Source organism: Mesorhizobium sp. WSM4820, from assembly GCF_055811075.1.
In genome coordinates this window covers 1-108,520 of the sequence record NZ_JBVVQN010000015.1, presented here as the reverse complement: position 1 = coordinate 108,520, position 108,520 = coordinate 1, and the positions used below count along the sequence as shown (strand labels likewise).

Below are 108,520 nucleotides of genomic sequence, written 5' to 3'. Positions count from 1 at the left end.
CCCCCCCCCCCCCCCCCCCCCCCCCCCTCCCCCCCCCTCCCCCCCCCCGCCCCCCCCCCCGCCCCCCCCCCCCCCCCCCCCCCCAACCAACCACCCCCCCCCCCCCCCCCCCCCCCCCCCCCCCCCCCACCCCCCCCCCCCCCTCCCCGCCCGCCCCCCCCCCCCCCCCCCCCCCCCCCCCCCCCCGCCCCCCGGGGCCCCCGACAGGGAGGATTCGACGATGAAGTTGATGCTGACCGACAGAGCGCTGCATCCGCAGGCCGAGCCCGTCGCCGACGGTTTTAAAAAAGGCAGCATGAACCGGCGCGAATATCTCGCCACCATGGCAGCACTCGGCGTCGGCGTCGCCGGCGCGCTGGCGCTGGGCGGCCTCGCGCCTTCACCGGCCAGGGCGCAGGAGCCGAAGCGCGGCGGCGTCTTGCGCGTCGCCATGAACGTCAAGGGCTGGAAGGACCCGCGCACCTTCGACGGCGTCGAAATGTCCAATGTTGCCCGCCACTGCAACGAGTATCTGGTGCGCTGGAACCGCGACTTCACCTTCGAGCCGTGGCTGCTCGAGAGTTGGGAGACCAGCGACGACGCCCGCGTGCTGACGCTGCACGTCCGCAAGGGCATCACCTGGTCGAACGGCGACACTTTCAACGCCGACGACGTCGTCCACAACCTGACGCGCTGGTGCGATGCGAGCGTTGCCGGCAATTCGGTCGCCGAGCGGATGGGGGCGCTGGTCGACGCCGCCACCAAGAAGCCGATCGACGGCGGCATCGAGCGTGTCGACGACTTTACCGTCCGGCTCAATCTGCCGAAGCCCGACATTTCGCTGATTGCCGGCATGACCGACTATCCGGCGCTGATCATGCACCGCAGTTACGACGGCGACGGCGATCCGCTGAAGGCCCTGGCGATCACCACTGGACCTTGCGAACTGGTGGCATGGGACGCCGAGGTCGGCGCCGAGGTCCGCCGCAAGGACAAGCCGTGGTGGAAGGGCGACTTCTGGCTCGACGGCATCCAATGGGTCGACTACGGCTCCGATCCCAATGCGATGTTTTCGGCCTTCGAATCGGGCGAGATCGACACCAACCACGAAACCGCCGCCGATACCGTCTCGCAGACCGACGCCATGGGTCTTAGCAATTCCGAGCTTGCCACCGGCTCGACCATCGTCGCCCGCTTCAACGTCGGCAATCCGCCCTATGGCGACATCAGGGTGCGGCGCGCCGCCCAGCTCGCCGTCGACAATGCCGCAATCCTGAAGATCGGCATGGACGACCGCGGCAAGCCGGCCGAGAACCATCATGTCGGCCCGATGCATGCCGAATACGCCGATATCGGCCCGGCCGTCCGCAATGTCGACGAAGCCAAGGCGCTGCTTGCCGAGGCCGGCAAGTCCGATCACGAATACGAGCTCATCTCCGTCGATGTCGACTGGCAGAAGAACACCGGCGACGCCATCGCTGCGCAGATGCGCGACGCCGGGCTGAAGGTCAAACGGACCGTGCTGCCGGCGGCGACGTTCTGGAACGACTGGAGCAAATATCCTTTCTCCTGCACCGAGTGGCTCGGCCGGCCGCTGGGCGTCCAGGTGCTGGCGCTGGCCTACAGATCGGGCGCTGCCTGGAACGAGACCGCCTACGCCAATCCGGAGTTCGACGCCTTGCTCGACAAGGCGCTGGCCACACCCGACGCCAGTGCGCGCAAGGAGATCATGACCAAGATCGAGCAGAATCTGCGCGACTCCGGCATCATCATCCAGCCCTACTGGCGCTCGGTCTACCGGACGTTCCGCAAGGGCGTGCATGGCTGCGAGCAGCACCAGTCTCTGGAGCAGCATTTCGACAAGGTCTGGCTCGAGGCGTGATCGCGGGTCTTTCCTTCTCCCCTTGTGGGAGAAGGTGGATTGGCGCGCAGCGCCAAGACGGAAGAGGGGTGCTGGATGGAGTGCGGCGGTGCCAAGCTGGAACACCCTCATCCCGCCGCTTCGCGGCCACCTTCTCCCACAAGGGGAGAAGGCAGAGCCGCGCCACGCCTTGAAACCTCCCGTCCAAGCCGCACCGTCTCCCGCACCAGCAAATCCAGGTCGTCGCGCCGGGTGCGGTGGTTGTTGATCGCTGCCCTGAGGCAATGCTGGCCGTGCACCGTCGTATCCGAAAGGGCGGCGATGCCGTCTTCCTGCAGCCGCAGCATGATCTCGGTGTTGAGCGCCTTCTGCCGCTCTCCCGTCAGCCCGTCGCCACGGTAGCGAAAACAGACGATGTTGATGCTCGGTGGCGCGACGAGTTCCACCAGCGGTTCGGCCTCGATCAGCGCGCCGAGATAATGTCCTTGCGCGATGTTCTGGTCGATCAGGCGGCCGAATTTCTCGATGCCGTGCTGCTTCAGCGCCATCCACACCTTCAGCGCGCGAAAACCGCGTGACGTCTGCAGGCCAAAATCATGCAGCCACTGGCCCGAGGCGAGGCCGCGCGGCGTCGATTCGAGATATTCCGGCGTCACAGCGAACGTGCTGCGATGGGTCGCGGCGTCCCTGATCAGCACGCAGCCGACCTCGAAAGGGGCGTGCAGCCATTTGTGCGGGTCGAGCGCGATCGAGTCGGCGTGCTCGATGCCGGCAACGCGGTGGGAATTTTCCGGCGCGATGGCGATCAGCGCGCCGATGCAGCCGTCGACATGGAACCAGAGATCTTCCTGCGCCGCCAGCCTTGCCAGCGCCTGCAGATCATCGATCGCACCGGTATTCACGGTGCCGGCCGTGCCGATCACGCAGGCCGGCCGAAAACCCGCCTGGCGGTCCTCAGTGATCGCCGCCCGCAACGCGTCGATGTCGATCCGCAATCCGGCATCGGTCGGGATGCGGCGCAGCGCGCGGTTGCCGAGGCCGAGCGCCTCCATCGCCTTGCGATGGCAGGAGTGAAGCTGGTCCGAGCCATAGAAACGCAGCGGCTTGTCGATGGCGGCAACGCCATGCTCGCGCACGTCGATGCCAGCCCTGGCGTTGCGGGCCACGGTCAGGCCAATGATGTTGGCCATCGAGCCGCCGCTGACCAGCGTGCCGCTGGCTGATTGCGGAATGCCCATCATCTGCTTGCACCAGTCGACGACCTGGCTGTCCATCAGCGCGGCGGCATGGTTGCCGCCGCCGAGGTTGGAGCCCTGCACCGCCGCCAGGAAATCGCCGAGCGCCCCGGTGAAATTGCTCGACCCCATGTACCAGGACCAGAAGCGCGGATGGATGTTGCCCATCGGGTAGGCCATCACGTTGCGGGCGACCTCGCCATAGACCTGGGCCAGCGGTTGAGGCGATTGCGGCAGCGGCTCTGCGAAAAATTCTCTCACCTCCGCCGGCATGTCCTGCCACACCGGGCGTTGCCTGACATCGCGCAGATAGTCGACGGCGTCGTCGACGATCCGGTGTGACAGCGCCTGCACATCGGCCCAGTCGACCGGATCGAGCGTTTCTTCGGCAACCATACCGGCAGTGCCGGCGGCTTTCAGCATGGCGTCCATCCGCGTTGCTCCCGATGCGCAATTATTCGGCCGGGAACTGGCAGCCCGGCGTTGAGCGCGACAGCGCGATCTCCTCGGCGTCCATCTCGGCTTCGATGCCGTCGAACAGCGGCGTCGTCATATAGCGTTCGCCGGTGTCGGGAAGCATGCACAGGATCACCGAGCCGGGTGCAGCTTTTTCCGCAATCTGGCGTGCCACGGCAAAGGTCGCTCCGCCGGAGATGCCGGTGAAAATCCCTTCCTTTTGCGCCAGCGCCTTGGCCCATTTGATGCCCTCGGGCCCGGCAATCGGCACCACCTCGTCGTAGAGGCTGGCGTCGACCGCCTCCTGCAGGACGTTGGGAATGAAATCCGGCGTCCAGCCCTGGATCGGGTGCGGCTCGAAGGCCGGATGGCTGGCGGCGGGTGCGCCGTCGGCGCCGCGCTGCTGCGCCTTGCCGCTGCCGATGAGCTGGGCGTTGGCAGGTTCGGCCAGCACGATCCGGGTTTCGGGACGCTCGCGGCGCAGCACGCGCCCGACACCGACGACGGTGCCGCCGGTTCCGTAGCCGGTGACGAAGCAGTCGAGCCGCGATCCGGCGAAGTCGTTGATGATCTCGCGCGCCGTCGTCGCCTCGTGAATGGCGGCATTGGCGATGGTCTCGAACTGGCGGGCCAGGAACCAGCCATTCGCCTCGGCGAGTTCGACCGCCTTGTTGTACATGCCAAAACCCTTCTGGGCGCGCGGCGTCAGCACCACCTTGGCGCCCAGCATGCGCATCAGCTTGCGGCGCTCGACGGAGAAACTGTCGGCCATCGTCACCACCAGCGGATAGCCCTTCTGCGCGCAGACCATGGCCAGCCCGATGCCGGTGTTGCCGCTGGTCGCCTCGACGATGGTCTGGCCCGGTTTCAGGGCGCCGCTGCGCTCGCCCTCTTCGATGATGTTGAGCGCCAGCCGGTCCTTCACCGATGCCGCCGGATTGAAGAACTCGGCCTTCACATAGATCGTCACATGATCGGGGCCGAGATTGTTGATCCTGATCACCGGCGTGTCGCCGACCGTGTCGATAATGCTGTCGAACAGGCGGCCGCGCCCGGCCGTGGTCCTTTTCCGTTGCTGCAACATGTCTGCTCTCCCCTTATTGTTGTCGTCACGAGGTGTCGTCGTCACGAGCCGGTTACAAACCGGCGGCTTGGGCGGCGAGGTTTCGAGACCTTGCCGCAGTACGGTTCCGGTGCCGCCAACGCGGCCCGGAACGGTGGCGATGCCGGCAACCGGCGCGGAAAATTCGTTGCCGGATGCACTCGATCGCTTTCGATGATAAAACAGAGGACAACTGGCCAGCGTGGGAGCAAGCGTGGAAACGCACGTGGAATCCGCTCGATCGAGCCTGGACGGCGCAGCGGCCGGGCTGTCCGTGCGGCTGCTCGGGCCGCTGACGGTCATCCGCGACGGCGCCACCGTGCAACTGCCGGCATCGCGCAAGCTGCGCGCGCTCTTCACCTATCTGGCGCTCGCGCCGCATGCCGTCGGCCGCAGCCGTCTGTGCGAGCTTTTGTGGGATGTGCCGAACGATCCGCGCGGCGAGCTTCGCTGGTGCCTCAGCAAGCTCAGGGGCATTTTTGACGAACCGGACCGCCACAGGATCGAAACATCAGGCGACACAGTCGCGCTCGATCTGAAGGGCATTTCCGTCGACGCCGTCGATGTCGCCTCGGCCGCCGCCAGCGGCATCGAGACGCTCGATCTTGAGCGGCTGCAGGCCCTGTCCAGACTATTCGTCGGCGACTTCCTCGACGGGCTGGAGATCGACCGTAGCCCGCATTTCAACAGCTGGCTTATCGCGCAACGCCGCCGCTTCAGCTCGTGGCACGCCGCCATTCTGGAACAGCTGGTCAGCAAGCTGCCGGCGGATGCCGACGAAATGTCCGCGCATCTGGAGACATGGCTGGAACTCAATCCGTTCGACGAGCGCGCGCACGTGGCTCTTCTGAAAAGCCTGGCGCGACGCGGGCAGATCGCCGCCGGCGAGGACCATCTTGCCTCGGCGGCGCAGCTGTTTGCTTCGGAGGATCTGGATTTCGGACGCGTTCGTGAGGCATGGCGGTCGATCCGCAGCGAACGACCTGCCGCGACGCTCCGGGCGCAGCCGGCGCTGTTGCCGGCAGCCGCGCAAGCGTCAATTGTGCTTCCCCATGCCGATACTACTACGTCGAAGGCCTCGCTCGCGGTGATGCCGTTTGTCGAGGAAGCCGGGATCGGCGGCCCTCGCGGCGGCCCCTCTCGCGGTGGATTGGCCGACGGCCTGACCCACGACATCATCACCCGTTTGGCCAAGCTCAGGGATTTCTTCGTCATCGCCCGCGGCTCGGTCTTTGCGCTGGCCGAAAAGAACATCGCGCCGGAAGATGCCGGCCGGCGACTCAACGTCGACTACGTCGCCACCGGGACGGTGCGCAGCCAGGCTGGCCGTGTCGCGGTCAGCGTCGAACTTGTCGAGGTGCGCACGGCCAGGATCGTCTGGGCCGAGACCTTCGAACGCAGGCCCGACGACATCTTTGCCGTCCTCGACGACGTCGGCGACAGCATCGTCTCGTCGATCTCGGCCGAGATCGAGATGGTCGAGCGCAACCGCGCCATGCTGAAAGCCCCCAGCTCGCTGAATGCCTGGGAGGCTTACCATCGCGGCCTCTGGCACATGTATCGCTTCACCCGCACGGAAAACGAGCAGGCCCGGCATTTCTTCGACATGGCCCTGAAGCTCGATCCGACCTTCGCCCGCGCCTATGCCGGCCTGTCCTTCACCCATTGGCAGAACGCCTTTCAGCGCTGGGGAGACCGCGACCAGGAAAGCGCGCTCGCCTTCGAGACCGCCGGCCAAAGTCTTCTGGTCGACGATCACAATCCGGCCGCGCACTGGGCCATGGGCCGGGCGCTGTGGTTGCGCGGCGAGCAGGACGGCTCGCTCATCGAGCTGGAACGGGCCGTCGATCTCAGCCCCAACTTTGCGCTCGGCCACTACGCGCTTTCGTTTGTCCACTCGCAGTCGGGTGATCCGAACGCGGCGATCGGTTCATCCGATCACTCGCGCCATCTAAGTCCGTTCGATCCGCTGCTGTTCGGCATGCTCGGCGCCAGGGCGATGGCGCATGTCCGCCTCGGGCAGTTCGACGAGGCCGCCGAATGGGCGCTGAAGGCCGCCGCCCGTCCCAACGCGCATGCCATCATCCTGGCGATCGCGGCGCACTGCCTTGCGCTGGCGGGGCGGCTTGACGAGGCCCGCACTTTCACGGCCGCCATCCGCAAGACGCTGCCGAACTACTGTGCCGACGATTTCATCGGCACCTTCCGCTTCGAGCCGGACGCCGCAGCCCTGTTCCGGCAAGGCGCCAGGCGCATCGGCTTGGGGTGAACCAACCCACGCGGCCCTGCCGGTGGAGAGCTTCCCTTCTCCCCTTGTGGGAGAAGGTGGATCGGCGCGCAGCGCCGAGACGGTTGAGGGGTGCTGGACGGATCACGGTGGTGCCAAGCTGGAACACCCCTCATCCGACCGAGCTTCGCTCGGCCACCTTCTCCCACAGGGGGAGAAGGGGGAGCATAGCTTGCCCGCAATTATATGCCGAGCATCGACTTGGCTTGGTTGAGCGCAGCCTCCGACCCTGCATGATCGCCGGCGGCGTGCAATTTCTCGCCTTGGGCGCGCAGTTCCTTGACTTTGTTCATGTCGGCCTCGGCCAGCGTCGCGGTCGGCAACGCCGCGTCGATCGCGGCCATGATGGTCGGGCATGAATTTGCAAAGGCTGCCGCAGGAACGACCGCCAGGAAAACCGCGAGCGAAATTGATCGTAACATGGACGTTTCTCCCTTGCCGGAACGCGCAATTTCGCCGACCGGCGCAGGAATGGTACAGCGAATGCCCGAACCTGCCAATCGCGATGATGCCGCTGGGTTGAGACACGCTGCCGTCGGCCGGGCTTTTTCTCCTAGTGTCTGAACCTCGCCGCGGCTGGTCGCCACCAATCGTCACCTCCGAAGCCGACGCCACGTTCGCGGCAATCGTCAGATCGCCGCAAAATCCTTCGACCAGAGCGGATCAGGTGGGCTGAACGGATTTGACATTGCCTTCGGTATCGACAAGGCAGCTTGTCTTCTTGCCGCTGGCATCGAGTTCGACCCGATAGGTTGTGGAATCGATCTTGCTCGACGAAACCGGAAGTATTTTGCTGCTGTCGGCACCGCTCGCCTTGGCGGCTGCGTCGGCGCAAAGCAGCTGAAGGTCGGCCGGGGCCGTCTCGACCTGGGTCCTGGACATCTGGTCCTGAGGCGGCGGCGGCGGCGTGCTGACGCAAGCGCTCAAGGCCCCCGCCAGGAACCCAATTGCTGTTGCCCGGATCGAAGTTCTCACTGCAGGTTTTGCCGACATTGCTTGTCCCTCTCCGAATGCCGCTTCACACACCCCGGCTTCAAACACCCTTGTAAAGTGCCGCCCCCTGCATGAGAACGATGACCTTGGCCCCAACCTTGACGCGCGATGCCAGGTCGGTGATGTCGTCGTTCCGCATCCGGATGCAGCCTGATGACACGTCGAGCCCGATCGTCCACGGCTCCGGCGTGCCGTGTATCCGGTAGATCGTGTCCTGGTCGCGCTCATACAGATAGAGCGCCCTGGCGCCGAGCGGGTTGTCGGGCCCTCCCGGCATGCCTCCCGCATGTTTGACAGCATTCGGATCGCGAGCGACCATTTCGGCCGGCGGCGTCCAGGTCGGCCATTCCGCCATGCGGCCGACGCGCACGATTCCGGCCCATCCAAAGCCTTCCCGGCCGACGCCAATACCGTAGCGCATGGCGCGCTGACCCGGCTGCACCAGGTAGAGAAAATGCTGGTTGCCGTCGATGATGATCGTACCGGGCGCTTCCGCGGTGCGGAACTTGACCATCTGCGGGCGAAACGCCTCTGGCACTTGATTATGCGCGGCATAGTATTTGCGCGCCTTGGCGCGGTCATAGTCCACCCATTTGCGGGTTTTCGGATCGAAAACCTGGGTTCCGGCAGCCAGCGCCGCCACCGCCACAAGACCGAGCGCTACCGCGACAATTGCCGTCAGGCAGCGCCGCTGGAGAGCGGTGCGTCCCGCGATCGTCAGCTTTCCGGTCATGGATTTGCCCACCCTTGCACCCGAGCGCCCTGCGCGGCGACCCATTGTTTGGCGTACGCGTAAGGATCCTGGCGCTCCACCTGGAGCGCATAACTCATCTTGGTGGCGTCCTCGGGCTTGAGGGCGACCCGTTCCAGGAACGCGACCACCTCAGGATATTTCTTGCGCAGCGAGGTGGCGTAAGCGATGTGGAAATGTGCCGTATCCCATGACACCGGCGCGCTGGACTTCGAGACCCAGAGCGGGTCCTCGGAAGGCAGCACGATCTTCCACTTTGCCGGGTCAAAAGGCGGCTCGGCAAGCCGGACAATTTCGTGCAGTTCAAACACGTGATGCGGCGCATAGCAGGCAAACACCATCGGATGAGCCGTGGCAACCGCGGCATCGACAGCCGCCATTCCGACATCCTCCGGCGTCTCCAGCAATGTCATTGTCTCGGCGTAGCCATAGCTGTTGGCGCGGACACGCTCGATCGCCGTCGAGGACCAACCCTCGGCGCCAATCCAGAGTTCTCCGCGTCCGTCCCGATCCGTGTCCAACGCGGCGGTTTTGCGCGGGTCGGTGAGATCCGAAATGTCGCGGATGCCAAATTTGTCGGCAGTTTCGCGGGTGGCGCATATGCCCTGCCATGCCGGCACACCGATGGGACTGATGGCTACCGTGCCGGCGCCGTCGACATACTTCTTAACCAGATTGTCCAGGTTGGGCAGCCAGATTTCGGGATGAATATCGACCTCGCCCGAATCGAGGCCGGCAAAGGCAATGAGCGTCCCCATCTCGCGCACATCGGCATCGAGCCCGAAATGTTGCTTCAGGCTGACCTTGAGAATGTTTGCCGTCGCCTGGCCCGACGGCCAGTTCGGCATTGCAATGACGAGATCAGCCGCGTGGACCGGAACCGCCAGCATCGTCAATGCCGCCAGCGACATTCTCCGCAGGCACCGCCGAAATCGGTTGTGCATTTCTTTCCCCTCGTTTCGGTGCCGAAAAGAACCGGGACGGGAATAATCTGTCACGGCAAGCACCGGGTTGTGACACCAGCCCCATCTTCTGACGGCAGCTGCTGAAGGTGCAGCAGTGCATTCGCCAAGGAGAGCGCCGTCACCTGCCGCCCCTGCACGCTACTCGATGACATTCCGTATGGGAAGATGCTCACAACCGCGGCCGCCGCGCGCCAACCTTGGAGATGTCCGCAGGCATGCGCCTTACGAACCAGGGGGCGTATCAGGACGCCTTATTGGGTGAGGTCATTCGCAAGGCGACAGCACCTTTGTGTAGCAGCCGATGACCCGGAAACCTATGGTTTCCAGGAAATCAAGAGCTTACAAAGGGATTGGTGCCCAGAAGAGGACTCGAACCTCTAAATTTGGTGGCACCATAACCTGCTGATTTTGCTAATCAACTTAGCCACAGTCAATGACTCGACTATCACAGATTCTGTTACAAGCAAAGCGTTGGCATGTCGAATGGCCGAATAGAACGATTACTCTTCAAAACCGGTCGATTCAGACTTGAACTTGAGCTGCCGTGCGTTCTCCCGAACAAACCCGTCGCTGGCTACTGCGTCGTCCGTGAAGAACTCGGAATGCTTTGATTCCGTTTTACGATTTCCCCTGACTCCGGGTTTCAGATTGCCGAATTTCGTGGCTAGAGGCTGCGATTTCCGGCAAACTGGATGGGCTTGTTCTGCGTGATTCGAGGCGATGACGAAGCTGCGAGGGAAGCGAAAGCGATGCGACTGAAGGAACGGCGCGAGAGCGGCCAGACGGACCTGTTGCGATCCCGGCTCGACCACATCCTCAATATGGATCGTGCGCTGGGTGAAGCTGGCCAAGACGATTGACTGGCGCTTCCTAGGGCGGCCACCGGCAGGGATGTTTTGGCTCCAGCGATAGTTTGAACGGTACGAAGCTGCGGGAGCGCTTCATTGGAGCGAGACAAAGAAAATCAACGATGTGGCGCCGTTGTGCTGGCGCTTCGCCCTACCGAGAACGCAATGATGGGTCTTGTTGAGAAAAGCCTGTGGCTCGATTGGTCAGCGGACCACGTACGATACTGGCCTACCGGTAAGTTTTGGTTTCCTGGCGGTGTGCATGTGACGCTCGATGGTGCCAAAGACGCTGCACTGCATGCTGAGCATTTTCAGCGGCTGCACCCTAGCTGGCAGATCCATGTATTTGACACCCACGCTCCGGATGTTCCGATTGTCATAGACTGGGCCGGCTGGCACGACGGCGCCGACAAGTTTGGCCGACGGAACCCTCCATTTCGGATGCGTGAATAAACAGACGGCGTCAGTAGCTAGGTGTGGACGACCGCCTGAGGATCCCATATTTTCCTGCTTGGTTTGTTCGTGTCCAACTTGAACCTACGTCTTCAACAACCGAACCGGAAGCCGACATAGGTCAGTCCCGGACGGAAGGTTGTGAAGGCTCCGTAGACGCGATTGCCAAACCAACGTCAGAACGAAGGGGCCGCACATACAGTTGTGTAAGGCTCGATTGCGCCGGTCCGACAGCGTAATGAACGACACGGCCGGATATCCGCTGGGGCTTCGGCTGTTCTCCTTCAATGAGGACGGGGAGAACCCGTCTCCCGCCTCTGCCAATAATGCCTTCGTCAGCCGATTCCCGGATATCCGAACCATGTTGGAGTATTTTCACAAGCGCGCGAGCTTGCGAGATACGGCACTCTATGCTCGTGATGAGGGTGCCCCCAGTCTAACGCGAGAGCAGCTGGACATCGGTCTTCGAGAGCACACGTTCCTAACGATCGGCCTGATCTGGGCGGCTAAGTCACCTACCACAAAGAACCAGAGCCGTTCGTCGTCCAGATCCTCGGCGCGATATCGGCAGCGATCGGTCTGCAAATATTGCGGGCAATAATGGCAGAGAAGGCAAATCACCACTTCATCCCTCAATTTTATCTGCGAAATTTCAGCGTTGGCTGTGACAAGCGGAAAGCCAAGGTCTTCTGCTACGATCAGTCGACGAGAAAGTCGTTCGAGACCTTGGTCCGGAACGTTGGCAGCCGGCGCCACTTCTTCCGCATCGATGTCAAGGGCTTCGACCCCAATCACATCGAAGACGGGATGGCTGAGATCGAGGATGAAATCTCAGGGCATCTCGCCGAGGCGATCGCCGCCAAGGGCTTCCCTTCTGACGCCCATTTTCCCCGGTCATGCTGCTGATGGCGAATGTGGCCGTGCGCAATCCACGCTTCAGGTCGATGAACGAAGAATTTCATCCCAAGATCGTCAACGGCATGATGGGTATGATGCTGAAACACAAGGATCGGTTCGAGGACTCGGTGAAGCAGGCTCGAGAGAACGGCGTCCCGATCCGCGATGACATCAACTACGAGGATATGAAGGCTTCCATTGATCGTGGCGGATACGAGATCGCGATCGATCAGACCTACCTAATCGGATTGGAGCTCCAGGCGGTCCAGCCGGCCCTCGAACAGCTGGCTCGCAGGAGCTGGTCTTTCGTCTCGGCCGAACCTGGCTACACCTATGCGACGTCCGACGATCCGGTAATCCTAAGTTGGGCTGACGGAAAGCCGAGGCCCTACTCGCCGGGGTTCGGCCTCCAAAATACGATCGTTATGTTCACGATCTCGCCTGAGCTCGCCTTGGTCGGGCTCTTCGTCAAACAGCCTGCGCAGCGAGATCATCGCCGCGACCAGGTCGCCGCACTGAATACGAGCATTGCTCGATATGCGACCAAGCAGCTCTATGCTCGCGACGGGTCGTTCGAGATCCACACCAGGACAGAGCCGTACGTCCGAAGCCGGGACCTTGGCGCGGCGTTGGAACGACAGGCGAGAGGTGGGGGCTGATGTCTGCTATGGGCGCATTGCCGCCCGGAACTTCGAGACCGACTGCCGCCAACTGCTTCCACGCGAGCGCACAAGATAGCGGACGCCGCTCGAGACAACGCCAGGATGTTATCTGCACCCTATTCCCAACAGGTCGTCGAGAAGTGTGACTACCAGAAGATCAGAATTGAGCGCGGTCCAACCGCGGATCCCAAGGTGTTGGCGCGATGAAACAGTTCGTGCTATTTGCTCGCGCCTACGCGGAGGAAGCATGGTCCGGCGCCTCATATCTATGCTCGCCAGCCACATCGAGTTACTGATTTCCGATGAAACAAGAACTTCCTGACGGCCTCGATGCACTACGGGCTGAGCTCAGCCTCTCTGATATAGTGGGACTTATAGAGCGAACGGCTCGCTGGGTTGCCGCCGACACTTTCCGCAAGCTTCCCGTCTGGTATCCGGAACACGCTCGTCGCGGCCTCTTCTACAACAGGAATTGGTCCGAACCCCGGTTCAACACCAATCGGCAGACCGGGAACAAGGTGCACAAGCAAGAGGGGAATCTTTACGCCAACCAGGCCCTGACGCAGGCGCTCGGGCTGCGCAAGGACGATCGCCCAAACTGGTCCTGTTGCCACATCTGGGGCATCGATGACGCGGCATATGGATCAACGAATGTAGTGGTGCAGGACGCTCGGTTCTTCTCGTGCGTCGCCAATATGGTCCTGCTCCCGACGCCGCTTAAGGCGTTCACGGACGTGATGCCCGAAGTGAAAGCCATGCTGCGAGCGTGCGCCTTCTTCACCTATGACTGGCGCTGCGACCACGAAGAGCTAGCCCCGGTCGATCTTAAAGCTGTGATCAAGGATCCCGCATATCCGAAGAGTTGGCCGAGGGCTTCGCGGGATGCAGCTCCCCCCGGCACCGTACCTTTAGACAGCGGAATCGCGCACGCCGCTGACCGCCGTCTGGCGGCGATCCGCCGAAATCTCGAGTCTGCGGGCCTGCATTATCCGCGCGAGCAGGTACGAGCCGCGCTGGCCTACTGGGGCCTCACCTTTAGGGGTTAGTGCCGGCGAACAGTTATGTGCTGCGTCACGGCCGCTGCTGCCTCAAGGTGCGCTATCGTCCGCCAGGACGACGCTCTTAGCCGCGCCGGCCGCATAGCGGATGCTGTCGCCGGCGATATTGAGACCGCCATCAGCGTCCGATCCGAGCGGATTTGGGAGAATGTCGATTTTTGTCGCGCCGGTCTGTCCGACATTTCGACGTAGGCGACCACATACCGCTCGGCCGATCTTGACCGCGCAACATCGCGCGCACGGCGAACCTCCGTCTCCCCCAGCTCGAATTGACAGGGTCCTCGGTACTTGTCTTTACATCAATGTCCCAAGTCTGCTTGTTGAAGCTGACGCAGAAGTCGTAACCGAGAGCATCGTTGCCTCGCGACGGTTGAATGGGCTAGCGCCCTCGGCTTGCAGAGCTGCGACGCCTCTTGCGCGCCTCCTCGCGGTGCGAGGTCGGCAAACGGCCCGCTCAGCAACTTCTTAGACAGGCCTTGGGTGATTTCCTCGGACAGCTTCAGCCAGTCGACCGCCAGCGGATCACGCAGCTTACCATTCAGGCGCACCGACCGCGCCTCGCTGTCTCGCAGCGCTCGCTCCCCACGCTCCTTCTGCGCTTCCGCCTCAATCTCCGTCTCGGCGATGCCAAGCTCTGCAGGGTCGAGGGTGCGGCCCATATCCAACGGCCAGATTCCCAGCCGCACGAACCAGATCAGGAGCTCGGCCTCGGCCCAGGCACGGCAGTCGAACGCACCAGCCCCATGCAGCCGCCGCCGCAGCTCGGCCTCCGCCTGCACTGGGTCGCGCCCAGCCCGTGGATCTTCGCCGATTTCTGAACGCCCCACGCTCGCACCACCGACTGCGCGCGCCGCGTCACCTTCTTAAGCATTGCCTCCGAGGATTTTCGTGGTGCGGCTGCAATAAGCAGCTTTACCCACCGCCTCTCACGGGGATCACGCTGAATTCCGTGCATCCATCGGATTCACCAGAGATTTCAAAAATCGGACCCGGGGACCCTGAGAATCCTTCCATCGGTCTTAATATAGAGCTCTAGCGGGCTCCGAATGGTGCGGTCGAGCTTGAATCAGGCCCCAAAAGAGTTGGAAATTAACTAGTCCAGTTAATCTTAACAGGAGTGTCCGTCTCATCGTAACAAACGCTTATCAGATCTATTTCCATTTGGCAGCTAGCCGCATTTTCTTCTGGTTCTTCTTGGTGTTTATCAACTCTCACTGGCTGACGCGATGGATGTCGGATCGGCAGAGATCCTTATCCAGATCCCTCGGCAGTCACACCCGGCTCGGGAAGACGTCTATGCTTCGGAAGTGCTGAATCGTGTCGTTCTTCTATGAATTGTTTGCGGCAAACATTTCGACCCTTTGCGGAACTCTCCAGCAATCAAAGAGAACTATGCCTTCCGAGAGCTGATCAGGTCGGAAGACTATCGCCGAAAGCTACGCGGTCTACTAAGATTGGACGACCAGCAAATTTTGCCACCGAGGCTTCTCGCGTTGACGGTGGAGCTTCAGGAGGAGCTTGAGCGGCGAGGATAGAATTGGCTGACGAGAACATCAGCTGCACTGAGGTGCCAAACATTCCTGATCTCTAACGGAACCATTCCGTGACCCGCGAGTTGCGGCCCAGTCGGAACTCCTGCAGATGGCAAAGCGCGACAGAGACGGGCATAAGACCCTTGCCGAGGCCGTTCGGGAGTTGATCGGTACCGAAGACAATCGTCGCCACGTGAACAAGCTGTTTGGGCTGAAGGTCGAACCAGAACTGACGCCAACCCTCGCTTCATTGCTTGGGGCGATCGGTAAGGCCAGTCGGGACGAAATCCCTTAGCTGCATACTCATTGCGTATTGGCTCTACCTCGGCTCAGGGTGCGAATTTTGCTAGGGACGGCCCGACAGTCTATCGGGTGGCTATCGGGCCGCCGCGCCTAGCCGGCGGGCGGGGGGGCGTTGGGGTCGCCGGCTGGGCGAAATGTATGCCACTACATGCATCATTGCTAATTTAGTAAAAAGATCATGGTCCGTTCTCCTAGCCATCGAATCGGATGAGCCTAGACTCGAACCTGTGCGCAAACGAGTGACTACCGGTGCTGGCCGGCTACAATTTATTCCTCCGATGATGCCTACCTTGGTCGCCCCAAGATGACGACTGGATGCATGAGACAATTCGACGGCTACCGCTGCCAGATCATCATCGACGCCGGCAGTGCGCGGATTTTCACCCGCCGCGGTCTCGACTGGACATCGAAGTACCGCGATCTGGTCGAGGCAGCCAAAGCTCTCAACGTTAGAGAACGCCATCATCGACCAACATGATACATAATTGGTTGCCGGGGACATGGCGTAGCCCCCGTTTTGGTGGAGAAGCCGATGTATCCCGTTGGTATCCGTTCCGCTTTCCTGGCGGTGGCCCTGTCGCTTGGCGCGATGCCAGCCGTCGCCGAGCAGCGCATTGCCGTACGTGAGGTGTTGCCCGCCAACCCGGCCTCCGAACTGCTTGCCAGACAGATGCAGCATCTGGTCGGCTCCGAACTCGCAATGCTGGTCGAGAAAGCGCAGGCCGAAGGAAGCTGCGAGGCCGTCATCGTCGATGTCGGCAGCACGATAACCGAGGCTCGCGCCGCCGAAAAGAAGCTCATGGATGAAGGTTATGCCCCAAGGAACCTCGTGATCGAGGAGCTGCGCGTCGATACGTTCATCGACGGCGTGGTCGGCATCGGTGACGGCGACGTGACCTGGATCATGCAGGTCACCGATGGCGACGGGAAATTGATTGCCGACGACAAGGGATTTCTCGGCGAGGACAAGGTGGCGGAGGCGGCCGAGGCGATAGCCAGGAGTCTGTTCGACAAGCTTTGCAAGAAGACGGCCTATCGAGCGAAGGGCGGATACGATGATCTGACCATCGATCACACAGTGTGCGACCTGACCAAGCCATTCGAATTGCCAGGCACCGGGGCATCGGCGGGGATCCTCTTTTCGTTAGCCCCCAAAGGCGACGGCGGCAGTTTCACGGTTGGCGGCATGGCCGCCGGCGTGCCCTGGTCGGGTGCCGGCAACTACATGGTCTCGCTCGATGGTGGCGGAGGCGCGATGGCGCTCACCGGGGCGTGGAAGATCACCACGCCGGTTGGCGTGTTCGGCGATAGCGGCACGATCAAGCTGACGCTGACGAAGGCCGAGGGTTGCGCCACTGAAGAGAAGAAGGCAGCGCCGGCTGCCAAGACGCCGCCAGCACAAAAGAAAAAGAAGGGGTGAAGTGCCCCCCGGCCAGTGGAAGACGACCTCGCGACGTTCCCACCAGGGCCCCAATATGAAACGACCGCACTGCCACGAGGTCACCGGGCCCGTCTTGGCTAAGCTCCACTCGCGCGGCAGGCGTCGACCTCAAGGAGGTGGACGAGGTGATCCGGGCCGGGGGTTAACCGCGGGGCACGGGCAGCGTCGATGGGTCAGATCCGCTCAGGGTCATAAGTCGTCGTCGGGCGACTCTGATGCGTGAACGGATACTATGCTCCATCTCATTCCCGAAAGCCGCCCGTCAGCTGACGGCCCCGTCCGTCTGCTAGTGCCGCAAGGCCGTCGTACGAAAGCGCCCATTCCGCCAGCAGAGGCCAACGTTCCCTTCATCCAAGAGCGGATGTTGGAGCATCCATTTTCCTGGCTCATCGATCGGCCGCGAAATAGCGGCGCCAGCCGCACCAGCCTACCCAGACTTGACCGGCCAAGAGGTGGTCGCCGGCGCCTTGATGAAGATTGCAAATAGTTCGCGCTGAGAGGATATGCGCATCTTGGCATAGATATTCTTGCGGTGGATGCGGACCGTTCCGGCTGAGATGCCCAGCAGGTTGTCGGTCGACTCGGAGGAGTGACCTTCAAGAACGAGGCCGACGACCTGCAGTTCTCGTGGCGTCAGCGGCGGCATGCCGCGTGCCTCCAATGCATCCTGCACGGTGCGCCGCATCACTGCCTTGTCGTCTTCAACCGGCGTCGCGGTCTTGAGCCTTTCGTCGGTGCGCCAGTGCATCTCAACGATACGCCGGACCAAGGGCTCGACGATACGCAGTGTGCGCAGGTCGTGCGCGGTGAAATTCTGGCGGCTGGGCGCGCGCATCAGCGACGTCGCTACGGTCCACCCGTCCTTGCCGGGGGTGAAAAAGGCGATCTCGTCGACCGGTCCGGTCTGCACATAATAGGACTTGTAGTATTCGCTCTTGTAGAACTGGTCGGGCGCAAGGTCGGACAGCCGGTAAACTCCCGACCGCGTGCCGTTCGCCGTCGCCTTATAGAACGGATCGAGTAGGTAAGGCCCGATCTCGTATTCCCGAACGTGGATGTCGAACTGCTTCGGGGCGAAGGTGTGGTGGACGCACAGCGGCTTGCCCGGGCCGCTATAGGCGAAACTCACCGTGTAGTCGAATGGTGCGAGACGATGGATGGTTTTGGCGAACGCGTCGGGGAACTGGTGCGATCCCACCTGCAGAGAAGTTTGCCGAGGGCGTCGAACCATTCGGGATGCGACAGCAGTCGCCTGCCTGACGCTGTCTCAGAGGCTTCGTCCCTCACCGTCGCTCCTATCCCGAAAGGCATATGCGTTTTGGATTACACTGTAAGGGAAATATCCCATGATCGGCATGCTCTTATAGGCTTTCTCTAGTTTGTGGAATATGCCTTCTTTGTACCAAGTGCTACGCAGGCAGGCGTCGATAGCATATACTGACGCCCTGCGGTCTTGCGGACTGAGGCCTCTCGGACAAGTCGAGCGATTCCGCGCGCAGTGGTGGAGGACTTGAATGGCGGATCGCCGCCAACACGCCACAGATCTCACGGGCGGCCCGGGCACGGCCCGATCCCCCGGCGGACCAGCGTTCAAGCCCAGCCAAGTTGGAAAGCACCGCAACGATAATCATCCAAAGGGGAATCTCGATGTTTGAAGATAGTTCACGCCTACGCATGCTGATAACGGCGCCGGCGCTCGCGGCATTCGCGGCGCTCGGCATTGCCGGACAGGCCGGTGCCTGGACGCTGGAGGAAGCGGCGGCGCCGTATAAGGGCGCCACGATCCGCACTATCGGCGAGGCGCTGCCACCGCTCGAGGCGATGAAGAAGCTGGCGCCCGAGTTCGAGAAGCGCACCGGCATCACGGTCGAGATCGAGATGTATGAGGCGTCCGAGACCGCCAGCAAGGTGATGCTCGACCTCAACTCAAAGCGCGGCCGCTACGACTTTATCCTCCAGCAGCACCGCAATGTCGGCAAGTTCGTCACCAACGGCCATGTCGAGCCGATCGAGCAGTTTATGACCTCGGCGACGCTGCGCGACCCCGAGTTCAAGCCGGAGAAACAGCTGTACCAAGGTCTCTGGAAGGAAATCTCTTGGTACGGGGGTAAGGCCTATGGCTTCCCGTTCACCGCGCTCACAATGTACGCTTGGTATCGGTCCGATCTCCTGACCGACGCCAAGGAGATGGACGGCTTTAAGGCCAAGTACGGCTACGACCTCGGCCCGGCGCAGGACTGGAAGCAGTATCGCGACATCGCCGAATGGTTCAACCGCCCTGACCAGGGTCTCTACGGCACCGCACTTCAGGGCAAGCGCCACGAAGCGCTGTGGTACGAGTGGCTGAACTTCCTCTACTCCTTCGGCGGCGACATGTTGGAGGTGAAGTCGGGCTCCGAATGCGGCCCGGTCATCGTCAACAGCCCACAGGCCATTACCGCTACTGAATACTACAAGAGCCTGATGGCCTTCTCGCCACCGGACACGCTCAACTACTTCTGGGACGACGTCATGGCGTTGATGCAGCAGGGCAAGGTCGCCGAGCTCATCATGTGGAACGACGCGACCTACGCCGTCGCCGTCGATGAGAATGTGTCGACGGTCGTCGGCAAGATGGGTTTCGACATCGTGCCGCAGGGGGAAGGCGGCAAGGTCGCTCAGGTGGAGGGCTGGTCATACCTCATTCCAACGGCGTCCAAGAACAAGGAGGCCGCATACCTCTTCATCCAGTGGATGCTGGAGTACGAACAGCAGCTCAGCCAACATCTGAATGGCGGCGCTTCCGCAAGGCCAGATGTTTATGCATCCGCCGAGGTGCAGAAGCTGCCGTATGCCAAGGCATCGATGGCGTCCAATGAGGTGGCCAAGCCGAAGCCTACCATCCCGCAGGCGAGCGAGATGACCGACATCCTGGTCCGCGAATTGTCCTCCTATCTCGCCGGCGAGAAGGAAGCAAAGGCGGCGCTCGATGAGTCGGCCAAGGAGATCTCGGCGCTGCTCGGGGCCTGCGCACCGATGAAATATCCGGTGCAGTGAGGGCTGCTATCCTAATCCCGTGGGGACAACCCCCGGGAGAACGCCGGGCATATCATGACCAAAGGCACTCGATCTTCGCGCGGACAGTTCCTGCTCGACCGCGGCGCATCTATGCCCCTGATCCTGCCGGCGGCGCTGCTCGTCCTCGTCTTCCTCGTGGGGCCTTTTTATTACATGGTCTACACGGCCATGACCGACCTGAGTTTCGCCAATCCGGACCAGAAGGGCGTATTCATCGGCTTCGACAATTTTCGCAGGCTTGTGCGTGAGGATGCAATCTTCTGGGGCTCCTTCTGGCGTACCATCCGCTTCGTCCTGGTCGCGGTGTCGATCGAGTTCCTGCTCGGCTTCGTGCTGGCATGGCTGATCTGGCGCTACATCGAGCGGCAGCGCCTGCTGACGACGCTGCTGCTGGTGCCGATGATGCTAGCTCCTGTCGCTGTCGGGCTGATCTGGCGCCTGCTGCTGCAGGGCGACTTCGGCATGGCGACGCATTATCTGCGGGCCGTTGGCCTGCTGTCGCAATCCAGCGCCGTCTTCTCGTCGCCCGGCCTCGTCATGCCCACCATCATCGCCATCGACGTCTGGCAGTGGACGCCTTTCGTGACGCTGATCATCCTAGCCGGGCTGATGAGCTTGCCGCGCTCGCCCTTCGAGGCAGCGACAATGGACGGTGCCGGGCCGTGGCGGCAGTTCACCGACATCCTATTGCCGCTGATGCGCCCGATCATCGCGTTGGTGCTTCTGCTGCGCGGCATCGATGCCTTCAAAGAGTTCGACAAGGTCTTCATCATGACCGGCGGCGGCCCCGGTACCGTTTCGGAACTGCTCTCGATCTACGCCTACCGCGTCAACTTCAAGACCTGGAACCTCGGCTACGGCGCCGCGGTCTCGTTCATGGTCTACCTGGTCGTGCTGATCATGTGCTCGGTCTTTTACAAGGCCGTGTACTGGAAGTCGGCGGACCAAGAGGCTCGGCCATGAGCAAATCCTGGAAGATCCTCGCGATCGGAATCCTCGCCTGCGTACTGGTGCTTGCGCTCACGCCGTACGTCTGGATCTTGCTGACGTCCTTCAAGGGCCGCCTCGATATCCTCTCGACGCAGCCGACCTGGTTCTTCATGCCGACCTTCGCCAATTATCCGGCGGTTTTCATCGATAAGGAATATCTCCCCCTCGTCTTCAATTCGCTGGTCATCTCTCTGGGATCGACTGCGCTGTCGATCCTGATCGGCGCGCCGGCCGCCTATGTGTTCGCGCGCACGGATTTCGCCGGCAAGGAAGACCTGTTTTTCTTCTTCCTGACGACGCGCATGGCGCCGCCGATCGCGATCGCGGTGCCGCTCTTCCTGTTCTTCACGACAATCGGCCTGACCGACACGATCTACGCCGTGGTGATTGCCCATACGAGCTTCAATCTGTCGCTGGTCGTCTGGATGATGCGCGGCTTCTTCGCCGAGATACCGAAGGAGATCGACGAGGCGGCGATGATGGACGGGCGCTCGAAGCTCGGAGCATTCGTGCGCGTCATCGCGCCGCTGGCCGCGCCCGGACTCGCGGCAACGGCGGTGCTCTGCTTCATCATGTCGTGGAACGAGTTCCTCTACGCCTTCATCCTCGTGGCGTTCGAGGGGCGGCCGCTGACGGTCGGCATTCCCGGCCTGATCACGCCACACGGCACCCTGTGGGGGCAGGTCGCCGCGGTGGCAGTGGTCGCCACCCTGCCGATCATCGTCTTCACATTTCTCGTCCAGAGGCACCTCGTGCGCGGCCTGACCTTCGGCGCGGTGAAGGGCTAAGGACCAGCGGATCATCCAATGGCAGTCTCGTTCAAGGAAGTGACGAAGCGGTTTGCGGACGGCACCGTCGCGCTCGATCGGCTCGATCTCGACTTCGATCTCGGCGAATTCATCGTGCTGCTTGGGCCCTCGGGCTCTGGCAAAACAACTGCGTGCCGCCTGCTCGCCGGGCTGGAGCAGCCGTCGAGCGGCCGCATCGAGATCGAAGGTAGGGACGTGACCAACGTGCCGCCGCGCTTCCGCGGCATCGGCATGGTGTTCCAGAACTACGCACTCTACAGCCACAAGACCGTCTTCGAGAACATCGCCTATCCCCTGCGTATCCGCAAAGTGGCCGCCGCGGAAATCGAGCGTTCGGTGAAGGACATGGCCGAGCTTCTGCGCATCGCCCACTATCTGCAGCGCAAGCCGGCGCAGCTCTCCGGCGGCCAGGCGCAACGTGTCGCCGTAGCGCGCGCGCTGGTCTGGCAACCGGCGATCTGCCTCATGGACGAACCGCTTTCCAACTTGGACGCGCTGCTGCGCCTGCATATGCGCACCGAGCTCAACCGCCTGCATCGCAAGCTCGACAAAACCTTCGTCTTCGTCACGCACGACCAGGAGGAGGCGATGACGCTGGCGACGCGCATCGCCGTGCTGAAGGAGGGCCGGCTGGTGCAGTTCGACGAGCCGAAGACGATCTACCGCCGGCCCGCCAACCGCTTCGTCGCCGAGTTCATGGGCCGCCCGGCGATGAACACGATCGGCGGAGTGGTCAAAGGCGGCATATTCAAGGCTGGCGCGGTGGCTTGCGCGGTCGATCGCCCCGACGGGCCGGTCACGCTCGGCATCCGGCCGGAGCAGATCGAATTCATGGCGTCGAATGCACCGGCAGCCATGACGCTCACCGTGGACGTGAAAGAAGCGATCGAACCCGACACGCTGCTGGTCTTCCAAAACGCGGGCGGGCAGGCAATCACGCTGCGGACGCAGACGAATTGCGATGCGATCGAGCCGGGACAGCCGGTGAGCGTCTCCTTCCCGAAGCAGGCGCTGCACTATTTCGACGCCGCCACGGGAAAGAGGGTCGAGTGACCGCCGCCAGCTTTGTCCCGCTCATCCTGACAGCGATCGTCTGGCTCGGCTTCTGGCGCGTCAACCGCATGAAGCGCTGGTTCACGATCGGCGAGGTGATCTTTTGGGACGTGATCGTGCTCATCCTCATCCAGCTTGTGTGGCTGCGATGGTTCTGAGCGCTCGACATATGGGAGGGACGCAATGACTTCGCCCCCGCGCTGGCGCCGCTTCGACGAATGGGACACGCGGCCGCTGCGGCACGACCGCTTTGCCGCGGAGGATCCGGAAGCGGGCTTTGCCACCTTTCACAGCCCGTGGGACCCCGCGCCGTCGGCGCGAGTCGAGAACGGACGCGTGGTCGAGATCGACGGTAAGCCGGAAGCCGACTTCGACATCCTCGATTCCTTCATCGCCGCACATCATCTCGATCTCGACGTAATCGACGAGGCGATGGCGATCGATTCGGGCGAAGTCGCCCGCATGCTGGTCGACATCAACGTGCCGCGCGAAAGGCTCGAGCGGCTGGCTCGCGGCATGACGCCGGCGAAGCTGGCTTCCGTCGTGTCGCACTTGTCGTCACTGGAGATCACCTTCGCCTATTCCAAAATGCGGCAGCGCCGCACGCCGGGAAACCAGGCGCACGTCACCAACGCTAAGGATGATCCTCTGCAGCTTGCAGCAGACGCCGCCGTTGCCGTGGCGCTCGGCTTCGACGAGATCGAGACGACGATGCGCGTTGCGTCGAACTCCTGGGCCAACGCCGTCGCCTGCGCGGTCGGCGCGTCGGTTGGGCGTGGCGGCGTGCTGTTCCAGTGCTCGATCGAGGAAGCGGAAGAGCTGCGCATCGGCATGGCTGGCTTCACTTCCTATGCCGAGACGGTATCGGTTTATGGCACGGAAGCTGCGTTCGTCGATGGCGACGACACACCCTGGTCCAAGGCTTTCCTCACCGCCGCCTACGCCTCGCGCGGCATCAAGGCACGCTGCACGTCTGGCGCATCCTCCGAGCTGCTGATGGGGTTTCACGAACATCAGTCCGTTCTCTACCTGGAAGCCCGTTGCCTCTGCCTGCAGCGCGCCATGGGCGTACAGGGAACGCAGAACGGCGGCATCGACGGCGCGCCGTTGACCGTCTCGATGGCGGGGGGCATGCGCGAGCTCATGGCCGAAAACCTCATCGCCGTCTGGCTCGGCCTTGAATGCGCCTCCGGCAACGACACCCGCGTCAGCGAGTCCGAGATCCGGGTTGGCGCCAAGATCACGCCCTTCCTCATGGCCGGCTCCGACCTGTTGTGTTCCGGCATGGGATCGATCCGCAAATACGACAATTCGTTCAACCCATCCCTGTTCAACGGCGAGGACGTCGAGGACTTCCTCGCTCTGCAGCGTGACCTCGAGGCGGATGGTGGGCTGACACCCATAGAGGAGAGCAATATCCGCGAGCTCCGCATGCAAGGGATCAAGGCGCTGGCCGCCGTCTTCCAGGAGCTTGGCCTCGCCGAAGTGCCGGAAGCCTGGATGCTCTCCGTTGCCGCCGCCTCGGGCTCGCTCGATACCGAAACCTTCTCGACCGGCGATGTCACGCGCATCAGCGAAGCGATTCGCGATCGCGGACTAACAGCGGTGGATGTGGTGCGGGCGCTGCACAAACGGGGCTTCGGGCGCGAGGCCGAGAACCTATTGCTGATGCTTCGCCAGCGCATCTCCGGCGACTATCTGCAGACGTCGGCCATCCTGCGCGACGGCAAGGTCATCAGCGCGCTCAACGATCCCAACGACTACCGGGGACCGGGCAGCGGATATCGGATGTCCGAAGCTAGATGGGAAGCGGTCCGAGGCGTGCGCGACGTTCAGACACGCGAGAAGGTGCTGGAGAGCGAGCGTCGCGTCGACCCGACCTCGGAGCCATGGCTGATTCCAGGCGGCGAGGCCGGCAAAGGCACGGATCCGCGCGAGGTGGTGATTGGCCTCAGCCCCGCATTCGGCAACGAGCTCACGCAAACGACCGCCGGCCACGACTTGATCGACGTGGTGCTGGCCCTGACCGATGGTGTGAGCGAGGGCGGCGGCGTGCCGCGCCTCGTTCGCATCCGACATACCGCCGACACGTCCTTCCTCGGCCTCACCGCGGCGCGCCTCTCCGGCTCGGGTTATGCCATCGGCATCCAGGCCAAGGGCACCGCAGTCATCCACCGCGCCGACCGGCTGCCGCACATGAACATCGAACTGTTTTCGAATGCACCGATCACGACGCTCGACCACTACCGCGCAATGGGCCGCAACGCCGCGCTCCACGCGCTGGGGCTCGTGCCGGAACCCGTCATCGTGCCGACCGAAGGTCAGGCGCTCGGCGCCCGCTACCATGTGCGCGTCGCCATGCTCTACGCGATAGAGATTGGGCTGGTAGTGCCGGATGCCCCTCCGCTCGATGTCACGTTTGCAATCGGACAAGGAGGGTTTCGACCGTGACATCCCCTCTCGACCTCTATCCCATCTCCGAGAATGCGCCCGATCAGGCGGTGTCGGCGTCAGGCATGCCGCTTGCCGACTTGACGCTCGACGCAGTGACTTCGGAACGGATCGGTGCCGAAGACATCCGGATTTCGGCCGGCGTGCTCAGACTTCAGGCATCGATCGCCCGCGATGCGGGCCGCGACCGGCTTGCGCTCAATCTCGAACGCGCCGCCGACCTCGTCTCCGTCCCGCAAGACCTCATCCTGGACACCTATGAAATGTTGCGGCCGGGCCGGATTCCCGAAGCCCAACTGCTGAAAGAGCGCGCCGAGCTGCTGCGTCGCGAATACGGCGCCCACGCCATCGCGGCGCTGATCGACGAAGCGGTCGCCGTTTACGAGCGCCGCAATCTGTTTCGCCGCCGGTACTAGGGGAGAACCAAATGATACTTCAGGGGCGGACCGCCATCGTCACCGGTGCCGGCTCCGGCATCGGCCGGGCCGGATCGGAAGCCATGGCGCGCGAGGGCGCGACGGTCATCGTCACCGACCGCGATCTCGATGCCGCGCGCGGCACGGTCGACTCCATCGCCGCCGCCGGCGGGCGCGGCGAGGCAATCCGTGTCGACGTCACCGACGATGCAGCCGTCGTCGGCGTCATCCAGGACGTGGCCGAGCGATATGGGCGCATCGACATCTTGCACAATCATGCCGGTGTGCAGGTCGCGGGCAGCGTCGAGGAGATCGACGGCGGCGGTTTCGATCGCTCTTGGGCGGTCAACGTGCATGCCCAGTTCGTCGCCTGCCAAGCAGTCCTACCGGTCATGAAGAGACAGCGCGGCGGCGTCATCCTCAACACGTCGTCGAACTCCGGCGTCTTCCTCGACAGAGCGATGACCGCATACATCACCAGCAAGGCCGCATCGATCACCATGACCCGCCAGATCGCACTGGATGTCGCGCGCTACGGCATCCGCATCAATTCGCTCTGCCCCGGCTGGGTCGATACGCCGTTCAACGATCCCTACACGGACCAACTCGGCGGCCGCAAAGCGCTGGAGCACGCGATCGCCAACATCGTCCCGATGGGCCGCTTTGCAACGACCGACGAGATCGCCGAGGTCATTCTGTTCATGGTGTCCGACAAGTCGTCCTACATGACCGGCCATGCACTGGTCGCTGACGGAGGCGAGTCACTCGCGGGTGGGACGAATTCGGGCCAATCTATCATCCGTTGAGCCTATGCAGCGCGTTTTTCGTTGTTCGAACTTGACGTCTGCTTCACACATCAATTTGGCGGAACGCTGACAGTGCGCAATCGGCCCCGTTCGGTCATAGCGCTCGCGAACCGGAACAGGGCGACGCAGTGCCGCGATCTGCGCTGCACGTAGGCCTATCCGAAAAGCAAGAGCCAATCTGGCTGCCTCGGCATTGGGTACCGCGATTGGGAATTCGATCACATTTCCTTCATCTGGGCCGCGACCCTCGCCGTTGGTAGGCTCATTCTCGACGGCAGAAATCCAGGATCGCTTGCACCTCTCCATTTTGGGGATCTGCTACGAACAGTAGATGTCGTGCATTTATGGGAACCGCTCTTGAAGCCGTGACAGTAGGCGGGGTTCCCCTCGGCATTTTCTTCGGCTTTATTTTCTACGGGCTACGCTCTGGGCAACAACTACTTTCCATAAGCGTCGACGCCTTAGGCTCGCCGAAAGTACCCGCGCGATTCGCCCGCACATCGTTGAAGGTCGACCCGTACCCTTAGAACCGAACCAAGTTCGCCTAGACAAGGTTGCCCGACTAACGTCGCGGCAAACAAAACATCACAAGGACCAGGCAAGCGAAGACACGCCGCTATTGGTTGTTGATGGCGCTATCCGGGTTGGGTGGGAACGCCGCATGGGTCCTCTCGCCGCGCAAAAGCTGCTCGGCATAGATCAGCTGCAGGTCGTCGTTCGAATCCGGCGGCACATAGGCCGCGGAACCCAAGCCCTCCTCGTTTTCTTCGGCGCCCTTGATATGGCCTTTGAAGGTGGACCCACCACGCGACACATCTCGACCCCGCAACTTTTCCGGCAGCGGCTGCTCGACCCTTATGTCGGGCGTGATGCCCTTGGCCTGGATCGATTTGCCAGCCGGCGTGTAGTAGAGCTCCGTCGTCAGGCGCAACGCGCCACCGTCGCCAAGCGGAATAATCGTCTGCACCGAACCCTTGCCGAATGCGTGCCGAGCACCGTCGCCCGGCGATGATCCTGCAAGGCCGCAGCCACGATTTCCGAGGCGCTGGCTGAGCCGCCATTGACGAGCACGATCAGCGACTTGCCGCCGATCAGGTCCCCAAAGCGCGAGTTGAAGCGAGTGATGTGCTTGGGGGCCTAGCCCCGCGTCGAGTTAGCCATGACTGTGAACAATGTCGAATATGGGCTTTGCAACGTGCTGTAGGTGGGTTGGTACCTGCCGGCTTTCAGGTCGCATCGTTTGTGGTCCTTCGTCCGGCATTTTGAATGGACAGCACGATGTCGTCCTCGCGCATGCGGCGCATGAGTTCGTGACGCAAAATGGTCTAAAGCCTCTCAGGTCGGCCGATGCTGTCGTCGATCAGCTCCCGGATCTGCTTTCGGCGATGTCGGACCATCATGCGCATCGCCGCCAGAGCGCTTTCGATTGGGCCGCTGCCGAGACGATAAGCCGGTCGGCCATGATCAAGGTGGGATACCGAAACAGCAAGTCTTGCAGCCAATGTTCGTCATAAGCATGCTGCGGCAGAGCATTCGAACCTGGCGCTTGGCCTGAGACAGGCGATGGGTTTCGTATTAGAGATCAGCGGTCCAGTGATTCGGTAACTGTCGAATTGAAGTCAGAAAATAATAAAGCACTCATTTGAAGATCTCCATCTTAACATTTCGTCATGAAGGTGGAAGTCATAATTGAAGCATTCCGAAATATCGTTTCGAAAACACCCCGATAAGTTCATGACAATTTATAGATGGACTTGCGCTCGTTGTGTTGGAGCAGTCAACTCGAATTGTCGGCGTCAATTTCTTCCGGCGAGCGAATTGGCTGCTAAGAGCTGTTTCGAAAGTCGCTCCGGCGAGTCATATGGTGGTGGTTTCGAGAGCCGGAGCGCAGCGGACATTTGGGTCCGTTAGCACCGGAAGCGCAGAAAACGCCATCATGGTCGTCGGAGCAGAATTTACAAACAGGCTCTTAGCCAAGCACACTGCGTCCAAGGAGCCGCGCCCCAAGCAGCATTGGCCCCGTCATGCCGCCCAGCCGCAGGCCGGCCGTGAAGGTGGTGATCTTCCAATGGCCGTGAGGAACGGCCGCCCGGCATCGTTCGCCGCTCAGGCTGCGTCCACGCATCCGCGCCATCTTTGTGGATGCCGCGGTCTCATCGATGAAGATCAGCCTGTCGGGGTCGAGAGAGGGCAACCTGCAGCCAGTGCTCGACCATTTCCGCACAGGCTTCAGGGGGCACCCAGCTTACATGTGCGTCAGTTTAGGAGCCCAACGCCAACTTCCGAGAGATGGCTGATGATCGGGCGTGGCGAGGAACAGTGTGTTCTTCAAAGAGTTTCGATGTCTCTGGTCATCATAGGTGACGTCGAGATCTCCGCGCTACCGGCGGACATGGCGCCGACCACCAGGCCGTTGACTTAGTGCTCGATGTGCAAGGCTGGGAACGGCTCAAGCAGGGCCTCAAACGGGCGGGTCTTGATGCCAAAGCTTCGGCTTTCCGCCCGGCCGATGGCCATATCCGGGATTCGAGCCTCTGACCGAGGAAGACGCTGCCATCTTCTTCGACCGCGACACTCAGGTTCTTCGCGCTCTGGACCGGCTGCGGCTGATGCGCGATGCCGGCGCAGAGCGGGCGCTCGTGGTTCTGGGCGCTTCAGGAGCCGGCAAGTCGTCGTTCCTGCGAGCGGGGTTGTGGCCGCGCCTACGCCGGATGACTTCGTTTCGATCAGCAAGTTGTCGAGCAGGAAATCGGCCGGATAGCGATCGTTGGCGAGAATCCGCCGACCTTTGCGGCTGCAAGGACCACGGCGTGGGGCCTGGTTTCTGTCATCCAGCGATGCACAGCGTCCTGATCTCGAAGGTCGAGAACGTCGCGCGGAACCATTAGGACTCGCAGTTTTCCTCCTCCAATCGCCGCGCCACAGCCGAGCCGACCATGCCCGGTGGCCAGTCACGAATATCCGTTTTGCGTCGACCCGATAAGTGTAGTCCATGAGGGCTGGCCCTCTCTAGACGCTACTGTCCATGTGCCAGCTCTCTCGCTCCAGACGTTTCAGATCGGCGGCCACCATTTCCGCCACGAGGTCGCTGAACGTCGTCTTAGGCGACCAGCCGAGCTTTGAGCGGGCTTTCGCCGGATTTCCCATCAGGAGATCGACGTCCGTCGGACGGAAATGGCGTGGGTCGACTCGGACGAGGATCTCTCCTGTCTTGCTATCCCGGCCGATCTCGTCCACCCCCTTACCTTCCCAGATGATGACGCGGCCGACTGCCCGAAAGGCACGTTCCACGAACTCGCGCACCGAATGGGTTTCGCCCGTAGCGAGGACGAAGTCGTCAGGCTCCGCGTGCAGAAGAATCCGCCACATGCCCTCCACATAGTCGCGAGCATGCCCCCAGTCGCGTTTCGCGTCCAGATTTCCAAGATAGAGGGTGGACTGAAAGCCTCGCTCGATACCTGCAACCGCACGTGTGATCTTGCGGGTCACAAACGTCTCGCCGCGCGTGGGGCCTTCATGATTAAACAGTATGCCATTGGAAGCGAACATTCCGTACGCTTCACGGTAAGTGATCGTGATCCAATAGGCATAGAGTTTGGCCGCCGCATAGGGAGAGCGCGGGTAGAACGGCGTCTTCTCCGTCTGGGGCACCTCCTGGACTTTGCCGAACAGCTCGGAGGTTGACGCTTGATAAAAGCGCACCCGCTCTTCCATCTTCAGGATGCGTATGGCTTCAAGCAGCCTGAGTGTGCCAAGGGCATCGGCGTTGCCGGTATATTCCGGCGTCTCGAAGCTTACCTGGACATGGCTTTGAGCCGCAAGATTGTAGATTTCGGTAGGGCGCGTCTGCTGAATGATACGAATGAGATTGGTCGCATCGGTCAGGTCGGCGTAGTGGAGAAAGAAGCGTGCGTCCGGTTCGTGCGGATCGACGTAGATGTCGTCGATGCGTTCGGTATTGAAGGAGGAGGATCTGCGTTTCAGTCCGTGGACAGTATAGCCTTTCTCCAGCAGCAGTCTGGCAAGATAGGCACCGTCCTGACCAGTCACACCAGTTATGAGCGCAATGCGATCTGTCATCGTGTCCCATCCAATCGTTGAGGGCTGTGGTGGCGCCGTCGACCGACGGTCCGCCCCACACTCCTCAAATGAAAGGCGAAAGCGCTTTGTTCGACTAGAGTGTCATTGTGGGAGGCACACCAGCAAACGGAGGTAATCCCATCGCTCAATGCCCGTCACAGCTACTTCCCGTCTCCGCGAGCTGCTTGCCGCCCATGCTGCCGTCGGCAATGCCGAACATGTGGATCGTCTGACCAGTGCGGCGCGGGCCATGCCGGCTGAAATGTTCGCGTCCAGCCTGCATCTCGGGTCACCTGGCAAGCGTGGCGTCGGGGCGCTTGATGCCGACGATCCCCGCCACCGAGGGCGGGTTGTCGAAAGTTCTCGTAAGGCTTGTTATCGCGTCAGCAAAAATGACAATTCGTGGCCCGCAGGAGAAACATGGAACAGGGTGTACCCCTGGCCCTTTATCGCTTCTACTGTTCGGTAGGTTTGCTTCACCGGAGTGCGGTGCCACCAGTGGTGAAACTCGACGAGAATCTGTCTCGGTAAGACATCAGATCCAAGCACCTGTGGAAGGACGTCGTGCTCTGCCCCCTCAACGTCGAGTTTCAGCACATCGATAGTTGCCAGTCCGAGCATATCCAGGATAGTAGAGTAACACCTCACGTTGCAGATAATGCTCTTGCCTGTAACCATCTTCGTGGAAAAATTGCTTCGCGTATCATCTTCGGACACAGCAAACGTCTGCTCCCCGTCGAAATTAGATATTCCCAGCGGGTAGATCCGCACAGTGGGGGGTAATTCCTGAGCGGCAATCCAGTCAAGACTGGCCGGAGTCGGATCAAACCCAAAGACCTTTGCGCCGAATACTCTGCTGATTTCCTGATCAAATGAAATGTCGTCCCCTAAGCCAAAGGAAAGAACAATAGGGGAGGGAGTTCCTAGAAGAGGCTCGACCGCAACCACCCAACCTCCATATACGGAGCCGAGTTTTTGTGTAGGAACAGAGCATTCGGGCCGGAGAAGATGATCGAAGCCTAAGGCCGCTCTTACAACGCGCTTACAATACCGGAGCCAATCTGGATTGTACATCAATAGTGCCTTTGGCTTATTCGTAGTAGCTGTTCCGCTTGACTGCGCCGTCCTCACCATGTCCAAAATGGACAAGAGCGCCAGATGGGTTCAGTCTTGCCTAACGCGGAGGGGCTATCGCCCTGTGAATTTTACATCAATTCCCTCCCGCGAGCAGAGTGTCATTGTGGCAGGCACTCCAGCAAAAGGAGGTAATCCCCATCGCTCGGCGTTCGTAACAGATGCTGCGGGAGCGTGCCTTGGCGGCCAAGGCGAGACTACCCAGGCAAAGCGCGGCGGCATGCTTCAGGTAATGGAAGTCGGATAGCGTTCGCGCCATCGGTTCGGCCATCTCGAACCTCCTCGGGCTCGGTCTGCGCAACATCCCGCTATCTAAGTGGTTGTAAGAACCTCGCGCTGCGGTGACGCGGCAGAGCTGCCGAAGAAGACAAGATCCTGCGCCCGGCGCAGTCCGTCGCACAGCCGCCCTATCGGAAGCTCGATGTCGTCATAGCCGAGCACCTCGTCGCGCTTGACGTCGCGCAGCAGTCGGCAGCCCTCGGCGAGCCCGATCGGCACAAGCCGCTCGGCGTGCACCGTCGGCGCGTTCTCGCAGAGGCCATAGGTCATGTAATGTCCGAGTCCATCGAGGATCTCTCCGGCACTAAGGTCCCGCTTGGCGGCGGCCACAACGTCAACGGTCGGCGCGCCCAGGGGCGCAATCGCAGCATCGCGGAAGATCGCGGCCCTCGCCACCGTGAAGGGCACCTCGAAATGACACAGATGATAAGGCCAATAGAAACAGTAGAGCGGCCCGGGGCCCATCTTGTAGAGTGACAGATAATGTTTCTCGACGGCATTCTCTGTGGTGCCAAGAACGAAGACGCCGGGGTTGGGCATGGCGCCGACACAATAATCAACTATCCCCGGCCCCTCGAGGAGCTGATTGAGCGGATACCAGCCGACCGCCTCCTGGATCGGGGTCCCGGGCTCGACCACAGGCCCGTACATGCCGCGCTTGGCCACCAGCATGCCTGTGGCGTTGGCGACGATGGCGTTCTCGAATGAGATCTTCGTGCCGTCCGCGAAGGAGGTGACCATCGGGGCCTTCATCCCCCACTTCTTGGCAAATCCCTCCTGGGTCGTCGGATTTCGGTATGGATCGTGCAGGCCCTTGATGTTCCCGCAAAGCACGGGACGTATGCCCAGGCCCCTGACCCAACGGTAGAGGTTCATGATGACGCCCGGCTGATCCCCCTCCACATTGGTGAGGACCACGCCTGCCTGGTCGGCATACACTTTCAGGATTGGGCCGATCGTGCCGTCGAGTTCGGCATTCATCAGGGCGACATGCTTGCCGTGCCGGATCGCGCACATTGTGACTTGGGCAGCGAACTCGATCGCGCCTGTCGCCTCGACGACGATGTCGATGCCTTCGGCCTCGCAAATGTGCATCGGGTCCGCCGTGATCGCGCGGCGGCCGCGGGCCACGAGATCCTCAAGCGCTTTGGTGCTGGTCGCCTCCGTCACATCGTCCGCGCCTGCAGCGGCATAGGCCTCTCGCGCCTTTTCCACGTGTCTGTTGGAAATGGCTACGAGTTCCATGCCCGGAACATATCGCAGCATCTGCATCGCGATGCCTCGGGCCATGAAACCGGCCCCCACCATACCCACGCGAATTGGACGCCCCTCAGCCTGGAGCAACTCCAACTCCCTGTCGACGATGAACATTTGCGTCTCCTCTGTAGCGCTCCGCAAGTTCGTCGCCGAGAAAGGTTATTCGGCGTAGTCTGGCCAAGTCCGGTCCTTATCTGAGATCACCGCCGGCTCATCCACTGGCCACTTCACGGCGAAAGCAGAATCGTTCCAACGAACACCGCGTTCGGCTGCCGGTGCATAGAATTCGGAGACGAGATACGTGGCCTCGGTGTGGTCCTCAATGGTGAGAAAGGCGTTCGCGCAGCCCTTCGGTATCACCAGCATCCGTTGGTTCGCCGCGGAAAGTTCCACAGTGAGGTGCTGCTTATAGGTGAATGACTCGGGCCGCAGGTCGATCAGCACGTCGTACAGGCTGCCCCGGATGCAGCGAAGCATCTTGTCCTCGCCATGGGGAGCCAGCTGGTAGTGGAAGCCGCGCAGTGTATGCTTGTGCCTGTTGTATGAAATATTCATCTGCACGACATGATCCGGAAGCCCCTGCTCGGCAAATTCCCGCGAACACCAGCCGCGTGCGAAAAAGCCCCGCTCGTCTTCGAATTTCTGCAGTTCCACCAGGGTGGCGCCGGGAATATCGGTCTTTGTGAAAAGCATCGTAGATCCATTGATCAAATGAGTGTAACGTCGGGTCGCACCTCCGACGCTCTCCTGATGGGTGCTCGCGCCGGCGATCCGCTTGTGCGATCGGGGACGGCATTAGACTTGCGCCGGATGCAAGAGCCGCGAGCCGTGGACTTCATAGCCGATAGGCACATAGGCTAGGTGTGAAAGTGCGCGTCTTACGCTTTCTCGGCGTTCCGGCTTGACCGCGAACATAAGGAACCCGCCGCCGCCGGCGCCGCACAGCTTGCCGCCTTCCGCACCTGCGTCCCTGGCGAGGTCGTAGTGGCCATTGATCGCCGCGTTACTCACGCGGGACGCCAAACTCCGCTTCATCTCCCACCCTGCGTGAAGGACGGCACCGAAGCGTTCTATGTCGATGATGGGCTCCGAAAAGATCTCCTGAAGCATGAAGGCATCGTCCCGCATCCGCCTGAGCGTATCGAGATTGCTTGACGTGTTCGCCTTCTGCTCTGCCAGCACGGAACTGGCCGGTCGCTGATGCGATGTCCAGAACATCATCAGGTTGCTGAAGAGATGTTCGACGGCGCCATTGCGCACCCGCTGCGGCTCGACCGTTACCGCGCCGCCAGGCTGGAAGCGGAACAGGTTCATGCCCCCGAACGCGGCGGCATACTGGTCCTGCTTGCCAATCGGCTCCTTGAGGATGTGCATCTCGATGTGACATGCCTCTTCGGCGAGTTGGCCAGGGGTGACACGTTCTCCCCGGAATGCATGCAGGGCGTTGAGCAGCCCCACCGTGAACGAGCTCGACCCCCCCATGCCCGTCGAGGCCGGCATGTCTCCGACCGTCGAGATGTAAATCGGCGGTTCGATCTCCAGGAAACGCAGGCATTCGCGGGCGATGTTGTTCTTGATCTCCCCAATCGTGTTTACCTGCTCTGTCTGTGAATAGTTCAAGCGGATAGGTTCATTAAAGATCTCGCTGTGACGCTTGACGGTGACATAGATGTATTTGTCCACTGCCGCGCTGAAGACCGCGCCGCAATCGAGATTGTAGAAATCGGGCAGGTCGGTACCGCCGCCAGCAAAACTGACGCGCAAAGGAGTGCGCGTCAGGACGAGAGACGGTAGACGCTGTGCAGCGCGGTCGATGATGGTCGGAAGATTCAGTCCTGAGCGGCGCCCCACGGCTTTGGTATCGTCTAGCTGTTCCATATTTTGCCCTCACGAAAATCAACGGAATGAAAATTAGGCAACACGCGGCTGTGCGGTTCGCCAGCGCAGCTGACCATCGAGCATCCCCGCCTTGAGCAAATGATCGAGCCAGCGCAGCCGCGTGAAGCGCTTGTCGGTAAAGTCTTCAAATCTAAGTGCGATCGAGCGGAACGCCTCGTAAAGCTCCTGCGCTCCCTTTCGCGCCGTCGACTGAAACTCGAAATCCGGGAAAGTCCGTGAGAACTTGCTGAAGTCCGCCTTGTAGGTCCTTTGGTCCGCGCCTGGCTTCGGTGTCATTGTGAGCTGCGCGCCGGGGACGGCCTCAACGGCGATCTCTGCTATCTCGCGCACCTGAAGATTGAGGCTTTCAACACCCATGTTGAACGCCTCATTGTGGACGTCCTGTAGCGGCGCCTCCAGCATCAATTTGAAATAACGCGCGACATCCTGGACATGAACCACGGGCCGCCATGGCGTGCCATCGCTATGGACTTCGACACGTCCAGTCGTGAAGGCGCTGCCCATGAAATTGTTCAGCACGGTGTCGAAGCGCATTCGCGGCGAGAGACCATAGACGGTGCCGTTGCGGCAATAGACGGGCGAGAACCGGTCGTCCGCCAGCGCGCGCAGCGCTTCTTCGGCAACAGCCTTCGATCTTGCGTACTCTGTTTGCGGCGCCAGCGGGGCGGTTTCGTCGACGACGGCGGCATTCGACATGCCATACATGATGCAGGAGGAGGAAAATAGGAACCGCCGGATGCCGGCCGCTTTGGCCATCGTGGCCAGACGAACTGTCCCTTGCGCATTGATCTGCCTCGTCCAATCCGCGTTGAGATTTCCGATCGGGTCGTTCGAGAGTGCCGCCAGATGGATCACTGCGTCAAAGCCCTGGAGATCCGGGGGTTCGATGGCGCGCAGATCCTTTGTGATCTCGGGCACACTGGTATTGTCGGCTCCCAGGGTGCACGCATGAAAATATCCCATGTCCAGCCCGACCACCTCATAGCCCGCCGTCTGCAACACGGGCACCATGACAGAACCGAGATATCCATTGTGTCCGGTGACGAGAACGCGTGTTGGTTCATTCATGTCTGCCCTGCTCCGCTTTCGAAAGGAGTTGACGGGTGAGGTCCAGAAGCGAGCATTGCTCGCTTACTTGCGCATATAGGCAGTCCGCGGCTTCGGCCGCTTGACGGTCACGATCGTCATCGCCGACAAAGAGTGTGCGTGTGAGGTCGAGATCAAAGTCGCGCTGTGCCTGATACAGCATGCCGGGTTTGGGCTTGCGGCAGTCGCAGCCGTCGTCCCAGCCGTGTGGGCAGTGGTAGATCTCCGCGATCTTGCCGCCGACGGCTTCGGACTCGGCGCACATGCGCTGGTGAAGCGCCTCGAGATCAGCGGCGGTCATCGCTCCGCGCGCTATCCCTGCCTGGTTCGAGATGACGACTATGCGGTAGCCGGCCTCGTTCAGAAGGGCCAACGCCTGCTTTGCACCCGGAACCCACTCCCACTGGTCCCATGAACAAACATATTGAGCCCGTGGCGGTCTGCAGTTGAGTACGCCGTCCCTATCTACGAGCATGGTTTTTTCGCGCCTCATAAAGCGCTCCGTCGCGGGTAGACGCTCGATCGAGCCCACGCTGTAATAGCGGTGGTCGCTCACGAAGCCGGCGAGGCGATGCTGCTTCGCGAGCGGCGTGTAGATGGCCTCCTCGAAGAGGGTGTCCTCGTGGGGCAGGAGTTCGAGGGCGAGATCGGTCAGTATGGCATAGCTGATCTCGACTCCCTGCAGCCCGGGCGTGGTGCGGAGCCGGTCGAAGACGGTCACATTGTCGTCCGCATCAAGGATCACGCTGCCGCGTGAAAAGCCGTCCTTGTTGCTGTAGACCGTGATCATTCCAGGCTTGCCGGCCGCACAGAAGCGTTGCCACAGCCGCTCCATGCGCATCGGCCAGTAATTGTCACAATACAGCAGCAGGAAGCAGGGATCTATGAGGTGACGGGCATTTGATACCCGGCTGCTGGTGAGGTCGTCGGGACGGGTGACGGCATATTCGATACTGAGGCCCAACCTGCTGCCGTCGCCGAAGTGGTCCATCACCACATGGGGCAAATACCCGAGTAGAAGAAGAACTCTTTCGAACCCCTCCTGCCGCAGCTGTTCGATCTGGTATTCCAAAAAAGGGCGGCCGAGCACCGGCACCATTGGTTTCGGGCGGTCGAGTGTGATCGGCCGCATGCGCGTGCCACGCCCGCCGGCCAGGATGACCGCCTGGCGCGGCCGGCTGTAGGTGCGGCCCTCGACATCTGCCTTTTGCAAGCAGGGAGAGCTCGGCAGGACAATATTCATTGACCGCGCTCCGGTCGGTCGGCGACGAGGTATCGCGTGATGGCATGACAGATCGCGGCGTGGGCGTCCTCGACGAGTTCGTAGGTGCCTTTTTCAGACCGCACCCATACTGACTGATCGACGAGCTCTTTAAGCGTGCCGCCGTCAAAACCGACAATGCCGATCGTGGCTACCTTCCTTTCGCGAGCGAGTTCGACTGCCCGCACGAGATTAAGCGAGTTCCCGCTGGCTGAAATCACTATGAGCACGTCACCCGGCTTGGCGAAGTTCTCCATCTGGCCAGCAAAGATACGCTCGTAGCCTTCGTCATTGCCGAGCGCCGTCATCCAGGAGACGTTGTCTGTCAGGCCCATGACCCGGATTGGCTGCCTTCCCGAGCGCTTCGTGGCCTTACCGAGGTCATTGACCCAGTGGGAGGCGGTCGCTGCGCTGCCGCCGTTGCCGGCGACGAAGACTGTGCCGCCCGCATCGCGTACGGCGCGCAGCATCTGTATCGCCTCCTGCACGGCATCCGTATCGATCTGCGCCAATGCGATGCACAGCGATGCCAGATAATCCTGCGTGAATTCTTTAGGCTGCAACCAGAGGGCATCATCCGCGAACATTTGCGACGTCCCACCACTCCCTGATATCGCGAGCTCTGTCATGCCACCCTCGACGGCTGCAATAGGTGAGCCATCATCACAGCGTGCGAGCACTTCGAGTTCAATTGCTATTCCGAACGGGAAGCTGGTGGGCGGCGCCCATCGGACGTACCTAAAAGGAATATCCCTTGTTCTCTCCGTTTGCGGCCGGCACGTCGGCAGGCGGCCATATCGGCGTCAAGATCGTCACGGTGTCACCCGACAACAATGCCGTAGGCAAACCCGCGGTAACGGGGCTTTACCTCCTGCTCAACGGCGCGACGGGCTGCGCATTTCATGCGCTCTTTCGGCACCACGGAGAGAACAAAGGATATTCCTTTTAGCTACCTCCGGTGAGCGCGCCGCCCGCCAGCTTCCCGTTCGGAATAGCAATTGAACTCGAAGTGCTCGCACGCTGTGATGATGGCTCATCTATTGCAGCAATCGAGGCTGTGGCATGACAGAGCTCGCGATTGATCAGGGACACGCGATCGATCAGGGACAATTGCGCGAGCAAGTGCTTGGGGTACCCGTGCACGCCCTGGGTTTGGCGCAGGCAGTCAACTGTGTCTTCGACTGGGCCCTACGGCGGGAGAGCCGAACGGTTTTCCTGTGCAATGTCCACAGTGTCGTCACCGCCCGCCGCAATCGCGCCCATGCTGAAGCGATGGATAGCGCCGACCTTGTCGCGCCGGATGGAGCGCCGGTGGCCTGGATGCTGAGGCGGCAGGGACACGCGGATCAGCCGCGCATCAGCGGACCGGACCTGATGTGGATTTGTTGCCGTAGGGCATCGGAACTTGGCACGGCAATGTTCCTGTACGGCGGCAGCCCGGGCACCCTCCAGCGTCTCGAAGGGTGCATTCGAACCGAGTTTGCCGCCATAAACATCGTGGGCTCTTACTCACCTCCGCGCCGCCCTCTGTCGGCCGAGGAAGATGAGGCAGTGGTCAGAATGATCAATCAGTCCGGTGCGAGGATCGTGTGGGTGGGCCTCGGATGTCCCAAGCAGGAAAGCTGGATGCAGGGGCATCGCGGCCGGATCAATGCGGTCATGTTGGGGGTAGGAGCAGCTTTCGATTTCCACGCCGGAGACGTCAAGCGGGCGCCGCAATGGATGCAGAAGAGCGGGCTGGAATGGCTGCACCGGCTCTTCCAGGATCCCCGCCGCCTGGCGAGCAGGTATCTCGTGACGAACAGCCTGTTCATCCTGGCTTTGCTGCAGGCGTTGCTGCTTCCCAGGCGCAGACTTCGTGACGGTTAGAGGGAGGCGGAACCAGTGAACACGCTCGGACCGCCGTGTTGCTGATCTGCGCCAACTCCTTCACGGGCGGCTGTTCTTCGGCGCTGCTGCTGGGAGGCGGCGCTGCTCATATCTGGACGGTGTGGTTTGCTTTGCCTCGACAGGCACCTGACTGGAGGCTACCATGACTCTGAGCAAACAGGCCGCCAGTCTGGCTGTCCTGCATGTCACCGACGTCCTGCAGCCGCTGATCATCTTGCCCTATGCCGGGCGTGTCCTCGGACCTATGAGTTTCGGGCAATACGCGTATGCGCTCGCCATCGGACAACTCGCTGCCTCCGTCGTGGCCTATGGATTTCATTGGACCGCGCAGCGCAGGGTTGCTTCCCTTCGATACGAGCCGGCGGCGATCGCGTCACTCGTTGCTCAGGTCATGGCCACCAAGGCAGTGCTGTTCGTTGCCGTATGCCTGGTTGGCCTTGTGCTGGCAGGCGACGTCCTGGCGCTCAGTAGGCCGACATTCCTGTGCGCGATGCTCTCGGCCGCCGGCAGCATTATTTTTCCGGCCTGGCTCTTCGTCGGCCTGGAACGTGCCTGGCAGGCGGCCGTCGCGGTGGTTGTTGCTCGCGTTCTGGCGCTCGCCTGCTTCGTCGCCATGGTCGCATCACCTGACCAGGTCACGCTCGCCGTTGCCATCCAGAGCGCAGTTCCCGTCGTCAGTGGCGTCATCTGCTTACCTTTCATCCTTCCGATTGGGTTCGGCGGCTTCAGGTCCGTGACGCTTTCGACGATTGGAATGCAGCTGCGCAATGGCTGGAGGGGATGCCTCTTCTTAGCCGTGGAGACTGCCCTCTTCACCCTCCCCGTCGCCCTTGTCGGGCATTTCGAAGGTTATGTCGCAGCCGGACAATATTCTGTCGCCGAAAAATTCCTATTAGCCGCGCGGGTATTTTTCAAGTTGCTTATGGATACCTTCATACCAAGGGTTTCATACTATGCTCATGTCGACCCGGCTGCCGGGATACGACTGATAAGGATATCACTATTCACCGTGGCAGGCGGAGCGGCGATGAGTATTGGAATGTACTTTGTCGCCCCATATATAATATTGATCCTCTTCGGAGATGAATTTTTAGGGGCGATACCTATCGTGCGCGCAATGGCAATTATACCATTGCTGATGAACATAAATACATTCACAGCAAATATATTCATGTTTAGTTACGGCTATGAAAATGAATGGGCCGTCCTTAACGTATCCGGTCTGCTAGTATTCCTGGTGGCCACATATTTTTTGTCTTTCGTCGTGGGGGAGCAAGCCATTGTTTATGCGCTGGTGGCGAAGGAAGTCGTCGTGCTGGTGGTTTCAGCCGGCTTCTTCCTCATTGGCGGAGCGGCCGCCCTTCGCACGGCGGCGGCTTGCGACGCAGGCCGGGTGCGAGGGTATCCGCCGGCGTCCCAATCCGCGCCGTTGGAGCACAACGCCGATCGTTTCCGGTCGTAGGAGAGCATAGTATGTTCGCCACTGATCATTTTGTCCTTCAGCCGTCGGGGTCGCCTCATCAGCCGATCCCCCGTAAGGATCGCGACGAGCTGACCGCGAAAGACATCTTGAGATTTGTTCGAAGCAGTTGGCGCCTTTGCCTCCTCTGGATAGTTGTGAGCCTTGGTGTCGGCGGCGCATATGCGGCCCTTTCGCCTGGATATTACACCGCCTATGCGACAATCCTCCTTTCATCTCCGCCCGCTTCGCAACCGGGCGAAGCTGAGGCAGATGAGCGGGTCTATGTAGAGAGCCAGATACAGGTCATTCAGTCGGACGAGGTCGTCGGACGCGTTGTTGACCACACTGGCTTAGCGGAAGACGAAGAGTTTGTGATGGATGACAGCTTGCGCGCGCGGGTCTCCAGCTATGTGCGGAGCCAATTGGCGTCTCTCTTCGGCACCGAACTGCCGACGGCGGAGCCAAATATTCGGCATGAAGCGATGGTCCTTGTGAGGCGCGCGTTTTCCGTTCATCAGCTGGGTTCCTCCCGCGCCGTCGAGATCGGGGTCACCTCTTCCGATCCTCAGTTCTCGGCCATGCTCGCGAACGCGATCGCCGGCGGTTACATCGGAAGTCAGCGCGAACGCCAGCAGGCGGCTCGCGCGGAAGAAACATCTGATCTGCACAAGCGGCTGGCGGAACTTCGGGAAAAGGCTTTTGTGACCGAATCACCGAAGAAACTCCCATCGGACCCTGAATCTGCGGAGAGGGCAAGAGTCCTTTTCCGCGAGCAGCAGAGCGCGGCCGAGGTTTATCGCTCGCTTTACAATGCCCTTCTGCAGCGGACCCACTCCGATTTTAGCGCCTCGTCGCTGATCCCGAGCGCAAGGGTCATCACTGCGGCCGAACCGCCTCGCCAACGCAGTTGGCCGCCAACGGTCCTGATGGTAGCGCTCTCCGCTATGGCCGGTGGGGTTGCCGGCGTTGGTCATGCATTGATCAGGCAGGCAATGAACCACCGCCTGATGACGGTCGAGGATGTGCACAGGTCGACCGGCCTCGATCGGATTGTAGGGATCGCCAGGATTCCCCGCCGCAGGTGGAATGCCGTGGGGCCATGCGAGCAGTCTTTGCAGCCCGTCTACTCAAAGGACGCTTCCGAGCTTCACAGCTCGCTGAGCAAGATTGCCACCCGGATGCGCGGAGTTCAGGGCCGCCAAGTGAGCAAGGTTGCCACCCGGATGCGCGGAGTTCAGGGCCGCCAAGGCGGATTTGTAATCGGCGTTGCTTCACCCCTCGGCAAGTCCGGAAGCTCCACGGTGGCGGTTCATCTCGCAAGGGTCATTGCGGCGACCGGGCAAAAGACACTGCTCGTTGATGCCAATTGGCAAAAGCCATCAATGGACCAGCCAATGCTGAACGCGGAGCCAGCTCGCAAGCTCGCCAGGGCGTTTGCCACCATTCCCGCGGATCAGGAAGGGCTGGAAGTTCTGGTTCTCAGGCCCACGGGGTCAATCTCCGACTTGAATGCCTCGCTCTCCATCTCCGCTGCACTCCAGCATCTGCAGCAAGAATACAGTTGTATAGTGGTTGATTTTCACAGCACCGACCGCACCGCTGATCTGGAAGCGGCCATGGGCGTCATCAGCGAGGTCCTCCTGGTGCTGAAGGCACGCCGCACTTTCGCGGACCACCTCGAGGGAATCCTGCGCATCATCCCTGCAGAGAAACTCTCGGCAGTAATTTTGACCAGGATCAACCGTGCGGCTTTCAGTCCTAGCCGGGAATACAGGCCATGACCTCGCCAGCGACATTGTCACGCAGGAAGGGTTCAGAGCCGGTCGACCTCGTTTGCAGCCATTCCCCTGACGTGCTCGACTACACCCTCTTTCTCTCCGGCATTTGGCTGGCCTGCGCCCTCGCAATATCCCTGCGCCTGCTTGGCCCTTTCTTCATAGTGATCCCGGTCGGTTTCTGTCTGGCCTATGCCGTGCTGCGGCAGACGGTGCCGCCTCGTCTGCTGGCGGTCTACACCGCCTTCTGCCTCTTCATTGCCCTGCTGTCCAGATACGGGCTGATGCCGGATTCCTGGCAGGTTCACTTCCTTCAAGAAGCAGTCATAAGGCAAATCGTCCCGATTGTAGGATTCTTCGCCGTCGCATGGGCATCCAAGGCTTATTTCCGCCGCAGGCTGATGAGCGGCAATGCTTTTTTTGGTGCACCCGTTTTCCTGTTCCTGTCTCTCGTTGTCGCGCCGGCGGTGATGTTTCAGCAGGACGTGCAATATCAGGGCGCATCTCCGCAAGCCACGATACCGATTCTTTATGGTTCGCTGATCAATAACATGGTCATTGCCATGTTTTTCATTGCAGGCGGTATTTTTCTGACGAACGACTGGCGCCGATACGGCGGCATTTTGCTCTTATTGGGAATAGCCCTCGCCAGCCCCTTGGCTCAGTTCAAGGTGCTCGCGGTCACGATCATCGTGATTCTAATTGGCGTGCCCGGCCGTTTGATGGCCGCAGCTCTGGCGACCGCACTGACTTCGGCCTGTGCCGTCGGGCTGAACTTCATACCTCAAACCTTTGCTCTGGACCCGAACTCCGGGATCCGACTCGAGTTCATTTCGGACGCACTCGCATCCCTTGCGGATACATACGGATTTGGCATCGGATTTGGGAAGGAATCGGTCCGATGGCGATATGAGTTTCCCGGGTTCGAGGATATTACCTTTCTTCCCGACACCAGGAATATTACGCATGCCAAAATGCTTGAGATACTCTCGACAGGAATTCACAATTCGTTCTTTCAAGCCATATTGCGGACGGGGGTCATTGGTTTCATTTTGATCGTGTCTGCCATTTTGGTGGCCTTCCCGCCAAATCGACTGCCACGCGGTGTTCGCAATCATGCGTCCACAGTCTTCATCACGATTTTCCTCGCCATGTTCGTCAATCCAGTCCTGGAGAGCCCTGTACAGGTTGTGGGAGTTGGTTTCTCATACGGCTATTTGATTGCACTTCGCGCCAGCGTTCCGGCCTTGGCTGTGGAACCCCCTCCAGTTGAACCGGGTCGAACGCAGCATTGCGCTTGTTCATACATCTGACGGAACATGGATGCGGCCCACCCGACATCGGCGGGCTATCGGTCTCGGTAGAAAGGGGATCGCGTTGTACCGATTTTGGCGCGGCAGGAGCAGGAGAGCCGTCCGCTGATATGCCCGCTCATGCGGCGGCGCCGTGCCGCTTCCATGAGGAGTGCCTCGAAAGAGCCAGCGAGCCAGCCATTTTGCCTCGGCCTCGGCTATGCCTCCTCTGGTAGCATAGGGCCATCCACTGCGCAGGTTCGCCCGCGCCGGAGAAACCCGTGCTAAGTCGCCCGTAAGATACGGGGGCAACCCGTTGGGGGAACCCATGAAGCTGTTGAGATCCTTGTTGTCGGCGCTGTCGATGACCATGGCTTCGACCCGCCTCGCTTCGTTCGCTGGCGCCGTCGCTCTGATTCCGACAGCGGCACTTGCCGACTACACGCTACAGCCCGGAGATACGCTGGAAGTGTCGGTCCCTGGTATTCCGGATTTCAGGCAGCGATTGCTGATCGGAGTGGACGGCGAAGTGAACTTGGCGCTGGTTGGAGCGGTTCAAGTCAGCGGCCTTTCCATTCAAGAAGCGCAGGAAATGATCGCTGGCAGTCTCGCCAGCAAGCAGTATCAGCGGGGGACCGCGGACGGCCGTGAAGTAACGCACCTGATCCAGACCGACCAGGTCTTCGTTTCGCTTGCCGAATACCGGCCCATCTATGTTTATGGTGATGTGGCCAAGCCGGGAGAATACATCTTCCGGCCGGGTATGACCGTCCGACAGGCTGTGGCGGTTGCGGGTGGCTACAGCGCTGCCCAGGTTCGCATCGCCAATCCGCTCATGGAAGCGGCCGATTTCCGTTCCGAGTACAAGGCCCTATGGGCGCAATTCGCAACGGAACAGGCTCGCATTTGGCGCCTTCGCACCGAACTCGGCGAAGAAGTCGAACATGTCAAGAACGTGCCGGTGCCTGAGGCGCTCGCCGAACAATTGAAGCAAACGGCAACAGCGCATATCGAAGCTCGCCTGTCAGACAGTGAAAAGGACAAGGAGCTTCTGCGACGTGCTGTCGAGGAGACTAACCTGCAACTGGGACTCCTGTCTGAAAAGAAGAAGAAGGACGAAGAGGGAAGCCAGGCCGACGCCGACGATTACGAGAGCGTCAGGACGCTGTTTCAGAAGGGCCTGGCGCCGACCACGCGCCTATCTGAAGCCCGTCGAGCGGTGCTTATGTCATCAACCCAACTGCTCGATACGATCGTCCAGGCATCGAACATCGAGCGCCAGCGCGGCGAATATGTCAGACAGATGAACAAGATCGACAGTGAACGACAAATCGCGGCCTTGGGAGAGCTACAGGAGGCCTATATGAATCTGGCCCAGATCTCGGCGCGTCTTGAGGGTACCGCGCAGAAGCTGGCGCTTACAGGCCAAGCGCAATCCACCTTGCTGATAGCCGCGGGTCGGCCCGAGATAACAGTCCATAGAAAGCGAGAGCAGGGCGCCGAGACGCTCCCCGGCAGCGAAGATCTCGGGCTTGCGCCCGGCGACGTTGTGGAGGTCGTTCTGCCAAAGGTCGACTTTTCCGGAGCCGTCGCGTCGTCGCCACGGGCGTCCGGGATGCCGAATTGAGATTCGGACGGGGCGGACTGCGATGCGCATCTTAATGGTTCATAATTTCTACCAGATAAGGGCCGGAGAGGACAGCGTGGTTCGGGAGGAGCTCGCGTGCCTCGAGCAGAATGGGGTCGAGGTCGAGCTGTTCTCCGCCACGAATGACGATATCGTGCGGGTCGCGCGGAAGATTTCTACCGCCCTGGGGGTTGTCTACAACTCTCATTCACGGCGGGCACTGTCCCGAAAATTGGCGGAATTTTCACCGGATGTCGTCCATATCCACAATTTCTTTCCTCTCCTGAGCCCCTCGATCCTGGATGCGTGCCGCGAGGCCGGCGTGCCATCAGTAATGACCTTGCACAATTTCAGGATTCTCTGTCCCAGTGCCTTGCTTTATCCCGATGAGAGGCTTCGGGAGCGAAGTCTCCGCCACGCCTGCTGGTGGACTGTTCCGAAGAAGGTTTACAGGAATTCCCTGGCGGGCACGCTCGCCCTTGCCGCAATGGTCGAGTTTCACAAGAGAGCCGGCACCTGGTCCCGCAAGGTCGAGCGCTTCATTGCCCTCACCGACTGGGCCAGGCGCAAGCTTGTGGAAGGCGGCCTGCCGGCCGAACGCATCGTCGTCAAGCCCAACGCTGTTGCCAGGCCGCCGATCTTCGGTGACCTTCGTCGCAATGGAGGGCTGTTCGTCGGGCGACTGGATGAGCACCACAAGGGAGTGGCCACGCTGCTCGAGGCGTGGAAGGAGATCGACTATCCGCTGCGGATCATCGGCGACGGGCCGTTGGCTCCGCTTGTCGAGCAATCTGCGTGCGAGCGCGTGGAATATCTCGGGCGTCAGTCGCGCGAGACGGTGCTGAAGGAGATGCAGACTGCAGCATTCCTGCTCTTTCCGTCGAAAGGGTATGAATTGTTTCCCATGACAGTCATCGAGGCCTTCGCAAGCCGGCTGCCGGTCATCTGCTCGGATCTGCCGTGGATCAAAGGGGTCGTGGAGCCAGACGTCACCGGCCTTGTCGTTCCTGTCGGCAATGCCGGCGCGTTGGCCGATCAGGTGCGCTGGGCGCTTTCAAACCGATCTGCCTTGGAGGAAGTGGCAGGCCGGGCCTATGCCGCCTATCAGGAGCAGTACACGCCCGAAGCAAACTTCAATCGGCTGATGGCCATCTATGAACCCCTGGTCAGGCGCCCGATCCGGGCCTTCGCGGCGGTGTCGTGAGGTGGGCCGGAACATGCGCCGGCAGGAACAGACCAGGGCTGCCCATAGGGCAGACCAAGCTTCACGCGTCAACGAGCGCAGTGCGGGCCGGGGTACTCCCCATTTTTCGTTTATCGATTGCCCCGAGGATCGATCCTGCCGCCTCGCATACTTCGGAGAGGTCCTCTTTTGCTTCCATTGCTGAAACACGGTGCAACGGGAGGCTGCGGCCGCCCGCAGGCACCTATTGTGACGGTTTGATCGAATGCGCATTGTCTTGACCCGGCGCGAACCTTTGGATTCACCTGATGGTGTGAGCATCTTCATTGTGGCACTTGCCCAGGCGTTGCTCGAACTGGGGCACCAGGTGCAGATCGTGGTCGGCACCTTCGAAAGCCCCGCAAAATTTCAGCGACTTCTTTCGCCTCGCCTCGAGTTGCCGATAATCGGATTGAGCCGCACGCCTTTGACCGGACCGGCCTCAGTCGCGGCATGGCTGCGGGCGATCGGTATCATCAATCGGTTCCGGCCGGACCTTGTCATCCACAGCGAGACGGTGCCGCTACCGCTGCGTGGCACAATCGTCCAGATCGTTCACGATCTCGAGAGACGGAAAGGGGCGCTTGCGGCAGCATGGCGAGCCATTCGACGCGCGAGCATGCGGCGCTGCCACTACGTCGTCGCCTCCACGACCGAGCTTCAGGAGGAACTGGTGCTAGATCTTGGCCTGCCAAGGGACCAAATCCTGAAAATTCCCAAATGCATCGATCGCCAGTCATATGCGTCTCGTGGGCTGGCAGAGCGCGAGCGGGCAATCCTCCATGCCGGCACCTCGCCCTACAAGGTGCCGGAGGCGACGATCCGGGCATTCGGCGCCCTCAACGACCCTTCCGTACGGCTCTACGTGACGGGTGACATCACAAGACCGGTGCGGGAGGCGGTCAATGCTCTTCCTGAACCGATAAGGCGGCACGTAGTCCTTCTCGGCATGGCAGAGGGAGCACGCGTTCGCGAGCTACACAGCCGCGTTCGCGTCGCCGCTTTCCCCACGCGCTATACGGTTCCTGTCGCCTCAGCAACGGTGATGGAGGCGATCGCCAGCGGCACACCCATCGTCGGGACTTCAAGGCTCAGCCGGGATCTCCTCGCGGATGGCGTGAATGGGGCAGTGGTCGAACCACAGCCCGAGGCGATGGCCGCAACGCTAAAGGCGGTGCTGGACGATGATGACCTTTGGTCGCGTTTGTCGGCGGGTGCCCGCGAGAGGGTTAGACAGTTCGATGCTCGCGGCGTTGCAAAGCAATATCTGGAGCTCGCGAACCCCTCCGGATTGCGGTCCAACATCGGAATCTCGGTGAAGGGGGAGGAAGACAAAGGGACTGACGAACCGCGGCTCACAGATCGTCAGCGGCTTGTCGGTTCCCTTGTATCCCATTCCCTGAAAGCTTCTTAGGGTTGGGGAATGCAATGATTATCGGCTACTGTCGTATCAACACCTTCGAACCCGCTGCCAGGCTGGAGGCGCAAAAGCTTTATCTTGCCCGCTTGGGAGCCGAGAACTTCTTCTGCGAGAAGACTAGCATATTCGGTTCGACGCCGGAGCTGGAGAGGGCGATCGCCTGTGCCAAGAAAGGAGACGTGATTGCGGTCACGAAGCCGTACCGTGTTGCGCGCACAACCCGCGAAGTGCTGGCGCTCATCGAAAGGCTTGGCACCAAGGATGTCGGTCTTCGCATCGTCGACACACCTCTCGATACGAGCACGACGACGGGACGCATGATTCTTGCATCAGCGCCTCTCTGGACGCTTGGGATGTCCCCGTCGCGGTCAATGCTGTCAGACCTGCTTCTCTTTTGGCGTCGTCGTCGGTAGGGCCTCGTCGGATTCGACGCACCAGCGCACTCTCTCACTGCCAGTTGAAGGCAAGCCGCAATGGCGGTCTGGGATCAAATGCCTTGCGCTCGATGGACCAACCGGCATGCACGGCCGCCCTTTGCCAGATGATGTTGCGGGGATTGGCGAGCGCGTAGACGCAGCAGTCCCTAACACTGTGCTTTTCAGCGCCTTCTGATATCCGGGTATGGAACGACAGGCCGTTGGATGTCGGGGCGTCCCTGCCGTCCCGTGGCCCATTGTAGGTGTCCCGGCTCCGGCAGCGGTTGAACGAGCAACCGCCACTGCCGACCTTACCCTGCGGAACGGCCGAGAAGGCGCCGTTGCCCTGTTTAACGGCATCGACGTCATCGACCCGGCAATTGAAGCTTCCCTCCAGCATGACGCCAGCGCCCGTGGGGCTGTTGTTGTAGAAGACGAGTCCACGTCGAATTGTACAGCGATCCGAGTGAAACGCGGAAATATTGTCCTCGGTCCAGGAGGTGGGCCCGTTCTCGGCCGAGAATTCTTCCAGGCTTGTATCCGGAGAGCGGTTGAACTGCACATTCTGTCCACGGGGGAACGGCCCGCGCGCGTCGTGGAGTTCGAGGAAGCTCATCTGGGTGCCTGGACAGTCGAAAACATAGATATTGGACGAGCCGCGGGACGCCTTGACACGGATGATGATCGCATCGAGGCAGCTTTCCAGCTCTATGTTGTTGCGGTTCTTGCTTGGTCCGGTCCCCGAGGGGGGAACGCCGAAATGATCGATCTCGAGATCCTGCAGGCGTATTCCGGCGGCTCCCCGGGCGTATATCCCGCTGCCCATGGCATGACGAATGCGGCAGTTGCGGACGATGACGCCCTGATGGAGTGCCGTGATCCCGTTGTCATGGGGGGCGTAAATGTCAAGATTTTCAATGATCTGCCCATCCGCACGCGTGAGCACGGGTCCGCTTGGACGCAGAAAGGAGACGGCACCCCCGAACCATTTACCGCCCGATCCCCCCTGGGCCGGATGCACCGCTGCACCGACGACACCCGAGGCCGGCAGCGCCAGCAGCCCGGCAAGGAGACGGCGCCGGTTAAGGCGCGGGGATTCAAGAGACTGCCGGCCGCGCGACATGGAATCTATCAGCAGTTCGGGTGCTAAACGTCGACTCGGCTTGTGCGGAGACGTCGAGGTGGCCAACGAGATGCAGATAAACCCAACCTCTCGGCAAAGCGGCTTCTTCGGCTAGGTTGTCAGGCATCCCCATTTCCCCTGTGCGCCAGCGGCGTAGGTTCCCGAAGAATGCACTTCGGCGGCAGGCTTATGCCCGCACAGGACTCCGCACACCATCTCTCCATTCCGCCCGCCGCGAAAGCCCTTCATAAGGCTTAATTCCGATGGGCAAAGTGCCATCTGCCGGATTCCCTGCCATTCTCCGAAGCTGGTAATAAGCGGAGCGCGAGGCGATGTCGGTTGAACCGGACGTCTTTGACTACGTGATCGTTGGAGCCGGGGCGGGAGGCTGCGTCTTGGCCAATCGTCTGGCGGCTGACGGGACCAATACGATCTGCCTGCTCGAGGCGGGGCCGCCCGACAGCAGCATCCTTCTGCACATTCCGGCGGGACTCTACAAGACATCCTCGAATCCGAAATATGCCTGGCAGTTCGAAACGGAGCCTAGTCCAGGGACGGCCAACCGTTCTATTCCGATGTCGCAGGGCAAGACACTAGGCGGTTCGACCGCAATTAACGGCATGAACTACAACCGCGGCGCGGCTGCGGACTTCGACGAGTGGGCCCTCCAGGGCAATCGAGGCTGGGGCTACGCCGACGTGCTGCCCTATTTCAAGAGAACCGAGCGGAGGCTTGGGACATGCGATCCCTTCTACCGCGGGACGGACGGACTGCTTCCAGTTACAGACTGCGATTGGCGACATCCAGTATGTGATGCATTCATCGAGGCCGCGCTCAATGCCGGTATCCCGCGTAATCCCGACTACAATTCAGAAAGCCAGGCCGGCGTGGGCTACTATCAGCGCTATATCGACAACGGATGGCGCGTGAGCGCAGCGCGGGCTTTCCTACGGCCGATCGCCAGAAAGAAGAACTTGGACGTCCGCACGAACGCGCAGGCCACTGCCGTCCTGTTCGAGGGCAAGCGTGCCATCGGCGTTCGATATGCACGAGGAGGGCCGAGTCATCCCACGAGCTGTGTGAAGGCCCGTCGGGAGGTGATCCTCTCCGCTGGCGCGGCGAACTCACCAAAGCTGCTGCAGCTGTCAGGCGTCGGTGCTGCGAGTATGCTCTCCGGCCTTGGAATTCCGGTCGTGCACGAATTGCCCGGTGTCGGTGCAAATGTTCAGGACCATTACATCGTCCACCTGATCGCCCGGGTGGAGGGCATCGAAACGGTCAGCGGAAACGGCGTCGCCCTCCTGCGCGAGGCAGCGAAATGGATGCTGGGCCGCCCGAACTTTCTCGCCGTCAGCCCGTCGCTCGTCTACGGGTTCGCCAACTCGCGGGATCTTCACTCTACCCCCGACATCCAGCTTGACCTTGCCCTGGGCAATTATACCGATCACGGCGCGCGGCGGTTTCCGGTCATCAAGCTTGGTTACTATCAGTTGCGGCCGAAGAGCATCGGACACGTGCGGGCGGTCTCGGCAGATCCGTTTCAAGCTCCGCTCATCCAGCCCAACTATCTCGCCGATGATCAGGACCGACAGGTCGTTATCAACGGCATGAGGACTGTGCAGCAGCTGTTTCGGGCCCCCGAGCTAAGGCGCTACAACTGCACGGAAGAGCTTCCCGGCCCGAAAATAACGGACGACGCCGACCGGCTCCAGTTTGCCCGCGAAATCGGGCTGACCGCCTATCATTTGTGCGGATCGTGCCGGATGGGCCCATCCGACAGTGTTGAATCTGTCGTGGACCACCAGTTGCGGGTCCACGGCCTCAAGGGCCTGCGGGTCGTTGATGCTTCCATCATGCCCTCCGTTCCCTCGGCCAACACTTCGGCCGCTGTCTTTATGATCGCGGAAAAGGCAGCAGACATGATCCTGGGTCGGCAACCCCTCCCGGCACTGGAGCACCATGCGCCGGGCCAACCTGCGGCGGCCGAATAGTTGAAAGTCGAACGACAACTGCCGGGAGAATTCCTTGAAGAGACGTACACTGGTTGCCTCTGAATTCAATGCGAAGGACCGGGCTCACTTTGCGTTGGCGTATGAGTTTTGCCGCATCGTGGCCGAATGCGAGAATGCCGATCTGATCGCCCCCGGCATCGACAACTACCTGACGAGACACTTTCACGCCATCTTGCCAAAACACGATCCTCACAACGTCCAGCGTGACTTCAACAGACTGACGAGCGCGATTCGCAAAGGGCTAGGCTTGAGGAACGCACCAACCATGGAGCATGTTCGGCTCACCCAAGACTATGACCTTTTCTTCTTCGTCGCTTGGAGCCCGCAAAGTCTTGTTGAATTGTCTCGGATCCACGACTGGCGCGGCCGCTGCAAAGTTGCTGTCGCGTATCTGTTCGAACTCTGGTCGAGCACGCTCGAAGAGGACCGCCAATATCTGAAGCTCCTGGACCAGTTCGACCACGTGTTCCTGTTGCACAGCGCGTGCATACCGCGCTTGCCTCAATACACCCGCACGCCCTGTTCCTTTCTTGCCACGGCTGTCGACGGCCTCATTGCAACGCCGTACCTGTCGCCGGTCAAACGCGTGATCGACGTATACTCGATCGGCAACCGAGCCGCGAAGATACACGGACAGCTTCTGAAGCTGGCCGAAGAGCGGGACTTCTTCTATCTCTACGACACGCTCGCAAGCACAGATTCCCGGGTCAGGGACTGGCATGAGCATCGGTTGCTGCTCGCCAATATCATCAGGCGCACGCGCTACTTCATGGCTTTCAGTCCAGCGGCACTTGCAAACTCCAAGTCCGTCACGGTTGCCGGCGAGCAGGTGCTGCCTGCCCGTTTCTTCGAAGGGGCCGCGGGCGGCGCCGTCATGCTTGGGACCGCGCCGCAATGCGCCGAATTCGGCGAGCACTTTGACTGGCAAGACGCGGTGATCGAGGTATCACCAGACTCGAGCAGTGTCGCAGACGTAATTGGCGAACTCGACGCAAACCCCCGCCGCACAGAATTGTTGCGCCGAACAAACGCGGTCCGTTGCCTAGAGATGCACGATTGGGTTTATCGTTGGGAGCACATCCTTGTCACGATCGGAATGGAGTCATTCCCGCGACTCCATATTCGCAAGTCCCTGCTGCGACAGATCGCCGCCGATGCGATGGCGCTCGCCTAGACGATCGGGCCCGAAAGAGGGAACCGCTTTCGGGTTCGGTGCTCAAACCGTGCTCAAACAATGAGAAAGAGCGGCAGTTCCGAAGCGGTTGCTTCCGTCGGAGCGTCCGCCGCTCCAGTGCTGCGCTCGAGAGAATTTCATTTCGAGCTACTCCGAAGAGCTAACAGGCGCCGGAAGCGGTCAAGGAGAAGGTCGTGTGTCCACCGGCTCTGCCCTTTGGGGTTAGAGCTTATGCCGAATTGGATTCGCACAGTGTGGCTGCCATTCTCTTAACTCCGAGAACCGAGTGCTACCGCAACCACGGCAATCGAACTTCGCGTGAAGGGGCAATGACCGCAGGCGGCGGATGCAGTCACGCTGGGCATTTCGGCAATTTTTCAGCCGAGGAGGGGGCGGTCGTCACGACATGGTGGATGGATGCGGCTTTGAACGCAGGTGAACGTCATGGCACTTCTTCATGAAGATCCCCGTGCGGGCGTCACGTCAAACGCACCGCGGTGGAACGTCAAGGGCAATGTTCTTTTGCAGTCGTTTCCGCTTCTCGAGGCAATGTCCGTCGTGCTGCTCAGCATCGTCTCGGGAATGGTATATGATCTTGTGAGTTTCGGACATTTCGGCGAGTACGGCCGGAACTTCGGGCTCGGTGTTGTTGTAGCCGCCCTTTTTTCGACTTCCGCATATGCGCGCGGGCTATATCTGAGTTCCGAGCTGCGGTCGCTGGCCTCTCAGATCAAGGAGGTCGTGCTGATCTGGACGGCGGTCTTTCTTTGCCTGTCGGTCGTGGCGCTTGCACTCAAGGTGGGAGACATGTTTTCGCGCCAAGCCATCATGCTGTTCTTCGTGACGGGAGTTGGCGGCATCATCTTCGTGCGCTTGGGCGCCGGACGACTGTTTGCCTCCTTGACCAGGTCGGACATGCTTGCCAAACCGCAAGTAGTGATCGTAACGCAATCGGACGTGCGCGTGCCAAGTGGCGTAGTCCAGGCCATCGAGGCTTCCGGATGCGACGTCTGCCAAACGATTACATTGCCGGCGGCATCCAGCGAGGGCTCGCTCCTTGGGTGTATGGATAAGCTCATTGAACATGTGCGTCGGCGTTCTGTCGACGAGATAGTCCTTGCTGTCAGTTGGGCTGACATATCCCTGATTGAGAAAATCACGGCTCACCTTTGCGTGGTTCCGGTACCCGTAAGGCTCCTTCCGGACCACGTCGTTAGCGCGCTCTTGAAGCGACCTGTCGTCAACCGGGGGGGGACGAGGGCGATAGAACTGCAACGCGCGCCCCTAACGGCGCCTCAGCTGCTTACGAAGCGGCTCTTCGACGTTGTGCTGACCACTGCCGCCCTTCCATTTCTTCTGCCCCCTCTGGCCGTTGTAGCGGCGCTGATTGCGCTCGAATCCAGGGGGCCGGTGCTCTTCTGTCAGCGTCGGGCCGGGTTCAATGGCCGCACGTTCAAGATCTATAAGTTCCGAACGATGACGATCCTGGAGGACGGGCCTGTTGTCCCTCAAGCCTGCAGGGGCGATCCCCGCGTCACCCGCGTTGGGCGCATATTGAGAAGGTTCAGCATCGACGAGATTCCGCAGCTGTGGAACGTGCTGAAGGGCGACATGTCGTTGATAGGCCCGCGGCCGCACGCGCTGGCGCATGACAGCGAATACAGCCAGATCATTTCTCTCTATCCGGCTCGGCACAAGGTGAAGCCGGGGATCACCGGCTGGGCACAAATAAATGGCTGCCGCGGCGCGACACCGCATGTATACATGATGATCAAGCGTGTCGAACACGATATGTGGTACGTCAACAACTGGTCGGTCTGGCTCGACGTAAAGATCCTGCTTCTGACCATCCCCCGCATCTGGACGGGGCGAAACGCCTTCTAGCCCAACTTTGCCGCTTCGACGCCGCTGGAGGCGATTTTGTGTGGCAAGTGATTGATTTGCAAGGAGTAGCGGCTGGCAGACGACCCCATCAATTAACTGCCAAGCGACACCTCACTCGGAAAGAGCGAACCTCTTCTTCGACGCTATCAGTTGAATGCCACTTTGGGTGGAGATGTGCGGCTCTACTACCAAAGGCGCAGATCGGTGCGAAATACAGCGACCGCTCGACCTGCGACTTCAAGCAAAAGTGCCCGCACGGCAAGGCGTTGGCAACGTACCGCTATGGGAGCGGAGAGGAATGCTATGACTCGAGCGATTGACGAAGATCGTGTCTCTCTGGTCGTTAGTTCCACTCGAATCGAACGATCTCAACGCCCAGACAAACGAGGATGACGGCTTCTGTGAGTCCGCAACAAACCCGAACTACTAACCGAACTGCAGGGCCTCCCCTTGTCGAGTATGCTACGGCGAGGTTAGTTCCCCAAGGGCGGCTTGCATGCATCAAGGGGCAAAATGTCCTGCTCAGTTCAACGCAGGGGGTAGTTTTTGCGCTCAATGACACTGCGGCTGATATCTGGCGCTCGCTCGAAGAAGGCGTGCCGGTCGAGGCTATCTTGGGCGAGATGGCAGCCCGTGGCGTTGATCGGCAAGAGGCCTATGGCTATGTCGAGGCTGCCCTTCAAGACTGGGAACGGCTCGGCCTAATCCAGCCTGCTCCACCGCCGTGCCCAACCGCAGCTCATCAATATATCTGCCAGGTCGTTGCTGTTCCAGGCGTGTGTGTGCGCATACTGTATCCGGCGGCCGTCGCCTTTCCGGCTGCAACCGTATTTCAGCATCTCGAAGTTCGAAACAGGGCCGTCGACGTTCTATTCCATCTGGTTGAGCGTAGGGAGCGGATCCACCTGTTCCGGGATGGCCACTGGACTGATTCCTGTGGTCGAGACGAGATACCCATTATGGTCAAAGGGCAACTGCTGGCCGAAGTGCTTGGGCACAGTGAATATGAACTCGCCCTCCATGCGGCGGCGCTTTTCAAGAACGGCCGCACGCTCCTCCTTTGTGGTAACCCCGGCTCGGGTAAGACGACGCTGACCTTGGCGCTGGTCCACGCGGGGTTTGGCTTCGCCGCAGACGATGTGACACTTCTCGACTCGGCCGGACACGGTATCGGCCTTGCTTTTGCGCCTGCAGTCAAATCGGGATCATGGTCCATTCTCGGACAACATTTCCCCGAACTCGGCAGGTCTCCGGTTTACCGGCGCCCCGATCGCAGACGCGTGCGCTTTCTTGTGCCTAAGGATCATGTCCCTCCCGTTCCCCGGCCCGTGGGCTGGGTGGTCTTGCTCTGTCGGACGCAGGATGCCAAACCTTCCCTGCGGGTGATTGACCCGAGCGACATCCTGGGTGGCTTGCTGAACGGCGCCTTTGCGCGGAATAAAGAGCTAAGCAGCACCGCGTTCGACGTTCTTTGCCAAGTCATCCGATCGGCACAGGGCTTTTGCCTGACCTATGCCAAATTGGATGACGCGTTGGAACTGCTGAAGGAGGCGTGCCGATGAAGCCCACCAGGGATGCGCTCGAGGCCCTGATCGCGGGACTTAGCGGCCGCCCGGTGGTAACGGCCGACTGGCAGGCGGTAATTGCACTCGCCAACCACACTCTGCTTACGCCCGTCTTGTTCGCCACTCTTGCGCACACGGGCCAGCTTGACCGGCTCCCCGAAGACGTGGGCCAGTATCTTCAGTTCATTTACCGCTGCAACCGGGAACGCAATTTGCGCTTGCGCAGGCAGCTGAATGAAGCCGTTGCTGCCCTCAATCAGGGGGGCGTCGTTCCGGTCCTGCTAAAGGGGGCCGTTCCCTTGTTCCTTTCGTCGAGCGGCAGGGTTCCCGACAGGATCATGTGCGATCTCGACTTGGCTGTGGAAACGGCCAAAGAAGGGGCTGCCCGGGCTTGCCTTGCCAAGCTTGGCTATGCCGAAGTGACGGTCGCTGGTGGCATGGCGCGCCCGCAAGACGTCGGTCTCCTGGAGCTCCGGCCGTACCGGGAGATTGACCGCGAGTCCCCGAGGCTTGCCCGCCGTCACGGCCTTAGGGCGAAAATCCCCGCCCCACAGTCGCGGGCCCTCCACTGGATCATGCATGATCTCATCAAGGAGGCGGACTACTGGCGCGGAAGGATCGACTTTCGCCATCTTTATGATCTGGCACGGCTGGCGGAACAGCATAAGCTGGATTGGGCGGTGCTCCGAACATCCTTGCCCGACCAGAGAGCGCGGAACGCGTTCGATACTCAACTCTTGACATTGAGTCACTTCTTTGGCGTCAGAGCACCGGCGCAATATGTGCGGCGCCCATTGGTTCGCTTTCAACACTGGCGGCGTGTCTTCCCCTTGTATCATCCCGTCCTCGGCTTTCCATTGCGCCTGGTCGGCAATTCGCTGTGGGGTATGTGGCGACTTCTACATGGCGATGGGTTGGGCCGACGGAGTCCGCTCGACTTTGGACGCCGCGCCACTAGCATCCTCCTTGACGGCGATCTCGGGTCAAAAGTGTAGTAATACTTAATTTCCTGAATTGTATCTTGAATTGTACCTTGATAGCCGGTTGTCTTCACGGGTCGCATATGATAGATTGTGTGGTTAGAGTTGTCGCGCTAGCCAGGAGTACGTTTGATGAAGAGCGAGAAATATTCCAACGGAAATACAGATAAACTTGTCCCGGAAGAACAGGCACGTCGTGAATTTCTAAAGAATGCCGGGCGTTTTGCTATTGTAACACCTCCATCCATTGCTCTGTTGCTTGGCACGAGCTTGAACTCGCAAGCTATTGCCAAATCGCATGGCGCACGTCCCGGACATGGATGGGGCGGCAAGAAACGCTTCCACTCTGGTCCTCCTGGCCGCAAGCATTAGAATGGTTTACTTGGTCGTTCTGTCCGATCATAGATGACGTGTAGTCCGGAACGCCTAAGTCGGTTGGAGGCGGCCGTGAAGCGCTTCGCCCGATCTTTGCCCAGCGGTCATCCATCCTGCCATATTGCCGCGTCTCTGCGGTCTACCCTGACCCCGCCTAAGGGAAGGGTTTGACCGCAGGATGCCAGCAGCCCGGCAAAGGCTCAGTTTTCGCGCATGCCGAGACGGAACGCGTCCGTCAGAGGTTGCGTCAAGTAGGACAGCACGGTCCGCTCGCCGGTAGCAACGATCACCTCCGCCGGCATGCCGGGCCTAAGTTTCTCGCGGACCTGTTCGGGGAACTGAGAGACCTGCACGGAAACTTTCAATTCGTAGTAGGGCTCACGCGTCACCTCGTCATGGAGCGCGTCTGCGGCAACGGTCTGCACCTCGCCGATCGCGACTGGCGTCGAGCGAGCCTTGAACGAAGGCAGTCGGATCTCGGCAGGAAGGCCCTCGGCAACATTGTTGATGTCGACCGGCGACATCTTCGCCGAGACGATCAGAGTGTCGTCATCAGGGACGATCTCCATCAAGGTTTCGCCGGGGCGAACCACGGCTCCTATCGTGTGTACCTTAAAGCCGACAACGCGCCCGGACCGCGGTGCGCGTATTTCGGTGCGGTTAAGCACGTCATCTGCAACGTGCAGCTTTTCGCCGGCGTCGGTGAGCTTGGCACTGGTCTCGGCAAACTGTGCCGAGACCTCTTCGATGGCCTCGCGCCCGACTTGCTCGATCTGGAGTCGCGCCTCGCCGATAGTGTGGCGCTCGCCCGCTATTTCGGCAAGGAAGGCACCAAGCTGACCTTGGAGATCGGCCTGCTGCCGTTTGAGCGCGGTCAGCCGCGTGCCCAGAATGATGCCCTTATGGGCTAAGGGCGCCAGCATATCGTGCTCTTCTGTGATACTCTCGATCTGCAAACGGACAGCTTCGCTTTGGGATTGCATGGCCTCGATCTTCCGTTCGGACTGGGCGATGCGCTCCTGCAAAATGGGAACCTCGTTCGTACGGGCCAAGCGGCGCTTGTTGAACAGTCGCAACTGGTCTTCCATCGCGCGCTGGGCGAGGGGGGCGCTCCCTAGCGTGAGTTCGCGCGGGAAAGTGACCATTTCGGCTCCGTCCAGTTCCGCCTGCAGCCGTGCCTTCTCGGCAAGCAGCGAGAAGACAGCGGACCTCGCGATTTCGCCCTGCGCCTGCGCCTCGGTGAGATCAAGGCGCACGAGCACCTGACCCTCGGTCACATGTGCGTTGGGTGAGACGAGAATGTCACGCACGATACCGCCCGCAAGGTGCTGAACCGCCTTGCGGTCGGTTTCGACCACAACTGTACCCGAAGCGACCACCGCGCTGTCGAGGCTGGCCAGCGAGGCCCACCCGCCGAGGATGCCGAAGGTCAGCACGACGATACCAAAGCCCATCCGCGCGGGCTTGCGCCAGTCGCCGGAGAGGTTTGCGTGCGCCGGCTTGTGGTCTGAGCCGGCAAAATCTAACGGCGCGAAAATCTGCGGGAAGCTAGCTCGAGTCACCCGTCCTGCACGCAAGAGCGCGGAAAGTGTCGGCCCCACCGCGCTTATACAAGCGGAGGCAGGGGTCGAGCGGGCCGTCCGCGTCGGGAGCCCGCGAACCCGTGTTATGATTGCAGTCCTTCTCGAGGTGTCAGGCATCATCATTGGTTTCGACTCGTTATGCATCGACGCGTGTCCGGCGGAGGAGCGCTGGATCTGACGCCGGCGGTCCGGCGCGCCCTCCATCCCAGACGGGCCGCCGCGGTGCCGGCGCTACGTTCGGGCCGACGAGCGACGGCAGCAACTGGTCACGACTGCCCATCTGCGCTATTCGTCCTTCCTGCATGATGATCATTCGATCCACCGCCGACAGGAGGTTCGGCCTGTGGGTCACGATCACAACGGTCTTTCCGTCTTTCCGCAACCCTTCGATTGCCCGGATCAGTGCGCGATTGCCATCGCTGTCCAAATTGGCATCAGGCTCATCGAGCACGACGAAGCTCGGCTCGCCAAACAGGGCGCGCGCGAGACCGACCCGCTGCCGCTGCCCACCCGACAGTCCGACCCCATCCTCCCCGATGTCGGTCATATACCCTTTGGGGAGGCGCTGGATCATCTCGTGCGCAGAGGCGAGTGTTGCCGCCTCGGTCACCTGCGCATCGACCGCGTCAGCTCGGAAGCGCGCAATGTTGTCGCGCACGGAACCGGAGAACAGCTCAATATCCTGGGGCAGGTAGCCGAGCGCGGTGCCGAGTTGGTCCGGATCGTAATGGCGCAAATCGTTGCCATCGAGTCGCACGCATCCCTGCGCCGGCGGCGACGCACCCACAAGCGCACGCGCGAGCGAGGATTTGCCCGAGCCCGATAAACCAACGAGGGCGACGACCTCTCCCGCCTTCAGCGTGAACGTCGCGCCCATGACGACCGGCGTGTTCGTACCGGGGGCGAGGACGAAAAGGTTCTCGACGGAAACCGTACCCCTGACGTCAGGCAGACGCACGCGTCCGGCAATGGGCGGGTTCTCCTGGAATATGCGTTCCAGGCGCGCATGGGCGCTGCGCGCGGACACGATACTTTTCCATTGCGCCACCATGATCTCAATCGGGGCAAGCGCCCGACCCATGATAAGCGACGCCGCAAACAGGACGCCCCCGGAGATTTCCTGGTTAATAGCCAGGTACGCACCGATGCCCATCATGGCCGTTTGAATGGCCATGCGCAGAAACTTGGACAATGCAAGAAGTGTGCCGCCGCGCTCGCCCGCGCTGACGGAGTAACCTAGCGCTTCCTCGCGGATTCCGGTGCACCATGACCGGATAGCGGGCCCCATCCCGAGCCCCCGAATTGCCTCTGCATTGCGCAGCGAGGAGCCCAGCCTGTCGATCGCGCGAGTGTTCGTGAGCGAGGCTCGCAAGAGCAAGCCCTTCGTCGCTCGCTCATTTACGAGTGCGATCGTCACTATCGCCACCGCGCCGACGAGGGCCACAAGGCCGATCAACGGGTGAAGCAGGAAGCAGATCACGATGTAGATCGGAGCCCAGGGCGCGTCCATCAGCGCCATGATGACGCCGCCCGAAAGAATGTCGCGCATGAGGTCGAGATCGCGCAGGGTCTGTGCGTGATTCGATCCGCGGGCACGCAGCGCCGAGGAAAGCGCCGCCTCGAAGGCGGGACCAGACAAGAGCCGGTCGAACCGCACGCCAGCCTGCTGGAGGATACGAGCCCGATAATGTTCGAGGGTCCCATAGGTCATCAGCAACACGCCCACGATCACCGAAATAATGACGAGCGTGACGGCATTACGGCTCGTTAGGACGCGATCATAAATTTGCATCGTGTAGAGCGGAGACACGAACATGAGAAGATTGATGAAGAGCGAGAGCCCGCCGGCCGCGCAGAGGCCCGGACGGATCTCGCGCAAGGCCACCGCCAGCGGCGAGGGCACGTGCAAGGAGAAATTTGTCATCTATTATCGGAATCCAGTGAAGCGGTCGCAGGGCGCTCTAACCTGGCCATTTTCAGGCCTCTGTTCACGAGCGAGGAAGGCGGCAGGGCAGGCGAGGTCTCATGCAAAAATCCCCCGACGGAACCACCCGCCGAGTTGGTCCGAGCGCGAGCCCTGCCCCATCTCACCGTGCTGAAGTGTGGCGCAACCGTCTGCTGCAGCCGGTTGCGCCGCCTGTTCAGACTGCGTAGTCCCAGGCGAACTGGTTATCGATGTGTGCCATTGGGGTGGCGGCGGCATCCTCGTGCACGTCGGCTACGACCGCCTTTGACTTGTCCCAAATGATGTTGTTGGGATTGCCAGGGTTGGTGTAGCTCGAGTTCAGGACGCTGACCCCGCCGGAGCTGACATTCCAGATCAGTCCATTCGACGAGGAAGCCCCGCGGCCTTGGTCGGCGTTGATACCGTCGAACGACCTCGTATCGTCGAAGGTCACATCGCTCGCGTAGGACGAGAACGCGCCATTGCCCTGATGGATGGCGTCAACGTTCTGCACCCTGCCGCCGGTCGATCCGTTCTCGAACATCACACCGACGCCGGTCACGGAGTTGTTACCGTCGATCACCCCGTTAGAGATCGTCGTATTCGGGCTGCCATAGACTGAGACGATGTCCTCAGGATGCGAACTGCCGGCTTCGTTGACGGCATAGAAGTCGGTCAGCGAACTATTGCCCGAGTTGTTGAACTGGACGAACTGACCGCGCGGCATCGGGCCATGGAAGTTGTAGCCATCGACGTTCGAAAGATCCGCGCCGGGCGAGTTCAGGAGATAGATGCCGGTCGAGCCTTCCCGCACCGTGGTGTTTTGAACGGTCAGGTTCGCGGCGTTTTCTGCGTTGATGTTGTTGATGTTCGGGCTCGTCTCGGCGTCGATTCCCGCCGGCGGGTCGGCGTTGATGACCTCGGTGTTCTCGATGGTGACGCCGGTTGCGCCCGACACCGTCACCCCGTCGCCCTCGACGTGATGAATACGACAATTGCGCAGGATGACATTGTCGTGCGTAATCGTGACCGCGTCCCCGTTGGTGACGTAGATGTCAAGATTTTCAATCACCTGGCCATCGTACTCCGATTGGATCGGTGTGGTGGTGTGGGTAAGACCCTGCGCCGGCTGTGTGGATGCCGTCGGCGCGGAAGCGGTGGAAGTGGGAGCCTCGGGCGTCACGGTCGATGTCGGGCTCGACGCGGCTGTCTCCGTCGGCGCGGAAGCGGTGGAAGTGGGAGCCTCGGTCGTCACGGTCGATGTCGGCCTCGCCGCAACTGTCTCCATCCTCTCGCGAAAGTTGTTCAACCATTCCGAGTGTTTCCACTGTATTCCATTTTCAGAATTCATCAACTTCATGTGCTTCTCCAGTTAAAATATGAATTCACTATAAGTATCACTAAGGACACCTATCGACGATAGACGATATTTTATCGTCTTAACGAAACTCCGCTTGTACAACCAGAAATTTCGTCCGGTAATATAAAGCTAACCTTCATGTCCAGAATACGGCGTGGATAGGGCTATACTGAGACTCTCCCGGGCGATCGGCGCTGCGTTCAAGCCTGCACCTACGTTGGATTGTAATCGTCACCTAGTACTCGGATCACGCGTGACTCTACCCCCGAGCAGCAGGAGACAAGGTCATGCATGCTAGTCGGCCAACACAGCATGAGCGTTACCGACACAGTCCGGCACGGCTCGAGACAGGTGATCTACGAGGGCTTTCCTGAACTCGGCTACAATTACCGCCTGACTGACCTGCAGGCTGCCATCGGCGTGAGCAACGTTCTCGCACTCTTCACGCGGCGGAGGCAGCTTGCGGCGCAATAAGGTAAGCACCTTCGCGACATCGCAGACTGGAAACGCCTGCCGAGCCTTGCTGGACTCGCAGCAACTGGCAAAGCTATTGTAGAAATTCCCCACTGGTTCGACCAGCGGGGCCATCTGCCCCCGGAAGGGATAGGGCGCGGGCCTTGTCCTGCCCTATTGCGATACCGAGGCGATGCGGGAGGACCTCGCCGAGATCAGCCGGAGCGTCGACGACGGCGCGTGTGCGGTGCTCATCCTCGATCAGGCCGGATGGCATGTGACTCCGAAACCGAAGGTGCCGGACAACATCACTTTGATGTTCCTGGCGCCGCGCTCACCGGAACTGAACCCACTCGAACTTTGACCGACTTGGCACCAATCGCCAATTTGTCATCGTCTAAATCAGAGGTGCGCCGCGTTGCGCCGTTGCACCTTCGACCATCACGCCATTGGGAGCGGCGTTCCGCGCGATGCGAACCATCTCAGCAGTTGTTGCCTTATTTGTGTTCGGATCAATGAGAAGTAGAGGTCTCATTTTCGTCTCCTTTGCCCGGGCACAGATGAGCAGTCCGCCGCACTTCAATGGACGTGATCATCTTCGCCGATGTGGTTTGACCCTTCCCTCGGGGATAGGCGACCGCGATCGCGCTATTCGAGAGCGAGCAACCGTTCAGGGTTGGTCTCGATCATCGTATGGATTTCTTCAGGTGTGAAACTCGGGTCCAGCAACGAGTTGGCGCGTGGAGTCGGAGGATCTCCGTTGCGGGTCCTGGCACGATCGGCAGCATTGCCAAGCTGACCTTGGACTCGGATCGATTGCCTCGGAACGGTCGCTCAATCTGCAGTGTAAGCAGGCTCGGGGAAGGTATATCTGCCAACCCATCTTATGGCCTCCTCTATCGTATCGAAATTCTTGTGCTCCCCGCTTAGCAGCCCGAAGCCCGACTCGAGAAACCATTTGCCTTTCGTCGAGTAGGCTTCCTCGTCGATCTGGGTGAGGACCGCCACCAGTTGGTCGTATTTCCACACCAGAACCCCCGATTCTCCGCCCTCGACGGTTCCGATCCGCACTTCGCTGAACGAAAATCCAGAAGTAATTTTTGCTTTGCCCACTTTGATAAAGCCCTCAATTTCAAAATGGTAGTAACACTGGTGAGGTCCACCTCATGCGCCCCTGCGATGCCGTCTCCACCGCTCGCTACCATCGCCGGGGATGATTTGAGCGTATGGTTCTTGATAGCGGAGGCTCATATCAGGGCGAAGCTTTGGCAAAAGCCAATACACCAGCCCGAATGATTATATATTGTAAGACGGTTGAGTTGCCATCTTTTCGCTTCCCGACGGGGCATTGCCAGATGCGGGAGTAAGCATGCCATGGTTCATCGCCCAAACTGCAGCCTGTGTACGGTTGCGGACCCGGATCTTTCGGAGGATGGCCTTGACGTGTACCTTCACCGTAGCTTCGGCAATGTCGATCTCGCGCGCGATGGCTTTGTTAGACTCCCCTTCGATTAAGCGGCGTAGAATACAGTTTTCCCGATTTGACAAAATTGATAGTTCTTGATCCTCATGCTCCACGTTAACAACCACCTTTGTTAACTCATCAGCTACCGTATCAGGTTTCAGATCATGCCTTATTTCTTGAATAGTCGTTAAAGTTTCGGCAGGTAACACCGTCTGCCCTAGCATAACCAATTCGAGAGCTTTGATGAAGGTGTCGTAAGCAGCGACTTTTCTCAAATACCCGTCTGCCCCCGCACGAAAAGCTGAAACTATATCGGTCGATCGACAGCGATCGGCTAGCGCGACGACATGGCTGGTCGGATAAATCGCTTTGAATTCTGCAATTTGTGCGAATTCAGTATCCGCATCAGTACCGCCGACATCTATGATGAGCAAGATGGACCGGTGCTGGGCTAGCGGCTTCTGCAGAAGATCGTGAACACAAGCCGCAGAGAAAAGGACACGAAACTTTGTCGCATCCAGGATTCGACTAAGGCCTTCTCGGAGTAACTCGCTCGGCCCGACAAGTACTGTTGTAAAGGATTTTATTGTCATCATTGCCTCCCGCTTCGGCGCGGTTGAGGTACACGCGTCGAGTAGAGCACTCCACGCCTCAACCGATGCCTCGGTTTGAGTCTCTTGCAGTTCCTCACTCCCTCTTGGCGAGAACAGGTTGGGCAATATACGGTCTATTTATAAGTAGTCACTAACATAGGTTGCTTTTTCGGTAAATTCGCCGCAAACCGACGTCAAGCTAGAACCCCAGGGCGGCAATCTGCCTTAAGACGTAGGGATGGCACGGCTTAGCCATCTCAAGCCGCTGGTAGTCGAACGGACGATCGGGTAGTGCCCGCGGCGATTGCAACGATAGAGGAGGATTCCTGAAGGTGGAGGTTGGCTCTGCCGCAGTGTGTCAGGCACCTGCACTTATTCGGCAGCACGCTCTCGTCGCGCGATAGGCCGTGTCGCCGTCGGTCATGATGATCGGACCTTTTTGCATATTGCTCAACACGAACGAGGTTGAGTTTCGTTCGGCCCGTCCTTCACCGCAAGCCGGATGCGGGTACCGTGTGGTCGAGATAATATCACTGCCCCGCCAGGCCGCGCACGACCAGTCGTCCGGAAACATTTGGCTGGAACTGTTCCAGCGACGGCCGAGGGTCGTCTTCCAGCAGAGAATTTGCTAATGGCCCATGCGTTGCCGCTCTAGTAGACGCCGTTACCGGAGATACTCGTTGTCGAATCCGGCTATTTCGACCAACTTCTTGCGGTTGATCACCTGTACATGGCCGCCCTTGAACGAGACGAGATTGGCCTTTCGGAGTTCCCTCAACGTTCGGTTGACGTGAACGGTGGTCATTCCGAGGATGTCAGCAAGTCGTATTGCGTAAGGGGAGACTCATATCTTCCATAGGCCGACAAGCCAACCAGCAGTAGCGCTCGACAATTGAGCTAGCGAGCCGGCCGCCAGTCCGCGATTTGCCATCTCGGCCTGCTCCGATTTGGATTCCCTGCTAGCTGCTAAACAATTCCCTGTTAGTACGTGTAGGGAATTTGGCGCTAAAACATTGAATCTGCGCAGCGATTTCTTATGGGAAATTGGGTCAGGCCCTCAAAACCTCGAAATTCGCTGTTTTTCGGCGCCTATCAAGGAAAATTAGGCAGAGACTGGTTCGCCAGAGACTGCGACCACCACCAAAATCTTTCAATATCAGTAACTTACGGCCACCTTCGCTCTGAAAGTGGGCCAATCGAGCTTCGCTATCTTCGCAGCACTTAGTTCGATTTTTTTCGCATAAGGGATCCAAGGGCAGGGGAAGGCGATCTTGTGCCTGTTTTCTATCGTCTAATCTAGCTCCTGTTCGTCGTCAGGTTGCGTACAGCCACACATAGCGCGGCTACTGCGAGGCTGGAAGGGCGAAGGGCGGCAACGACGTGCGAATAGGATGGTTGAGTGTATGATCGAGAATGCCGTAACTGCAGTCTAGCGTGAAATCCCCAGCATCGGTGATCCATCGGTCATTGCAGCGGCGATGAACCGGAAATCATGACCCTGATCGGACCTTTCGGGACCTATTTTCCCTCCAGAAACCCGACATTCGGTCCAGCCGGCGCTCATGACCGAAAGACGACTGACCTCTACCGCGAGGTGGACGGCAGCTTTGCGCCCAATGTCAGCCGTAGAGATCAACTTTGTCTCTGCCTGGAAGCAGACATCGCCGGCGACGGCACCGGAGGTCACGGTTGCGCCATTTGCTGACCTTCATGGCGCTGCTCCAAACCTGCCGTTCGCGCTACGACCTGATGCGACCCAAAAGCCGACTGTCGCTCGGGGCCCTATGCAAGCACCCAAACCGGAGTTAGAGACGGCGCCCTTGCCCACCGAGTTCAGGGCCGGAGCTGACGTGGGAACTGAGATCCCTTCGTTTGCGGCGTAATGTGTTAGTGTGGGCACTACGAGCCCGGAGGTGCCTGCTATGGGACGCTTTCTCGCTGTTGTCACCAGCCTGTTGCTGGTGGCGCTGTTCGCTTCACCCGTTCTCACCGAAGAGACGCGGCCAAAGTTCCCACGAGATGAAATCCTGAGCGTGCCGTCTCTAACCCTGACGGACGAGCAGTTCCTGCGCGGCGACACCGCGAACGGCGTTCCCGTGACGCTCACGGGCGAGCTTCGGTTTCCGAATTGGGACGAGCGTCTGCCGGCTGTCGTGCTGCTCCACGGCTCCGACGGTGCCAAGAGCGGCTCGGCCTTCCAATGGGCTGCATTTCTCAACAAAATGGGAATCGCCACGCTGCGCCTCGACAGTTTTGGCGGGCGCGACGTAGACCGAGTGGCGATGGACCAGTCTCAACTAAGTCTGTTCGCGCAGATCTACGACGCCTATCGGGCTGTCGATGTGCTCGCGGCCCACCCGCGCATCGATCCGTCACGCATTGCTGTGATGGGCTTCTCGCGTGGAGGCTTCGCGGCGCTTTACACAAGCATGAGGCGTTTCCAAGACCTTCACGGGCCGACGGGAGCGCGTATCGCTGCACATCTCCCCTTCTACCCGCTTTGCGTCATTCAGTTTGTTAACCGTCAAGCTGCGGCGCCTGGACATGTAGCGCGGCATCGCCGCCGCTTTTCGGACCAGCCATTCGCATCCCAAGCGCATAAGTCAGAACAAGTACCTGGAGTAGACGTCAGGACTTTTCGCAGAACTCAGGGCGTCGGCGGGCCCGCTCGTGAGCGCTGGCGCACACTCACGACACTTCGATTCTTTAGAGACAGTGAGCAGAGCGAGGAGGCGGATGCTGCGACCGGTTAAAAAGGCTTCCATTACCACTTTCTATACATGGACACCGGCCGTCGCGCCGGGGAGTCGGAGTTGTCGACTTCGAGCCCCGGCGGATGAGGATGGCAACAATGTTTACGACATCGTCGTGACGGCATCGGACGGGACTCTCTCGACCGACCGAACCGTCGCCTTAACGGTCACGGACCAGCAGAAAACCTCCTGCTCGACAGTCTGCAGAACCTGCGAAAGCCGTCCTCGTCCGACAGCAGCAACGCTTTCAACTCCGAACCGCGTAACCTATTCTCTCGCTTGGTCATGGCACTCCCCTTCCACGGGAATCGGTGATCGCACCGTCACCAGCGTGCCATGGCCGCCACTCGCTTCAGAGCCAGCGCCGGCCTCTCTTCAGAGTTTTTTGCAGAACCTTCAGGACACTATCCCAAATCGCACAGCCTCGCGGTCACTGGACACGCGGTCAGTCAAATCCCTTGGCATACAGCTACGAGAATTTCAGCCAACCCCCAGTGAATCCTGCCTTGCGCAGACCCTCGACAATGAGCGGGCATTTCTTCATCAGCTCCCAAAGAAATCCCGTGCGGTAGTTCTCGATCATCAACACGATCGGTCCTTGATCGAGTCCGTAATAACCTTTTGAGATCCAACCCGGCTCGCTTTGATGCCCTGATTCGAAGGTAGGATTAAAGCTGCACTTGAAGCCATACTCACTGGTCACTTCGGGGTATACTTCGTTAAAGTGCCGCAACGCTGGCAAGACAATCTCGGGGGCGAAAGGTAGCGATGCAATCGCGGCCCAGGGCGCGATGGTGCCATCGTCCGGACCAAATGGGATGCCGCGCGCCGTGTAGTCGAAAAGTGACGCTCAACGCCCTCGATCTTCACACAGGTTGGACCAGGACCATCACTCGCGCTAATGCCCCAGCAATGCTCGTTGTACCCTTTGTAGTCCAATGGATTATGGATCGCGTATTGCTGTTGCGCGTAAGTTGCACGGCGGCTGTTCTCGAAATAATCAATCCCCTTCTCACGCATGAATTCGTCCTGAATGCCGCGAAAGTCGATCTACATGTGTGAGAGCTGATGAATGAATAATGGGCCGGCATAGAGAAACTCCAGGCCATAGAGATTCTTCCAGCAGTAAGTGCGAGTTTGCGCCTTGTAGCTCGCGGCTGGAATTGGATGGGCCGGCGAAGCCAGTGCCAACACGTAAAGGATCAGGGCTTCGTTATATCCCTCCCACCGATGCGGCAGAAACCCGCACTCCGGCTTCCAACTCATCGATACGGTTTCTCCGGCGTTAAGCGCCAGTGCCAATCGGCGCGGGCGTAGAGCTCTTCAGCCAGCGAACGTATTTCGCGCTCGTCGGGCGCACCTCCATCAAAGTACGCAGCGACGGCCAACATGCCAGCGAGCAGAAATGTCGAATCAATCGTCGACAACTCCGACACCCAGGCGCGACGGCCGGTGTCCATGTATAGAAAGTGGTAATAGAAGCCCTTGTAACCGGTCGCGTCCGCCTCCTCGCTCTGCTCACTGTCTCTAAAGAATCGAAGTGTCGTGAGTGTGCGCTCGATAGCTTCGGCGCGTGTGATAAAGCCGCGCTCGACGCCGATGGTGTAAGCCGTCAATGCAAAACCTATCGCGGTAATGCTCGCATGCGACCCCGTGCGCGTGTTGTCGGGGACCATTCCATTGGCGCGATTGCTCTCTTTCAGGAAATATTCGAACGTGTCACGCTGGAGTCTATCCAATGTTTCCTGACTCTGACTCATGCGGCCTCCTGGGTCGCGGCATTTCAGTCTCGATATGGGACTTGGCGATCACGCTCACTGAGTGAAGATTACCGTATTTTCCCTTGGGTTTCACGACCGTCTTGCAACAGCTTCGAGCGTGCGATGAACCGAATCCGTCGCCCTAGTGGTCGCCTACGATGGCTTCCGATCGCCCGCGCTTCGCGAATCGCACTTCCCGCCAAGGATCATTCAAGACCGAAATCCTCGCGTCCTCAATTCGCACGCTTTTTCCACCTCAAAGCAGGGGCGATGACAAGCGCCGTTTCTGCGACCGTGCCGCCAACGGTACTCAGAATCTCGCCAAACACCTGCTCAGCGACAGAGGTTCGCATCTTTTCTCTGATTTCCCGACAATCCGGCGATCTGGGCATTATTCGGCCTATCGGAAGAGCGATGGCCTATGCGGTATTGTTAGGCCATCTAAACGAAGTGTGCATCTTTCTAAATTGAGCTAAACAAGCGGGCAGAATAGAGTCCGTTCCGTCGCAGTGCATTGAGCAAGGCGACAAAGGCCTCGGCCGGAGGGAGGAACCTCCATCCAACAGTCATTCAGCGGTCCGGGAGCAGCCTTCCGGACGGTTGCGAAGCTTTGGTTCGTCGCCGGTCCAGGCGTGAAGTCGCTGGGGATCTGGACGCAGCCCACAAAATTTCTCGTCCTCATGCAGGGAACCTGAGACAATGAACCTCTCCTCTCTCCTCGCTGCCCGCGCCGCCAAGGGCAAGCCCGTTCGCGTCGGCCTTATCGGCGCCGGCAAGTTCGGTTCGATGGTGCTCGCCCAAGCGCAGCGCATTGCCGGCTATCACATGGTCGCCGTAGCGGACCTGAATGTTGGAAAGGCGCGCGAGTCGCTCGACCGCGTCGGCTGGCCGAAGGAGAGCTATTGCGCCACCAGCGCCGCTGACGCCGTCCAGAATGGCACCACCTTCGTGACGGATGATGTCGCGGCGCTGCTTGCCTGCGATGACATTGAATGCGTCATTGAAGCGACCGGCCATCCGATCGCCGGCACGCGCCACGCGCTGGCTGCGATCGAGGCCGGCAAGCATATTGTCATGGTCAATGTCGAGGCCGACGTCATGGTCGGTCCGATCCTGGCCGAGAAAGCCGCGGCAAAGGGCGTGGTCTATTCGATGGCCTATGGCGACCAGCCGGCGTTGATCTGCGAGCTTGTGGATTGGGCTCGCGCCACCGGCTTCGAAGTCACAGCGGCCGGCAAGGGCATGAACTTCGAGCCGCGCTACCGTTATTCGACGCCTGATACCGTCTGGGGGTTCTTCGGATGGTCGGAAGAATATGTCGCCAAGGGCGACTTCAACCCGAAAATGTACAACTCTTTCACCGACGGGACCAAAGCTGCGATCGAGATGGCGGCGGTCGCCAACGGCGCCGGCCTCGATTGTCCGGACAATGGTCTCGCTTTCCCACCTGCCGGGCTGCACGACCTCGCCAAGGTGTTCCGGCCGGCCGCCGATGGCGGCCGCATGGATCGCAGCGGCCTTGTCGACATCGCAGCCAGCCAGGAACCTGATGGCCGCGAGGTCTTCAACAATATTCGCTATGGTGTGTTCGTTACCTTCAAGGCCCACAACGAATACTCGAAGGCCTGCTTCAACCAGTATGGCCTGCTGACCGATCCGTCGGGATGGTATGCGTCCATGTGGCGTCCGTTCCACATCATCGGCCTGGAAACTTCGGTCAGTGTGCTTTCGGCCGTGTTGCGCGGTGAGGCGACCGGCTGTTCGAAAGAATTCCGCGGTGACGCCGTGGCCACCGCCAAGAAGGACATGCAGCCGGGTGAGGTGCTCGACGGCGAGGGCGGCTTCGCCGTCTGGGCCAACGCTATTCCCGCGACGCGCAGCCTGGCGCACAGAGCTTTGCCCATCGGACTCGCGCATAACGTTAAGCTCAAGCGCGCGATCAAGAAGGACCAGATCGTCAGCTTCGACGATGTGGAATTGGTCAACGACCTGGATGTCCTGCAGGTGCGGCGCGAGATGGAAGACACGTTCCGTCCAAACCCCAGCGTTGCGGCCTGATGGTCGAGGGAGGATGCGTGATGGACCGCACCCAAAAGCCTCGCTTCGTGGTGATCCCGGAGTTTCGCGTGAAGCCCGAGCTGATGGAGGCGTTCCTCGACGCTGCTTTGGACGATGCGTCCCATTCGGTTGCGGACGAGGCCGGGTGCCACCAGTTCGATGTCGTCCGCCCGGAAGGCGCCGACGATGCAGTCGTGTTCTACGAGGTGTATGACGATCGCGCCGCCTTCGAGGTGCATCTCACCACGCCTCATTTGAAGCGCTTTCAGGCTTCCATGAAGACGCTCGAGGTCGATGAGACAATCGTCCGTTTTTTAAGTCTCGTGAGCGAGTAGGACGCCCGAGTGTTGGGAGGCACAGGGATGGGTAAAGCTCTGACAAGTATCGGCTTTGTCGGAACCGGCATTATGGGCGGGCACATGGCTCGCCGTCTGGCAGAGGCCGGGTTTCGGGTGAAAGCCTGGAATCGAACGCCCGATAAGGCCGTGGCTCTGGCAGCTTACGGCATCGAGATTGCCGCGAGCGCCGCTGACGCCGCCATCGACGCCGATGCCGTCATCTGCATGCTGAACTCTGGGCCTGTCTGCGATGAGGTGTTGCTCTCCGAGGGGGGTGTTCTCGGTGCGATGCGACGCGGCTCGACGCTTGTCGTGATGAGTTCGATCCCGGTCGAAACCGCCAGGGAGCAGTCGGAACGGGCGACCGCAGGCGGCCTCAACTATATCGACGCCCCGGTGTCAGGCGGCGAGAAGGGCGCGCGGGAAGGCACGCTTGCCATCATGGCGGGTGGCGAGACGGCGCAGGTCGAAGGCCTCCTCGCGGTCTTCGCGCCGATGGGCCGCGTCACATATGTCGGGCCGGCCGGTTCGGGACAATTGGCCAAGCTGGCCAATCAGCTGATCGTGGCATCGAACATCTGCGCTGTGGCCGAAGCGCTTTTGCTGGCCGAGCGTGGCGCCGCCGATCCGGCCCGGGTTCGCGAGGCGCTGCTCGGCGGCTTCGCGGATTCGACCGTGCTTCGTCAGCATGGCCTCAGGATGGTCGAAGGCAATTTCGTGCCGGGCGGTCCTGCAAAATACCAGGTCAAGGATACACGCACGGCGCTGGCCTTGGCGCGTGCGCAAGAGCTGCAGCTGCCGATCGCCGAACAGGTGGACAGCCTGTTTCGCCGCCTTGTTGATGAAGGCGGCGGCGATCTCGATCACAGCGCGGTCTTTCTGACGCTTAAGAAGATGAACCAACCGGGCGCAAGCTCGCCCAACAACTGAGAGTGGAGGATACCATGAACGCTTTCTCGATCCGCAGCCTGCTTGCCGGCGCGGCAATGCTTGTCGCAACCGCCGCGCAGGCCGCTACGACCCTGACCCTATCCACGCCTGATCCGGATGGCGCGGAAATCACTGTCGCTGCCAACAAGTTTGCTGAACTGGTGGCCGCCAAGACCAACGGCGAAGTGACCATCAAGGTTTTCCCGAACGGCACGCTCTACGGCGGCGACCCGTCGGGCGCGGTCAAGCAGCTTGCGGGCGGATCGCTGGACATGCTGGTGTTGGCCACCTCGCTCTACGCCAACTTCAATCCGAAATTCTCGGCCATTTCGATCCCTTACCTCTTTGACGACGAGAAGCAGCTGCGCGCCTATCTCGCCGGCGAGAATGGTCAGGAGCTGATCGCCGATCTGAACACCATCGGCATCAAGGGCCTGAGCCTGTGGACCCGCCCGTTCCGCCAGATGACCAACTCCAAGCTGCCGATTGAGAAGCCGGCGGATCTGGCCGGACTGAAGTTCCGCGTCCCAAACAACCCGCTTTGGGTCGAGTTCTTCAAAAAAATGGGCGCGGCGCCGACCCCGATGGCTTTCGCCGAGGTGTACAACGCACTGCAGTTGAAGGTCGTCGATGGGCAGGAGAACCCGATCAGCGTGCCGCTCGCTGCCAAGTTCTACGAGGTACAGAGCTTCGTCTCGATCACCAACCACATGGCTGACGGCTGGGTGCTCGGCATCAATCCGGCCAAGTTCGACGCACTGTCCGATGCCGAGAAGGCGGCGGTCACCGAGGCGGCCAAGGAAGCCGAGGCATGGAAGGCCGGGAACGATGCGGCGCAGGCCGAGACGATCCTCCAGGACCTGGAGGGCCACGGCATGAAGGTCAACCATCTGACGCCGGAGCAGCAGGCCGCTTTCGTGGCGGTTTCGAAGGAGCTGTTCCCGGTCTTTGCCGGTCTGGTGAAGGACCAGGCCTTCTTCGACAAGAGCGTTGCCTTTGTCGGAAAGAAGTAAGCTCTGATACCGGCTTAGCGGCGAGGCGATCCCTCGCCGCCCTTATGGGAGGAGACCATGGGCAAGCCACAGACCCGCTTCGACGCCATCCTGCGAATCCTGCTGGACGGCATAGCAGGCATCGCGATGACAGGCATCATAATCGTGGTGTTGCTGCAGGTAGCAAGTCGCCTGCTCGGAATACCCGTATCCTGGACCGAGGAAGCGACGCGTTACCTGTTTGTGTGGATGATCTTTCTCGGGGTAGCCGCCGGGTTTCGCACGGTCGAAACGGCGCGCGTGACTGTCTTCATCGACATGATGCCGGACCTCATGCGCCGGCTGTCCGTGCCGATCTATGCCGTGTCGTCTGTACTCTTCTTTGCATTGACCGCCTGGACGGGTTGGAGGCTGGCGAAGCAGCAGTACATTATGAACGAAACTGCTGCGACACTCGTGATTCCGATGTGGCTCATCGGAACGATCATGCCCATCGCCGCCATTCTTGCCATCCTGGCCATTTTCGAATCCCTGCGAACGCGCCGCCGCTACATCGAGCTTCCCGATCTTGGGCTGCCGCCCGGTCAGGCCGTGGAAGCGGACGTCGCCGTTCCCGATCCGGAGCGGAAGCCATGAGCATCGCGCTGCTTGTCCTTTTTCTGCTGATGAGCGCGCTCGGCGTTCCTCTGGCCGTGGCGCTCGGCCTTGCATCGGTCGCCGTGATCTACGCGTTCACCTCCACGCCGATCGACCTTCTGTCGCAGAGCATGTTCTCCGCGATGAATTCCTTCCTGCTGGTGGCGGTGCCGCTGTTCATCTTCGTCGGCGTTCTGATGGAACGGGGACGCGTCGCCGAGAAGCTGTTCGATTTTGCCGAGGCCTGCGTCGGCTGGATGCCGGGCGGCATGGGCCATGTAAATGTCGTATCTTCCGTCATCTTCGGGGGCGTTTCGGGCTCTTCCGTCGCCGACATCGCCTCGATCGGGGCGATCGAGATAAATGCGATGGAGCGGCACGGTTTTCCACGCGGCTATGCGGTCGGCATGACGCTCTGCACCTCGACGCTGTCATCGATCATTCCGCCGTCGATCCTGATCGTCATCGCCGGTTCGATCGCCAACGTCTCAATCGGAACGCTGCTGGTAGCGGGCCTCATCCCTGGCCTGTTCATCGCCTTCGCCTTCATGGTGTTCAACCATGTCTATGCAGTTAGGCACGGCTACAATCCGCCGTCGCCGATGAACTTCCGCAAGATCGCAATCACCGGCGTAAATGCGATCCTGCCGATGCTGACGCCGGTCATCTTGCTGGTCGGTATCGTGGACGGCTATTTCACGCCCACCGAGGCGGCAGCCATTGCCGCGCTCTATACGCTGTTCCTGGCGGTGATCCTCTACAGGACGATTTCGCTAGCGGAGCTTCCGGGCATCATCGTCGACACAGCGCGCACCTCCGGAACGATATTGTTCATCGCTGCGACCGCAAAGCTTGCGGCCTGGGTCTTCACTTATGACGGCCTACCGCAACAGGTGGCGACCCTGCTCGGTGCGATCAGCACAGGCCCGACGATGGTGCTCATCCTCGTCTTCCTGTTCCTGATCGTGGTCGGCATGTTCATGGACGCGATCGCCGCCATGTTCATCCTGATCCCGGTGCTGCTGCCGCCGGCGGTGTCATTGGGCGTCGATCCGATGCATTTCCTCATCGTGACAGTCGTTACGCTGACGCTGGGGCTGGTGACGCCACCGGTCGGTGTCTGCCTCTTCGCGGCGGCGCAGGTTGCCAAGATGTCGATTGAGGATGTGATCAAGGGATCGCTCGCACCGATGTCGATCTTGGTCCTGGCGATCCTGGGGCTGGTGCTGTTCCCGGTTCTCACCACCGGGCCGATCCGCCTGCTCGGCCTATATTGAGTCGATCAACGATGACGCGACCCGATTTCATCGTCGTCATGGGCGTCTCCGGCACCGGCAAGACGGAGATCGCCCGAGGCCTGGCAGACCGTCTCGGCGTCGATTGGATCGAGGCTGATACCTATCACAGCGCGGCGAGTGTGGAGCGCATGCGACGCGGTGATGGGTTGACGGACGAAATGCGTTGGCCGTGGCTGGCTGCGGTGGCGGAAGCGGCGCTGGCGCTTCCCTCGCGTCCGGCGGTCGTCGCCTGTTCGGCCCTCAAGCGCAGCTATCGCGATTTTCTGCGGGAACGACTTGGCCAGGTCGGCTTCGCTTTCCTCGATGGATCGGAGGAACTGATCCTGCAGCGCCTTGGCAGCCGCAAGAACCATTTCGCTGGACCCTCATTGCTATCCAGCCAACTCGCGACGCTGGAACTCCCGATGCCCGACGAGCGCTTTTTGACGCTGTCGATTGCGTGGAGCCCGCAGAGCATCGTGGAGAGGGCCGCGGCCGCATTCGGCTGATCAACATTTGGGCGCTGCGGATCGCGCCTCGCTACGCAGCCAGTCGAGAAACACGCGGACCTTCTTGTGGCGAAGATGATCGCGCGGGCACGCGATCCACTGTGTCACGATATGGATTTCGGGTCCGTCGCGAACCGGGCAGATCAGGCTGCCTTCGGATAGCTCGCGCTGCATCATCAAGGTGCTCTCCAGAGCTATGCCAAGCCCGCCGGCAGCCGCATCAATCGCCATGTGGCTGCGGTCGAACAGAACGCGCCGCCACCTCTCATTGGATTCGACACCGGCAAGCGCCAGCCATCGGGACCATTGTGCCTGAGACTTGACCGAGTGGATCAGGCGAAACTGCAGCACTTCTTGTGCCGCGAGACTGGTGGGCTTGGCGATCGACGGCGCGCAAACCGGAACAAAGCTCTCTTCGATGAGGCCCTCAACGAACAGACCGGGCCACTTGCCGTCGCCGTGTCTGATTTCCAGATCCACGGCTTCGCGGTTGAAATCGGTTGGTTCATTGGTGCCATCCAGCCGCACCTCGAGATCGGGATTTGCGGTCAGGAACGCGCCGAGGCGCGGCAGTAGCCATTTGTTCGACAGAGTTGGCGTCGCGCGCACGGTAAGTGCGGTGATCGAACGATAGCCACGGATTGCGTTGGTTGCCTCTGCAATCTGCTCCGCGCCATCGTTAATCGAGGCGAAAAACCGCTCGCCGGCTTCCGTCAGCAGGATGCCACGACCGACCTTGGTAAGCAGCGTGACACCTAGTTGAGTCTCCAGCGCCTGGACCTGCGAGTGACGGCGGACGGTGTGACGTTCAGCTCTTCGGCGGCCCGCGAAATGCTACCGGCGCGGGCAGCTGAATGAAACACCCAGATCGAGCGGATCGGAACTTGCGACATGCTATCTCGAATATCTCTCGCAAAGCGAGATCAGTTTGTGGACATATCTATCTTCAGTCTCGGAATGGACGATATGATCTGCGGAAGAATCCGTCCAACCTCCACCTCTCGCCGTATACGGCCCGAACCGGCAAATGTGGACTCTAACACATCTCTCCCGCTCCAGCGGCTGCTGCGTAGTCAGGTTCTCGTAACGGATGTTGCTTCGACGTCCGGTGAAACGTTGCCTTAAGACACGCGCCCGAATGTCGCGAAATGGCGCGTACCGCCGGTTCTTCCTCTGACGTTCCGAGGGCATGCCATGACCGCGCATGCGGTCGAAGGCCTCCGGGACTGTCTTTGCGCTCCCATAAGGCAGGCCGGCGATGATCGCGCCGCTTGCAAAAATCTCCGGGTAGCAAGCCAGCATGGCCGATGCCATGGCGCCTCCGGCGGAGAGGCCGGTGATAAAGATGCGCCCACGGTCGAGGCCATGGCCAGGACCATTGTTTCGATCATTTGGCGGATGGAAAGTGCCTCTCCGCCCGCTTTGTATCGCTGGGCACGAACCAGTTGAAGCAGAGGTTGGCGTTGTTTGCGCGTTGCTGCTCGGGAAACAGCAGCGCAAAACCTTCCTGATCGGCCAGTTGCGACCAGCCGGAACCATGGTCGCAACCGGCCGCGGTTTGCGTGCAGCCATGCAGCACGACGACAAGAGGCGCCGCTTGACCCAAAACGTCGGGAACGTGGATCCTCGCCCGCAAGGCGCCCGGATTAGAGCCGAAATCGTCCAGATCCGATAACCGATCGCGGCCTTGGACGTTGGCTTGAAAACCCTGACCGGCACGGAATGCCGCAAGGCGGGTGATGGTGTCGGAGATTTTTCGCAAATCAGAATTCCTTAATTCCTCGTGGTCGGCCGCTACGATGGCCACGCTGCGCACAACGCAGTTGCAGCAATATCGTTGCTGCACTGCACAATAACAAGTTTGAATTGTTGCGGGGCGCTCCAGGTCACCTCCCGCTCCAACGGAGCTGGCGTAGGGATAGCGGCATTGCAGCCGATCCGTCCCCTTCGATTTAAATCTCCCTGGTCAAACCTGGTCAAACTTCTCCGTGTTCAAAGCTGGTCCTCAAAAAGAGGCGGGGACGCCGCGAACTGCACGATCCGCCGCTGGTGACAGATTTCTGTCATTAGCTCGCTGCACTCGTACGCTAGCATCATTTCGTCCGCACGCACGGAGCTAGACTGGTTGATCGCTTCGCTGTCCGAGCCATAAGCAATGAGGCCGGACGTCGCCGATCAGGCTCAGTGCGAACGTCACCTCTAGCCCGGCCGTCGAAACCGAAACCTGCCGGTCCCCTGTCGGCCCCAATGCACTCATTTCGGAACATGCGAAGCCGACTAAAGTGGCGATTGGAAATCAAACCCACTGCGCCGCAGTGTTCATGATTTGTGCCTATAAAGTTGCATAAAATGCGGACTGGAACTTGGGTCGCGAGGTGGTCTAAATGTTCCCAGATCGAAACGAGCCGAGCCTTCATTGGTCGCGGTGATTTCTGGCAACCTCGCCACCTCCCGTAAGCCATCTTGCATCGAACCAGCGGTCCGCCGGCCCGTCATAGGGCAGCCCGCGTGACATCGCAGTGGCTGACGAACCGCGCGTAGGCTTCCCACACCGGTGGACCGCCGCCGATGAAAACGACACGGCCGGCAAAGCCTTGGTGCGTGTCCTCGGGATCCATGCTGGAGCGAACAACGACAAGTTCCCGATCCGCGCGAGCAAAAATCCGCTCGCGATCGACGCGGTCGTTTTCAGCATTACGGAAACAGACGGCGACGTCGATAATGACGGCTAAGCCGCCCAGGCGTTCCTGCTTCGGCACGATCGCACGCATGTGACCGGGTAACGGCGCCAGCATGGTTCGGTACTTTATAGCCCTTTTAGGATGGTTAGGCACGCCTTCAGGCGATTTGGTTTTTCTCGCCGTGATTCGGTGCAGGAGACCAGGAGTTGGCGAGGTCGCGCCGGTCTGAGACCTCGGTCCTCCCGATCTGAACGTCCACTATTGTCCTTTCGGACACCGGAAAGCTGCCAGTCCGCTATCGTGAAGAGTTTCGGGCGCCGGCAGCGTACGAAAGTCCCCGAGGACGGACGGGCCACAGCCGGTGAGCTCGCGACCGCGAGCAGTTCGCGGGCGAACGGGAGCCCTTACCGCGCGCGCCCATCCCGCGCAGCGGGTTCGTTTGTCGGCCCCCAAATGCGACGTCTGAGTAGGGGTTCGGCGATAACAGCTCTTGGCACAATCAGGAGGTTACGAGCTTGCTGCCAGCGCAGACGTGTAGCTCTAAGCGTCTAACGACACGCCGCGGTGCGGCGGCAGTTCGATTTCCTCGAGCGCTGATGCCATCACAGCCAAGCCGATATGCCTGTAGACACCCGAGGAACTGCTGTCGGTGTGGCCCTGAATTGCGTCGGCCACGCTGTCAGAAATGCCAACCCTTGACGCTTCGGTCTTGAACCAGTGCCTCAGCGCATGATTCGGCGCTTTGCGACGATCGGAAAACCCGTTCGCTCGAATCCAGGACGCCAGCCGGTTGGCAACGCCCTTCGAGGCGTGCTTTCGCTTTGGATCGCCTGACGAGCGGCCATAGAAGAGTGGACCCTGTCCCTTCTCCGCGACGAATTCCAGGAACCCGGCTGCAAGCAGGGCCGGATGAATGGGCACTGTCCTTTCGCTTTCCGCATTCTTGATGCTACCAGCATCGATTGCCGGCATGATCTTTACAACATGATATCCGTCTTCCTCAAACACATGGCTGACATGCAGCTGCGCCACTTCGCCAATCCGTGATCCCGTGGCCGCAGCCAACCAGGGAAGCCACTTCTTCCAAGGTTCCGGAGCGGCGCTCGCCAAATCCAGCAGCCGAGCCACCTCCTCTCCGGTATGGCCCAACATCTTCTTGCCCGCCTTCGTTTTGCGCGCGACCTTGATTCCCTGGGAAGGATCGGACGCCGCGAGCTTGTTCGCCACGGCAAACCTGAACAGCGCACGGGCGCAGCCCAGGTAGCCCCGCGAGATGGTTGCCGCTGCCTTCTTGGCTTTGACGAGCTTGTCCTTCCAGCCGACGATATCCTCGGCGGTGATGCGAGTAATGTCGTCCGCCTTGTCCCCGACGAATGATTTCAGGTCGCGCAGGATGCCGCGCCAGCTAGACAGTGTGCTGGCACTCGGATCGGTTTCCGCCTCCTAGCGCTCAAAAAGTTCATCGAGCGAGATCGGCATGGCGGTTGGTGCCGTCGGCTGGGAACTGCCCAAGGTAGTCGCGTCAGGCTTTTCCGCCTGCCGAAGATTGCCTGCACGAAAATCGCCCAGCGATGGATCAGGCTGGCCCTCGGCGATTGCCCGAAGCACGTCGAGTTCGTTCTCAAGCAGCAATCGGCCAAGAGCGATCGCATCCGAACGGCTGATTTCGGGAATGCGGTTCTCGGCGATCGCGACGAGTTCGCCAAGGTTTCCGGTCGCCCGCATGCTCTGCAACGTCTCGATCCGCTTGCCGAGACGAAAGCGGTTGACGAAGGCGATGACTTTTTCGAGGTCACCTTCGGCAACGAGGTGGTCGAAATAGGTATAGGCATCCTGTTCGCCGTGCCCAAAGTCGGCCGGCACCGGCAGCGGTCCGAGCTCGCCACGCCAGAACCGAGCGGGAGCCGCGGTCGCCTGGCTGAAGAGCTCCGCGCGGCGGCAGAACTCCTGATCGCTCGCCGCGATGGCGTGTTCACGGGCGATCTCGCGGAAGCCGGCACGGATCGTTCGGGAGTCCGGCGACGCAGCAGCGCCGTGATTGTCGCCGGCGATCTGATCAGCACGAATTTCGTCGAACCGGTTTTCCAGTTCGACGCTCTTGCGAGCGAGACGCGACTTGGCTGTTTTCAGATCTTTTGTGCGCAGGACCGGACCACGATTTGACGCCCGTATATAGGGGCAATGTCCGTAGGAACCCAAATTCGGCAGTAAAAAGTGCCGCTGCGCGCCATCATCCGTTCGGGCAGTGTCGCCATCCGATTCGAGCCCTGACTATAACAGTCACTGTTACAACTGGGCCGAACTGGAAAAGCGAACCAGAACCTGAATGAAATCAGGTACTTACAAGATGATGGTGCCCAGAAGAGGACTCGAACCTCCACTCCTTGCGGAACACGGACCTGAACCGTGCGCGTCTACCAATTCCGCCATCTGGGCTGGTGCGGGCTCTTTAGGCGGGCAAACGGTGAGTGTCAACGCGCTTTTTTGAAAGCTGCCCCGCCGGCTCAGCCGGCCAGCACTTCCTTGGATGCCACCGTCGAATCGGCGTTGAGCCTGTAGATGACCGGCACGCCGGTGCCGAGCTCCAGCCTGACGATCTCCTCGCCCGACTTGCCGTCCAGCGCCATGATCAGCGCGCGCAGCGAATTGCCATGCGCCGCCACCAGGACTGTGCCGCCGCGCAGCACATGCGGCTGCAGGTCGTGCAGATAATAGGGCCAGACGCGCGCGCCGGTGTCTTTCAGGCTTTCGCCGCCGGGCGGCGGCACGTCGTAGGAGCGGCGCCAGACATGCACCTGCTCCTCGCCCCATTTCTGGCGCGCGTCGTCCTTGTTGAGGCCGGAGAGGTCGCCATAGTCGCGCTCGTTCAGCGCCTGGTCGCGGATGGTCTCGAGATCGCTCTGGCCGACGGCGTCGAGAATATGCTGGCAGGTCTTCTGCGCCCGGATCAGCGACGAGGTGAAGGCGATGTCGAATTTCATGCCGCGCGCCTTCAGCTTGGCGCCCGCCTCCCTGGCCTCGGCGTGGCCCAAGTCGGTCAGGTCGACGTCGCGCCAGCCGGTGAAAAGGTTCTTCAGGTTCCATTCGCTCTGGCCATGGCGCACGAGCACGAGAGTTCCCGACATTTTTGCTCCTTCAGTTTGGTGGATGAGATCGTCTCAGGCGAGTCCGAGCACGTCGCGCATCGAATACAGGCCCGGCTTCCTGCCGCGCGTCCACAGTGCGGCCTTGACCGCGCCGCGGGCGAAGATCGCCCGGTCCTCGGCGTGATGGGCAAGCGTGATGCGCTCGCCGGTGCCGGCCAGCAGAACACTGTGGTCGCCGACCACCGAGCCGCCGCGCAGCGTGGCGAAGCCTATCGAGCCGGTCCTGCGCACGCCGGTATGGCCGTCGCGCGACCGCACGCTGTTCCCGTCAAGATCGATGCCGCGCCCGGCGGCGGCGGCTTCACCGAGCAGCAGCGCCGTGCCCGACGGCGCGTCGACCTTGTGCCGGTGGTGCATTTCCAGGATCTCGATGTCGAAATCGTCGGCATCGAGCGCGCGCGCCGCCTGCTCCACCAGCACCGCCAGCAGATTGACGCCGAGGCTCATATTGCCTGACTTGACGATCGTCGCGTGGCGCGCCGCCGCCGCTATCTTTGCATTGTCGTCCGCCGAGCAGCCGGTGGTGCCGATGACATGGGCGATGCGCGCCTGCGCCGCATAGCCGGCGAATTCGACGGTCGCCGCCGGGCTGGTGAAATCGAGGACGCCGTCGGCCCTGGCGAAAGCCGGCAGCGGATCTTCGCCGATCACCACGCCGATAGTGCCGATGCCGGCCAGTTCGCCGGCATCCTTGCCGAGATGCGGCGAGCCGGCCCGCTCGATCGCGCCGGCGACGCGGGTGCCCGGAATGGTGTGGATGGCGCGAATCAGCGCCTGGCCCATCCTTCCAGCCGCGCCGACCACCACCAGGCCCATTTCACTGACGGGCGGGTCGTTTGTGGCCGTACCGCTCATAAATTTCTCCCAATCGCTTTTTTCGCGCGCCGCAGCAGAGTTTGGATTGGCTTGCCGTCGTCGACAAGCCCCAGCCCCTTGTTGCCCTGCACCCGGTGGAACCGGGCATAGACGCTGTGCGGGTCGGCCATCAGCGAGGCATGCGTGCCTTGCTCGACCAGCCGGCCCTGTTCCAGCACGATGATATGGTCGGCATTGACCACGGTCGACAGCCGGTGCGCAATGACGATGGTCGTGCGCCCCGCCATGATCTGGGTCAGCGCCTGCTGGACGCGCGCTTCCGCTTCGTTGTCGAGCGCCGAGGTCGCCTCGTCGAGCAGCAGGATCGGCGCCTGCCGCACGATGGCGCGAGCGATCGACAGGCGCTGGCGCTGGCCGCCCGACAGCGTCAGGCCGCCTTCGCCGACAGGGGTGTCATAGCCCTGCGGCTGCTGGCGGATGAAGCCATCAGCCTCGGCCTGTTGCGCGGCCAGCTCGATCTCGGCGTCGCTGGCGCTCAGCCGCCCGTAGCGAATGTTGTCGCGAATGCTGCCTTCGAACAGATAGGGCTGCTGCGAGACATAGGCGATGCAGCGGCGCAGCGACTGCTTGGTCACTTCTAAAATGTCCTGGCCGTCGACCTCGATGCTGCCCGACTCGACATCGTGAAAACGCTGCAGCAGCGCCACCAGCGTCGACTTGCCGGCGCCCGAGGCGCCGACGATGGCCGTCATCTTGCCGGCGGCGGCAACGAAGCTGAGATCCTGCAGCACCGGGGCGTCGGCGACATAGCCGAACGACACATTGTTGAAGCGCACCTCGCCCCGGGCGATCTTCACTTCGGCCGCGCCGGGCGCGTCGCCCTGCTGCGGCTCGAGGTCGAGCAACTCGTAGATCATGCGCGCATTGACCAGCGCCCGTTCCATGCCGACCTGCATGCGAGCCAGCCGCCGGGCCGGGTCGTAGGCAAGCAGCAGCGCGGTGATGAAGGAAAACACCGCGCCGGGCGGCTGGCCGCCGACGGCTGCCCGGTAGCCGGAATAGGCGATGACGCCGGCGACGGCGAAGCCGGCCAGCATGTCGGAGATCGGCGATAACCGTTCCGAGACGCGGGCGATGCGGTTTGCCCGCTGCTCGGCGCCAGCGACAAGATCGCTGATGCGGCGCGACAGCTCGTCCTCCAGCGTGAACGCCTTGACGATGGCGATGCCTTGCGTCGCTTCCTGCATGGCGCCGATCAGCCGCGCGTTTATCTGCACGGCTTCGCGCGTGGCACGCCTTATTCTGCGGGTCAGGTAGACGACGGTGTAGATCAGTGGCGGCCCGATCAGCAGCGACATCAGCGACAGCATCGGATCCTGCCAGATCATGACGCCGATCAGCGCGATCAGCGATACGGCGTCGCGTGCCAGCGATGTCAGCGTCATCGACAGCAGGTCACGGATGCCGTTGACGTTGTCGTTGATCTGGGCGGCCAGCCGCCCCGAGCGCGTGTCGTTGAAGAAATTGATGCCGAGCTTCATCAGGTGGGCGAAGATGCGGCGCTGGTAGCGCGCCACCAGATTGTTGCCGATCCTGGCCAGCGTCACCGCCTGGCCGTAGGTGGCCAGACCGCGCAGCATGAAGGCGCCAAGGATCAACAAGCAGATCAGCGCGATGAGATCGCCGCGCTGCTGGTAGAATATCTGGTCGACGACATCCTTCATGATCCAGGCGGTGAAGGCGGTCGTGGCCGCAACCATCACCAGGCACAGAACAGCCAGAACATAATACCAGCGATAGTCGCGGCCGTTCTCGGCGAGAATGCGGCGGATCACCGCCACGACCTCGCCGGGCCGGGCTTTGGCTTGGTGGTTTGAAGCTTGGGTGCTTGGCGACTGGTTCAAGTCGGGATCGTTCCGTGGCGTCGGTCCGGCCGCGCGGCCGGGTTAATTCGGCAATCCTCTTAGCGCCCCGGTGCCGGCTTGCCTATGGCCGAGGCCGGCAAAAACTCTGTGGGTCAGGCCCGCCAGCGTCGCCCCGCCGTCTGGACGCCGAACAGCGATGGGTTTCTGGCATAGGCGGCAAGGCCGGAAAGCGCTGCCAGCGGATGGGTGATCACATAGACCGGCATGGTCCGCATCAGCTCGCTGTGCGGCGCCTTGTCCTCGAAGGCGGCGCGGAAATTGCCTGACTTCAGCGCCGGCAGGATTTTCTGCGCGATGCCGCCGGTCAGGAAGACGCCGCCGCGGCTCATGAACACCAGCGCAAGGTCGCCGGCGGTGCGCCCGAGGCAGGTGACGAACAGCGACAGCGCTTCCTCGGCCACCGGATCCGACTTCGCCAGCGCCGCGGCGGTGACCTCGGCCGGCGTGGTCAACGGCGCCGGCTTGCCGTCCGCCCTGGCCACCGCCCGGTAGGCATTGACCAGGCCGCGCCCGGACAGGATCTGTTCGCCGGAGATTCTGCCCTCGAGCTTCTCGATATGCGCAAACACCTGGAAATCGCGCGGCGAGCGCGGCCCGATATCCATGTGCCCGCCCTCGCCGGGCACCGGTATCCAGTGGTTCAGCGCGTGGACCAGGCCGGCGACGCCAAGCCCGGTTCCGGGGCCAAGCACCACGCGCCCGGCATTGGGCTCCGGCGCATCGCCGCCGATCTTTTCCATATGCTCTTCGCCGAGCGCCACGACGGCCAGCGCCTGCGCCTCGAAATCATTGAGCACCACGACGTCGCCGAGGCCGAGGCTGGTAAACATTTTTTTTGGCTTGACGATCCACGGGCAGTTGGTGAGCGGGATCTCGTCGCTGTCGACCGGGCCGGCCACCGCCAGCACGGCGGAGTTGGGCCGCACCGACGAGCGGTCGAGCACCGCCGCCTGGATCGCTGAGTCGATGGTGTTGAAATTGGCGGTCTGGACGATCTGCGGTTCGGTTGGTTCCGAAGTCGCGTCGAGCACCATCGAAAAGCGCGCATTGGTGCCGCCGATGTCGCCGATCAGGACCGGAAACTGCAGCACGGTGTCGTCGTCGCCTGGCATGCTCTCGTCCGTCCCGGTTCCCAGTGGCGTTCCGCCGTTCTTTTGTTGACTAGCGCATGACCCGGGAAAGGGAAAGTCGCTTCAGGGGAGAGCGTTGGCGCTGCCCCTCACCTGCCTGCCGGCATCCTCTCCCCGTATAGTGACGGGAAGAGGGACGCTCTCATCGATGGTTTCGCCAATCTCCAACGCTGCAAGAACGGCGCCAAGGCAGCGGCCAGCCCTTTCTCCCCGTCACTATACGGGGAGAAATGCCCGGCAGGGCAATGAAGGGAGGCGCCGACCCCAACAGTTGGTTGTCTCCAACATTAGCTGGCCTCAATACCCCGGCCGGGGTCGCGGCAGCGGAATGCCGATCTCGGGCGTTTCGGCGTAGGCGTTGGCCGTGGCCGGGAGGGCTGCCGCGCCGCTTGCCGATGCCCGCGCCGGCGACGGAGCCTTGGTGAGAACGGGCGCAGCCGCGACCGGCACGCCGTCCTCGCCATAATAGTCGCCATAATAGGTGACCGCCTCCGCCGAAGCCGGATTTGGCCCGTCGAGCACGGCCTGGCATGCTGCGGGCAGGCTCGCCATCGTCATCAGGTCGCGCGCTTTCGGCCTGTCCGGGTTCTTGTTGGGGCGCCACGGCTCCTCGGTGAACCACCATGCCAGCGACTGGTCGCAGCCGTCGCCTGGCGCGGTGTTTTCCTGCGCCTTGCATTTGGGCGAGCCGGGCTGGCAGCCGATGCGGATGTGGAAGTGATAGTCGTGGCCCCAGAACGGCCTGACCTTGCGCAGCCATCCACGGTCGCCTTTCACCGTGTCGCAGAGCTTCTTCTTGATGCCGGGATTGACCAGGATGCGCTCGACTTCCGCATAGCTTGCCGCGCGCTTCAGCAGCCGCGTATGCGCCGGCGCCCAGAGCGCATCTTTCACCAAATGGGTCTTTTCATCGACAAGCAAGGTGGCGCTCATGTTTTCGCGCTGCTCGAGCGAAAGCTTGCGGTCGGGCATTGGCGTCAGCCAGATGTCTGCGTCGAGGCCGATCTGGTGCGAGGCATGGCCGGTCAGCATCGGGCCGCCGCGCGGTTGCGAAATGTCGCCGACCAAAAGGCCGGGCCAGCCATCGGCCGCGGCGTCGCGCGACAGTTTCTCGATCAGCGCGATCATCGTCGGATGGCCCCAGCGGCGGTTGCGCGAAGGCCGCATCACCTCCCATTTCGGGCCGTTCAGGGGTATGGCGACGCCGCCGGCAAAGCAGCCCTTGGAATAAAAACCGATCGACTGCGGCGCAGCCACGGCCGGCAGCTTTTTGGCGCCGAACAGGGTTTTCGCCAGCTCTTCGGCCGTCGCAGGTCGCGCTGCAAGCCCCGCCAAGGCGAGGACGGCGAGTGCTGCTAATGCATCTCGCCCAAAAGTGCGCAGCGGTTTTGCGACAACGACATGCATAAACAGAGATCTAAAGCGCGTTGCGACGCGCTTTAGCAGCAGCGATTTGCTGGGCAATGGTCGCTTCAACATCGTCATGAAAGCAGAACCCCTCTGCAAATTGGGTCGAATCATAGCACGCCCGGCGCGCGATTTCGATCACGACCGCTTCATCGGGCTGCGCGCCTCGCCGTCGCGCCAGTTACCCAAAACCCACATATGGTCGAAGGCCGACCGGTAGTCGGGAAAGCGGAAGGGATAGCCGGCCGCCTTGATCGCCGTGTTGGCGACACGCTTGTTCTCGCGATAGAAGGACCGCGCCATGGGCGAAAGTTGGGCGGTCTCGAACGGAATTTCCGGCGGCGGTGTGACGCCCATCAGCCCTGCGGCATAGGTGACGACGTCCTGCGGCGGCGCCGGCAGGTCATCGGTGACGTTGAAGATGCCGCCGCTGGTGTGCTTGAGCAGATGCCAAAGCGCCCCCGCAATGTCGTCGCAATGGATGCGGTTGAACACCTGGCCCGGCTTGACCAGCCGCCGCGCGGTGCCGTTTTCCAGATTGACCAAGGCATTGCGGCCCGGCCCGTAGATGCCGGAAAGCCGCAGGATCGCCACCGGCCGGGCGATGTCTCGACCCAGCTTCAGCCAGTCCCGCTCGGCGGCGACACGCAGCATCGAGCGCTTCGACAGCGGCCTGCATTCGGAGGTCTCATCGACCCAGCCGCCGCCATGGTCGCCGTAGACGCCGACGGTGGAGAGATAGGCGATCCATTCGAGCGCCGGAATCTTCGCGATTGCCTGGCGCGCCGCATTCAGCACCGGGTCGCCGGCCTCTTCCGGCGCCACCGAGACGACGAGGTGGGTTGTTTTCTCGAGCGCGTCGCTGATTTCAAGCGTCAGCGCGCCATCGAAAAGCAGCGGCTGGATTCCGGCTTGCCGCAGCGCTTCGAATTTCTCCGCTGCGCGTGTCGTGCCAAGGATCGTGCCGGCATCCTTGCTGGCGCGGGCAAATGCCTTGCCCGAATAGCCGGCGCCGAAAATGAGGATCTGCTTCTCGCTCATGCTTGTGCCTCGATCTGGTTTGCTAGCGCCAGGCGCCATTCGCGTCGCACGGCCTCGTCGCCTTCTGCTTTCACCGCAGCGCTGGCCGATTTGGCGAAATCCGAAGCCGGCACAAGCCGTGACAGCGCCCAAACCGCTGCGCCGCGCACCAGCGGCGAGGCGTCACCGAGCAGCGCACGCACGGCGTTTCCGAGCGAGGGTTCGCCGGAATTGCCGGCGGCGATCAGCACGTTGCGGACAAAGCGGTCGCGACCGATGCGCTTGACCGGCGAACCGCTAAAGAACGACCGGAAGGAAGCGTCGTCGAGCGCCAACAGATCGGCGAGCGGCGGCTCGCGCAAGTCCGCGCGGGCGACGAGCTTTGCCTCGGACGCTGCCCGGGCAAACTTGTTCCATGGGCAGGCGGCTAGGCAATCGTCGCAGCCATAGATGCGGTTGCCGATTTTTTCGCGGAACTCGTGCGGGATCGGCCCCTTGTTCTCGATGGTGAGGTAGGAGATGCAGCGGCGCGCATCGAGCCGGTAGGGAGCCGGAAAGGCGTCGGTCGGGCAGGCGTCGAGACAGGCGCGGCAAGAGCCGCAATGGTCGTCTTCGGGCGTATCGGCTGCAAGCTCGGCCGTGGTGAAGATGGTGCCAAGGAACAACCAGGAGCCGTGCTCGCGGCTGACCAGATTGGTGTGCTTGCCTTGCCAGCCGAGGCCGGCGGCTTCTGCCAGCGGCTTTTCCATCACCGGGGCGGTGTCGACGAACACTTTTACGTCGCTCCCAGAGTGCCCCACGATCTTGCCGGCGATCTCTTTCAGCCGGCCCTTCATCACATCGTGATAATCGCGGTTCTGCGCATAGACGGAGATCGCGCCGCGCTGGCGCTTGCCCAGCACCGCGCGCGGGTCGTGGTCCGGCCCGTAGTTCATGGCCAGCACGATGATCGAGCGAACTTCGGGCCAAAGCGCCATCGGCTCGCCGCGGCGTTCGAGCGTCTCGGCGATCCAACCCATCGAGCCGTGGAAGCCGTCGGCGACGAATGCGGCAAGCCGGGCCGGCGCCTGCGGGATGGCATCGGGCGTGGTGACGGCAACGGCATCGAAACCGGCGCGCCGCGCCTCGCGGTCGATCAGCGCGCGCAGGTTTTGCGCTCTAGAAATCGAGGTCCGCATAATGTGACACCGGCGACAGGCCGCGCACCCGGTCGGACAAAAGCGGCCGGAACGATGGCCGTGATTTCACCCGTGCATACCATTCGCGCGCGGCAGCGTGTTCGCGCCAGTCGATCTCGCCGAGATAGTCGAGCACGGACAGCGCAGCCGCAGCCGCGAGGTCGGCATAGGTGACCTTGCTGCCGGCCAGCCAATGGCGGGTGCCGGCCAGCCAGTTGGTGTATTTCATGTGCTGGCGGATGTTGGCGCGCGCGGCGCGGATCGCCGCCGAATCGGGCGAGCCGCCGCCCGCCGTTTCCGGCATGATCGGCTTCAGCACGCGCTCGCGCACCAGGTGCCGCGTCACCTCGCTATCGGCCTTGCTGAGATACCAGTCGGTCAGCCGGCGGATTTCGGCGCGCTCCATCGGGTCCTCGGCGAACAGCCGCTTGTCGCGCTTGAGCACGCCGCGCGTCTCGTCGAGATATTCGCCGATGACCATCGCGCCGACGATCGGCACGTCGCCCTCGGCAAGCAGGATCGGCAGCGTGCCGGCCGGGTTCAGCGCCAGGAACTCCTTGCGCCGCATCCACGGCTTTTCCTCGATCAGCGCCAGTTCCTCGCCATACTCGCCGAAAGCGAGGCGAACGAAGCGGCAGGTGGCGAACATCGGGTGGTGGAAAAGCGTCAGCATGGTCCCGCGATAATAGAGCGCACTGGCAAATCGCCGGCTGCGCCGGTAAGTCTTGGCCGCCCCGATTCAGGGGGCCGCCCCGATTCAAAGGGCCGTCAGGGTGCTGCGACCTATAGGAGGAGTTCCGCGCCATGACAAGCAAGCCGTTCTTCAAAGCTCTCACTCGAACGCCGAGGTTTCCATGGAAAGCCAGACCATTGTCGAAGCGCTGCTGCTCGGCATGATCGAGGGCATGACCGAGTTCATTCCGGTCTCGTCGACCGGCCATATCCTGCTTGCCGGTCATTTTCTCGGCTTCCATTCGACCGGCAAGGCCTTCGAGATCCTGATCCAGCTCGGCGCCATACTGGCGATCCTCAGCGTCTATTTCCATCGCCTGTGGCAGATGCTGGTCGACCTGCCGCGTGATCGGGTGACGCGGCATTTCGTTCTCGGCATCCTCGTCGCCTTTCTGCCGGCGGCCGTCATCGGCGCGCTGGCGCATGGCTTCATCAAGACGGTGCTGTTTGAATCGCCGAGGCTGATCTGCGTCATGCTGATCATCGGCGGCCTGGTCCTGCTGTGGGTGGATCGCTTCAAGCCGAAGCCGCTCTATCACGACGTCGAGCGGTTTCCGCTCCGGCTCTATCTGCAGATCGGACTGTTCCAGTGCCTTTCGCTGATCCCCGGCACGTCGCGTTCCGGTTCGACGATCGTCGGCGCGCTGCTTCTGGGCGTCGACAAACGCGCGGCTGCGGAATTCTCCTTCTTTCTCGCCATGCCGACGATGGTCGGCGCCTTCGCTTTCGACCTGTTCAAGAACCGCAATGTGCTGACCAGCGCCGATCTGCCCATCATCGCCGCCGGTTTCATCGCCGCCTTCGTCGCGGCGCTTATCGTCGTGCGCTTCCTGCTCAACTACGTCTCGCGCCACGGCTATTCGCTGTTCGGCTGGTGGCGGCTGGTTATCGGCACCGTCGGCCTGGCGGCGCTGTTCGTCCGGGGGTGAGGCGGCACGCTTCTTTTGTCGCCAAGGGCTCTATTTGTTCGTTTGGCCTAACAATGTCGGCTGATGGTGGGGACGACCAGCGTAGACCCGCCCCTCCAACCCAAGCCGTCATCGCGGGGTCGTTCTCGCCCGCTTGAATGCATCTGATGGCCGAATCGACTGTGTTCACCACTCTTCAGAACTTATTCACGCCGATATCATGACTTCGAACGAGCCCTCGCGTCCTCTCTCCCACGACGTTCCCACACGGTTCGGGCGTCGAACTGAGGAGATAAAGTATGATCAACCGCATCTTGGGAGTTCTCGTGATCGGCGCCGCGACCACCGCGTCCGCTGGTGATGGTCTGAGCCGCCACATTCTCGAACGGGCAGCAAGCTGTTGGCCTACGCAGACGGCGATGCGCGGGATCAGCTTCAGTGCAGATGTCCACGTCAGCTTCACCCGCGAGGGGCACGTCAGTGCCATCCAAATCGTCGACGTAGCGCCGCAGACCGAGACGTTCAAGGGCTTGGCCAGGGATTTCGCGGATGCATTGAAGCGCTGTGGTCCATACGTCACCGAAGGCAAGAGCGAAATGAACGTCAATCTCTCATGGCCGCTGTAAACGCAGCAAGGTGCTGCTACTTCGTCACCGAGAATTCATAACGCTTGAAGCGAGACAGCAGGATGTATTCGTTCGGGGCTCCGGGCGTGACGCTCAGGTTGCGGAACACGGCGCCACAGCCCGTCAGTTTACGCGGATAGGCGGTGCACAGGCTGTCGCCCTGCACCCACATTCGACCGGTCACGACCTCCTCACCAACTGTTCGGGTCACGCTGCCGTCTGCCGCAATCACAGCATGGTAGGCCAAGACATCGGGCAGAACCTGGCGTCCCGTCAGCTCGTGTCCGATCATGAGATTGCCGATGTCGACGCCATTCATCCGTTCAGCGGATTCGGGTTCCATTCCGGCAGGAAGCTCAGAAACCCCTGCCTTCCTCAAGCCATCGAGCAGGCGAACGATATCTTCCGGTCGCTTGTAGACGAAGAACTGCTGCGCGATCAGTAGGTTCGGCTGACCCTCCTGCCTTTCCGACAGCACGCTTCGGAGCTGCTCCAGGGCTGAGGCCGCTTCCGGCAGGCGATCGAGATGCGCAAGCGCTGCGACAAGAACATGCAGGCCGTAGAACTTCGTCCAGGGATTGGGCGACCGAACATCGACCTGCTCAAGCTGCGCGACCGCCTCCTCGTAGCGGCCCTGGCCGAACGCCGCCAAGCCAGCCTGATAGTGTCGCCACTCCGTCCACCCGGGATCGACGCGTAGGGCCGCCTCGAGAAAGGTTCGCCCCTCAGCCGGCCTGCCGTTGAAGATGAGGGCCTGGCTCAGCCCTTCGTAGGTCCAGGAATCGCTCGGGTCGAGCGCTATCGCCTTTTGCAGGGCAGCCACCGCCTCGTCGGACCTATGCTCCCGGACCAGAAGCTCGGAAATCAGCTGGTAGTAACCGGGCGACGGATTTCCGGCAGCGATGGCCAGATTGCCGTAGAGCTCGTCGTCGATCTCGGTCCAACCAAGCCCTAGGGCCTGTCTCCTCGCGTCGTCGGCATCCCAGTGGAGCCATGCCAATTCCGCGGCCGCCGCGCCGAAATCGGCATCCAGCGCCAGGGCCTGGCGCAGGTAGCGAGATGCGTCCACGGTGCCTGAGGGTGTATCCGTTCGTCGCGCCTCGATAGCGCGCCGAAAAGCCTGGTAAGCTTCCGGATCGTCAGTATCGCCGGACACGGCCAGGTTTGCTTTTCCCGGGACGAGCTTTAGCTGCAGCGCGGCGACAATCTGACCGGTCACCTGGTCCTGGAGCTTGAACACATCGCTGAATGGACCTTCGAACCGCTCGGCCCAGATCTGGCCAACCGTCGAGGCATCGATCAAGTGCGCATTGATGCGCACTTCATCGCCGAGACGTCGAACCGAGCCCTCGAGCAGGTAGCGGACGCCGAGCTCTTTCGCGATCTTCGCCGGCGGAAGACCGCTGTTGCGATATGCACGCGCGGCATTGTGCGAGACGACGAACAGGCCGGGAACGCGCGCCAGCTCTGTCGTCAGATCGTCCGCGAAACCGTTGGCAAGATAGGCCTGCTCCTCGGCTTCGCTGAGATTTGCGAACGGCAGAACCGCGATCGAGAGCGAGGTCGGCACTCCCGTATCAAATGTAGGCCTCCAGATGAACGCCGCGACTGCGGCAATGATTGCCAGTACAGCGCTTACAAATATCAGGCTTCGCCGGCTTTTGGTCTCGTGCTGGTCAGGAGAGGCAGTGCCGTGAACCTGCGGGTAGCGATCGTGAGGTATGCCGGGCGCTTGGCTTTCGGGGACAAAGCGATATCCCCGTCGCGCGACTGTCTTGAGCAGGCTCTGCTTCTCGTCGCCGATGGCTTTCCTGATTTCGCTGATGCACTGGGAAAGACTGTTTTCCGTCACCGCGATGCCGGGCCAGACAGCGTCCAGGAGCTCCTCCTTGGTCACGACACGGTTGGCGTTGGCGACCAGATGCTTCAGCACCGCGAGCGATTGAGGCCTCAGCGGGATATCTTCACCATGCTCGCCGTGCAGGAGACCGGCGTCGAAATCGAACTCGACACCGTTTAGAGCAAGGCTCGGTGGATTGACCAGGTTCAAGGCTGCTCTCGATCATCGTGCTGATCGTTCGGGCGGCACGTTGCTCGGCAGGCCGCCTTTGACTTGAGAATCGGCGCCTGTCGCCGAAAGTCAACCAGCGTTTGAAAGTCGGCGCTGCTTCCCGGGACGAAACCTTGACGCTGCGATCGCAAACGTCCGGAAATTCACGACCGAGCCGGCTGGCGCATCGACTTGGATTATGCCGCGATGGAGCGTTCTACGTGGAATGGTCAGTGCGCTGCGATCCGGATCCCACCGGTGACTTCCAGAGCCTAGCTCCGCCCGTAAAAAACATTCTTGACATGCACCGGCCAGCGCCACGGCAGCACCGCGACCATGTCGAAGCGCACCGACAATCTGCCATAGTCGGACTGGCGCGACAGCCAGAGATCGGCGGCGCTTTCGATGCGGTGCTCCGATTCGCAGCGAACAGCTTCCATCGCTTCCACCAGTGTGCGGCGAGCCTTCACCTCGACGATCAGCACCAGGTTGCCGCGCCGCGCGATCAGGTCGATCTCGCCGAACCGCGTGCGGTGGCGGCGGGCCAGGATCCGATAGCCCTTCACCATCAACGCCGCCGCAGCCAGCCACTCGCTGCGGTGGCCGCGCCGATAGGCGCGCTGGCGGCTGGCGACCGGGCGTTCAGCCATCGCTGTCTTTCCCGGTGTCGCCGTCTTTGCCGGTGTCCTTGAGTTCGAGCAGCCGCCGGTAAAGCGCCTGCTTCTGGCCGCCGGTCATCTTGGCGGCTTCCGCCGCCGCCTTGGAGGCCGGCATCTCGGCGGCAAGCGAAAGCAGAAGCCGGTCGATGTCCGCCGGCTCGTCGGCCGTTGCGTCCGACGGGCCGACGCAGATGACGATCTCGCCCTTCGGCGTGTCGGCCGCCGCGTAATGATCGGCGAGCGACTGCAAAGTGCCGGTCCGTATCTCCTCGAAGGTCTTGGTCAGCTCGCGGCCGATCGCGGCCTTGCGGGCGCCGCCCAGCGCCTCGCCCATGGCACCGAGCGTCTCGGCCAGCCGGCGCGGCGATTCGAAGAAGATCAGCGTCGCCGGCACGGTTTTAAGCGCTTCCAGCCGGGTCAGCCGTTGGCCGGTCTTCACCGGCAGGAAGCCGGCGAACAGGAAGGCGTCGGAGGGCAGGCCGGAGGCCGTCAGCGCCGCGAGCGGCGCCGACGGGCCGGGGATCGGCACGACGCGAATGCCCTGGTCGAGCGCTTCGCCGACCAGTCGGTAGCCCGGATCGGAGATCAGCGGCGTGCCAGCGTCCGAGATCAGCGCCACGCTCTGCCCGGCCAGCAAGGCTGCGATCAGTTTTGGGCCGGCCTCGCCGGCATTGTGCTCATGATACGCAGTGGTGCGGCGGCGGATGCCGTAGCGGTCGAGCAGCACGCGACTGACACGCGTGTCCTCGCAGGCGACGATGTCGGCGGCGGCGAGCGTTTCAAGCGCGCGTAATGTGATGTCGGCGAGATTGCCGATCGGCGTCGCCACCAGGTAGAGCGCCGGCTCGAGCGGCCGGGCCGGTATCTCGGTCTGGCCGATCACGTAGCTGCGTTTTGCCGACTCGCCGGTCACTGGTGTCCCCCGTCAGGCTCTGACCTTGAATGCATTCGGCCCTGTTTGGCACGGCTCACGCCGGGTTGCAAAACCCATGCCGAAGTGACGCGGCTGTCATGCCTTTGCCACACTGCGGAACGAAACCGTGCCCGGCGGATTTATGCCTGATCTCGGGAGGAGCAGGATGGACAGCCTCAAGATACAAGACGTTTTCGAACCCTATTATGCAGGCCGCAAGCGCTTTGCCGTGCGAAAGGACAAGGGCCTGCCTGCCAAAGCCGGCGCCGGCTCGGCTAAAAGGCCGCGAAAGCGTCGGCCGTCAAAGGCAACCAAGCTCGAGATCGAGCCCTCGACCGGCACCGGCAGCACGATGGAGCACTGACCAGACGATGCCCAATCGCTTCGACATTTTCATCACCCGCCTTGAAACCAAAAGCTCCCGCAATGGAGCGCCCCCACATCCGACAAGCGATCGATACCGTGCACGCCGCGACAAGGGCGAGGCCAAGCCGGCTCGCGACGGTGAGGCGGACGCCGAGAAAGACCACGCCAGGCGCCGCCCCAAGCACGACGCCTGACTACCGCGATCTTCGCGATTGGCCGAGACACTTCCCTCTAAAGCGCGGGGGAAACGCTCGGCCACATCATTCAACCCGGATAGTTCGAGACCCGCGCTTCCAGCAAACGCTTCCAGACTGGGTTCATGACTCGTCGTCTGGAATGTCGCCAGCCTCTGTTCATAACGTGCTAATATTGAACCTGCGTGCGCACTTGAGCGTACGGGAGAGGATCATGTCGGCAACTTTAACCGCACTGAGCAGCAGTGAGGCCTATAGGCTGGGAGATTTCAACCTGATTGGCCGTGGCGAACATGCCACCATACGCCTGGAGGACGGGGAAGTTTCGCGCCAGCATGCAACGATCCGGCGCGACGGCGCGAACTACTGGGTTGTTGATGTCGGTAGCGTCAATGGCAGTTATGTGAATGACGTGGCGCTCACAACCGCGCGTGTGCTGCACACCGGCGATCGCGTCCAGTTCGGCAGATCGATTTTTCTTTTCGACCAGGGCACGACTGCCCCCGATCCAGACTCGCAAGTGGCGAACACAAAAACGCAATGGGGCAACCCGGCAGCCCCCAAGAGCCGGCCGGCCACCCTGTTCGTTGCTGATTTGAAGGAGTTTACCGCAATTAGCGCAAGGCTGTCCCCGGAACAGGTGGCGGCCCTCCTGGCCGAGTGGTACTTGGACTGCAATATGATCTTGAAGCACTACGGCGCCTCGATCGACAAATTCATCGGTGATTGTGTATTCGCTTATTGGCACGGGACCGCAGCGGATGCCTGTGTCTCTGCGGTTCAGGCTGCCCAGGCGCTCCGCGCTGCGGAAGACGCGGCTACGTCGCCAACCCGAGTACTGGTCCGGGAACAACAAGACATCGTACTCGACTGCCGCATTGGCCTTCATGTGGGTGAAGTTGCTATCGGCGCTATGGGCAAAGGCATCAACACCGCGCTGGGCGATGCCGTGAATTTGGCCTTTCGTATTGAGGGATTGACGCGAAAACTGGACAAGCCACTGTTGGTCAGCGCCCAATTCGTCGAGCACTGGCCTGAAGGCAGACAATATTTCAAGTCCTGCGGCCATCACGAGGTCAAAGGGCGCGCCGAGATGATCGAGGTATTCAGCCTAGAATAGTCGCGCCAGCATAGGAGAGGCAGCCATGGGGCTCAGAAATCTTCAGGCATTTCTATTCTTTTTGCTTCTGATCGTGCTGGGCTTTTCAGCGCCGCTACGCGCTGCGGAAGGTAAGCGCCTTGCGTTGGTAGTCGGGAATTCTGCCTACACGGCGACAACGCCGTTGGCGAACGCCGCCGCCGACGCCCGTGCCTTTACAGCGTTCCTGAAGGAAAACGGCTTCGAGGTAGACAGTCTGATCAATGTGGACCGGGCCGGTTTCGCGAGAGGACTCTCTACTTTTTCAAAGAAGATCGGGCCAGCCGACACCGCCTTGTTCTACTTCGCTGGCCACGGGATGCAGCTGAAAGGCGAAAATTTTCTGCTCGGGCTCGATGCCGAGCTGCTGTCGGAGTTTGACGTCGATGCCGAAGCCATCGCGCTGAATTCCATTATAGGCACTATGGAGCGGAAAGCCTCGCTGTCGCTTCTTTTCGTCGATGCCTGTCGCAATAATCCGATCGCCGACCGGCTGAATGCAAGCGTCGAAGGCGTCACCCGCGGCGCTGCGTTGAAGGGGCTGGCGCCTGTGGGTCCCACCGGCTCGGGAACGATGATCGCCTTCTCCGCTTCGCCTGGCCAGGTCGCCTACGATGGAGTCGGTGAGAACTCGCCTTTCACGACGGCCTTAGTTGAACATATGTCCAGCCCTTCGCTAGAGGTAGGTACGGCTTTCAAGCGTGTGATCCGCGATGTCCGCATAAAGACGAACAACCTCCAATCGCCGCAGATCGTCTCGAACATTGCCGCTGAATTTTACTTCAACGCCAGTGCGCCGGCGACCGCTGTCGCCGCATCCGATTTTCTCGCCCAGATAGATTTCGAAAAGGCCGAGCGCATTGCCACTGCACGCGGCTGGCAGCTTTACTTGGCCAAGCACCAATCCGGCTCTTTCTCCGACAGCGCTCGCGCTGCGCTGCGTCTGCTCGAAGGTGGCGGCGATGGCCTCGTGTCGCCGCAGGAAGCTGAACGCCGTATGAAGCTGACGCAGTCTCAACGCAAGGAAATCCAGCTGACGCTTTCCGACCTCGGATATGACATAGGTGCGGCGGACGGCAATCTCGGTCAAAAGACTCGCAGGGCGATCTCTCGATACCAGAAGGCGCTGGGGCTCACCGAGACTGGATACATCAATAACGTCGTCGCCAACGGGCTGGAGCTGGTTGGCGTCACGAGCACGGATTCCGTCGTATCTGCCGACGAGGCGCGGCTCTTCGACCCCGAGGATTTGAAAGGGCTCGAAACCGATGAGCGCACTATTCGCGCCGCGCAGTGCCTCAGGGGCAAAGAAATCATCTACGGCGAGTTTGGGAGCCGCCTCTATGTGGCGGTTTACGATCGCCACTCGTCTTGGCAGACCGCCAAATCTGCTGCCCAGCGGTGTGAAGCGCATCTGGCGGCGATCTCGTCAAAGGCGGAGAACGACTTTATTTACGGGCTGTTCGAGACTGATGAACGGATGTTCGAAACTGGCTTCGACGGAAGAGTGTCCTACAAGATGGGTCCGTGGATCGGCCTTGAGCAGGATCCGGGGGGGGCGCGAGCCTCGTGGCGGCTGGCGATGGCTGACCGGCGAGGCAATGACTTACAACAATTGGCTTCGCAACCACCCCAACGAGCACAAACAGGGTGATGATTTTGCGATGTTTTATGCTCATTTGGACGGCAACCGCGACACGGCCGATCTCAAGGCGAGCACGTGGGACGACATGGGTCCGCAAAACAGCTCGCACGGCTACATTATCGAGTTTCAATAGGACGAGGTGGAAGATGGGATCGGCAGCATGCCTCTCGGCTGCCGCTTACCGGTTCTCGCCGGCTTCAACACACGCCCCGTGGCCGTGATCGATCGGCAGCCTCTGCCGAGGCACGTCACTCGCAGATTGTAAGTCGATCGCGGCAGAAGCCGCTGCCCCGGCGAGCCCCGGCGGCCCGCGCTCTGACCCTGCACTCATCGTGGGTTTCTGCCCTGCAAACGCGAGCTGGCCTGCTCGCGCTCGGAGCAGCGGCGGCACGCTTCTGTTCCGTTGGCGATCGTGGCCGGGTGTTCGGGTTATTCGCATGGCGGGGTTTTTCTATCGAATTCGGCCGGGCAACCACCGGACACACGCGAGCTGTGCTCCCTTCCAGTTTCCTCAAAGCAATTTCTGTCGGTTTCGCCATGTCGATCTTAGCGCCGGAGTAGCGAGCGAAACGGCGCAACGCCTCCTGGGTTCTTCCACCCCAGATGCCGTCTGGGTTTCCCGGATTACACCCAATGCGGCCAAGCTCGCGCTGTATCCGCTTCGCCAGTTCGTTCGGGGCATCTTCCTGGTTGGCGTCCGATTGATGATCTGCATTCTCCAACTGTTGAATCTGGAGTCTGGCGAGAGGCACAAACAGGCCGTCCGGGTACAGTCGAAGATAATCCTTTAACGCTCCGCTGCTTTTGGAGCCGCGGATTGAGGTCCACAACTCGATTTCCGTCAGGCTCGCATCTCGGCTGTTGTTGGCTGGCGAGACTGCCGTTGCGCCACGAGGAGGGGCAATGAAAATTTCCCTGCCAGGCAGCGATCCATACGTGAATGGTTCCTGCTTGCCGCCTGTCGCGGCCAGAACAGTGTCGCGAACCTTGCGAAACACGAATTGGATGTCTACCCCGGGTTCACCCAAATGCGCCAACAGCCCTGCAGTGTAGGGACTGTTCCGTCCCGCTCCATCGAATGCGGTCGTACCTTCCTTCGCAGCGTACCCGACCAAAGTTCCGGCTGCCGGCTCAATCGCAGCCAGGCCTCTGCCAATGGAACGCGTTGCATTTGATCTTCGCATGGCCGCGATAAAGGGGTTGTCCCGGCAAGCATCAAGTAGAACCACTCGCACGCCGGAGACACGGGACAACGCGTTCATCACCAAATCGAGCGGGATTGCCTCAAACTCCACGTCGGAATCAGCGCTCAGGCTGACATCTGTAGGAACCAGAAAATTTCTATTCTCAACCTCAACCCCATGTCCCGCAAAGAAGATTATTGCGAAATCAGCACCTTCCGCCTCGCGACCGAACTCCTGCAGAGCTTTCCTGAACGCGGTATGGTCCAAGTCCATCTTGCGAGATACTTTGAACCCTACCATTGAGAGCAAGGTCGCCATGTCAGCAGCGTCATTGTTCGGATTGGGAAGTCTAGCCACCCGCTGATAGTTCGAATTGCCGATCACCAGCGCAACGCGTTTTTCAGCCCACGCCACCTCCAGCCCGCCGATCAGGGCAAGGACAGCAAGCGCGATGTTGAAGAGGCGCATTTTAGCCCCGTGCTCTGCTTCAACCGCATATTAGCGGCACCCGACAGAAGCTTGACCAGTCAGGCCCACGCTTGCAAGTAAATATCGGTCGCGGATTGCAGGCTGGCCCGGCGCTGAGATATTCCTTCGTGGACATATTACCGCGCCAGATCGGCCACTACGGCGTCCAGCACGATCATGCCGGCCGGGGTGGCGCGCAGGCGGGCATTGCCGATCGGCGCCACCAGCCCCTCGCCCTGCAGCATCGACAGCCGCGCCGTCGACAGGCCACGGCCGGAATACGCTTCGTAGCGCGAGAGGTCGATTCCCTCGGCCAGCCTCAGTCCCATCAACAGGAACTCGTCGGCCTCTTCCGAGCGCGTCAGGATCTCGCCGCCGGTGACGCCATGGCCCTTGGCCTCGACCAGATTGGCCCAGGTTTCCGGCATTCGTTCGGCGATCGTCACCACGCGACGGCCGTTTTCGACGAAGCGGCCATGCGCGCCGGGACCGACGCCGACATATTCGCCATAGCGCCAATAGGTGAGATTGTGCCGGCTTTCGGCGCCTGGTCTGGCGTGGTTCGAAATCTCATAGGCCGGCAGCCCATGCGCGGCGGTGATCTCCTGCGTCAGCGCATAGAGATCGGCGGCATGGTCATTGTCGGGAATAGCGAATTTCCTGGCCGCATGCAGCGCGTGGAACGGCGTGCCTTCCTCGATGGTCAACTGGTAGAGCGACAAATGGTCGGCGGCATGGCCGATCGCCTGCTCGAGCTCCGCCTGCCACGCTTCCGGTGTCTGGCCGGGCCGTGCGTAGATCAGATCGAACGACAGCCGCGGGAAAATCTCACGCGCCAGCCCAATCGCATGCAGCGCTTCATCGACATTGTGCAGCCGGCCGAGAAAGCGCAGATCCTTGTCGTTCAGCGCCTGCACGCCGAGCGACACTCGGTTGACGCCTGCCTCCCGATAGCCGCGAAAGCGCTCGGCCTCGACTGAAGACGGGTTGGCTTCCAGCGTCACCTCGATGCCGGCAGGCACCGTCCAGTTCTTCGCCACCGCGTCCAGCACCGTCGCGACGGTTTGCGGCTTCATCAGTGATGGCGTGCCGCCGCCGAGAAAAATGCTGGTCACCTCGCGCGGTCCGGTGCGGTTGCGCATCGTCGCAAGCTCGGTCTCGAAGGCGCGCGCGAAACGCTCCTGGTCGACCGGCTGGTGGCGGACATGGCTGTTGAAGTCGCAATAGGGGCACTTGGCCGCGCAGAACGGCCAGTGCACGTAGACGCCGAAACCGGGGCTGCGGTCGAGCAGCATGGTCATTTCACCGCCGATCGCGCCAAATCCAGTCTGGCCTGTGCGAATTTCTGGAAGGCGCGAGCCCGATGCGACAATGCCGTCGGCTGGCCGGGCTTCCAGCCATGTTTCTCCTCTGCGGTCATCTCGCCAAAAGTCTTTTGGAAACCGTCCGGCACGAACACCGGGTCGTAGCCGAAGCCGAGTTCGCCGCGCGGCGGCCATACCAGCGTGCCCTCGACCTCACCTCGGAAATATTCGGCCGCGCCGTCGGGAAAGGCCAGGCAGATGACGGCGACGAAACGGCCCTTGCGCTGCGCTGGATCAACCGCGCCGATTTCCTGCAACGCCACTTCGGCTCGCTGCATCGCCATGCCGAAGTCGCGGCTCCCGTCGGGCGCCTCGGCCCAGTTGGCGGTGTAGACGCCGGGCGCTCCGCCCAGCGCATCGACACACAGGCCGGAATCGTCCGACAATGCCGGCAGGCCTGTCGCCTTGGCGGCGGCAAAGGCCTTGATATAGGCGTTCTCCTCGAAGGTGGTGCCGGTCTCGTCCGGCTCCGGCAGGCCATATTCCTTGGCCGACTTCGCTTCTATGCCGAACGGCGCCATCAGATCGGCGAATTCGCGCAATTTGCCGGCATTGTGGCTGGCGACAACGATCTCATGTCCATCAAGCGACTGCATCAGATGCCCCAGATTCTTGGTTCGGCGAATTCGATCGAATTGCCGGAGGGGTCGCGAATATAGATCGAGCGGCCACCCTGCGGCCATTCGAACTCGCTCTCGATGGCGATTTTCTTGCGCTCAAGATGCGCTCTCCAGCGCACGATCTCGTCCGCGCTCGCCGCAAAGCAGAGATGGCCGTCGCCGACCGTGCCGTGCGGCGGCACTTTCAGCTTGGCATCGGGCGCCGGCGGCATCTTGGTCGCCTCGGCGTTGAAGATGAGCAGCACGCCGTCCCCGCAACGGAAGAAAAGATGCCTGCCGTCGACCTTGCCCAGCAGATCGAGCCCGAGCACATCGGTGTAGAATTTTTCCGCGGCAGCGAGGTCGATCACATATAGCGCTGATTCGAGGATGGCAGAAGGGGTCATGACAGGGTTAAGCTACAGCCATCTGCTGCAGGCTGACCAGTCGCGCAATACCTTTCTTGGCCAATTCCATCAGCGCCGCAAATTGCTCTTCCGAGAAAGGCTCGCCCTCGGCCGTGCCTTGTATCTCGACAATGCCGCCCTTGCCGGTCATGACGAAATTGGCGTCGGTGCCGGCCGATGAATCCTCGAGATAGTCGAGGTCGATGACCGGCTGGCCGTCGTGGATGCCGCAGGAGATAGCCGCGACATGGTCCTTCAGCACCTTGGCGACGCTGGCCATCTGCCGGGCTTCCATCCAGCGCAGGCAGTCGTAAAGCGCCACCCAGCCGCCGGTGATCGAGGCGGTGCGCGTGCCGCCATCGGCCTGGATCACGTCACAGTCGACGGTGATCTGCTGCTCACCCAGCGCCTGCAGATCGACCACTGCGCGCAGCGAACGGCCGATCAGCCTCTGGATTTCCAGCGTGCGGCCGCCTTGCTTGCCAGCCGAAGCCTCGCGGCGCATGCGCTCGCCGGTCGAGCGCGGCAGCATGCCGTATTCCGCCGTCACCCAGCCCTTGCCGGAATTGCGCATCCAGCCCGGCACCTTTTCTTCGAGGCTGGCGGTGCAAAGCACGTGGGTGTCGCCGAACTTTACCAGGCACGAGCCTTCCGCGTGCTTGGAGACGCCGCGCTCAAAGGAGATGGCGCGCATTTCGTCGAACTGGCGTTTGGAAGGGCGCATTCAGGCTTCTTTCTTGTCGATTTAGGAGTCGTGGCCGGCTTGTAGCCGCACGCGACGAGAGGCGCAAAGGAAAATGGACCAGTTGCGCGGGCGCGGCCGATGTCTATATCCTTGGGCCGGAGGTATTTGGCTCGAATGACCAAGGCAGTCGATCCCGGTTCCCAGTCGGCGGCAGCGCTCCAATCCCCCGCGCTTCAATCGCCCGCCCTTCAATCGCTCGACATGCGCTCGCGCGACATCTTTCGGCGCATTGTCGATTCCTATCTGAAGGACGGCGAGCCGGTCGGCTCGCGCAGCCTGTCGCGTATCCTGCCGTCTTCGCTGTCGCCGGCCACCATCCGCAATGTGATGAGCGATCTCGAGCATCTCGGCCTGATCTACGCGCCGCATATCTCAGCCGGCCGATTGCCGACCCAGGCCGGCCTGCGCTTCTTCGTCGATGCCTTCATGGAGCTTGGTGATCTCTCCGACGAGGAGCGCCGCACCATCGAGGCGCAGGTACGCGCCTCCGGCTCTGGTGCGACGCTGGAGCACATGCTCACCGAGGCGAGCCAGATGCTGTCCGGCATGTCGCGCGGCGCCGGCCTCGTGCTTGCCGCCAAGAACGAGGTGGCGCTCAAGCATATCGAATTCATCCAGCTCGAGCCGAACAAGGCGCTGGCCGTGCTGGTGTCGCAGAACGGCGACGTCGAAAACCGCGTCGTCGACCTGCCCGCCGGCATCACTGTCTCGCAACTGCACGAAGCCTCGAATTTCCTCAACGCCCATATCCGCGGTCGCACGCTGGCCGAGGCGCGGGTCGAGATCGCCCGCATCAAGGAAGAAACCAGGGCCGCCCTCGACACGCTGTCGCAGGATTTAGTCGAGAAGGGCCTTGCTGTCTGGGCAGGCGCCGAGAGCGGCTTGCCGGCGCGTCTCATCGTGCGCGGTCGCGCCAATCTGCTGGAAAATGTCACCGCCCAGGCCGACATCGAGCTGCTGCGGCATTTGTTCGAGGATCTGGAGACGCAGGACGGGCTGATCCAGCTTCTCGACCTCGCGGAGGAAGGCTCCGGCGTGCGCATCTTCATCGGCTCGGAGAACAAGCTGTTTTCGCTGTCGGGGTCGTCGCTGGTCGTGGCGCCCTATCGCGACAAGGACGCCCGCGTCATCGGCGCGCTCGGCGTCATCGGCCCGACCCGGCTGAACTATGCACGCATCGTGCCGATGGTCGACTATACCGCGCAGCTTATTTCCCGCATGCTGCGATAATGCATGTCGCCCAAAAAACCGAAGCGCGTCGCACGGATCCTTCCAACGCGACACGCTTAAGGGAACCTCAAGGAGAAAAAAATGGCGCTGGAATCATTCAAGGCTCAGATCAGCCTGTTGCTCGAGCAGATGATCAACCAGCCCGAGGATCAGCATGAAGTGCAGGAGCAGTTGCGCGAAAAGCTGGGGGAGATGCGCGCCATGGGCCTGCCGCTGCCGGCCGATCTCGTCGCGCTGGAAAAGCGCCTCGACGACGATTTCTACGCCGCCGGGAACTGAGCCCGAAAGGTGCAAGGACGGCTAGCCGACCGGCGAGCATGAGGATCTCGTGACCGGATTCGTCGTCTCCGGCGACGCGGTCTGGGGCCGACCGGCAAGTGATGCGGTGCCCGGAGGACGGCGACGGTTGCATCTGGCCGTCACCTGCGGGCGAGGATGTATTCAGCATGCGACCCAGCGGATATTTTCAAACGGCAGACTAGCTTGCGCGGCCGAAGGCTTTATCCTGCCTGGTCGAGACTTAGTTGCCTGACTCACTTGATTGCCTGACCCTTGCCCATCTGACCTCTTGGGAGCGAAACCAATGAACAAGCCCGCCACCACCGTGCCTGTGCCCGGCCGCGGCCGCATCTACAATTCGATCACCGAGACGATCGGCGACACGCCGCTGGTGCGGCTCGACAAGTTCGCCGGGGAAAAGGGCGTCGTCGCCAATCTGCTGGCCAAGCTCGAATTCTTCAACCCGATCGGCTCGGTCAAGGATCGCATCGGTGTCTCGATGATCGAGGCGCTGGAGGCATCGGGCAGGATCGCGCCCGGCAGGACCACGCTGATCGAGCCAACCTCGGGCAACACCGGCATCGCGCTCGCCTTCGCCGCCGCCGCCAAGGGCTACAAGCTGATCCTGACCATGCCGGAAACCATGTCGGTCGAACGCCGCAAGATGCTGGCGCTGCTGGGCGCCGAACTGGTGCTGACCGAAGGGCCGAAAGGCATGAAAGGCGCCATCGCCAAGGCCGACGAACTGGCCGCGACGCTGCCCGACGCCATCATTCCGCAGCAGTTCGAAAATCCCGCCAATCCGGAAATTCACCGCCGCACCACAGCCGAGGAAATCTGGAACGACACTCATGGCGAAGTCGACATCTTTGTCGCCGGCATCGGCACCGGCGGCACCATCACCGGCGTCGGCCAGGTGCTGAAGCAGCGCAAGCCCTCCGTGCATGTCGTCGCCGTCGAGCCGGAGGCCTCGCCGGTGCTGTCGGGCGGCCAGCCCGGCCCGCACAAGATCCAGGGCATCGGCGCCGGCTTCGCGCCGAAGATCCTCGACACGACCATCTATGACGAGATCGTCAAGGTCTCCAACGAGGATTCGGTCGCCAATGCGCGGCTTGTCGCCCGCCTCGAAGGCGTGCCGGTCGGCATCTCGTCGGGCGCTGCCCTGCAGGCGGCGATCGTCGTCGGCTCGCGGCCGGAGAACGAGGGCAAGAACCTGGTGGTAGTCATTCCGTCCTTCGCCGAACGCTATCTGTCGACGATCCTGTTCGAAGGGCTGGGGGCTTAGGGCATATTTGTGCCGGCCTGCGGTTGCGGTTTCCTGCGCTTCCGTAGCGCCCGCCAATTGTCGAAGCCGGCGCCGCCCCTCATCCTGCCTGCCGGCATCCTCTCCCCGTAAACGGGGCGAGGGGGCGCTCTCATTGACGGGTTCGCCAATCGCCAGCGTTGCAGAAAAAAGTGCCGACACCGCGACCCGGCCTCTTTCTCCCCGTTTACGGTCCACCCTCCGCAGTTGCTGCGGAGGACGGGCAGGACAATGAGGGGCGGCGCCAGCGGCCGGCCTTAGATCCCAAACATCGGATCATGTCTGATCCCGGCCTTTCCCGCACCTCATTCTTCGGCTGCGAGCCCAGCCCGTCGTGCCTGCAGGAACCGGCGCACGGCCGGGTCGCGTTCGAGGCCGATCGCCCGGTCATAGGCCTCAGTAGCCTCCCGAGTTTTGCCGAGTCTGGCCAGAAGGCCCGCGCGGGCGGCCCAGTAAGGCTGATAATCATGCAGCCGCTTGTCTCCACCAAGCTCATCAAGTGCACTCAATCCCGCCGCGGCGCCGTCGGCCTCGGCAATGGCCACCGCGCGGTTGATCGAGACCACCGGCGAGGCGGCAATCACCGACAGCGCGTCGTAGAGATGTCTGATCGCGACCCAGTCGGTCCGCCCGGTCAGCCGCCTGGTCGTATGGGCGGATTGCACGGCCGCCTCGAGCTGGTAGCGGCCGACGACGCCCTTGGTCGCGGCGCGCCTGAGCAGTGTCTCAGCTTCGTCGATCAAGGCGCCGTCCCACAGCGCAAGCTCCTGCTCGGCCAGTGGCACATAGTCCCCGGCGGCGTTGCGCCGCGCCGCACGCCGCGCCTCGGCAAACAGCATCAGCGCCAGCAGGCCAAGCGCTTCCGGCTCATCCGGCATCAGCGAGGCTACCAGCCGGCCGAGCCAGATGCCTTCGGTCGCGAGATTGCGGCGGCGGGTTTCGGTGCCGGCCGGGTCGGACCAGCCTTCGGCGAACGCGGCGTAGATCGCTTCCAGCACCGCATCCAGCCGCTCGCCGAGTTCGGTCCTTTCAGGCACCCGGAACGGAATGCCGGTTTCGCGGATGCGGCTTTTGGCGCGCACCAGGCGCTGGCCCATCGTTGCCGGCGACACCAGGAAGGCCGAGGCGATCGTCGCTGCGTCGAAGCCCAGAATGGCCTGCAGGATCAGCGGCGCGCGCACGCCAGCCTCGATCGCCGGATGGGCACAGGCAAACATCAGCCGCAGCCGCTCATCGGGCAGGTCTTCATCGATCATGCGGGCCTCCATCTCCTCTGCGATCAGCCTGAGATGGTCGCGGCTCGCCTCACTGGTCAGCCGCCGCCGGATCGCGTCGACGCGGCGTCTGCACGCCACCGCCAGCAGCCAGGCTTCCGGCTTCTGCGGCACGCCGGTTTGCGGCCAGCGCTCCAGCGCCGCCGCAAAGGCGTCGGCCAGCGCGTCCTCGGCGCCGGCCACGTCGCGCGTGCGGGCGGCGAGGAAGGCGATGAGCTTGCCGTAGCTTTGCCGGGCGGCCGCTTCCGCCGCCGCCCGGGCGACCTCAAGGTCATTCGTCATCACATGGTTTGTTCCCAGATCGGCCGCACCTCGACTGTGCCGGTGCTGGCAGCTGGGCATCGCGCCGCCCAGGCAATAGCCGCGTCGGCGTCCTCCGCCTCGATCATGTAGAAACCGGCGAGCTGCTCCTTGGTATCGGCATAGGGACCGTCGAGCACATTGGTCTTGCCGTTGGCCATCCGCACCGAGGTCGCGGCTTGGGTCGGCTTCAGCCGGTCACCGGCCAACCAGGAGCCGGACTTCTTCAACGCTTCGGTATAGGCGCCATAGGCTGCGCTGATCTCGTAGGTCTTCTCCGTCGGCGCGGCCGCCATCGCGGCTTCGTTCACGTAGATCAAAAGCATGTATCGCATGGTCTTCTCCATTTTCGAAGGCCGCATCGTTGCGAGCCGAACGTATGTCGCGCGGCCACGCGCGATTTCGACAGGCTCTGCGAAAATCTTTCGGCTCCGATCGCACATCGCGCAAGCGGCCATGCGTTGCGGCATCACCCAGCCGTTCGTCTAGAGCGCGATGATTTTAGGTTGGGACATAGCCGGCCTCGGTGAAGTAGTTGGCGCATTCCTTTGATGTGACGGTGT

The 108,520-nt window shown here is 61.3% G+C and carries 98 protein-coding genes, 1 tRNA gene and 9 pseudogenes; 52 read left to right on the top strand and 56 right to left on the bottom strand.

The features are described from left to right. Positions 1–220 precede the first annotated feature (220 nt). Positions 221–1,861, top strand: a complete 1,641-nt coding sequence (locus AC0L2R_RS23395; RefSeq protein ID WP_473511805.1) for an ABC transporter substrate-binding protein — start codon at positions 221–223, stop codon at positions 1,859–1,861. Positions 1,862–1,968: 107 nt separating this feature from the next. On the opposite strand, the gene AC0L2R_RS23390 is transcribed toward AC0L2R_RS23395, so the two are convergent. Further along, positions 1,969–3,507, bottom strand: coding sequence for a pyridoxal phosphate-dependent decarboxylase family protein (locus tag AC0L2R_RS23390; protein WP_473511803.1), 1,539 nt, complete (start codon positions 3,505–3,507; stop codon positions 1,969–1,971). A 22-nt stretch (positions 3,508–3,529) separates the two neighbouring features. Further along, positions 3,530–4,615 carry a PLP-dependent cysteine synthase family protein gene (locus tag AC0L2R_RS23385; RefSeq protein ID WP_473511802.1) on the bottom strand — a complete coding sequence of 362 codons (1,086 nt, stop codon included), beginning with the start codon at positions 4,613–4,615 and terminating at the stop codon, positions 3,530–3,532. Positions 4,616–4,859: 244 nt separating this feature from the next. Between AC0L2R_RS23385 and AC0L2R_RS23380 the strand changes: the two genes are divergently transcribed. Beyond that, positions 4,860–6,902: a BTAD domain-containing putative transcriptional regulator gene (locus AC0L2R_RS23380; RefSeq protein WP_473511801.1), complete on the top strand. Its 2,043-nt coding sequence runs from the start codon at positions 4,860–4,862 to the stop codon at positions 6,900–6,902. Between the two features lie 200 nt (positions 6,903–7,102). Here AC0L2R_RS23380 and AC0L2R_RS23375 read toward each other — a convergent pair whose 3' ends face one another. The 5 genes from AC0L2R_RS23375 to AC0L2R_RS23355 all read right to left on the bottom strand — a co-directional run bounded on the left by AC0L2R_RS23375 (position 7,103) and on the right by AC0L2R_RS23355 (position 10,480). After that, positions 7,103–7,342 (bottom strand): hypothetical protein, encoded by a 240-nt coding sequence (locus tag AC0L2R_RS23375; RefSeq protein ID WP_023803696.1) that lies wholly within the window; start codon positions 7,340–7,342, stop codon positions 7,103–7,105. Positions 7,343–7,583: 241 nt separating this feature from the next. Continuing rightward, positions 7,584–7,802: a hypothetical protein gene (locus tag AC0L2R_RS23370; protein WP_036263676.1), complete on the bottom strand. Its 219-nt coding sequence runs from the start codon at positions 7,800–7,802 to the stop codon at positions 7,584–7,586. 151 nt (positions 7,803–7,953) lie between these two features. After that, positions 7,954–8,646: a L,D-transpeptidase gene (locus AC0L2R_RS23365; RefSeq protein ID WP_287065731.1), complete on the bottom strand. Its 693-nt coding sequence runs from the start codon at positions 8,644–8,646 to the stop codon at positions 7,954–7,956. After that, positions 8,643–9,608: an ABC transporter substrate-binding protein gene (locus AC0L2R_RS23360; RefSeq protein ID WP_473511800.1), complete on the bottom strand. Its 966-nt coding sequence runs from the start codon at positions 9,606–9,608 to the stop codon at positions 8,643–8,645. The genes AC0L2R_RS23365 and AC0L2R_RS23360 overlap by 4 nt, the downstream gene beginning before the upstream one ends. A 521-nt stretch (positions 9,609–10,129) precedes the next feature. Then, positions 10,130–10,480 (bottom strand): hypothetical protein, encoded by a 351-nt coding sequence (locus AC0L2R_RS23355; protein WP_473511799.1) that lies wholly within the window; start codon positions 10,478–10,480, stop codon positions 10,130–10,132. A 93-nt stretch (positions 10,481–10,573) separates the two neighbouring features. Between AC0L2R_RS23355 and AC0L2R_RS23350 the strand changes: the two genes are divergently transcribed. The 4 genes from AC0L2R_RS23350 to AC0L2R_RS23335 all read left to right on the top strand — a co-directional run bounded on the left by AC0L2R_RS23350 (position 10,574) and on the right by AC0L2R_RS23335 (position 13,535). Further along, the gene (locus AC0L2R_RS23350) at positions 10,574–10,930 is read left to right on the top strand and encodes an SAM domain-containing protein (RefSeq protein WP_473511797.1); all 357 of its coding nucleotides are present in this window, start codon (positions 10,574–10,576) and stop codon (positions 10,928–10,930) included. Positions 10,931–11,530: 600 nt separating this feature from the next. Beyond that, complete coding sequence (locus AC0L2R_RS23345) at positions 11,531–11,836, top strand: DUF4238 domain-containing protein (protein WP_473511795.1); 306 nt, start codon at positions 11,531–11,533, stop codon at positions 11,834–11,836. Further along, positions 11,836–12,486 (top strand): DUF4238 domain-containing protein, encoded by a 651-nt coding sequence (locus tag AC0L2R_RS23340; protein WP_473511793.1) that lies wholly within the window; start codon positions 11,836–11,838, stop codon positions 12,484–12,486. Before AC0L2R_RS23345 ends, AC0L2R_RS23340 begins: the two co-directional genes overlap by 1 nt. Positions 12,487–12,791: 305 nt before the next feature. Continuing rightward, positions 12,792–13,535, top strand: coding sequence for a hypothetical protein (locus AC0L2R_RS23335; RefSeq protein WP_473511792.1), 744 nt, complete (start codon positions 12,792–12,794; stop codon positions 13,533–13,535). 311 nt (positions 13,536–13,846) lie between these two features. Here AC0L2R_RS23335 and AC0L2R_RS23330 read toward each other — a convergent pair whose 3' ends face one another. Further along, positions 13,847–14,326, bottom strand: a complete 480-nt coding sequence (locus tag AC0L2R_RS23330; RefSeq protein ID WP_473511790.1) for a hypothetical protein — start codon at positions 14,324–14,326, stop codon at positions 13,847–13,849. Positions 14,327–15,188: 862 nt separating this feature from the next. Here AC0L2R_RS23330 and AC0L2R_RS23325 point away from each other — a divergent pair. The 3 genes from AC0L2R_RS23325 to AC0L2R_RS23315 all read left to right on the top strand — a co-directional run bounded on the left by AC0L2R_RS23325 (position 15,189) and on the right by AC0L2R_RS23315 (position 16,802). After that, positions 15,189–15,374 carry a hypothetical protein gene (locus tag AC0L2R_RS23325; RefSeq protein ID WP_473511788.1) on the top strand — a complete coding sequence of 62 codons (186 nt, stop codon included), beginning with the start codon at positions 15,189–15,191 and terminating at the stop codon, positions 15,372–15,374. A 327-nt stretch (positions 15,375–15,701) separates the two neighbouring features. Next, complete coding sequence (locus AC0L2R_RS23320; protein ID WP_473511787.1) at positions 15,702–15,860, top strand: hypothetical protein; 159 nt, start codon at positions 15,702–15,704, stop codon at positions 15,858–15,860. Between the two features lie 54 nt (positions 15,861–15,914). Continuing rightward, positions 15,915–16,802, top strand: coding sequence for a hypothetical protein (locus tag AC0L2R_RS23315; protein ID WP_473511785.1), 888 nt, complete (start codon positions 15,915–15,917; stop codon positions 16,800–16,802). 448 nt (positions 16,803–17,250) lie between these two features. On the opposite strand, the gene AC0L2R_RS23310 is transcribed toward AC0L2R_RS23315, so the two are convergent. Beyond that, positions 17,251–18,021 (bottom strand): helix-turn-helix transcriptional regulator, encoded by a 771-nt coding sequence (locus tag AC0L2R_RS23310; RefSeq protein WP_473511784.1) that lies wholly within the window; start codon positions 18,019–18,021, stop codon positions 17,251–17,253. A 449-nt stretch (positions 18,022–18,470) separates the two neighbouring features. Between AC0L2R_RS23310 and AC0L2R_RS23305 the strand changes: the two genes are divergently transcribed. From AC0L2R_RS23305 to AC0L2R_RS23270, 8 genes are read left to right on the top strand one after another with little or no spacing between them, the layout of a single operon-like run. Next, positions 18,471–19,859, top strand: coding sequence for an extracellular solute-binding protein (locus AC0L2R_RS23305; protein WP_473511782.1), 1,389 nt, complete (start codon positions 18,471–18,473; stop codon positions 19,857–19,859). 54 nt (positions 19,860–19,913) lie between these two features. Continuing rightward, a complete protein-coding gene (locus tag AC0L2R_RS23300; protein WP_473511780.1) occupies positions 19,914–20,843 on the top strand; it encodes a carbohydrate ABC transporter permease in 930 nt (309 codons plus the stop codon). Next, entirely contained in the window at positions 20,840–21,658 is an 819-nt protein-coding gene (locus tag AC0L2R_RS23295; RefSeq protein ID WP_473511778.1) for a carbohydrate ABC transporter permease, read from the top strand. Before AC0L2R_RS23300 ends, AC0L2R_RS23295 begins: the two co-directional genes overlap by 4 nt. An 18-nt stretch (positions 21,659–21,676) precedes the next feature. Continuing rightward, the gene (locus AC0L2R_RS23290) at positions 21,677–22,732 is read left to right on the top strand and encodes an ABC transporter ATP-binding protein (RefSeq protein ID WP_473511776.1); all 1,056 of its coding nucleotides are present in this window, start codon (positions 21,677–21,679) and stop codon (positions 22,730–22,732) included. Beyond that, a complete protein-coding gene (locus tag AC0L2R_RS23285; RefSeq protein ID WP_473511774.1) occupies positions 22,729–22,890 on the top strand; it encodes a hypothetical protein in 162 nt (53 codons plus the stop codon). Before AC0L2R_RS23290 ends, AC0L2R_RS23285 begins: the two co-directional genes overlap by 4 nt. A gap of 25 nt (positions 22,891–22,915) precedes the next feature. Continuing rightward, the gene (locus AC0L2R_RS23280; protein WP_473511773.1) at positions 22,916–25,183 is read left to right on the top strand and encodes a propanediol/glycerol family dehydratase large subunit; all 2,268 of its coding nucleotides are present in this window, start codon (positions 22,916–22,918) and stop codon (positions 25,181–25,183) included. Further along, positions 25,180–25,599, top strand: a complete 420-nt coding sequence (locus AC0L2R_RS23275) for a diol dehydratase small subunit (RefSeq protein WP_473511772.1) — start codon at positions 25,180–25,182, stop codon at positions 25,597–25,599. The genes AC0L2R_RS23280 and AC0L2R_RS23275 overlap by 4 nt, the downstream gene beginning before the upstream one ends. 11 nt (positions 25,600–25,610) lie before the next feature. Continuing rightward, positions 25,611–26,405, top strand: coding sequence for an SDR family NAD(P)-dependent oxidoreductase (locus tag AC0L2R_RS23270; protein WP_473511770.1), 795 nt, complete (start codon positions 25,611–25,613; stop codon positions 26,403–26,405). 616 nt (positions 26,406–27,021) lie between these two features. On the opposite strand, the pseudogene AC0L2R_RS23265 reads toward AC0L2R_RS23270, so the two are convergent. Together AC0L2R_RS23265 and AC0L2R_RS23260 are read right to left on the bottom strand one after the other, a co-directional pair. Beyond that, positions 27,022–27,539: pseudogene (locus AC0L2R_RS23265) on the bottom strand (S41 family peptidase); the annotation flags it as partial. An 853-nt stretch (positions 27,540–28,392) separates the two neighbouring features. Continuing rightward, positions 28,393–28,590 (bottom strand): annotated as a pseudogene (locus AC0L2R_RS23260) (IS630 family transposase); the annotation flags it as partial. Between the two features lie 349 nt (positions 28,591–28,939). Here AC0L2R_RS23260 and AC0L2R_RS23255 point away from each other — a divergent pair. Beyond that, positions 28,940–29,293, top strand: a complete 354-nt coding sequence (locus tag AC0L2R_RS23255; protein ID WP_473511878.1) for an nSTAND1 domain-containing NTPase — start codon at positions 28,940–28,942, stop codon at positions 29,291–29,293. A gap of 121 nt (positions 29,294–29,414) precedes the next feature. Here the strand turns inward: AC0L2R_RS23255 and gmd are convergent, their stop codons facing one another. From gmd to AC0L2R_RS23205, 10 genes are all read right to left on the bottom strand, one after another. After that, positions 29,415–30,485: a GDP-mannose 4,6-dehydratase gene (gene gmd / locus AC0L2R_RS23250; RefSeq protein ID WP_473511768.1), complete on the bottom strand. Its 1,071-nt coding sequence runs from the start codon at positions 30,483–30,485 to the stop codon at positions 29,415–29,417. Positions 30,486–30,630: 145 nt separating this feature from the next. Continuing rightward, positions 30,631–30,768: a hypothetical protein gene (locus AC0L2R_RS23245; protein WP_473511766.1), complete on the bottom strand. Its 138-nt coding sequence runs from the start codon at positions 30,766–30,768 to the stop codon at positions 30,631–30,633. A 92-nt stretch (positions 30,769–30,860) separates the two neighbouring features. Then, complete coding sequence (locus AC0L2R_RS23240) at positions 30,861–31,433, bottom strand: FkbM family methyltransferase (protein ID WP_473511765.1); 573 nt, start codon at positions 31,431–31,433, stop codon at positions 30,861–30,863. Between the two features lie 262 nt (positions 31,434–31,695). Continuing rightward, positions 31,696–31,890 carry a hypothetical protein gene (locus AC0L2R_RS23235; protein ID WP_473511763.1) on the bottom strand — a complete coding sequence of 65 codons (195 nt, stop codon included), beginning with the start codon at positions 31,888–31,890 and terminating at the stop codon, positions 31,696–31,698. 41 nt (positions 31,891–31,931) lie between these two features. Continuing rightward, positions 31,932–33,269, bottom strand: a complete 1,338-nt coding sequence (locus tag AC0L2R_RS23230) for an NAD(P)H-dependent oxidoreductase (RefSeq protein WP_473511761.1) — start codon at positions 33,267–33,269, stop codon at positions 31,932–31,934. A gap of 45 nt (positions 33,270–33,314) precedes the next feature. Then, positions 33,315–33,848: a dTDP-4-dehydrorhamnose 3,5-epimerase gene (rfbC, locus tag AC0L2R_RS23225; RefSeq protein WP_473511760.1), complete on the bottom strand. Its 534-nt coding sequence runs from the start codon at positions 33,846–33,848 to the stop codon at positions 33,315–33,317. A 102-nt stretch (positions 33,849–33,950) separates the two neighbouring features. Further along, on the bottom strand, positions 33,951–35,033 hold the full coding sequence (locus AC0L2R_RS23220; RefSeq protein ID WP_473511758.1) for a GHMP family kinase ATP-binding protein: 1,083 nt from the start codon (positions 35,031–35,033) through the stop codon (positions 33,951–33,953). Between the two features lie 33 nt (positions 35,034–35,066). Beyond that, positions 35,067–36,122, bottom strand: coding sequence for an NAD-dependent epimerase/dehydratase family protein (locus tag AC0L2R_RS23215; RefSeq protein ID WP_473511756.1), 1,056 nt, complete (start codon positions 36,120–36,122; stop codon positions 35,067–35,069). Next, positions 36,115–37,383, bottom strand: a complete 1,269-nt coding sequence (locus AC0L2R_RS23210) for an HAD-IIIA family hydrolase (protein ID WP_473511754.1) — start codon at positions 37,381–37,383, stop codon at positions 36,115–36,117. Before AC0L2R_RS23210 ends, AC0L2R_RS23215 begins: the two co-directional genes overlap by 8 nt. Continuing rightward, on the bottom strand, positions 37,380–37,988 hold the full coding sequence (locus tag AC0L2R_RS23205; protein ID WP_473511752.1) for an SIS domain-containing protein: 609 nt from the start codon (positions 37,986–37,988) through the stop codon (positions 37,380–37,382). Before AC0L2R_RS23205 ends, AC0L2R_RS23210 begins: the two co-directional genes overlap by 4 nt. A 179-nt stretch (positions 37,989–38,167) precedes the next feature. On the opposite strand from AC0L2R_RS23205, the pseudogene AC0L2R_RS23200 reads away from it, so the two are divergent. The 9 genes and pseudogenes from AC0L2R_RS23200 to AC0L2R_RS23160 form a co-directional block, all read left to right on the top strand. Continuing rightward, positions 38,168–38,293, top strand: a pseudogene (locus AC0L2R_RS23200) (bifunctional Delta(1)-pyrroline-2-carboxylate/Delta(1)-piperideine-2-carboxylate reductase); the annotation flags it as partial. Positions 38,294–38,463: 170 nt separating this feature from the next. Continuing rightward, positions 38,464–39,270: a WecB/TagA/CpsF family glycosyltransferase gene (locus AC0L2R_RS23195; protein WP_473511751.1), complete on the top strand. Its 807-nt coding sequence runs from the start codon at positions 38,464–38,466 to the stop codon at positions 39,268–39,270. Between the two features lie 163 nt (positions 39,271–39,433). Next, entirely contained in the window at positions 39,434–40,753 is a 1,320-nt protein-coding gene (locus AC0L2R_RS23190; RefSeq protein WP_473511750.1) for an oligosaccharide flippase family protein, read from the top strand. 11 nt (positions 40,754–40,764) lie between these two features. Then, positions 40,765–42,534 carry a Wzz/FepE/Etk N-terminal domain-containing protein gene (locus AC0L2R_RS23185; protein WP_473511748.1) on the top strand — a complete coding sequence of 590 codons (1,770 nt, stop codon included), beginning with the start codon at positions 40,765–40,767 and terminating at the stop codon, positions 42,532–42,534. Further along, positions 42,531–43,841, top strand: a complete 1,311-nt coding sequence (locus AC0L2R_RS23180) for an O-antigen ligase family protein (protein WP_473511746.1) — start codon at positions 42,531–42,533, stop codon at positions 43,839–43,841. Before AC0L2R_RS23185 ends, AC0L2R_RS23180 begins: the two co-directional genes overlap by 4 nt. A gap of 328 nt (positions 43,842–44,169) precedes the next feature. Then, on the top strand, positions 44,170–45,447 hold the full coding sequence (locus tag AC0L2R_RS23175; protein ID WP_473511744.1) for a polysaccharide biosynthesis/export family protein: 1,278 nt from the start codon (positions 44,170–44,172) through the stop codon (positions 45,445–45,447). Continuing rightward, complete coding sequence (locus AC0L2R_RS23170) at positions 45,353–46,651, top strand: glycosyltransferase family 4 protein (protein ID WP_473511743.1); 1,299 nt, start codon at positions 45,353–45,355, stop codon at positions 46,649–46,651. Before AC0L2R_RS23175 ends, AC0L2R_RS23170 begins: the two co-directional genes overlap by 95 nt. A gap of 244 nt (positions 46,652–46,895) precedes the next feature. Then, positions 46,896–48,083 carry a glycosyltransferase family 4 protein gene (locus AC0L2R_RS23165; protein WP_473511741.1) on the top strand — a complete coding sequence of 396 codons (1,188 nt, stop codon included), beginning with the start codon at positions 46,896–46,898 and terminating at the stop codon, positions 48,081–48,083. A 14-nt stretch (positions 48,084–48,097) separates the two neighbouring features. Next, positions 48,098–48,502, top strand: coding sequence for a recombinase family protein (locus AC0L2R_RS23160; RefSeq protein ID WP_473511740.1), 405 nt, complete (start codon positions 48,098–48,100; stop codon positions 48,500–48,502). Between the two features lie 34 nt (positions 48,503–48,536). On the opposite strand, the gene AC0L2R_RS23155 is transcribed toward AC0L2R_RS23160, so the two are convergent. Beyond that, positions 48,537–49,628: a hypothetical protein gene (locus AC0L2R_RS23155; RefSeq protein WP_473511739.1), complete on the bottom strand. Its 1,092-nt coding sequence runs from the start codon at positions 49,626–49,628 to the stop codon at positions 48,537–48,539. A gap of 332 nt (positions 49,629–49,960) precedes the next feature. Between AC0L2R_RS23155 and AC0L2R_RS23150 the strand changes: the two genes are divergently transcribed. The 6 genes from AC0L2R_RS23150 (at position 49,961) to AC0L2R_RS23125 (ending at position 57,615) form a co-directional block, all read left to right on the top strand. Continuing rightward, complete coding sequence (locus AC0L2R_RS23150; protein WP_473511737.1) at positions 49,961–51,619, top strand: GMC family oxidoreductase; 1,659 nt, start codon at positions 49,961–49,963, stop codon at positions 51,617–51,619. Positions 51,620–51,653: 34 nt separating this feature from the next. Next, on the top strand, positions 51,654–52,814 hold the full coding sequence (locus tag AC0L2R_RS23145; protein WP_473511735.1) for a glycosyltransferase: 1,161 nt from the start codon (positions 51,654–51,656) through the stop codon (positions 52,812–52,814). Positions 52,815–53,258: 444 nt separating this feature from the next. Further along, complete coding sequence (locus AC0L2R_RS23140) at positions 53,259–54,698, top strand: undecaprenyl-phosphate glucose phosphotransferase (RefSeq protein ID WP_473511734.1); 1,440 nt, start codon at positions 53,259–53,261, stop codon at positions 54,696–54,698. 389 nt (positions 54,699–55,087) lie between these two features. Beyond that, on the top strand, positions 55,088–56,260 hold the full coding sequence (locus AC0L2R_RS23135; RefSeq protein ID WP_473511732.1) for a PqqD family peptide modification chaperone: 1,173 nt from the start codon (positions 55,088–55,090) through the stop codon (positions 56,258–56,260). Then, on the top strand, positions 56,257–57,258 hold the full coding sequence (locus AC0L2R_RS23130; protein WP_473511730.1) for a nucleotidyltransferase family protein: 1,002 nt from the start codon (positions 56,257–56,259) through the stop codon (positions 57,256–57,258). Before AC0L2R_RS23135 ends, AC0L2R_RS23130 begins: the two co-directional genes overlap by 4 nt. 117 nt (positions 57,259–57,375) lie before the next feature. Further along, complete coding sequence (locus AC0L2R_RS23125) at positions 57,376–57,615, top strand: hypothetical protein (protein ID WP_473511728.1); 240 nt, start codon at positions 57,376–57,378, stop codon at positions 57,613–57,615. A 203-nt stretch (positions 57,616–57,818) separates the two neighbouring features. On the opposite strand, the gene AC0L2R_RS23120 is transcribed toward AC0L2R_RS23125, so the two are convergent. The 3 genes from AC0L2R_RS23120 to AC0L2R_RS23110 all read right to left on the bottom strand — a co-directional run bounded on the left by AC0L2R_RS23120 (position 57,819) and on the right by AC0L2R_RS23110 (position 62,506). Beyond that, positions 57,819–59,219, bottom strand: a complete 1,401-nt coding sequence (locus AC0L2R_RS23120; RefSeq protein WP_473511726.1) for an HlyD family type I secretion periplasmic adaptor subunit — start codon at positions 59,217–59,219, stop codon at positions 57,819–57,821. A gap of 118 nt (positions 59,220–59,337) precedes the next feature. Further along, a complete protein-coding gene (locus AC0L2R_RS23115; protein ID WP_473511725.1) occupies positions 59,338–61,125 on the bottom strand; it encodes a type I secretion system permease/ATPase in 1,788 nt (595 codons plus the stop codon). A 217-nt stretch (positions 61,126–61,342) separates the two neighbouring features. Then, a complete protein-coding gene (locus AC0L2R_RS23110; protein WP_473511723.1) occupies positions 61,343–62,506 on the bottom strand; it encodes a right-handed parallel beta-helix repeat-containing protein in 1,164 nt (387 codons plus the stop codon). A gap of 246 nt (positions 62,507–62,752) precedes the next feature. Between AC0L2R_RS23110 and AC0L2R_RS23105 the strand changes: the two genes are divergently transcribed. Beyond that, on the top strand, positions 62,753–62,980 hold the full coding sequence (locus AC0L2R_RS23105; RefSeq protein WP_473511877.1) for a DegT/DnrJ/EryC1/StrS family aminotransferase: 228 nt from the start codon (positions 62,753–62,755) through the stop codon (positions 62,978–62,980). Between the two features lie 106 nt (positions 62,981–63,086). After that, positions 63,087–63,317 (top strand): annotated as a pseudogene (locus AC0L2R_RS23100) (transposase); the annotation flags it as partial. A gap of 476 nt (positions 63,318–63,793) precedes the next feature. On the opposite strand, the gene AC0L2R_RS23095 reads toward AC0L2R_RS23100, so the two are convergent. From AC0L2R_RS23095 to AC0L2R_RS23085, 3 genes are all read right to left on the bottom strand, one after another. Then, a complete protein-coding gene (locus AC0L2R_RS23095; protein ID WP_473511722.1) occupies positions 63,794–64,072 on the bottom strand; it encodes a hypothetical protein in 279 nt (92 codons plus the stop codon). A gap of 183 nt (positions 64,073–64,255) precedes the next feature. After that, positions 64,256–65,017, bottom strand: coding sequence for a LuxR C-terminal-related transcriptional regulator (locus tag AC0L2R_RS23090; RefSeq protein ID WP_473511720.1), 762 nt, complete (start codon positions 65,015–65,017; stop codon positions 64,256–64,258). Positions 65,018–65,681: 664 nt separating this feature from the next. Then, complete coding sequence (locus AC0L2R_RS23085) at positions 65,682–65,822, bottom strand: helix-turn-helix domain-containing protein (protein WP_473511719.1); 141 nt, start codon at positions 65,820–65,822, stop codon at positions 65,682–65,684. 1,117 nt (positions 65,823–66,939) lie between these two features. On the opposite strand from AC0L2R_RS23085, the gene AC0L2R_RS23080 reads away from it, so the two are divergent. Continuing rightward, the gene (locus AC0L2R_RS23080; RefSeq protein WP_473511717.1) at positions 66,940–67,770 is read left to right on the top strand and encodes a dienelactone hydrolase family protein; all 831 of its coding nucleotides are present in this window, start codon (positions 66,940–66,942) and stop codon (positions 67,768–67,770) included. A gap of 469 nt (positions 67,771–68,239) precedes the next feature. Here AC0L2R_RS23080 and AC0L2R_RS23075 read toward each other — a convergent pair. Then, positions 68,240–69,530: pseudogene (locus AC0L2R_RS23075) on the bottom strand (glucoamylase family protein). 699 nt (positions 69,531–70,229) lie between these two features. Here AC0L2R_RS23075 and AC0L2R_RS23070 point away from each other — a divergent pair. From AC0L2R_RS23070 to AC0L2R_RS23040, 7 genes are read left to right on the top strand one after another with little or no spacing between them, the layout of a single operon-like run. Then, on the top strand, positions 70,230–71,588 hold the full coding sequence (locus AC0L2R_RS23070; RefSeq protein WP_473511716.1) for an NAD(P)H-dependent oxidoreductase: 1,359 nt from the start codon (positions 70,230–70,232) through the stop codon (positions 71,586–71,588). Between the two features lie 20 nt (positions 71,589–71,608). Further along, a complete protein-coding gene (locus tag AC0L2R_RS23065; RefSeq protein ID WP_473511875.1) occupies positions 71,609–71,923 on the top strand; it encodes a putative quinol monooxygenase in 315 nt (104 codons plus the stop codon). Positions 71,924–71,950: 27 nt separating this feature from the next. Beyond that, entirely contained in the window at positions 71,951–72,856 is a 906-nt protein-coding gene (locus AC0L2R_RS23060) for an NAD(P)-dependent oxidoreductase (RefSeq protein ID WP_473511714.1), read from the top strand. A gap of 14 nt (positions 72,857–72,870) precedes the next feature. Next, positions 72,871–73,869 carry a DctP family TRAP transporter solute-binding subunit gene (locus AC0L2R_RS23055; RefSeq protein WP_473511712.1) on the top strand — a complete coding sequence of 333 codons (999 nt, stop codon included), beginning with the start codon at positions 72,871–72,873 and terminating at the stop codon, positions 73,867–73,869. A gap of 57 nt (positions 73,870–73,926) precedes the next feature. Then, on the top strand, positions 73,927–74,484 hold the full coding sequence (locus AC0L2R_RS23050; protein WP_473511710.1) for a TRAP transporter small permease: 558 nt from the start codon (positions 73,927–73,929) through the stop codon (positions 74,482–74,484). Then, complete coding sequence (locus tag AC0L2R_RS23045; protein ID WP_473511709.1) at positions 74,481–75,761, top strand: TRAP transporter large permease; 1,281 nt, start codon at positions 74,481–74,483, stop codon at positions 75,759–75,761. The genes AC0L2R_RS23050 and AC0L2R_RS23045 overlap by 4 nt, the downstream gene beginning before the upstream one ends. A gap of 11 nt (positions 75,762–75,772) precedes the next feature. Then, on the top strand, positions 75,773–76,270 hold the full coding sequence (locus tag AC0L2R_RS23040; RefSeq protein ID WP_473511707.1) for a gluconokinase: 498 nt from the start codon (positions 75,773–75,775) through the stop codon (positions 76,268–76,270). Here AC0L2R_RS23040 and AC0L2R_RS23035 read toward each other — a convergent pair. From AC0L2R_RS23035 to AC0L2R_RS23010, 6 genes and pseudogenes are all read right to left on the bottom strand, one after another. Then, positions 76,271–77,163 (bottom strand): annotated as a pseudogene (locus AC0L2R_RS23035) (LysR substrate-binding domain-containing protein). 268 nt (positions 77,164–77,431) lie between these two features. Next, positions 77,432–78,032 (bottom strand): annotated as a pseudogene (locus AC0L2R_RS23030) (extracellular catalytic domain type 1 short-chain-length polyhydroxyalkanoate depolymerase); the annotation flags it as partial. 730 nt (positions 78,033–78,762) lie between these two features. Continuing rightward, entirely contained in the window at positions 78,763–79,041 is a 279-nt protein-coding gene (locus AC0L2R_RS23025) for a hypothetical protein (RefSeq protein WP_473511705.1), read from the bottom strand. Positions 79,042–79,491: 450 nt separating this feature from the next. Next, positions 79,492–80,178: a site-specific integrase gene (locus AC0L2R_RS23020; protein WP_473511703.1), complete on the bottom strand. Its 687-nt coding sequence runs from the start codon at positions 80,176–80,178 to the stop codon at positions 79,492–79,494. Positions 80,179–80,181: 3 nt separating this feature from the next. Further along, a pseudogene (locus AC0L2R_RS23015) lies at positions 80,182–80,373 on the bottom strand (site-specific integrase); the annotation flags it as partial. Between the two features lie 21 nt (positions 80,374–80,394). Beyond that, positions 80,395–80,814, bottom strand: coding sequence for a hypothetical protein (locus AC0L2R_RS23010; protein WP_473511701.1), 420 nt, complete (start codon positions 80,812–80,814; stop codon positions 80,395–80,397). Between AC0L2R_RS23010 and AC0L2R_RS23005 the strand changes: the two genes are divergently transcribed. Then, positions 80,794–81,114 (top strand): hypothetical protein, encoded by a 321-nt coding sequence (locus AC0L2R_RS23005; protein ID WP_473511700.1) that lies wholly within the window; start codon positions 80,794–80,796, stop codon positions 81,112–81,114. The two genes, AC0L2R_RS23010 and AC0L2R_RS23005, sit on opposite strands and share 21 nt — an antisense overlap. 188 nt (positions 81,115–81,302) lie before the next feature. On the opposite strand, the gene AC0L2R_RS23000 is transcribed toward AC0L2R_RS23005, so the two are convergent. The 10 genes from AC0L2R_RS23000 to AC0L2R_RS22955 all read right to left on the bottom strand — a co-directional run bounded on the left by AC0L2R_RS23000 (position 81,303) and on the right by AC0L2R_RS22955 (position 90,246). Further along, positions 81,303–81,387 (bottom strand) — tRNA-Leu (locus AC0L2R_RS23000). A gap of 68 nt (positions 81,388–81,455) precedes the next feature. Continuing rightward, positions 81,456–82,076: a 2,3-bisphosphoglycerate-dependent phosphoglycerate mutase gene (locus AC0L2R_RS22995; protein ID WP_473511698.1), complete on the bottom strand. Its 621-nt coding sequence runs from the start codon at positions 82,074–82,076 to the stop codon at positions 81,456–81,458. A 33-nt stretch (positions 82,077–82,109) separates the two neighbouring features. After that, entirely contained in the window at positions 82,110–82,952 is an 843-nt protein-coding gene (gene dapB / locus AC0L2R_RS22990; RefSeq protein WP_473511696.1) for a 4-hydroxy-tetrahydrodipicolinate reductase, read from the bottom strand. Continuing rightward, positions 82,949–84,754, bottom strand: coding sequence for an ABC transporter ATP-binding protein (locus tag AC0L2R_RS22985; RefSeq protein WP_473511695.1), 1,806 nt, complete (start codon positions 84,752–84,754; stop codon positions 82,949–82,951). Before AC0L2R_RS22985 ends, dapB begins: the two co-directional genes overlap by 4 nt. A 176-nt stretch (positions 84,755–84,930) precedes the next feature. Next, positions 84,931–85,950 (bottom strand): glucokinase, encoded by a 1,020-nt coding sequence (locus tag AC0L2R_RS22980; RefSeq protein ID WP_473511694.1) that lies wholly within the window; start codon positions 85,948–85,950, stop codon positions 84,931–84,933. Positions 85,951–86,265: 315 nt separating this feature from the next. Then, entirely contained in the window at positions 86,266–87,375 is a 1,110-nt protein-coding gene (mepA, locus tag AC0L2R_RS22975) for a penicillin-insensitive murein endopeptidase (RefSeq protein WP_473511692.1), read from the bottom strand. 10 nt (positions 87,376–87,385) lie between these two features. Next, positions 87,386–87,517: a hypothetical protein gene (locus tag AC0L2R_RS22970; protein ID WP_473511691.1), complete on the bottom strand. Its 132-nt coding sequence runs from the start codon at positions 87,515–87,517 to the stop codon at positions 87,386–87,388. Next, positions 87,514–88,416 (bottom strand): SDR family oxidoreductase, encoded by a 903-nt coding sequence (locus AC0L2R_RS22965; protein ID WP_473511689.1) that lies wholly within the window; start codon positions 88,414–88,416, stop codon positions 87,514–87,516. The genes AC0L2R_RS22970 and AC0L2R_RS22965 overlap by 4 nt, the downstream gene beginning before the upstream one ends. Beyond that, positions 88,413–89,573 carry a tRNA epoxyqueuosine(34) reductase QueG gene (gene queG, locus AC0L2R_RS22960; protein WP_473511688.1) on the bottom strand — a complete coding sequence of 387 codons (1,161 nt, stop codon included), beginning with the start codon at positions 89,571–89,573 and terminating at the stop codon, positions 88,413–88,415. Before queG ends, AC0L2R_RS22965 begins: the two co-directional genes overlap by 4 nt. Beyond that, positions 89,554–90,246, bottom strand: a complete 693-nt coding sequence (locus AC0L2R_RS22955) for a glutathione S-transferase family protein (RefSeq protein WP_128169289.1) — start codon at positions 90,244–90,246, stop codon at positions 89,554–89,556. The genes queG and AC0L2R_RS22955 overlap by 20 nt, the downstream gene beginning before the upstream one ends. A gap of 181 nt (positions 90,247–90,427) precedes the next feature. On the opposite strand from AC0L2R_RS22955, the gene AC0L2R_RS22950 reads away from it, so the two are divergent. Then, entirely contained in the window at positions 90,428–91,234 is an 807-nt protein-coding gene (locus AC0L2R_RS22950) for an undecaprenyl-diphosphate phosphatase (protein ID WP_023803684.1), read from the top strand. Between the two features lie 278 nt (positions 91,235–91,512). Next, a complete protein-coding gene (locus AC0L2R_RS22945; protein ID WP_473511687.1) occupies positions 91,513–91,839 on the top strand; it encodes a hypothetical protein in 327 nt (108 codons plus the stop codon). Between the two features lie 16 nt (positions 91,840–91,855). Here AC0L2R_RS22945 and AC0L2R_RS22940 read toward each other — a convergent pair whose 3' ends face one another. The 4 genes and pseudogenes from AC0L2R_RS22940 to rsmI form a co-directional block, all read right to left on the bottom strand. Beyond that, on the bottom strand, positions 91,856–93,160 hold the full coding sequence (locus tag AC0L2R_RS22940; RefSeq protein WP_473511873.1) for a tetratricopeptide repeat protein: 1,305 nt from the start codon (positions 93,158–93,160) through the stop codon (positions 91,856–91,858). Between the two features lie 486 nt (positions 93,161–93,646). Beyond that, positions 93,647–93,772, bottom strand: a pseudogene (locus tag AC0L2R_RS22935) (winged helix-turn-helix domain-containing protein); the annotation flags it as partial. A 389-nt stretch (positions 93,773–94,161) separates the two neighbouring features. Beyond that, positions 94,162–94,539, bottom strand: a complete 378-nt coding sequence (locus AC0L2R_RS22930) for a YraN family protein (RefSeq protein WP_473511686.1) — start codon at positions 94,537–94,539, stop codon at positions 94,162–94,164. Beyond that, on the bottom strand, positions 94,532–95,461 hold the full coding sequence (gene rsmI, locus AC0L2R_RS22925) for a 16S rRNA (cytidine(1402)-2'-O)-methyltransferase (RefSeq protein WP_473511685.1): 930 nt from the start codon (positions 95,459–95,461) through the stop codon (positions 94,532–94,534). The genes AC0L2R_RS22930 and rsmI overlap by 8 nt, the downstream gene beginning before the upstream one ends. A 166-nt stretch (positions 95,462–95,627) precedes the next feature. Between rsmI and AC0L2R_RS22920 the strand changes: the two genes are divergently transcribed. The 3 genes from AC0L2R_RS22920 to AC0L2R_RS22910 all read left to right on the top strand — a co-directional run bounded on the left by AC0L2R_RS22920 (position 95,628) and on the right by AC0L2R_RS22910 (position 98,813). Further along, a complete protein-coding gene (locus AC0L2R_RS22920) occupies positions 95,628–95,825 on the top strand; it encodes a hypothetical protein (RefSeq protein ID WP_139172565.1) in 198 nt (65 codons plus the stop codon). 410 nt (positions 95,826–96,235) lie between these two features. Beyond that, the gene (locus AC0L2R_RS22915; RefSeq protein ID WP_473511683.1) at positions 96,236–97,141 is read left to right on the top strand and encodes an FHA domain-containing protein; all 906 of its coding nucleotides are present in this window, start codon (positions 96,236–96,238) and stop codon (positions 97,139–97,141) included. Positions 97,142–97,166: 25 nt separating this feature from the next. Beyond that, positions 97,167–98,813, top strand: coding sequence for a caspase family protein (locus tag AC0L2R_RS22910; protein WP_473511682.1), 1,647 nt, complete (start codon positions 97,167–97,169; stop codon positions 98,811–98,813). A gap of 239 nt (positions 98,814–99,052) precedes the next feature. Here the strand turns inward: AC0L2R_RS22910 and AC0L2R_RS22905 are convergent, their stop codons facing one another. From AC0L2R_RS22905 to rph, 5 genes are all read right to left on the bottom strand, one after another. Then, entirely contained in the window at positions 99,053–100,456 is a 1,404-nt protein-coding gene (locus AC0L2R_RS22905) for a caspase family protein (RefSeq protein WP_473511681.1), read from the bottom strand. Positions 100,457–100,593: 137 nt separating this feature from the next. Beyond that, complete coding sequence (gene hemW / locus AC0L2R_RS22900) at positions 100,594–101,757, bottom strand: radical SAM family heme chaperone HemW (RefSeq protein ID WP_473511679.1); 1,164 nt, start codon at positions 101,755–101,757, stop codon at positions 100,594–100,596. Then, positions 101,754–102,416, bottom strand: coding sequence for an RdgB/HAM1 family non-canonical purine NTP pyrophosphatase (gene rdgB, locus AC0L2R_RS22895; protein WP_473511677.1), 663 nt, complete (start codon positions 102,414–102,416; stop codon positions 101,754–101,756). The genes hemW and rdgB overlap by 4 nt, the downstream gene beginning before the upstream one ends. Beyond that, positions 102,416–102,826 (bottom strand): VOC family protein, encoded by a 411-nt coding sequence (locus tag AC0L2R_RS22890; protein ID WP_473511676.1) that lies wholly within the window; start codon positions 102,824–102,826, stop codon positions 102,416–102,418. The genes rdgB and AC0L2R_RS22890 overlap by 1 nt, the downstream gene beginning before the upstream one ends. Positions 102,827–102,833: 7 nt before the next feature. Then, positions 102,834–103,550 carry a ribonuclease PH gene (gene rph / locus AC0L2R_RS22885; protein ID WP_023803674.1) on the bottom strand — a complete coding sequence of 239 codons (717 nt, stop codon included), beginning with the start codon at positions 103,548–103,550 and terminating at the stop codon, positions 102,834–102,836. A 135-nt stretch (positions 103,551–103,685) separates the two neighbouring features. Here rph and hrcA point away from each other — a divergent pair, with 135 nt between their 5' ends. The 3 genes from hrcA to cysK all read left to right on the top strand — a co-directional run bounded on the left by hrcA (position 103,686) and on the right by cysK (position 106,365). Further along, entirely contained in the window at positions 103,686–104,801 is a 1,116-nt protein-coding gene (gene hrcA / locus AC0L2R_RS22880; protein WP_027155899.1) for a heat-inducible transcriptional repressor HrcA, read from the top strand. An 81-nt stretch (positions 104,802–104,882) separates the two neighbouring features. Then, positions 104,883–105,080: a hypothetical protein gene (locus AC0L2R_RS22875; RefSeq protein ID WP_023803672.1), complete on the top strand. Its 198-nt coding sequence runs from the start codon at positions 104,883–104,885 to the stop codon at positions 105,078–105,080. Positions 105,081–105,384: 304 nt separating this feature from the next. Then, entirely contained in the window at positions 105,385–106,365 is a 981-nt protein-coding gene (cysK, locus tag AC0L2R_RS22870) for a cysteine synthase A (RefSeq protein ID WP_023803671.1), read from the top strand. A gap of 323 nt (positions 106,366–106,688) precedes the next feature. Here the strand turns inward: cysK and AC0L2R_RS22865 are convergent, their stop codons facing one another. Both AC0L2R_RS22865 and AC0L2R_RS22860 read right to left on the bottom strand, forming a co-directional pair. Further along, positions 106,689–107,939, bottom strand: coding sequence for an RNA polymerase sigma factor (locus AC0L2R_RS22865; protein ID WP_473511674.1), 1,251 nt, complete (start codon positions 107,937–107,939; stop codon positions 106,689–106,691). Then, positions 107,939–108,292, bottom strand: a complete 354-nt coding sequence (locus AC0L2R_RS22860) for a YciI family protein (protein ID WP_027155901.1) — start codon at positions 108,290–108,292, stop codon at positions 107,939–107,941. The genes AC0L2R_RS22865 and AC0L2R_RS22860 overlap by 1 nt, the downstream gene beginning before the upstream one ends. Positions 108,293–108,520 lie beyond the last annotated feature (228 nt).

Coding starts and splice junctions, on each gene's coding strand:
- AC0L2R_RS23390 (WP_473511803.1), bottom strand. CDS start 3,507: ATGGACGCCATGCTGAAAGCCGCCGGCACTGCCGGTATGGTTGCCGAA.
- AC0L2R_RS23370 (WP_036263676.1), bottom strand. CDS start 7,802: ATGTCCAGGACCCAGGTCGAGACGGCCCCGGCCGACCTTCAGCTGCTT.
- AC0L2R_RS22890 (WP_473511676.1), bottom strand. CDS start 102,826: ATGACCCCTTCTGCCATCCTCGAATCAGCGCTATATGTGATCGACCTC.
- AC0L2R_RS22905 (WP_473511681.1), bottom strand. CDS start 100,456: ATGCGCCTCTTCAACATCGCGCTTGCTGTCCTTGCCCTGATCGGCGGG.
- AC0L2R_RS23080 (WP_473511717.1), top strand. CDS start 66,940: ATGGGACGCTTTCTCGCTGTTGTCACCAGCCTGTTGCTGGTGGCGCTG.
- rfbC (WP_473511760.1), bottom strand. CDS start 33,848: ATGCTTTTCACAAAGACCGATATTCCCGGCGCCACCCTGGTGGAACTG.
- AC0L2R_RS23300 (WP_473511780.1), top strand. CDS start 19,914: ATGACCAAAGGCACTCGATCTTCGCGCGGACAGTTCCTGCTCGACCGC.
- AC0L2R_RS23180 (WP_473511746.1), top strand. CDS start 42,531: ATGACCTCGCCAGCGACATTGTCACGCAGGAAGGGTTCAGAGCCGGTC.
- dapB (WP_473511696.1), bottom strand. CDS start 82,952: ATGAGCGGTACGGCCACAAACGACCCGCCCGTCAGTGAAATGGGCCTG.
- AC0L2R_RS22915 (WP_473511683.1), top strand. CDS start 96,236: ATGTCGGCAACTTTAACCGCACTGAGCAGCAGTGAGGCCTATAGGCTG.
- AC0L2R_RS23160 (WP_473511740.1), top strand. CDS start 48,098: ATGATTATCGGCTACTGTCGTATCAACACCTTCGAACCCGCTGCCAGG.
- AC0L2R_RS23345 (WP_473511795.1), top strand. CDS start 11,531: ATGGCAGAGAAGGCAAATCACCACTTCATCCCTCAATTTTATCTGCGA.
- hemW (WP_473511679.1), bottom strand. CDS start 101,757: ATGACCATGCTGCTCGACCGCAGCCCCGGTTTCGGCGTCTACGTGCAC.
- AC0L2R_RS23215 (WP_473511756.1), bottom strand. CDS start 36,122: ATGAATGAACCAACACGCGTTCTCGTCACCGGACACAATGGATATCTC.
- AC0L2R_RS23135 (WP_473511732.1), top strand. CDS start 55,088: ATGACGGCTTCTGTGAGTCCGCAACAAACCCGAACTACTAACCGAACT.
- AC0L2R_RS23070 (WP_473511716.1), top strand. CDS start 70,230: ATGAACCTCTCCTCTCTCCTCGCTGCCCGCGCCGCCAAGGGCAAGCCC.
- AC0L2R_RS22865 (WP_473511674.1), bottom strand. CDS start 107,939: ATGACGAATGACCTTGAGGTCGCCCGGGCGGCGGCGGAAGCGGCCGCC.
- AC0L2R_RS22950 (WP_023803684.1), top strand. CDS start 90,428: ATGGAAAGCCAGACCATTGTCGAAGCGCTGCTGCTCGGCATGATCGAG.
- AC0L2R_RS23395 (WP_473511805.1), top strand. CDS start 221: ATGAAGTTGATGCTGACCGACAGAGCGCTGCATCCGCAGGCCGAGCCC.
- AC0L2R_RS22980 (WP_473511694.1), bottom strand. CDS start 85,950: ATGCCAGGCGACGACGACACCGTGCTGCAGTTTCCGGTCCTGATCGGC.
- AC0L2R_RS23190 (WP_473511750.1), top strand. CDS start 39,434: ATGACTCTGAGCAAACAGGCCGCCAGTCTGGCTGTCCTGCATGTCACC.
- AC0L2R_RS23320 (WP_473511787.1), top strand. CDS start 15,702: ATGAGACAATTCGACGGCTACCGCTGCCAGATCATCATCGACGCCGGC.
- AC0L2R_RS23150 (WP_473511737.1), top strand. CDS start 49,961: ATGTCGGTTGAACCGGACGTCTTTGACTACGTGATCGTTGGAGCCGGG.
- AC0L2R_RS23050 (WP_473511710.1), top strand. CDS start 73,927: ATGGGCAAGCCACAGACCCGCTTCGACGCCATCCTGCGAATCCTGCTG.
- AC0L2R_RS23130 (WP_473511730.1), top strand. CDS start 56,257: ATGAAGCCCACCAGGGATGCGCTCGAGGCCCTGATCGCGGGACTTAGC.
- AC0L2R_RS23295 (WP_473511778.1), top strand. CDS start 20,840: ATGAGCAAATCCTGGAAGATCCTCGCGATCGGAATCCTCGCCTGCGTA.
- hrcA (WP_027155899.1), top strand. CDS start 103,686: ATGACCAAGGCAGTCGATCCCGGTTCCCAGTCGGCGGCAGCGCTCCAA.
- rph (WP_023803674.1), bottom strand. CDS start 103,550: ATGCGCCCTTCCAAACGCCAGTTCGACGAAATGCGCGCCATCTCCTTT.
- AC0L2R_RS23290 (WP_473511776.1), top strand. CDS start 21,677: ATGGCAGTCTCGTTCAAGGAAGTGACGAAGCGGTTTGCGGACGGCACC.
- AC0L2R_RS23185 (WP_473511748.1), top strand. CDS start 40,765: ATGTTCGCCACTGATCATTTTGTCCTTCAGCCGTCGGGGTCGCCTCAT.
- AC0L2R_RS23315 (WP_473511785.1), top strand. CDS start 15,915: ATGTATCCCGTTGGTATCCGTTCCGCTTTCCTGGCGGTGGCCCTGTCG.
- AC0L2R_RS23045 (WP_473511709.1), top strand. CDS start 74,481: ATGAGCATCGCGCTGCTTGTCCTTTTTCTGCTGATGAGCGCGCTCGGC.
- AC0L2R_RS22995 (WP_473511698.1), bottom strand. CDS start 82,076: ATGTCGGGAACTCTCGTGCTCGTGCGCCATGGCCAGAGCGAATGGAAC.
- AC0L2R_RS22930 (WP_473511686.1), bottom strand. CDS start 94,539: ATGGCTGAACGCCCGGTCGCCAGCCGCCAGCGCGCCTATCGGCGCGGC.
- AC0L2R_RS23055 (WP_473511712.1), top strand. CDS start 72,871: ATGAACGCTTTCTCGATCCGCAGCCTGCTTGCCGGCGCGGCAATGCTT.
- AC0L2R_RS23340 (WP_473511793.1), top strand. CDS start 11,836: ATGGCGAATGTGGCCGTGCGCAATCCACGCTTCAGGTCGATGAACGAA.
- AC0L2R_RS23210 (WP_473511754.1), bottom strand. CDS start 37,383: ATGAATATTGTCCTGCCGAGCTCTCCCTGCTTGCAAAAGGCAGATGTC.
- AC0L2R_RS23125 (WP_473511728.1), top strand. CDS start 57,376: ATGAAGAGCGAGAAATATTCCAACGGAAATACAGATAAACTTGTCCCG.
- mepA (WP_473511692.1), bottom strand. CDS start 87,375: ATGCATGTCGTTGTCGCAAAACCGCTGCGCACTTTTGGGCGAGATGCA.
- AC0L2R_RS23205 (WP_473511752.1), bottom strand. CDS start 37,988: ATGTTCGCGGATGATGCCCTCTGGTTGCAGCCTAAAGAATTCACGCAG.
- AC0L2R_RS23110 (WP_473511723.1), bottom strand. CDS start 62,506: ATGAAGTTGATGAATTCTGAAAATGGAATACAGTGGAAACACTCGGAA.
- AC0L2R_RS22910 (WP_473511682.1), top strand. CDS start 97,167: ATGGGGCTCAGAAATCTTCAGGCATTTCTATTCTTTTTGCTTCTGATC.
- AC0L2R_RS22945 (WP_473511687.1), top strand. CDS start 91,513: ATGATCAACCGCATCTTGGGAGTTCTCGTGATCGGCGCCGCGACCACC.
- queG (WP_473511688.1), bottom strand. CDS start 89,573: ATGCGGACCTCGATTTCTAGAGCGCAAAACCTGCGCGCGCTGATCGAC.
- AC0L2R_RS23335 (WP_473511792.1), top strand. CDS start 12,792: ATGAAACAAGAACTTCCTGACGGCCTCGATGCACTACGGGCTGAGCTC.
- AC0L2R_RS23065 (WP_473511875.1), top strand. CDS start 71,609: ATGGACCGCACCCAAAAGCCTCGCTTCGTGGTGATCCCGGAGTTTCGC.
- gmd (WP_473511768.1), bottom strand. CDS start 30,485: ATGACAGATCGCATTGCGCTCATAACTGGTGTGACTGGTCAGGACGGT.
- AC0L2R_RS23365 (WP_287065731.1), bottom strand. CDS start 8,646: ATGACCGGAAAGCTGACGATCGCGGGACGCACCGCTCTCCAGCGGCGC.
- AC0L2R_RS23165 (WP_473511741.1), top strand. CDS start 46,896: ATGCGCATTGTCTTGACCCGGCGCGAACCTTTGGATTCACCTGATGGT.
- AC0L2R_RS22920 (WP_139172565.1), top strand. CDS start 95,628: ATGGACAGCCTCAAGATACAAGACGTTTTCGAACCCTATTATGCAGGC.
- AC0L2R_RS23230 (WP_473511761.1), bottom strand. CDS start 33,269: ATGTTCATCGTCGACAGGGAGTTGGAGTTGCTCCAGGCTGAGGGGCGT.
- AC0L2R_RS23085 (WP_473511719.1), bottom strand. CDS start 65,822: ATGACCACCGTTCACGTCAACCGAACGTTGAGGGAACTCCGAAAGGCC.
- AC0L2R_RS23235 (WP_473511763.1), bottom strand. CDS start 31,890: ATGGCCGAACCGATGGCGCGAACGCTATCCGACTTCCATTACCTGAAG.
- AC0L2R_RS23270 (WP_473511770.1), top strand. CDS start 25,611: ATGATACTTCAGGGGCGGACCGCCATCGTCACCGGTGCCGGCTCCGGC.
- AC0L2R_RS23115 (WP_473511725.1), bottom strand. CDS start 61,125: ATGACAAATTTCTCCTTGCACGTGCCCTCGCCGCTGGCGGTGGCCTTG.
- AC0L2R_RS22875 (WP_023803672.1), top strand. CDS start 104,883: ATGGCGCTGGAATCATTCAAGGCTCAGATCAGCCTGTTGCTCGAGCAG.
- AC0L2R_RS23090 (WP_473511720.1), bottom strand. CDS start 65,017: ATGACAATAAAATCCTTTACAACAGTACTTGTCGGGCCGAGCGAGTTA.
- AC0L2R_RS23305 (WP_473511782.1), top strand. CDS start 18,471: ATGTTTGAAGATAGTTCACGCCTACGCATGCTGATAACGGCGCCGGCG.
- AC0L2R_RS23220 (WP_473511758.1), bottom strand. CDS start 35,033: ATGGAACAGCTAGACGATACCAAAGCCGTGGGGCGCCGCTCAGGACTG.
- AC0L2R_RS22965 (WP_473511689.1), bottom strand. CDS start 88,416: ATGAGCGAGAAGCAGATCCTCATTTTCGGCGCCGGCTATTCGGGCAAG.
- cysK (WP_023803671.1), top strand. CDS start 105,385: ATGAACAAGCCCGCCACCACCGTGCCTGTGCCCGGCCGCGGCCGCATC.
- AC0L2R_RS23195 (WP_473511751.1), top strand. CDS start 38,464: ATGACAGAGCTCGCGATTGATCAGGGACACGCGATCGATCAGGGACAA.
- rdgB (WP_473511677.1), bottom strand. CDS start 102,416: ATGCAGTCGCTTGATGGACATGAGATCGTTGTCGCCAGCCACAATGCC.
- AC0L2R_RS23060 (WP_473511714.1), top strand. CDS start 71,951: ATGGGTAAAGCTCTGACAAGTATCGGCTTTGTCGGAACCGGCATTATG.
- AC0L2R_RS23375 (WP_023803696.1), bottom strand. CDS start 7,342: ATGTTACGATCAATTTCGCTCGCGGTTTTCCTGGCGGTCGTTCCTGCG.
- AC0L2R_RS22955 (WP_128169289.1), bottom strand. CDS start 90,246: ATGCTGACGCTTTTCCACCACCCGATGTTCGCCACCTGCCGCTTCGTT.
- AC0L2R_RS23325 (WP_473511788.1), top strand. CDS start 15,189: ATGGCAAAGCGCGACAGAGACGGGCATAAGACCCTTGCCGAGGCCGTT.
- AC0L2R_RS23280 (WP_473511773.1), top strand. CDS start 22,916: ATGACTTCGCCCCCGCGCTGGCGCCGCTTCGACGAATGGGACACGCGG.
- AC0L2R_RS23360 (WP_473511800.1), bottom strand. CDS start 9,608: ATGCACAACCGATTTCGGCGGTGCCTGCGGAGAATGTCGCTGGCGGCA.
- AC0L2R_RS23245 (WP_473511766.1), bottom strand. CDS start 30,768: ATGCAGGCTGGACGCGAACATTTCAGCCGGCATGGCCCGCGCCGCACT.
- AC0L2R_RS22860 (WP_027155901.1), bottom strand. CDS start 108,292: ATGCGATACATGCTTTTGATCTACGTGAACGAAGCCGCGATGGCGGCC.
- AC0L2R_RS23385 (WP_473511802.1), bottom strand. CDS start 4,615: ATGTTGCAGCAACGGAAAAGGACCACGGCCGGGCGCGGCCGCCTGTTC.
- AC0L2R_RS23155 (WP_473511739.1), bottom strand. CDS start 49,628: ATGTCGCGCGGCCGGCAGTCTCTTGAATCCCCGCGCCTTAACCGGCGC.
- AC0L2R_RS23025 (WP_473511705.1), bottom strand. CDS start 79,041: ATGCGTGCGATCGTGCCGAAGCAGGAACGCCTGGGCGGCTTAGCCGTC.
- AC0L2R_RS23040 (WP_473511707.1), top strand. CDS start 75,773: ATGACGCGACCCGATTTCATCGTCGTCATGGGCGTCTCCGGCACCGGC.
- AC0L2R_RS23140 (WP_473511734.1), top strand. CDS start 53,259: ATGGCACTTCTTCATGAAGATCCCCGTGCGGGCGTCACGTCAAACGCA.